This is a genomic window from Micromonospora sp. DT48, from assembly GCF_049844495.1.
In the GTDB taxonomy this organism is placed as follows: domain Bacteria; phylum Actinomycetota; class Actinomycetes; order Mycobacteriales; family Micromonosporaceae; genus Micromonospora.
Genome location: NZ_JBNCLE010000004.1, coordinates 118,577 through 232,515 on the forward strand (window position 1 = coordinate 118,577; position 113,939 = coordinate 232,515).

General features: G+C 70.9%; 102 protein-coding genes, 4 tRNA genes and 2 pseudogenes (2 of these 108 running past the window's edge). 33 read left to right on the forward strand and 75 right to left on the reverse strand.

Annotated features, from left to right (window positions below; translation table 11 throughout):
* From ACLQ2S_RS01270 to ACLQ2S_RS01375, 22 genes are all read right to left on the reverse strand, one after another.
* On the reverse strand, positions 1-2,642 hold the 5' portion of the coding sequence (locus ACLQ2S_RS01270; protein ID WP_309222587.1) for a DNA-directed RNA polymerase subunit beta'. It extends 1,246 nt beyond the left edge of the window; only the first 2,642 of its 3,888 coding nucleotides appear in the window; its start codon is at positions 2,640-2,642; its stop codon lies off the left edge, out of view.
* A gap of 128 nt (positions 2,643-2,770) precedes the next feature.
* Positions 2,771-6,202 carry a DNA-directed RNA polymerase subunit beta gene (locus ACLQ2S_RS01275; RefSeq protein WP_155214542.1) on the reverse strand — a complete coding sequence of 1,144 codons (3,432 nt, stop codon included), beginning with the start codon at positions 6,200-6,202 and terminating at the stop codon, positions 2,771-2,773.
* Between the two features lie 571 nt (positions 6,203-6,773).
* The gene (gene rplL, locus ACLQ2S_RS01280) at positions 6,774-7,163 is read right to left on the reverse strand and encodes a 50S ribosomal protein L7/L12 (protein WP_155214541.1); all 390 of its coding nucleotides are present in this window, start codon (positions 7,161-7,163) and stop codon (positions 6,774-6,776) included.
* Between the two features lie 54 nt (positions 7,164-7,217).
* Positions 7,218-7,763, reverse strand: a complete 546-nt coding sequence (gene rplJ / locus ACLQ2S_RS01285) for a 50S ribosomal protein L10 (RefSeq protein ID WP_155214540.1) — start codon at positions 7,761-7,763, stop codon at positions 7,218-7,220.
* 327 nt (positions 7,764-8,090) lie between these two features.
* The gene (locus ACLQ2S_RS01290; RefSeq protein WP_309222484.1) at positions 8,091-8,780 is read right to left on the reverse strand and encodes a hypothetical protein; all 690 of its coding nucleotides are present in this window, start codon (positions 8,778-8,780) and stop codon (positions 8,091-8,093) included.
* Complete coding sequence (locus ACLQ2S_RS01295) at positions 8,777-9,565, reverse strand: ABC transporter ATP-binding protein (RefSeq protein WP_155214539.1); 789 nt, start codon at positions 9,563-9,565, stop codon at positions 8,777-8,779. Before ACLQ2S_RS01295 ends, ACLQ2S_RS01290 begins: the two co-directional genes overlap by 4 nt.
* A gap of 74 nt (positions 9,566-9,639) precedes the next feature.
* Positions 9,640-10,356, reverse strand: a complete 717-nt coding sequence (gene rplA, locus ACLQ2S_RS01300; protein ID WP_155214538.1) for a 50S ribosomal protein L1 — start codon at positions 10,354-10,356, stop codon at positions 9,640-9,642.
* An 80-nt stretch (positions 10,357-10,436) separates the two neighbouring features.
* Positions 10,437-10,868 (reverse strand): 50S ribosomal protein L11, encoded by a 432-nt coding sequence (gene rplK / locus ACLQ2S_RS01305; RefSeq protein ID WP_093403591.1) that lies wholly within the window; start codon positions 10,866-10,868, stop codon positions 10,437-10,439.
* 197 nt (positions 10,869-11,065) lie between these two features.
* Complete coding sequence (gene nusG, locus ACLQ2S_RS01310) at positions 11,066-11,791, reverse strand: transcription termination/antitermination protein NusG (RefSeq protein ID WP_309222483.1); 726 nt, start codon at positions 11,789-11,791, stop codon at positions 11,066-11,068.
* Positions 11,792-11,830: 39 nt separating this feature from the next.
* A complete protein-coding gene (secE, locus tag ACLQ2S_RS01315) occupies positions 11,831-12,217 on the reverse strand; it encodes a preprotein translocase subunit SecE (RefSeq protein ID WP_309222482.1) in 387 nt (128 codons plus the stop codon).
* Positions 12,218-12,426: 209 nt separating this feature from the next.
* Positions 12,427-12,499: transfer RNA gene (locus ACLQ2S_RS01320), tRNA-Trp, on the reverse strand.
* Positions 12,500-12,625: 126 nt separating this feature from the next.
* Positions 12,626-13,018: a MaoC family dehydratase gene (locus tag ACLQ2S_RS01325; RefSeq protein ID WP_309222481.1), complete on the reverse strand. Its 393-nt coding sequence runs from the start codon at positions 13,016-13,018 to the stop codon at positions 12,626-12,628.
* A gap of 1 nt (position 13,019) precedes the next feature.
* On the reverse strand, positions 13,020-13,466 hold the full coding sequence (locus ACLQ2S_RS01330) for a MaoC family dehydratase N-terminal domain-containing protein (protein ID WP_155214537.1): 447 nt from the start codon (positions 13,464-13,466) through the stop codon (positions 13,020-13,022).
* Positions 13,467-13,590: 124 nt separating this feature from the next.
* Positions 13,591-13,758 carry a 50S ribosomal protein L33 gene (gene rpmG, locus ACLQ2S_RS01335; protein ID WP_093403583.1) on the reverse strand — a complete coding sequence of 56 codons (168 nt, stop codon included), beginning with the start codon at positions 13,756-13,758 and terminating at the stop codon, positions 13,591-13,593.
* A 132-nt stretch (positions 13,759-13,890) separates the two neighbouring features.
* Positions 13,891-13,963 (reverse strand) — tRNA-Met (locus ACLQ2S_RS01340).
* 25 nt (positions 13,964-13,988) lie between these two features.
* A tRNA-Thr gene (locus ACLQ2S_RS01345) sits at positions 13,989-14,061 on the reverse strand.
* Between the two features lie 92 nt (positions 14,062-14,153).
* Entirely contained in the window at positions 14,154-16,682 is a 2,529-nt protein-coding gene (locus tag ACLQ2S_RS01350; RefSeq protein ID WP_155214536.1) for a putative bifunctional diguanylate cyclase/phosphodiesterase, read from the reverse strand.
* Between the two features lie 64 nt (positions 16,683-16,746).
* Positions 16,747-16,893 (reverse strand): hypothetical protein, encoded by a 147-nt coding sequence (locus ACLQ2S_RS01355; protein WP_155214535.1) that lies wholly within the window; start codon positions 16,891-16,893, stop codon positions 16,747-16,749.
* A 662-nt stretch (positions 16,894-17,555) separates the two neighbouring features.
* Positions 17,556-18,113, reverse strand: a complete 558-nt coding sequence (locus ACLQ2S_RS01360; protein ID WP_425700938.1) for a hypothetical protein — start codon at positions 18,111-18,113, stop codon at positions 17,556-17,558.
* 312 nt (positions 18,114-18,425) lie between these two features.
* On the reverse strand, positions 18,426-19,133 hold the full coding sequence (locus tag ACLQ2S_RS01365; RefSeq protein WP_425700939.1) for a TIGR02391 family protein: 708 nt from the start codon (positions 19,131-19,133) through the stop codon (positions 18,426-18,428).
* Between the two features lie 134 nt (positions 19,134-19,267).
* A complete protein-coding gene (locus ACLQ2S_RS01370) occupies positions 19,268-19,966 on the reverse strand; it encodes an HAD family hydrolase (protein WP_425700940.1) in 699 nt (232 codons plus the stop codon).
* Complete coding sequence (locus ACLQ2S_RS01375) at positions 19,963-20,829, reverse strand: GntR family transcriptional regulator (protein WP_425700941.1); 867 nt, start codon at positions 20,827-20,829, stop codon at positions 19,963-19,965. Before ACLQ2S_RS01375 ends, ACLQ2S_RS01370 begins: the two co-directional genes overlap by 4 nt.
* 600 nt (positions 20,830-21,429) lie before the next feature.
* Between ACLQ2S_RS01375 and ACLQ2S_RS01380 the strand changes: the two genes are divergently transcribed.
* The 11 genes from ACLQ2S_RS01380 to ACLQ2S_RS01430 all read left to right on the forward strand — a co-directional run bounded on the left by ACLQ2S_RS01380 (position 21,430) and on the right by ACLQ2S_RS01430 (position 32,179).
* Positions 21,430-21,672 (forward strand): DUF6284 family protein, encoded by a 243-nt coding sequence (locus ACLQ2S_RS01380; RefSeq protein ID WP_425700942.1) that lies wholly within the window; start codon positions 21,430-21,432, stop codon positions 21,670-21,672.
* Between the two features lie 221 nt (positions 21,673-21,893).
* Positions 21,894-22,268 carry an RRQRL motif-containing zinc-binding protein gene (locus ACLQ2S_RS01385; RefSeq protein ID WP_425700943.1) on the forward strand — a complete coding sequence of 125 codons (375 nt, stop codon included), beginning with the start codon at positions 21,894-21,896 and terminating at the stop codon, positions 22,266-22,268.
* Complete coding sequence (locus tag ACLQ2S_RS01390; protein WP_425700944.1) at positions 22,265-23,128, forward strand: ABC transporter permease; 864 nt, start codon at positions 22,265-22,267, stop codon at positions 23,126-23,128. Before ACLQ2S_RS01385 ends, ACLQ2S_RS01390 begins: the two co-directional genes overlap by 4 nt.
* 91 nt (positions 23,129-23,219) lie before the next feature.
* On the forward strand, positions 23,220-25,433 hold the full coding sequence (locus tag ACLQ2S_RS01395; RefSeq protein ID WP_425700945.1) for a cell division protein FtsK: 2,214 nt from the start codon (positions 23,220-23,222) through the stop codon (positions 25,431-25,433).
* Between the two features lie 383 nt (positions 25,434-25,816).
* Positions 25,817-26,104 (forward strand): hypothetical protein, encoded by a 288-nt coding sequence (locus tag ACLQ2S_RS01400; RefSeq protein ID WP_425700946.1) that lies wholly within the window; start codon positions 25,817-25,819, stop codon positions 26,102-26,104.
* Positions 26,104-26,400 (forward strand): hypothetical protein, encoded by a 297-nt coding sequence (locus ACLQ2S_RS01405; RefSeq protein WP_425700947.1) that lies wholly within the window; start codon positions 26,104-26,106, stop codon positions 26,398-26,400. The genes ACLQ2S_RS01400 and ACLQ2S_RS01405 overlap by 1 nt, the downstream gene beginning before the upstream one ends.
* A 14-nt stretch (positions 26,401-26,414) precedes the next feature.
* Positions 26,415-27,338 carry a bifunctional DNA primase/polymerase gene (locus ACLQ2S_RS01410; RefSeq protein ID WP_425700948.1) on the forward strand — a complete coding sequence of 308 codons (924 nt, stop codon included), beginning with the start codon at positions 26,415-26,417 and terminating at the stop codon, positions 27,336-27,338.
* Positions 27,335-28,936, forward strand: coding sequence for a YfjI family protein (locus ACLQ2S_RS01415; RefSeq protein WP_425700949.1), 1,602 nt, complete (start codon positions 27,335-27,337; stop codon positions 28,934-28,936). The genes ACLQ2S_RS01410 and ACLQ2S_RS01415 overlap by 4 nt, the downstream gene beginning before the upstream one ends.
* Positions 28,937-29,469: 533 nt before the next feature.
* Entirely contained in the window at positions 29,470-29,670 is a 201-nt protein-coding gene (locus tag ACLQ2S_RS01420) for a helix-turn-helix transcriptional regulator (RefSeq protein WP_425700950.1), read from the forward strand.
* Positions 29,667-31,163 (forward strand): tyrosine-type recombinase/integrase, encoded by a 1,497-nt coding sequence (locus tag ACLQ2S_RS01425; protein ID WP_425700951.1) that lies wholly within the window; start codon positions 29,667-29,669, stop codon positions 31,161-31,163. Before ACLQ2S_RS01420 ends, ACLQ2S_RS01425 begins: the two co-directional genes overlap by 4 nt.
* Positions 31,160-32,179 carry a ParA family protein gene (locus ACLQ2S_RS01430; protein WP_425700952.1) on the forward strand — a complete coding sequence of 340 codons (1,020 nt, stop codon included), beginning with the start codon at positions 31,160-31,162 and terminating at the stop codon, positions 32,177-32,179. The genes ACLQ2S_RS01425 and ACLQ2S_RS01430 overlap by 4 nt, the downstream gene beginning before the upstream one ends.
* Before the next feature lie 131 nt (positions 32,180-32,310).
* Here ACLQ2S_RS01430 and ACLQ2S_RS01435 read toward each other — a convergent pair.
* Positions 32,311-32,394 (reverse strand) — tRNA-Tyr (locus ACLQ2S_RS01435).
* A 149-nt stretch (positions 32,395-32,543) separates the two neighbouring features.
* Between ACLQ2S_RS01435 and ACLQ2S_RS01440 the strand changes: the two genes are divergently transcribed.
* Positions 32,544-33,038 carry a YajQ family cyclic di-GMP-binding protein gene (locus tag ACLQ2S_RS01440; RefSeq protein WP_425701047.1) on the forward strand — a complete coding sequence of 165 codons (495 nt, stop codon included), beginning with the start codon at positions 32,544-32,546 and terminating at the stop codon, positions 33,036-33,038.
* Positions 33,039-33,309: 271 nt separating this feature from the next.
* Positions 33,310-34,065 (forward strand): DUF5131 family protein, encoded by a 756-nt coding sequence (locus tag ACLQ2S_RS01445; RefSeq protein WP_425700953.1) that lies wholly within the window; start codon positions 33,310-33,312, stop codon positions 34,063-34,065.
* On the opposite strand, the gene tcmP is transcribed toward ACLQ2S_RS01445, so the two are convergent.
* The gene (tcmP, locus tag ACLQ2S_RS01450) at positions 34,049-35,176 is read right to left on the reverse strand and encodes a three-Cys-motif partner protein TcmP (RefSeq protein ID WP_425700954.1); all 1,128 of its coding nucleotides are present in this window, start codon (positions 35,174-35,176) and stop codon (positions 34,049-34,051) included. The two genes, ACLQ2S_RS01445 and tcmP, sit on opposite strands and share 17 nt — an antisense overlap.
* Before the next feature lie 151 nt (positions 35,177-35,327).
* A complete protein-coding gene (locus ACLQ2S_RS01455; RefSeq protein WP_425700955.1) occupies positions 35,328-36,515 on the reverse strand; it encodes a helix-turn-helix domain-containing protein in 1,188 nt (395 codons plus the stop codon).
* 510 nt (positions 36,516-37,025) lie between these two features.
* On the opposite strand from ACLQ2S_RS01455, the gene ACLQ2S_RS01460 reads away from it, so the two are divergent.
* Positions 37,026-37,250, forward strand: a complete 225-nt coding sequence (locus ACLQ2S_RS01460) for a winged helix-turn-helix domain-containing protein (RefSeq protein WP_155214532.1) — start codon at positions 37,026-37,028, stop codon at positions 37,248-37,250.
* 99 nt (positions 37,251-37,349) lie between these two features.
* On the opposite strand, the gene ACLQ2S_RS01465 is transcribed toward ACLQ2S_RS01460, so the two are convergent.
* The 8 genes from ACLQ2S_RS01465 to ACLQ2S_RS01500 all read right to left on the reverse strand — a co-directional run bounded on the left by ACLQ2S_RS01465 (position 37,350) and on the right by ACLQ2S_RS01500 (position 46,294).
* Positions 37,350-38,609 carry an MFS transporter gene (locus tag ACLQ2S_RS01465; RefSeq protein WP_309222476.1) on the reverse strand — a complete coding sequence of 420 codons (1,260 nt, stop codon included), beginning with the start codon at positions 38,607-38,609 and terminating at the stop codon, positions 37,350-37,352.
* Positions 38,610-38,781: 172 nt separating this feature from the next.
* Positions 38,782-39,654, reverse strand: a complete 873-nt coding sequence (gene htpX, locus ACLQ2S_RS01470; RefSeq protein WP_425700956.1) for a zinc metalloprotease HtpX — start codon at positions 39,652-39,654, stop codon at positions 38,782-38,784.
* A 136-nt stretch (positions 39,655-39,790) separates the two neighbouring features.
* On the reverse strand, positions 39,791-41,293 hold the full coding sequence (locus tag ACLQ2S_RS01475) for an NADH-quinone oxidoreductase subunit N (RefSeq protein WP_425700957.1): 1,503 nt from the start codon (positions 41,291-41,293) through the stop codon (positions 39,791-39,793).
* Positions 41,290-42,825, reverse strand: a complete 1,536-nt coding sequence (locus ACLQ2S_RS01480) for a complex I subunit 4 family protein (protein WP_425700958.1) — start codon at positions 42,823-42,825, stop codon at positions 41,290-41,292. Before ACLQ2S_RS01480 ends, ACLQ2S_RS01475 begins: the two co-directional genes overlap by 4 nt.
* A gap of 49 nt (positions 42,826-42,874) precedes the next feature.
* Positions 42,875-44,791 carry an NADH-quinone oxidoreductase subunit L gene (locus ACLQ2S_RS01485; RefSeq protein ID WP_425700959.1) on the reverse strand — a complete coding sequence of 639 codons (1,917 nt, stop codon included), beginning with the start codon at positions 44,789-44,791 and terminating at the stop codon, positions 42,875-42,877.
* Complete coding sequence (nuoK, locus tag ACLQ2S_RS01490) at positions 44,788-45,168, reverse strand: NADH-quinone oxidoreductase subunit NuoK (RefSeq protein WP_425700960.1); 381 nt, start codon at positions 45,166-45,168, stop codon at positions 44,788-44,790. Before nuoK ends, ACLQ2S_RS01485 begins: the two co-directional genes overlap by 4 nt.
* Positions 45,165-45,686: an NADH-quinone oxidoreductase subunit J family protein gene (locus ACLQ2S_RS01495; protein WP_309222472.1), complete on the reverse strand. Its 522-nt coding sequence runs from the start codon at positions 45,684-45,686 to the stop codon at positions 45,165-45,167. Before ACLQ2S_RS01495 ends, nuoK begins: the two co-directional genes overlap by 4 nt.
* Positions 45,683-46,294 (reverse strand): NuoI/complex I 23 kDa subunit family protein, encoded by a 612-nt coding sequence (locus ACLQ2S_RS01500; RefSeq protein ID WP_375335274.1) that lies wholly within the window; start codon positions 46,292-46,294, stop codon positions 45,683-45,685. The genes ACLQ2S_RS01495 and ACLQ2S_RS01500 overlap by 4 nt, the downstream gene beginning before the upstream one ends.
* A 118-nt stretch (positions 46,295-46,412) precedes the next feature.
* On the opposite strand from ACLQ2S_RS01500, the gene ACLQ2S_RS01505 reads away from it, so the two are divergent.
* A complete protein-coding gene (locus ACLQ2S_RS01505) occupies positions 46,413-47,468 on the forward strand; it encodes a glutathione S-transferase family protein (protein ID WP_425701048.1) in 1,056 nt (351 codons plus the stop codon).
* Between the two features lie 60 nt (positions 47,469-47,528).
* Here the strand turns inward: ACLQ2S_RS01505 and ACLQ2S_RS01510 are convergent, their stop codons facing one another.
* Positions 47,529-48,491 carry a complex I subunit 1/NuoH family protein gene (locus ACLQ2S_RS01510; protein WP_155214529.1) on the reverse strand — a complete coding sequence of 321 codons (963 nt, stop codon included), beginning with the start codon at positions 48,489-48,491 and terminating at the stop codon, positions 47,529-47,531.
* Positions 48,491-49,207 (reverse strand): NADH-quinone oxidoreductase subunit C, encoded by a 717-nt coding sequence (locus ACLQ2S_RS01515; RefSeq protein WP_230462219.1) that lies wholly within the window; start codon positions 49,205-49,207, stop codon positions 48,491-48,493. Before ACLQ2S_RS01515 ends, ACLQ2S_RS01510 begins: the two co-directional genes overlap by 1 nt.
* Before the next feature lie 161 nt (positions 49,208-49,368).
* Here ACLQ2S_RS01515 and ACLQ2S_RS01520 point away from each other — a divergent pair, with 161 nt between their 5' ends.
* Positions 49,369-50,415 (forward strand): glucose 1-dehydrogenase, encoded by a 1,047-nt coding sequence (locus ACLQ2S_RS01520; protein ID WP_309222471.1) that lies wholly within the window; start codon positions 49,369-49,371, stop codon positions 50,413-50,415.
* A 95-nt stretch (positions 50,416-50,510) separates the two neighbouring features.
* On the opposite strand, the gene ACLQ2S_RS01525 is transcribed toward ACLQ2S_RS01520, so the two are convergent.
* The 5 genes from ACLQ2S_RS01525 to ACLQ2S_RS01545 form a co-directional block, all read right to left on the reverse strand.
* Complete coding sequence (locus tag ACLQ2S_RS01525) at positions 50,511-51,827, reverse strand: DUF2252 domain-containing protein (RefSeq protein ID WP_155214528.1); 1,317 nt, start codon at positions 51,825-51,827, stop codon at positions 50,511-50,513.
* 38 nt (positions 51,828-51,865) lie between these two features.
* Entirely contained in the window at positions 51,866-52,441 is a 576-nt protein-coding gene (locus ACLQ2S_RS01530) for an NADH-quinone oxidoreductase subunit B (protein WP_425700961.1), read from the reverse strand.
* 128 nt (positions 52,442-52,569) lie between these two features.
* Positions 52,570-54,021 carry a pyridoxal phosphate-dependent decarboxylase family protein gene (locus ACLQ2S_RS01535; protein WP_155214526.1) on the reverse strand — a complete coding sequence of 484 codons (1,452 nt, stop codon included), beginning with the start codon at positions 54,019-54,021 and terminating at the stop codon, positions 52,570-52,572.
* A gap of 27 nt (positions 54,022-54,048) precedes the next feature.
* On the reverse strand, positions 54,049-55,569 hold the full coding sequence (locus ACLQ2S_RS01540; protein WP_425700962.1) for an MFS transporter: 1,521 nt from the start codon (positions 55,567-55,569) through the stop codon (positions 54,049-54,051).
* A gap of 32 nt (positions 55,570-55,601) precedes the next feature.
* On the reverse strand, positions 55,602-55,916 hold the full coding sequence (locus ACLQ2S_RS01545) for an MGMT family protein (protein WP_309222469.1): 315 nt from the start codon (positions 55,914-55,916) through the stop codon (positions 55,602-55,604).
* 61 nt (positions 55,917-55,977) lie between these two features.
* On the opposite strand from ACLQ2S_RS01545, the gene proB reads away from it, so the two are divergent.
* Both proB and ACLQ2S_RS01555 read left to right on the forward strand, forming a co-directional pair.
* Entirely contained in the window at positions 55,978-57,087 is a 1,110-nt protein-coding gene (proB, locus tag ACLQ2S_RS01550; RefSeq protein WP_309222468.1) for a glutamate 5-kinase, read from the forward strand.
* Positions 57,088-57,164: 77 nt separating this feature from the next.
* The gene (locus tag ACLQ2S_RS01555; RefSeq protein WP_155214522.1) at positions 57,165-58,409 is read left to right on the forward strand and encodes a glutamate-5-semialdehyde dehydrogenase; all 1,245 of its coding nucleotides are present in this window, start codon (positions 57,165-57,167) and stop codon (positions 58,407-58,409) included.
* Positions 58,410-58,421: 12 nt separating this feature from the next.
* Here the strand turns inward: ACLQ2S_RS01555 and ACLQ2S_RS01560 are convergent, their stop codons facing one another.
* The 6 genes and pseudogenes from ACLQ2S_RS01560 to ACLQ2S_RS01585 form a co-directional block, all read right to left on the reverse strand.
* Positions 58,422-59,243: a squalene--hopene cyclase gene (locus ACLQ2S_RS01560; protein WP_375335273.1), complete on the reverse strand. Its 822-nt coding sequence runs from the start codon at positions 59,241-59,243 to the stop codon at positions 58,422-58,424.
* Between the two features lie 133 nt (positions 59,244-59,376).
* Positions 59,377-60,558, reverse strand: coding sequence for an adenylyltransferase/sulfurtransferase MoeZ (moeZ, locus tag ACLQ2S_RS01565; RefSeq protein ID WP_375335272.1), 1,182 nt, complete (start codon positions 60,556-60,558; stop codon positions 59,377-59,379).
* Between the two features lie 124 nt (positions 60,559-60,682).
* Positions 60,683-61,390 (reverse strand): DUF3152 domain-containing protein, encoded by a 708-nt coding sequence (locus ACLQ2S_RS01570; RefSeq protein ID WP_425700963.1) that lies wholly within the window; start codon positions 61,388-61,390, stop codon positions 60,683-60,685.
* A 152-nt stretch (positions 61,391-61,542) separates the two neighbouring features.
* A complete protein-coding gene (locus tag ACLQ2S_RS01575; RefSeq protein WP_425700964.1) occupies positions 61,543-62,316 on the reverse strand; it encodes a DUF3152 domain-containing protein in 774 nt (257 codons plus the stop codon).
* Between the two features lie 160 nt (positions 62,317-62,476).
* Entirely contained in the window at positions 62,477-63,451 is a 975-nt protein-coding gene (locus ACLQ2S_RS01580) for an alpha/beta fold hydrolase (protein WP_425700965.1), read from the reverse strand.
* A 23-nt stretch (positions 63,452-63,474) separates the two neighbouring features.
* Positions 63,475-65,094: pseudogene (locus tag ACLQ2S_RS01585) on the reverse strand (hypothetical protein); the annotation flags it as partial.
* A gap of 1,337 nt (positions 65,095-66,431) precedes the next feature.
* Here ACLQ2S_RS01585 and ACLQ2S_RS01590 point away from each other — a divergent pair.
* The gene (locus ACLQ2S_RS01590; protein ID WP_155214520.1) at positions 66,432-67,070 is read left to right on the forward strand and encodes a TetR/AcrR family transcriptional regulator; all 639 of its coding nucleotides are present in this window, start codon (positions 66,432-66,434) and stop codon (positions 67,068-67,070) included.
* Positions 67,071-67,132: 62 nt separating this feature from the next.
* Complete coding sequence (locus tag ACLQ2S_RS01595) at positions 67,133-67,360, forward strand: DUF3107 domain-containing protein (protein ID WP_093403539.1); 228 nt, start codon at positions 67,133-67,135, stop codon at positions 67,358-67,360.
* A gap of 31 nt (positions 67,361-67,391) precedes the next feature.
* On the opposite strand, the gene ACLQ2S_RS01600 is transcribed toward ACLQ2S_RS01595, so the two are convergent.
* Positions 67,392-68,045, reverse strand: coding sequence for a ferritin-like fold-containing protein (locus ACLQ2S_RS01600; protein WP_309222463.1), 654 nt, complete (start codon positions 68,043-68,045; stop codon positions 67,392-67,394).
* A gap of 349 nt (positions 68,046-68,394) precedes the next feature.
* Here ACLQ2S_RS01600 and ACLQ2S_RS01605 point away from each other — a divergent pair, with 349 nt between their 5' ends.
* From ACLQ2S_RS01605 to ACLQ2S_RS01615, 3 genes are all read left to right on the forward strand, one after another.
* Positions 68,395-70,092 carry a DEAD/DEAH box helicase gene (locus ACLQ2S_RS01605; protein WP_155214519.1) on the forward strand — a complete coding sequence of 566 codons (1,698 nt, stop codon included), beginning with the start codon at positions 68,395-68,397 and terminating at the stop codon, positions 70,090-70,092.
* A 52-nt stretch (positions 70,093-70,144) separates the two neighbouring features.
* Positions 70,145-71,320 (forward strand): class I SAM-dependent methyltransferase, encoded by a 1,176-nt coding sequence (locus tag ACLQ2S_RS01610; RefSeq protein WP_155214518.1) that lies wholly within the window; start codon positions 70,145-70,147, stop codon positions 71,318-71,320.
* 119 nt (positions 71,321-71,439) lie between these two features.
* Entirely contained in the window at positions 71,440-71,892 is a 453-nt protein-coding gene (locus tag ACLQ2S_RS01615; protein ID WP_309222462.1) for a helix-turn-helix domain-containing protein, read from the forward strand.
* A gap of 4 nt (positions 71,893-71,896) precedes the next feature.
* Here the strand turns inward: ACLQ2S_RS01615 and ACLQ2S_RS01620 are convergent, their stop codons facing one another.
* The gene (locus ACLQ2S_RS01620; RefSeq protein WP_155214516.1) at positions 71,897-72,922 is read right to left on the reverse strand and encodes a hypothetical protein; all 1,026 of its coding nucleotides are present in this window, start codon (positions 72,920-72,922) and stop codon (positions 71,897-71,899) included.
* 89 nt (positions 72,923-73,011) lie between these two features.
* Entirely contained in the window at positions 73,012-75,189 is a 2,178-nt protein-coding gene (locus ACLQ2S_RS01625) for a RecQ family ATP-dependent DNA helicase (RefSeq protein ID WP_155214515.1), read from the reverse strand.
* A 92-nt stretch (positions 75,190-75,281) separates the two neighbouring features.
* Between ACLQ2S_RS01625 and ACLQ2S_RS01630 the strand changes: the two genes are divergently transcribed.
* On the forward strand, positions 75,282-76,076 hold the full coding sequence (locus ACLQ2S_RS01630; protein WP_155214514.1) for a hypothetical protein: 795 nt from the start codon (positions 75,282-75,284) through the stop codon (positions 76,074-76,076).
* Between the two features lie 61 nt (positions 76,077-76,137).
* Here ACLQ2S_RS01630 and ACLQ2S_RS01635 read toward each other — a convergent pair whose 3' ends face one another.
* The 5 genes from ACLQ2S_RS01635 to ACLQ2S_RS01655 form a co-directional block, all read right to left on the reverse strand.
* Positions 76,138-77,262, reverse strand: a complete 1,125-nt coding sequence (locus ACLQ2S_RS01635) for a branched-chain amino acid ABC transporter permease (protein WP_155214513.1) — start codon at positions 77,260-77,262, stop codon at positions 76,138-76,140.
* A complete protein-coding gene (locus ACLQ2S_RS01640) occupies positions 77,259-78,149 on the reverse strand; it encodes a branched-chain amino acid ABC transporter permease (RefSeq protein WP_425700966.1) in 891 nt (296 codons plus the stop codon). Before ACLQ2S_RS01640 ends, ACLQ2S_RS01635 begins: the two co-directional genes overlap by 4 nt.
* Positions 78,149-78,967 (reverse strand): ABC transporter ATP-binding protein, encoded by an 819-nt coding sequence (locus ACLQ2S_RS01645; protein ID WP_425700967.1) that lies wholly within the window; start codon positions 78,965-78,967, stop codon positions 78,149-78,151. The genes ACLQ2S_RS01640 and ACLQ2S_RS01645 overlap by 1 nt, the downstream gene beginning before the upstream one ends.
* A 67-nt stretch (positions 78,968-79,034) precedes the next feature.
* Entirely contained in the window at positions 79,035-79,778 is a 744-nt protein-coding gene (locus ACLQ2S_RS01650; protein ID WP_099849466.1) for an ABC transporter ATP-binding protein, read from the reverse strand.
* Between the two features lie 6 nt (positions 79,779-79,784).
* Positions 79,785-80,990, reverse strand: coding sequence for a substrate-binding domain-containing protein (locus ACLQ2S_RS01655; protein ID WP_425700968.1), 1,206 nt, complete (start codon positions 80,988-80,990; stop codon positions 79,785-79,787).
* Positions 80,991-81,361: 371 nt separating this feature from the next.
* Here ACLQ2S_RS01655 and ACLQ2S_RS01660 point away from each other — a divergent pair, with 371 nt between their 5' ends.
* Positions 81,362-82,696, forward strand: a complete 1,335-nt coding sequence (locus ACLQ2S_RS01660) for a TrkH family potassium uptake protein (RefSeq protein WP_425700969.1) — start codon at positions 81,362-81,364, stop codon at positions 82,694-82,696.
* Positions 82,686-83,357, forward strand: coding sequence for a potassium channel family protein (locus tag ACLQ2S_RS01665; RefSeq protein WP_155214509.1), 672 nt, complete (start codon positions 82,686-82,688; stop codon positions 83,355-83,357). Before ACLQ2S_RS01660 ends, ACLQ2S_RS01665 begins: the two co-directional genes overlap by 11 nt.
* 9 nt (positions 83,358-83,366) lie before the next feature.
* Here the strand turns inward: ACLQ2S_RS01665 and ACLQ2S_RS01670 are convergent, their stop codons facing one another.
* The 7 genes from ACLQ2S_RS01670 to ACLQ2S_RS01700 all read right to left on the reverse strand — a co-directional run bounded on the left by ACLQ2S_RS01670 (position 83,367) and on the right by ACLQ2S_RS01700 (position 92,236).
* Positions 83,367-85,100: a serine/threonine-protein kinase gene (locus ACLQ2S_RS01670; RefSeq protein ID WP_425700970.1), complete on the reverse strand. Its 1,734-nt coding sequence runs from the start codon at positions 85,098-85,100 to the stop codon at positions 83,367-83,369.
* Positions 85,101-85,171: 71 nt separating this feature from the next.
* Complete coding sequence (locus tag ACLQ2S_RS01675; RefSeq protein WP_155214507.1) at positions 85,172-86,725, reverse strand: fused MFS/spermidine synthase; 1,554 nt, start codon at positions 86,723-86,725, stop codon at positions 85,172-85,174.
* Between the two features lie 36 nt (positions 86,726-86,761).
* Positions 86,762-87,766: a coiled-coil domain-containing protein gene (locus tag ACLQ2S_RS01680; RefSeq protein WP_155214836.1), complete on the reverse strand. Its 1,005-nt coding sequence runs from the start codon at positions 87,764-87,766 to the stop codon at positions 86,762-86,764.
* A 250-nt stretch (positions 87,767-88,016) separates the two neighbouring features.
* The gene (locus tag ACLQ2S_RS01685) at positions 88,017-88,826 is read right to left on the reverse strand and encodes an inositol monophosphatase family protein (RefSeq protein WP_309222460.1); all 810 of its coding nucleotides are present in this window, start codon (positions 88,824-88,826) and stop codon (positions 88,017-88,019) included.
* Entirely contained in the window at positions 88,819-89,271 is a 453-nt protein-coding gene (locus ACLQ2S_RS01690) for a response regulator (protein WP_155214506.1), read from the reverse strand. Before ACLQ2S_RS01690 ends, ACLQ2S_RS01685 begins: the two co-directional genes overlap by 8 nt.
* Positions 89,268-91,034, reverse strand: a complete 1,767-nt coding sequence (locus ACLQ2S_RS01695) for a sensor histidine kinase (protein ID WP_309222459.1) — start codon at positions 91,032-91,034, stop codon at positions 89,268-89,270. The genes ACLQ2S_RS01690 and ACLQ2S_RS01695 overlap by 4 nt, the downstream gene beginning before the upstream one ends.
* Positions 91,031-92,236, reverse strand: a complete 1,206-nt coding sequence (locus ACLQ2S_RS01700) for a PP2C family protein-serine/threonine phosphatase (RefSeq protein ID WP_425700971.1) — start codon at positions 92,234-92,236, stop codon at positions 91,031-91,033. The genes ACLQ2S_RS01695 and ACLQ2S_RS01700 overlap by 4 nt, the downstream gene beginning before the upstream one ends.
* 192 nt (positions 92,237-92,428) lie before the next feature.
* On the opposite strand from ACLQ2S_RS01700, the gene ACLQ2S_RS01705 reads away from it, so the two are divergent.
* On the forward strand, positions 92,429-94,807 hold the full coding sequence (locus ACLQ2S_RS01705; protein ID WP_309222457.1) for a M28 family peptidase: 2,379 nt from the start codon (positions 92,429-92,431) through the stop codon (positions 94,805-94,807).
* 13 nt (positions 94,808-94,820) lie between these two features.
* Here the strand turns inward: ACLQ2S_RS01705 and ACLQ2S_RS01710 are convergent, their stop codons facing one another.
* The 3 genes from ACLQ2S_RS01710 to ACLQ2S_RS01720 form a co-directional block, all read right to left on the reverse strand.
* On the reverse strand, positions 94,821-95,075 hold the full coding sequence (locus ACLQ2S_RS01710; RefSeq protein ID WP_013736060.1) for a Smr/MutS family protein: 255 nt from the start codon (positions 95,073-95,075) through the stop codon (positions 94,821-94,823).
* A 116-nt stretch (positions 95,076-95,191) separates the two neighbouring features.
* Positions 95,192-95,560 carry a tetratricopeptide repeat protein gene (locus ACLQ2S_RS01715; protein ID WP_155214505.1) on the reverse strand — a complete coding sequence of 123 codons (369 nt, stop codon included), beginning with the start codon at positions 95,558-95,560 and terminating at the stop codon, positions 95,192-95,194.
* A 102-nt stretch (positions 95,561-95,662) separates the two neighbouring features.
* The gene (locus ACLQ2S_RS01720; RefSeq protein ID WP_309222456.1) at positions 95,663-96,415 is read right to left on the reverse strand and encodes an ROK family protein; all 753 of its coding nucleotides are present in this window, start codon (positions 96,413-96,415) and stop codon (positions 95,663-95,665) included.
* A gap of 149 nt (positions 96,416-96,564) precedes the next feature.
* Here ACLQ2S_RS01720 and ACLQ2S_RS01725 point away from each other — a divergent pair, with 149 nt between their 5' ends.
* Both ACLQ2S_RS01725 and ACLQ2S_RS01730 read left to right on the forward strand, forming a co-directional pair.
* Positions 96,565-97,290, forward strand: a complete 726-nt coding sequence (locus tag ACLQ2S_RS01725; protein ID WP_155214504.1) for a methyltransferase domain-containing protein — start codon at positions 96,565-96,567, stop codon at positions 97,288-97,290.
* 181 nt (positions 97,291-97,471) lie between these two features.
* The gene (locus ACLQ2S_RS01730) at positions 97,472-98,008 is read left to right on the forward strand and encodes a phospholipase (protein WP_309222455.1); all 537 of its coding nucleotides are present in this window, start codon (positions 97,472-97,474) and stop codon (positions 98,006-98,008) included.
* Between the two features lie 51 nt (positions 98,009-98,059).
* Here ACLQ2S_RS01730 and ACLQ2S_RS01735 read toward each other — a convergent pair whose 3' ends face one another.
* Positions 98,060-100,888, reverse strand: coding sequence for an ATP-binding protein (locus ACLQ2S_RS01735; protein WP_155214502.1), 2,829 nt, complete (start codon positions 100,886-100,888; stop codon positions 98,060-98,062).
* Between the two features lie 165 nt (positions 100,889-101,053).
* Positions 101,054-101,272, reverse strand: coding sequence for an FmdB family zinc ribbon protein (locus tag ACLQ2S_RS01740; protein WP_155214501.1), 219 nt, complete (start codon positions 101,270-101,272; stop codon positions 101,054-101,056).
* Positions 101,273-101,328: 56 nt separating this feature from the next.
* On the opposite strand from ACLQ2S_RS01740, the gene ACLQ2S_RS01745 reads away from it, so the two are divergent.
* Positions 101,329-102,516, forward strand: a complete 1,188-nt coding sequence (locus tag ACLQ2S_RS01745) for a lytic murein transglycosylase (RefSeq protein WP_309222454.1) — start codon at positions 101,329-101,331, stop codon at positions 102,514-102,516.
* Between the two features lie 72 nt (positions 102,517-102,588).
* Positions 102,589-103,605 (forward strand): GNAT family N-acetyltransferase, encoded by a 1,017-nt coding sequence (locus ACLQ2S_RS01750; protein WP_155214827.1) that lies wholly within the window; start codon positions 102,589-102,591, stop codon positions 103,603-103,605.
* Positions 103,606-103,624: 19 nt separating this feature from the next.
* Here ACLQ2S_RS01750 and ACLQ2S_RS01755 read toward each other — a convergent pair whose 3' ends face one another.
* The 9 genes and pseudogenes from ACLQ2S_RS01755 to ACLQ2S_RS01795 all read right to left on the reverse strand — a co-directional run.
* Positions 103,625-104,131, reverse strand: a complete 507-nt coding sequence (locus tag ACLQ2S_RS01755) for a helix-turn-helix domain-containing protein (protein WP_155214499.1) — start codon at positions 104,129-104,131, stop codon at positions 103,625-103,627.
* A gap of 542 nt (positions 104,132-104,673) precedes the next feature.
* Positions 104,674-105,657 (reverse strand): porphobilinogen synthase, encoded by a 984-nt coding sequence (hemB, locus tag ACLQ2S_RS01760; RefSeq protein ID WP_425700972.1) that lies wholly within the window; start codon positions 105,655-105,657, stop codon positions 104,674-104,676.
* A gap of 39 nt (positions 105,658-105,696) precedes the next feature.
* Entirely contained in the window at positions 105,697-107,277 is a 1,581-nt protein-coding gene (locus ACLQ2S_RS01765) for a uroporphyrinogen-III synthase (RefSeq protein WP_155214497.1), read from the reverse strand.
* The gene (gene hemC / locus ACLQ2S_RS01770; protein ID WP_155214496.1) at positions 107,274-108,266 is read right to left on the reverse strand and encodes a hydroxymethylbilane synthase; all 993 of its coding nucleotides are present in this window, start codon (positions 108,264-108,266) and stop codon (positions 107,274-107,276) included. The genes ACLQ2S_RS01765 and hemC overlap by 4 nt, the downstream gene beginning before the upstream one ends.
* Entirely contained in the window at positions 108,263-109,591 is a 1,329-nt protein-coding gene (locus ACLQ2S_RS01775) for a glutamyl-tRNA reductase (RefSeq protein ID WP_309222453.1), read from the reverse strand. The genes hemC and ACLQ2S_RS01775 overlap by 4 nt, the downstream gene beginning before the upstream one ends.
* Complete coding sequence (locus ACLQ2S_RS01780) at positions 109,588-110,358, reverse strand: redox-sensing transcriptional repressor Rex (RefSeq protein ID WP_155214495.1); 771 nt, start codon at positions 110,356-110,358, stop codon at positions 109,588-109,590. The genes ACLQ2S_RS01775 and ACLQ2S_RS01780 overlap by 4 nt, the downstream gene beginning before the upstream one ends.
* Before the next feature lie 337 nt (positions 110,359-110,695).
* Positions 110,696-111,364: an HAD family hydrolase gene (locus ACLQ2S_RS01785; protein WP_155214494.1), complete on the reverse strand. Its 669-nt coding sequence runs from the start codon at positions 111,362-111,364 to the stop codon at positions 110,696-110,698.
* Positions 111,365-111,471: 107 nt separating this feature from the next.
* On the reverse strand, positions 111,472-111,723 hold the full coding sequence (locus ACLQ2S_RS01790; RefSeq protein ID WP_155214493.1) for a glutaredoxin family protein: 252 nt from the start codon (positions 111,721-111,723) through the stop codon (positions 111,472-111,474).
* Positions 111,716-112,129 (reverse strand): annotated as a pseudogene (locus ACLQ2S_RS01795) (AMP-binding enzyme); the annotation flags it as partial. The gene ACLQ2S_RS01790 and the pseudogene ACLQ2S_RS01795, both read right to left, overlap by 8 nt.
* A 507-nt stretch (positions 112,130-112,636) precedes the next feature.
* Between ACLQ2S_RS01795 and ACLQ2S_RS01800 the strand changes: the two are divergent.
* Positions 112,637-113,584 carry an ECF subfamily RNA polymerase sigma factor, BldN family gene (locus ACLQ2S_RS01800; protein WP_155214492.1) on the forward strand — a complete coding sequence of 316 codons (948 nt, stop codon included), beginning with the start codon at positions 112,637-112,639 and terminating at the stop codon, positions 113,582-113,584.
* Between the two features lie 254 nt (positions 113,585-113,838).
* Positions 113,839-113,939, forward strand: the 5' end (the start) of a protein-coding gene (locus ACLQ2S_RS01805; RefSeq protein ID WP_309222452.1) for a DUF5667 domain-containing protein. Its footprint extends 760 nt past the window's final position; 101 of the gene's 861 nt are visible here — the first part of the coding sequence; its start codon is at positions 113,839-113,841; its stop codon lies off the right edge, out of view.

Below are 113,939 nucleotides of genomic sequence, written 5' to 3' on the forward strand. Positions count from 1 at the left end.
TCCTCGCGGATGATGACGTCCTGCGAGACGTCCACCAGACGCCGGGTCAGGTAACCCGAGTCGGCGGTACGCAGAGCGGTGTCCGCGAGACCCTTACGCGCACCGTGCGTGGAGATGAAGTACTCCAGCACGGACAGACCCTCCCGGTAGCTGGCCTTGATCGGCCGCGGGATGATCTCGCCCTTCGGGTTGGCCACCAGACCACGGATAGCCGCGATCTGCCGGAGCTGGAGCAGGTTACCGCGAGCACCCGAGTTGATCATCTTCCACAGCGGGTTCTCCTGCGGCAGCGCGGTGTCCATCTCCTTGGCGACCTCGTTGGTCGCCTTGGTCCAGATCTCGATGAGCTCGCCGCGACGCTCCTCGGCGGTCATCAGACCACGCTGGTACTGCTTGTCGATCCGGTCGGCTTCCTTCTCGTACCGCTCCAGGATCTCCCGCTTGCGCGGCGGAGCGATGACGTCCTCCATGCCGATGGTGACGCCGGACCAGGTGGCCCAGTGGAAACCGGCCTCCTTGAGCCCGTCCAGGGTGGCCGCCAGGGCCACCTTCGGGAACCGCTCGGCGAGATCGTTGACGATCGCGGAGAGCTGACCCTTGCGGATCTCGTAATTGACGTACCGGTAGCCCTGCGGCAGGGTCTCGTTGAACAGCACCCGGCCAAGGGTGGTCTCCACCGTCACCGGCTCGCCCGGAACCCAGCCCTCCGGCGGGGTCCAGGGCTGCGCGCCAGCGCCGTTGTCGACCTCGACGACGTCCCGCAGACGGATCTTGACCGGTGCCTGCAGGTGCAGTTCACCGTTGTCGTACGCCATCCGCGCCTCGGCGTCCGAGCTGAACGCCCGGCCTTCCCCGCGCTCACCGGTGGTGAGGTGGGTCAGGTGGTAGAGACCGATGACCATGTCCTGGGTGGGCATGGTGACCGGCTTGCCGTCGGCCGGCTTGAGGATGTTGTTCGACGACAGCATCAGGATCCGCGCCTCGGCCTGGGCCTCGGCGGACAGCGGCACGTGCACCGCCATCTGGTCACCGTCGAAGTCGGCGTTGAACGCGGTGCAGACCAGCGGGTGGATCTGGATGGCCTTGCCCTCGACCAGCTGCGGCTCGAAGGCCTGGATGCCGAGTCGGTGCAGGGTGGGCGCCCGGTTGAGCAGCACTGGGTGCTCGCCGATGACCTCTTCCAGCACGTCCCACACGACCGGCCGCTGCCGCTCGACCATCCGCTTGGCGGACTTGATGTTCTGCGCGTGGTTGAGGTCGACCAGCCGCTTCATCACGAACGGCTTGAACAGCTCCAGCGCCATCTGCTTGGGCAGGCCGCACTGGTGCAGCTTGAGCTTCGGGCCGACCACGATGACCGAACGGCCGGAGTAGTCGACGCGCTTGCCGAGCAGGTTCTGACGGAACCGACCCTGCTTGCCCTTGAGCATGTCGGACAGCGACTTGAGCGGGCGGTTACCCGGACCGGTGACCGGCCGGCCCCGGCGGCCGTTGTCGAACAGCGCGTCGACGGCCTCCTGGAGCATCCGCTTCTCGTTGTTGACGATGATCTCGGGCGCGCCGAGGTCGATCAGCCGCTTGAGCCGGTTGTTCCGGTTGATCACCCGGCGGTAGAGGTCGTTCAGGTCGCTGGTGGCGAACCGACCACCGTCGAGCTGCACCATCGGGCGCAGGTCCGGCGGGATGACCGGCACGCAGTCCAGCACCATGCCGAGCGGCGAGTTGCGGGTGTTCTGGAACGCGGCGACCACCTTGAGCCGCTTGAGCGCCCGGATCTTCCGCTGCCCCTTGCCGGTGCGGATGGTCTCGCGCAGGCTCTCGGCCTCGGCGTCGAGGTCCATGTTCTGCACCAGGGCCTTGATCGCCTCGGCACCCATGCCACCGGTGAAGTACTCGCCGAACCGGTCGCGCAGCTCGCGGTAGAGCAGCTCGTCGGTGACCAGCTGCTTCGGCTCCAGCTTGCGGAAGGTGTCCAGCACCTCGTCCAGGCGGTCGATCTCGCGCTGGGCCCGGTCGCGGATCTGGCGCATCTCGCGCTCTCCGCCTTCCTTGACCTTGCGCCGGACGTCCGCCTTCGCGCCCTCGGCCTCCAGCTCGGCCAGGTCGGCCTCCAGCTTGGCGGCCCGCTTCTCGATCTCCGAGTCGCGGCTGTTCTCCGACTGCCGCTTCTCGGCCAGGATCTCGTTCTCGATGGTCGAGAGGTCACGGTGACGCGCTTCGGCGTCAACGCTCGTCACGACGTACGAGGCGAAGTAAATGATCTTTTCAAGGTCCTTCGGAGCGAGGTCCAGCAGGTAGCCCAGCCGGCTCGGCACGCCCTTGAAGTACCAGATGTGGGTCACCGGCGCAGCCAGCTCGATGTGGCCCATCCGCTCCCGGCGGACCTTCGAGCGGGTCACCTCGACGCCGCAGCGCTCACAGATGATGCCCTTGAACCGGACCCGCTTGTACTTACCGCAGTAGCACTCCCAGTCCCGCTGCGGACCGAAGATCTTCTCGCAGAAGAGCCCGTCCTTTTCCGGCTTGAGGGTGCGGTAGTTGATCGTCTCGGGCTTCTTGACCTCGCCGTGCGACCACTGACGAATGTCGTCCGCGGTCGCCAGCCCAATTCGCAACTCGTCGAAAAAGTTGACGTCGAGCACGTTCAAATCCCTCACACGTCGCTTGGTGCGTCAGCAGCTCACCGGGTTTTGGTTTCGGGGCGGAGCGATCCACGAGGGGATCAATCCTGACCGCCCGGAGTGGGTCGCCCCGCCCCGAAACCCCAACGTCACACTTCCTCGACCGAGCTCGGCTCCCGCCGGGACAGGTCGATACCCAGTTCCTCCGCGGCCCGGAACACCTCGTCGTCGGTCTCGCGCATCTCCAGGGCCACGCCGTCGCTGGAGAGCACCTCAACGTTGAGGCACAGCGACTGCAGCTCCTTGAGCAGCACCTTGAACGACTCCGGGATGCCCGGCTCTGGGATGTTCTCGCCCTTGACGATGGCCTCGTAGACCTTCACCCGGCCGAGAACGTCGTCGGACTTGATCGTCAGCAGCTCCTGCAGGGCGTACGCGGCACCGTATGCCTGCATCGCCCAGCACTCCATCTCACCGAAGCGCTGGCCACCGAACTGCGCCTTACCACCCAGTGGCTGCTGCGTGATCATCGAGTAAGGGCCGGTCGAACGAGCGTGGATCTTGTCGTCGACCAGGTGGTTGAGCTTCAGGATGTAGATGTAACCGACCGCGATCGGGTCAGGCAGCGGCTCGCCGGAGCGACCGTCGAACAGCTGCGCCTTACCCGAGGAGCCGATCAGCTGCCGCCCGTCCCGGTTGGGCAGGGTCGACTCGAGCAGACCGGAGATCTCCTCCTCGCGGGCACCGTCGAAGACCGGCGTGGCCACGTTGGTGTCCGGCTCGGAGGAGTCCGCGCCGATGCTCTTGAGCTGGCGCTTCCACTCGGCGTCGTCACCCTCGACCCGCCAACCCGTCTTGGCCACCCAGCCAAGGTGCGTCTCCAGCACCTGGCCGATGTTCATCCGGCTCGGCACACCCAGCGGGTTGAGCACGATGTCGACCGGGGTGCCGTCCTCCAGGAACGGCATGTCCTCGACCGGCAGGATCTTGGAGATGACGCCCTTGTTGCCGTGTCGACCGGCGAGCTTGTCACCGTCCTGGATCTTCCGCTTCTGCGCGACGTAGACCCGGACCAGCTCGTTGACGCCCGGCGGCAGTTCGTCGCCGTCCTCCCGGGAGAAGGTACGCACGCCGATGACCGTGCCGGTCTCACCGTGCGGCACCTTCAGGGAGGTGTCCCGGACCTCACGCGCCTTCTCACCGAAGATCGCCCGCAGCAGTCGCTCCTCCGGGGTCAGCTCGGTCTCACCCTTGGGCGTGACCTTGCCGACCAGGATGTCGCCGGGGACGACCTCGGCGCCGATCCGGATGATGCCGCGCTCGTCGAGGTCGGCGAGCATCTCCTCGCTGACGTTCGGGATGTCGCGGGTGATCTCCTCCGGGCCGAGCTTGGTGTCCCGAGCGTCGACCTCGTGCTCCTCGATGTGGATCGAGGTGAGCACGTCCTGCTGCACGAGGCGCTGCGACAGGATGATCGCGTCCTCGTAGTTGTGCCCCTCCCAGGTCATGAACGCGACGAGCAGGTTGCGCCCGAGCGCCATCTCACCCTCGTCGGTGCACGGACCGTCGGCGATGACCTGGCCGGCTTCGACCCGGTCACCCTCGAAGACCACCGGCTTCTGGTTGACGCAGGAGCCGGCGTTGGAGCGACGGAACTTGTGCAGCAGGTACGTCCGGCGGTGGCCGTCGTCCTGGTGGACCGTGATGTAGTCGGCGCAGAGGTCCTCGACCACGCCGCCGACCTCGGCCACGACCACGTCACCGGCGTCGACCGCGGCACGGTACTCCATGCCGGTGCCGACCAGCGGAGACTCGGCCTTGACCAGCGGCACCGCCTGACGCTGCATGTTCGCGCCCATCAGGGCCCGGTTCGCGTCGTCGTGCTCCAGGAACGGGATCATCGCGGTGGCGACCGAGGTCATCTGCCGCGGCGACACGTCCATGTAGTCCACGGCGGCCGGCGGGACGTCCTCGGTCTCGCCGCCCTTACGACGGACCAGGACACGATCCTCGGCGAACGAGCCGTCGGCCCGCAGCGGGGCGTTGGCCTGCGCCTTGACGAACCGGTCCTCCTCGTCCGCGGTCAGGTAGTCGATCTGGTCGGTGACCCGACCGTCGATGACCTTCCGGTACGGCGTCTCGATGAAGCCGAACGGGTTGACCCGGGCGAAGGTGGACAGCGCGCCGATCAGACCGATGTTCGGGCCTTCCGGCGTCTCGATCGGGCACATCCGGCCGTAGTGGGACGGGTGCACGTCGCGGACCTCGAAGCCGGCCCGCTCCCGGGACAGACCACCGGGGCCGAGCGCGCTCAGCCGCCGCCGGTGGGTCAGGCCCGCCAGCGGGTTGGTCTGGTCCATGAACTGGGACAGCTGCGAGGTGCCGAAGAACTCCCGGATCGCGGCGACGACCGGACGGATGTTGATCAGGGTCTGCGGCGTGATCGCCTCGACGTCCTGGGTGGTCATCCGCTCGCGGACGACCCGCTCCATCCGGGACAGGCCGACCCGAACCTGGTTCTGGATCAGCTCACCCACGGTACGCAGCCGCCGGTTGCCGAAGTGGTCGATGTCGTCGGCCTCGTAGCCCTCCTCACCGGCGTGCAGCCGGCAGAGGTACTCCACGGTGGCGACGATGTCGTCCTCGGTCAGCGTGCCGGTGGTGATCGGCACGTCCAGTTCGAGCTTCTTGTTGAACTTGTAACGACCGACCTTGGCTACGTCGTACCGCTTCGGGTTGAAGAAGAGGTTGTCGAGCAGGGTCTGGGCGTTCTCACGGGTCGGCGGCTCGCCAGGGCGGAGCTTGCGGTAGATGTCGAGTAGCGCCTCGTCCTGACCGGCGATGTGGTCCTTCTCGAGCGTGGTCATCATCAGCTCGGACCAGCCGAACTTCTCACGGATCTGCTCGGCCGACCATCCGATGGCCTTGAGCAGAACCGTGACGGCCTGCCGGCGTTTGCGGTCGATGCGTACGCCGACCGTGTCGCGCTTGTCGATGTCGAACTCCAGCCAGGCACCCCGACTCGGGATGACCTTGACGCTGGAGAGGTCGCGGTCGGAGGTCTTGTCCGGCTGCTTGTCGAAGTACACGCCCGGCGAGCGGACGAGCTGGCTGACCACGACGCGCTCGGTGCCGTTGATGATGAAGGTGCCCTTCGGCGTCATCATCGGGAAGTCACCCATGAACACCGTCTGGCTCTTGATCTCGCCGGTGGTGTTGTTGGTGAACTCCGCGGTCACGAACAGTGGCGCGCAGTAGGTGAGGTCCTTCTCCTTGCACTCCTCGATCGAGGCCTTGACCTCGTCGAAGCGCGGCGCCGAGAAGGACAGCGACATAGTGCCGGAGAAGTCCTCAATGGGACTGATCTCGTCGAGGATCTCCGCGAGACCCGAGCGTGCGTGCGGGTCGTCCGCCGACCGGCCCTGCCAAGCCTCGTTGCCGACGAGCCAGTCGAAGGACTCGTTCTGAATGGCGAGGAGGTTGGGGACCTCGAGGTGTTCGGTGATCCGACCGAAGGAAACTCGGCGGGGAGCGAAAGCGCTCGACGTACGACTGGTCTTCGCAGGGCGGGAAGCTGCCAAGATGCGTCCTTCCGAGGACCGGTGCTGCAGAACGGCTGGTACGCGTGCACTCCAATGACCCCACCAGAAAATATCCACAAACGGACATTTCCGAGCAGGGGTCAAGTCGGAAGGCAGCGCAAACTAGCAGTGTAGCCGAGAGGCTAACCGCTGTCCAGCTCACCCCGCAGGTTGTCGCGGAACGTGCCTCGGGACCCCTCTAACGGGTCAACCGGGCCGCTCGGAACGCAACGTCCCTGCCGGGCCGCTCAGGTATGCGTGGCGAGTGGTGCTGCCGCTGCATTACCCACGCGGTGGCCGTCGCAAGCGCGGAAGGTCTTGCTGATGCCAGCGTGCCTGGCAGTCCAGGGCCGCGTCAAGGGTCCTTGTCGGCATCGGACTCTCTTTCCTGCTCACGGGCGAGTCCGCCGACCTGGCCGCCGCGCCGCCGAGCGGACCCGACGCCCTGCTCATGCCGGTTGCGCGAGTCGACGAACACGGCGGGCGGCGATCCCTGTCGGATCGCCGCCCGCCGCGATGCGGTCTGCCCCGGTTCGAGCAATCGAAGCCGGAACGGCCAGGTGCGCTCAGGTCACTTGAGGGTGACCTTGGCGCCCTCACCCTCCAGCTTGGCCTTGGCCTTGTCCGCGGTCTCCTTGTTGACCTTCTCCAGGACCGGCTTCGGCGCGGACTCGACCAGGTCCTTGGCCTCCTTGAGGCCCAGGCCGGTCAGCTCACGCACGACCTTGATGACCTGGATCTTCTTGCCACCGTCGGCGTCGAGGATGACGTCGAACTCGTCCTTCTCCGGCTCGGCCTCGGCGGCGCCGCCGCCACCGGCCGGGCCCGCCACCATCATCGCGGCCGGAGCGGCGGCGGTGACCTCGAAGGTCTCCTCGAACTGCTTCACGAACTCGGAGAGCTCGATCAGCGTCATCTCCTTGAACGCGTCGAGCAGCTCGTCAGTGCTGAGCTTCGCCATGTCTGGCGTCCTTTCTCATGGTTCAAACTAAGAACGTGGTGCGCCGGCGCGGTCTCAGGCCGCCTCGGCGCCTTCCTTCTCGCGCTTGTCCTGCAGCGCCGCCGCCAGGCGGGCGGTCTTCGACAGCGGGGCCTGGAACAGGGCCGCGGCCTTGCTCAGGTTGCCCTTCATCGCGCCGGCCAGCTTGGCCAGCAGCACCTCGCGGGACTCCAGGTCGGCGAGCTTCGTGACCTCGGCCGCGGAAATGGCCTTGCCCTCGAAGACACCGCCCTTGATGACGAGCTTCGGGTTGGCCTTCGCGAAGTCGCGAAGGCCCTTCGCCGCCTCGACGACGTCGCCCGAAACGAAAGTCAGCGCGGTAGGACCGGTGAACAGCTCGTCGAGGCCGGAGATGCCCGCGTCCGCCGCGGCACGCTTGGCCAGCGTGTTCTTGGCGACCGTGTAGCTGGTCTCCTTGCCGAGCGAGCGCCGCAGCTGGGTGAGCTGGGAAACCGTCAGACCGCGGTACTCGGTCAGCACCGTGGCACCGGCGTTCCGGAAGCTCTCGGTCAGCTCTGCGACGGCCGTGGCCTTGTCGGCCCGGATCGGCTTGTCCGCCATGTCCCTCCTCTCTCGTTGCTCGAGGCCGGTCACCGTCGTCGGCGAACGCCTGTGACGGGGCGGAGGTATCGCGGCAACAGAAAAGCCCCGGCGCAGGGCGCACGGGGCGAGGACGGCGGAATCAGGTGGTCGGCGGACCACAGGATGCAACCGGTATCGCTTACCGCCCTGCGCGGGTCGCCCGTCTTCGCGGGACCTTCGACCGTGCCCGGGGCACGGTGACCAGCGGTCTCTGGGTGGAACTTCGCCCATCAGGCTACGCGACACCTACGGTGACCGCCAAATCGCCCCCGCCACACCCGTGGTCACCGACCCGGCCGAGGCACCCTAGGCACGCCGGGCGCGGACGCGAACGTAGCCGGACAGCACCACCGCCGCCCAGGCCAACGCCCACCCGCTCAGCAGCAGCGCGGTCGAGCCGGGCAGCGGTCCCACCAGCGCCCGGGCGGTGGGGAGCAGCGGTGGCGCCAACCACGGCACGGCCGACTTCGCGACGCCGAACACCAGCGCGCCGACCACACCGCAGGTGAGCACCGCCACACCGTACCCGGCACTGCGGGTGATCACCCGGCTGGCCAGCGCACCCAGCGCCACCGCGCCCGGCAGGGCGAGCAGGTGTGCCCAGAGGCCGAGCGCCACGCCTGCGGGAATCGACCGCTCACCGGGCAGGCTGGGACCGGTCACCCCGCCCACCAGCCACGGGAAGACCAGGGCGACCATCACCAGACCGAGGCCGGCCACCGCCGCGGCGACCAGGCCGGCCGCGTACTCCCGTGCCGGGCCGACGGTGACCACGGCCAGCCGACGCTGCACGTCCGGCTCCACGTCCAACAGCACCTTGGTCTGCCAGGCCAGCACCGGGAAGAGCACCACCGCCGAGACACCGTAGGCCTCCGCCGGCTGGGCCCGGCCACCGCCGTAGAGGATCCCGAGGGTGAGCAGGCCGGCCAGGACCGGTGCCAACGCCCGTCCGGTACGCAGGAAGCCGGCGAGCCGGAACCGGACCAGGGCGCTCACCGGGTCACCTCGGACGGCGGCCCCGCCCCCGGTCGCGTGGCCACGGTTGGTGCGCTCTGTCCGCGTACTCCCAGAACGTGGTGGCCCTCGGCGCGCAGGCGGGCGACGGTGGCCGACACCTGCCCGACCGGGACCGCCAGCTCGACCACCGCGACCGCCGCCTCGCCCGACGGAGGCCGCTCGACCACCGTCGCCTCGGCCACCAGCCACTCCCGCGCGCCGGGCAGTCGGACGGTCTCCCCACGGTGGTCGCTGACCAGCACCGAGCCACCCTCGGCCAGCACCTCGTCGACCACCTGCGGGACCAGTTCGCGCGCTGCGGCGTCCAGACCCTCCCAAGGCTCGTCGAGCACGAGCAGGCCGGGCGGACGCAGCATGGCCTGGGCCAGGCCGACCTTCTGGGCGGTGCCCTTCGAGAGCTGGGACAGCCGGACGGTGCGGAACGGCCCGAGACCCAGCCGGTCGACCCACCGGCGCACCGTACGCTCCGTCTCGCCGGAGGAGAGGCCGGCGATCCGGGCCATCGCGGTGAGGTAGCCGTCGACGGAGAACGGCTGGTCGGCCGGGAAGCGCTCCGGCACCCAGCCCACCACCGACGGCCGGTCGAGCACCCGGCCGCGCGACGGTCGGAGCACCCCGGCGGCGAGTTGGAGCAGGGTCGACTTGCCGGCCCCGTTGCGGCCGAGCACCACCGCCGCTTCGCCCGGCGCGAGGCTCACCGTCACCTCTCGCAGCACCCACGGACCGCGCCGGTGATACCGCAACCCGACGTCGTCCAGCCACATGCCGCGAGCCTGCCACACCGGACAGACGAACGCGGCCCCGCCACGAGTGGCGGGGCCGCGTCGGAGTGTCGTGCTCAGCTGTCCGCCGAGCTCTCCTGAAGGTTCTTCACCATGTTCGGGTCGACCGGCACGCCGGGGCCCATCGTGGTGGTGAGGGTGACCTTCTTGAGGTACTTGCCCTTCGCTGCCGACGGCTTGGCGCGCAGCACCTCGTCGAGAACGGCCGCGTAGTTGTCGACCAGCTGAGCCTCGGAGAACGAGGCCTTACCGATGATCAGGTGCAGGTTCGAGTGCTTGTCCACCCGGAAGGTGATCTTCCCGCCCTTGATGTCGTTGACGGCCTTGGCGACGTCCATGGTCACCGTGCCGGTCTTCGGGTTCGGCATCAGACCGCGCGGGCCCAGGATCCGCGCGATCCGGCCGATCTTGGCCATCTGGTCGGGCGTGGCGATCGCCGCGTCGAAGTCCAGCCAGCCACCCTGGATCCGGGCGACCAGCTCGTCGGTGCCCACCTCGTCGGCACCGGCGGCGACGGCCTCCTCAGCCTTCGCACCGGCGGCGAAGACGATCACGCGGGCGGTCTTACCGGTGCCGTGCGGCAGGTTGACCGTGCCGCGGACCATCTGGTCCGCCTTGCGGGGGTCGACGCCGAGGCGCATCGCGACCTCGACCGTGGCGTCGAACTTGACGGCGGTGTTCTCCTTGGCCAGCTTGACGGCCTCGGCGGGGCTGTAGAGCTTCGACCGGTCGATGGCTTCGGCGGCCTTGCGGTAGTTCTTGCTGCGCTGCATGTTCTGTCTACTCCTGTGGTCTCTGGCGGGCCGCGGTGCTCGCGCGCCCTCCCACGATCCGTACGGGTCGGCGACCGACGTCAGTCGGTGACGTTCAGGCCCATCGACCGGGCGGTGCCGGCGATGATCTTCTCAGCCTGGTCGAGGTCGTTGGCGTTGAGGTCGGCCATCTTCTTCTCGGCGATCTCGCGCAGCTGCGCGCGGGTCACCGAGCCGACCTTCTGGGTGTGCGGGACGCCCGAGCCCTTCTGCACACCGGCAGCCTTGATCAGCAGCCGGGCGGCGGGCGGGGTCTTCAGCACGAAGGTGAAGGAGCGGTCCTCGTACACGCTGATCTCGGCCGGGACGATGTCGCCCCGCTGCGACTCGGTCTGCGCGTTGTACGACTTGCAGAACTCCATGATGTTCACGCCGTGCTGACCGAGCGCGGGACCGACCGGCGGCGCCGGAGTGGCCTGGCCCGCCGGCAGCTGAAGCGTGAACGTCTTGACGAGCTTCTTCTTCGGAGGCATGTCTCTTCCTGGGGCTTGGAACTGGGAAAGGTTCACACGACACCGCCGTCGAGGCGCGCACGGTCAGCGCGCATGCGACGGCGGCGACGTTCTAGGGTAGCGCAGGCCCGGATCCCCGCAGCCACGGAGGTTGCCCAGCCGGGTGAACCGAACGAACGGCGACCGGCGACGGTGGCCCGCCGCCGGTCGCCGACGAATCAGATCTTGGCGACCTGGTTGAAGTTCAGCTCCACCGGCGTCTCCCGGCCGAAGATCGACACCAGCACCTTGAGCTTCTGCTGGTCGGCGTTGATCTCGCTGATCGTGGCCGGCAGAGAGGCGAAGGCGCCGTCGGTGACGGTGACGGAGTCGCCGACCTCGAAGTCGAGGACCTTGACCTCCGGCTTCGCCTTCTTCTGCTGCTCGGTCTCGACAGCCGGTGCCAGCCACTTGAGCACCTCGTCGAGGCTCAGCGGCGCCGGGCGGTCGGCCCGGTCCGTCGCGCCGACGAAGCCGGTGACCCCGGGAGTGTTCCGCACGCAGGAGTAGGACTCCGCGGTCAACTCCATCCGGACGAGGATGTAGCCCGGGAAGACCTTCGCCTGCACCTGGGAACGCTTGCCGTTCTTGACCTCGACCTCTTCCCGGGTCGGCACCTCGACCTGGTAGATGTAGTCCTCCATGTCGAGGGACGTGATCCGGGTTTCGAGGTTGGTCTTGACCTTGTTCTCGTAACCGGCGTACGAGTGCACCACGTACCAGTCGCCCGGCGCGTAGCGCAGCTTCTGCCGCAGCTCCGCAACCGGGTCGAAGCCCTCTTCGGGAGCCGGCTCGGTCATCGCGAACTCCGGCTCGCTGGCGGCCTCGACCGACTCGTCACCAGCCGCCGTCGCCACCGTGGACTGCTCGTCCGGGGTTTCGGCGGTCTCGTCGTACTCAGGCACGCTTGCTCACTTCCGTCACTATCGGCACGTATCAGCCGGTCAGCTGGGGTTGCCGAAGACCCACAACACGCCCTTGGCGAAGGCGAAGTCCAGGACGGCCACGATGGTCAGCATCACCGAGACGAACGCGATCACCACCGCCGTGTAGGTCAGCAGCTCCTTGCGGGTCGGCCAGATGACCTTACGCAGTTCGGCCACGACCTCGCGGACGAAACGCGCGATGCGGCCGAACAGGCCCACCTTGTCTCCGCCGGTACGCGACTTGCGACCTTCGGTGGAATCCGCCCGGGCCGGCGAACCGGCGGCGGCACCTCGCGAACCCGACTCGTCCGCGTCGGTGGCGTCGTCCTCGGCGCTGTCGTTGACGACTTCGTCGTTCAGGCGCTCGTCGTCGGCGTCCTCGCCGCGCCGCTTGTTGTCGGCCACTTCGCCCTCCGTCGCGGGATGTCGGTGTCGCACGCGGTGCGCGTGCGCGGCGTTTGGTCACGCCAGCCGGACCAACCGTCCCGGGACGGGCCGCGGCCGGCGGATCAACCGGAAGGCCCGATGCCTCGGACCTCCCCGCCGATGCCACCACCACGGGCCGGACGCCACCAGAAGGCGGCGCGACCCACGGAACGGTCAGGCCTGAGGCGCAGGGGTGACAGGACTTGAACCTGCAGCCTGCGGTTTTGGAGACCGCTGCTCTGCCAATTGAGCTACACCCCTGTGCGGCAACGCTCACCCCACCCGGTCACACGACCAGGCAGGGGTCACTTGCCCCACGGCGGACCAGTGTACGGGTACCGACCCGACTTTCCCAACCGGTCTACCCCACGTGCCGCCCGACGCCGGTCAGGCCCGCGTCCGCACGGTGGCCCGCGCCTGCGACAGCACCTTCTCACCGAGGCAGGTGGCGGTCACATCCAGCCTGGTCAAGCCCTCTTCGGTGACCTCACGGACCACGGCGCTCACCACGACCTCGGTGCCGGCGTCGTCGTCGGGTACCACCACGGGGCGGGTGAACCGGACGCCGAAGTCGACCACCGCGTCGGGCGAGCCGGCCCAGGCGGTGACCGCCCGGCCGACGAGCGCCATGGTGAACATGCCGTGGGCGATCACCCCGGGCAGCCCCACCTTGGTGGCGAAGCGGTCACTCCAGTGGATCGGGTTGAAGTCGCCCGAGGCTCCGGCGTAGCGGATCAGGTCCGCCCGGGTCACCTGAAACGTCTGGGTGGGCAGTTCCACGTCAGTCCTCCCCGCGTACGACGAGCTTCATCCAGGCGGTGACCACCGGCTCACCGGCGGTCGTGTGGACCTCGGTCCGGGTGGTCACGAACTCGTGGCCACCCCGGCTGGTGACGTCCTCGATGGCGTTGACACAGACCAACTCGTCGCCGGCCACCACCGGTCGGGTGTACGCGAACCGCTGGTCGCCGTGGACCACCCGGCTGTAGTCGATGCCGAGTTCCGGATCCTCGACCATCTGCTGGTTGGCGGCCATGGTGAGCACGATCGCGAAGGTCGGTGGCGCGACCACGTCCGGGTGGCCCAGCGCGCGGGCGGCCTCAGGGTCGTGGTAGGCGGGATCGGTGGCACCGATCGCCGATGCGAACTCACGGATCTTCTCGCGGCCCACCTGATAGGGGGCGGTCGGCGGATAGGCCCGGCCGACGAAAGACTGGTCCAGAGGCATGCCGCGAAACTACACGCATAGCGCGAACGCCGGTCCGAGCGGTCGGCGGCGGCTCAGGCCGCGCCGTCCAGTCGAACCGGCGATCGTGAGACGTACGGAACCGGGCCGATCGGCCCGGGGCAGGTCAGCGCGTCTCGCGGTGCAGGGTGTGCCGCCCGTCCCGGGGGCAGAACTTCTTCAGCTCGATGCGGTCCGGGTCGTTACGACGGTTCTTGCGCGTGATGTAGTTGCGCTCCTTGCACTCCACACACGCCAAAGTGATCTTCGGCCGGACATCGGTCGCCTTCGCCACGGCGGAGTGCCTTCCTCGATAACGGATACAACTACGGCGCTACAGCCTACGCGCCACCTGGGCGGACACGCAAAGCGGGCGCCTGTGGCGCCCGTCCCACCGACCACCGGATCACTCCGGGGCGGACGAGAGTAGCGGTGGCCGGACTTGAACCGGCGACACAGCGATTATGAGCCGCTTGCTCTGCCATCTGAGCTACACCGCCGCGGTGGGCCCAGCCGGACCCTCTGAGCCCCCTTACGGAATCGAACCGTAGACCTTCTCCTTACCATGGAGACGCTCTGCCGACTGAGCTAAGGGGGCCTGCGCGATCACTCGGTGCCCGCGCAGAGGTAAGAGTACACGCCCCTACCCGGCTGGTGAAATCGGATCCCCCTGGACGGCGTACGCCCAGCTCAGGGCACCACACGCAGTCTCGGAAGCTCACTATTGGAGATCGACTCGGGGTCGACCTGGGCGCCGAACCACGCCTCCAGACGCTCGAACGGCAGCGGGCGGCTGAACAGGAAGCCCTGCCCGACCTCACACCCGATGTCCTGGAGCAACTCCAGGGTCAGCTCGCTCTCCACCCCCTCGGCCACCACGGTCAGACCGAACTGCTGGGAGAGGGTCACCACAGCGTTGACGATCGCCAGATCCCCCGGGTCGGTGGCCATGCCCTGGACGAAGGAGTGGTCCACCTTCACCTCGTGCACCGGCAACCGGCGCAGGTGCGCCAGCGATGAGCTACCGGTACCGAAGTCGTCCACCGCGAGCCGTACGCCGAGATCCCGCAGGCGGCGCAGCGTCGGGATCGGACGCTCGGTGCCGTCCAGCACCCCGGCTTCCGGAACCTCCAGGGTCAGCAGCTGCGCCGGGACGCCGTACTCCTCCAGTAGCTCCTGGACCCGCTCCGGGAAGCGCTGGTCGGTGAGGGTACGCGCGGACACGTTGACCGCGACGGCGAGGGACTGGCCACCGTGCGCCCAGTCCCGACTGTGCCGCAGCCCCTCCCGGAGCACGAACTCGGTGAGCCGGCCGAGCTGGCCGGTGTGCTCGGCCACGGCGACGAAGTCCGCCGGGGTGACCGCCCCGTGTGTCGGGTGCTCCCAGCGGGCCAGGCACTCGACCCCGATGAGGCGACGGTCCCGCAGCGTCACCTTGGGCTGGTAGTAGACCTCCAGCTCACCGTTGTCGAGCGCGCTGCGCAGATCTCCGGCGAGGCCGAGCCGGTGCAGCGACCGCGACTCCAACGCCGGCGTGTACAGCTGGACGCTGCCGGGGACCGCCTTGGCCGCCGTCGCGGCCACGTCCACCCGTTGCAGCAGGGTCGCCGGGGCGTCGCCGTGATCCGGGTGTACGACCACCCCGACCGCGGTGTCGACGTCCAGCGTGAGCGAGTCGAAGACCATCTCGTCGCGGATCTGCTCCCGCAACTGGCCGGCGAGTTCGACCGCCGCCTCGGCACTCTCCAGCCGCAGGGTCACCAGGAACTCGTCACCACCGGCCCGCCCCACCAGCGCGGCCGACGGCACGCAACCTCGCAACCGGTCGGCGACCTCGATCAGGACCTTGTCCCCGGCGGCGTGGCCGAGCGCCTCGTTGACCTGGCGCAGCCGGTCGACGTCGAAGAGGAGCAGCGCGACCACCTCGCCGGGCGCCCGGATCCGGACCGCCTCGGCCAGCGCGCCGAGGATGCGGCGACGGTTGGGCAGCTTCGTGAGCGCGTCGTGGTACGCGTCGTGCCGCAGCCGGTCGACCAGACGGGAGTTCTCCAGCGCGACCGCGGCGTGCGCGGCTACCGTCTCGAAGACGGGGACGTCCGGGCCACGGAAGAAGTTGGTGTCGCCGAGCCGGTTCGCGACCTCCAGGGTGCCGATGACCGCCTTGCCGGAGCGCAGCGGCACCACGATCACGTCCTTGGCCGTGTTCGGCCCCAACGCCTCGCGGGCCTCAGGGTCACCGCCCAACCCCCGGCCCACGGTCACCGTCTCCTGGCGCGTCACGGCGACGTCCCGCAGGGCCCCCGGGGTGAGCGCGGCGTCGAGCAGCCCCGGCTTGCCCTCCTGCGCGCTCAGCAGGACCTCCGGGTGACGCCCCTGGGCCGGTAGCCAGAGCGTGGCGTACTCCGCCTGCATCAAGCTGCGGATACGCACCAGGAGCACGTCGATGAGGGTGCTGTCGGATCCGCTCTCGGTGATCGCCTTGGTCAATTCGTACATCTCGGCCAAGGTCCGGTGCTGCCGGATGAACTGCGTGTACGTGTCGTAGACCAGCGCGAACGCGATCGCCAGACCGGCGAAGAGGAGCACGGCCCAGAGGGTGCTCTCCAGGGCGATGATGATGAGCAGACCGATGAAGAGGTTGAGCGCGACGCCGAGCAGCATCGGTGGGGTGGCGCGCAGGAGTTCCCGCCCGGCCTGCCAGCTCTGCGCGATCGTGAACACAGCGACCATCGCCATCAGGGCGACCAGGGTGTGCGTACCGACGGCGGCGAGCATCACCGCCCACGCGCCCGGGCCGACCCCCTCGGGCTTCGGCAGCAGTGTGTAGACGACGGTGGCCAGCGACGTGGCGCAGGCCGCCAGGGCGACGTTGAACCAGAGCTTGGCGGGCAGGAGCTTGCGGCGCAGCTGCACCACGAGCGTGGCGAAGGTGTAGGCCACCACCACCGACAGCGGCGGCAGGACGTACAGCGCGACGACCAGCGGGATCTCGGTGAAGGTGATGCCGAGCGCCTGCCGGCGGACCACGACGTTGATCGTCGGCATCGCGGCGACGATCATCGCCACGGTCAGCAGCAGGGTGAGTGGCCAGTCGCCCAGTGCCGGGTGCACGGTCAACCCGAGCAGGAGCGAGAAGATCACCGCGCACAGGGCGAGTGGGCCGGTGATCAGCCAGGCGTTCTCAGTACGCCGGGAAGGGGAGCCGACACGGGACGTCATGGCTCCCCTCGCGACGTCGGGTTTCCGGAGGTGTCGAGGCTGCCTGTGCGGGATCGGATGCGCGTCAGCGCACCACGCTGCCAGTTACCGGCATCTGCCATTCGAGGCCGTTCGACCTGAACTCAAGATCAGCGACGACGCCTGCCGCGACCACCAAGCCGGAGACCAGCAATAGGGAGCCGAGCAACCGGCCCAAACGTTGAGCAGACATCTGTGCTCCTGACGGGGTGACGGGAACGCATTGGAGGTCCCCCGATGGTGCCACAGCCGGTCCTTCGCTGGAAAGTTCACGAACCCGATGTCGGCGCGCTCGTCGCTCCGCACCGCCCGACTGCTTGAGTTTACGCAGGTCAGAGCCATCCGACGGAGGCGGGGAGGCAGCCACAGTCAAAGAAAGCACCAACTGCCTATTCCCCCGCCAAGGCGGCTTTATGGATCTAGTGGACACGGTCGTGGAAACGCGCGGACCGACACTGCGGAATGACTGGCCCCCAGCGCGCCCCACCCGTCACCCTCAGTCATGGCATCACGACGAGCCAACCCGGTCACGGGAAGATTCGCCACCGTCAGCGTAGGCCGCAGACCCCTTTCAGTCACCCCCATGGATGCCTGAATCTCTCCAGTCGGACCGCGCGAGATCAACGAGAGCAGCCCCCGATCACCATCTCCCCTGGTCAGGTGCGGTTCTCACACCCGGTCACGCCAGCCGCCCCCTCGGCCACAGTCCGAGTCTCGACACCTGTGAAGTCGCCAGGCCGTCACGCATCGACGTCGTTCGCAGCGAAGACGCGAGCATAACGTCACCCAGTCCGCTCACGCAGGAACCCTGAGCGCTTTCATCTGGGGTAGCGCGACTGGGTCAGGCGTTGGGTGTCACTCGCGGGTGAGTCCCGGTGGCAGCGCGTCTTCGTCGGGTCGGACCCGGTGGGCGTTGGCCAGGGGGTTGCGGTGGATGGTGTCGATCAGTGGTTCCGGGCCGCCGATGCAGGTCCAGGTGTCGTCCCAGAGTGCGGAGACCAGCCATGATCGATCGACGGGGAAGAACAGGTCGGGTAGCGATCCGTGGCCGTGGCGCATGTGACCGGTCCGCCAGGTGAGGGCCTGCTCGGGTCCGGCCTCGACCAGCACGTAAGACCAGTTCCAGTAGAGCGACACTCTGGGGGCGTGGGGAAAGACGATGTCGTGGGCGCCGGTGTCGAGGTAGGCCAGCCACCAGGGCTGGTCGGGGGTCTGCGTGATGAGGTCCTCGACGAGGGCGTGTTCACAGGCGGTGACGGTGACGTCGTCGGCTTGGTGGGTGGTGGCGTAGGCGTCGTAGATCGGCGGGATGGCGGTGGTGATCGAGATGCCGGCAGTGGTGTGACCGGCGATCCACTCCACGTCGGCGGCGGTGCCGACCCGCCAGCTCCGCCCGTCTTTGCTGACCTGCACACCGCTATTCAAGTCGCTGCGGTAACGGTTGGCGCGGGAAATCGGGTGTCCTCGGCGTGGCCGGGGGCGCAGCCGGCCGCCTCCGGGACAGCCGCGAACCGCAATGGCCCCTGACTTGCGTTTTCGCAGATCAGGGGCCGTTGTTTCACCTGGTGGCGGGTAGAGGATTCGAACCTCTGTAGCTTTCGCGACGGATTTACAGTGCGCCACGACCAAGGCTCTGACCAGCACCAACGCCGCCAACATGCGGTCTGGCGACACGTATGTGACTGATCCGTCCCTGCGCCACCTCTTCTCATGCATGAGGCAGACCTACTCGGGCTTCTGCTCGACCTCCGCCCGATCGATCCACCGGGCAAGAAGACTGAACGCCGCCAGGCACTCAAGAGCCTCCCGTTCGGGAACGTCGTGCTCCTCGTCCGGCAGGTGTGCCACGGGGTTTCGCACAGCGCTGAAAAGACCAGCGCCGAAGTTCGCAGCGCCCCCATGCACGCTCTTGAAGTGCTCAGGGTCAGTCTTTGGCGACAGCCGAAGCCGAGGGCGGCCAGGCTGAGGGTCTTCAACGCTGAACGCCTCTCGGACCGCCTTGGTCTCGGATACGTCATAGCGGTCGAGCTTTTTCCGCATCCGCGAATTGACGTTCATGGCAGCAGCATGGATGGCCGCCCGATGGTTCCCGCTCTCCCAGTGCGGTCGGGCAGCGTTCCAAACCCATGGATGCAGGTCATCTGCGGCCATCTGCGGCCCGGACTCGTCGAGGCTGAGGTTCGCCTCGATCTCCTCACTCCGCTCTACCAGCGGGATTGAGGCGTAGACCTCCTTGCGCATCTCCTTGACCTGGGCCACGAGTGACCTGTCGTGGTACGGCCACCGCCAGTCATCGAAGACCCGTTCCATACTGACCCGCACGAGGGAAAGCTGCTTCTCTACCTCCCGATCCGGCGCTACGAACCTATAGACATTCCGCACCTCGCCTGTGCAGGTCGGCGGAGCCTCGCCCGTCTTAACGCGCTCGGTCATGCTGAGGAATTTGTTCCACTCACGCAAGACCCATGAATAGATGATCGGCATGCTTCCTCAAGCTTAGTGGGCACAAAATCGCCATGTGCATCGAAGACATCAGCGTAAGTGCAGCTCCGAGGCCACGCCAGCGACTAAGGGTCACCAGTGAGCTTGATCAGCACGGCGGCTATCTCCCCCATGCTGGTGACCACCGCATCCGCCCCGGCGAGTCGGAAGGCGTCCACCTTCGCCGGCCGATTCGCATAGCCGATCACCGCAACCCCGGCGGCCCGCGCTCCCTCGATGTCCGAAAGCGAGTCACCGATCAGCACGCACCGGGCCGGCGGCTCGCCGAGAGAGCGCACGGCTTGCAGGATCGGTTCCGGGTTGGGCTTCATGCGGCCCGGCTCGGCGTACGCCCGGCCGACCACCGGCGAAACGTGCTCGGCGAGCCGGTGCGCCGCGAGGTAGGCCGTCACCGCGCCGGCCGAGTTGTTGCTGACCGCCGCCACCGGCATCCCGGCCTGCCGAGCAGCCACGATGACTTCCCGGCCATATGGCGTCGGCTCGGCCGTCTGGACGGCTCGACACTCGGCCGCACAGAGTACGTCCTCTACCGCCCGCGTAACGCCGTGGTCGCCGGCCGCGCCCGTGCGGCGAAGCACTTCAAGCGGGTCCGGCTCGCTGGCAAGGTCCGGTGGCACGTCGACTCCGCACCGCCGCAGCACGTCTACCAGTTCGGCCGCGACCTGCGGCGCGGGGTACCCGGCGAAGATGCTGCACACCGGTCCGTCGAAGTCGAGCAGCACCGCGCCAACCTCGCCGAGCAGCCGGCCGAGGTCGGCGTTCATGCGTCGTACCGGTAGGCGATGGTCGACCACACTGAGTCGAACCATTGGCGAGACGCCTCTACGAACTGCGTGCCGTGTGAGGTGTCGTCGTCGGTTACGGCGTAGTGGAACAGGGGAACGTCCTTGCCCATCAGGTCGTAGATGGCCAGCGGCTCACCCTTGATCGACACGGTGCGCTCTACGACGGGATAAAAGCCGTAGAAGACTTCTTCGCTGTTGAGGATGTAGAGCTTGAACAGCGGGGACGCCCGGTGTAGCCGTACCTCAACGGTGGTCGACCGGATCAGGCCGAGGTCGCCTAGCTCGCTGACCTGATCGATGATGCCGTCTGCCGCTCGGCGAGTGATTCGCTCCGCGCGTTCCCGTATCGCAGGGTCATCGGCCTGTGTCTCGGCCCGTGCCGGCAGCGCCATCGGCGCGGTCATGTCGGAGATCAGGACACGCACGGCGATCGTCTCCGGCGCGAGTCGACCGACGCGCACCTTATCGAGTGCCTCGGCGAGCGCGTCGCGCAGCGTCTCGCCAGAGAAACCGGCGAAGTCGATGCTGACGTGAGGACGGTCGAACGCTGCTTCGATGTGCGGGCGTAGCTCGACGGCTCGCTGTGTCTGCGCCCGGACGAACGCTCCGCTGCCCTGCCGGGACACGATCAGCCGCTCTGTCCGCAGCAGGTCTAGGGCTCGCTTGACCGTCTCCCGTGCCACGCCGTAGCGGGTGGCTAGCTCAGGCTGCGACGGCAGCTTGTCACCGGGGGCGAGTCGGCGCGTGAGGATGGCCGCCCGCAGCTTGTTCGCGATCTGCTGTGACGCCTGTTTCGGGTCGTCGGGATCTAGCTGGCCGAGGAAGTCAAGGTTCTCGCTCACCGGATCACAGTAGCGCTGACTAGCCAAGTTGGGAAAGTTCGCCGCGCCCTCTTGACCTGACTAGCCAAGCCGGCTTACGTTCATCTCGTCGCACCTGGCTAGCCAGGAACGACAAGCCGGTTGGTTGCTGCGTCGGCGTTGCGGCTTTGGCTGCGGCGTTCGCGAACGGGCCGCCGTGTGGTCGTTCATTGAGAACTTCAGAGCAGAAGCGCCGCGTTTGATCTGGCTTGCGGTATTCCCGCCTTGAGTCACACGGTGGCCGACCTCGGTAGATCCCGAGCGAGCGGGCCGAGCGGACCGGATCTTGGCGCGCGGAACGTCTTCTGCCTCTCTGCATCTGCATCTGCCCCGGGGTGGGGCGTCGCGCCGTTCTGGTGCGCGGCCTCACCTCGGGTTTTCCCGTCTTGATCCCCGCTTGTGGAGGTGAGCCGTCATGACCGTGAGCGTCTTCGCTGCCGTTCGAGTGACCACCAAGAACAGCGCCGTGTGGCGTACCTGCCACCGCTGCGGCGGGCTCGCCCCGCTGGCACCCGATGAGCGTCACTGCCGCCCCTGCCGACCGGTGGCGCGCTCTCGCCGTTCTGGAAGGAACCGATCGAAGTGATCACCAACCTCCCCGCCACCGGGCCGACCGCCGCCGACCTGGCCGCGATCGACACCGAGTGGCCGCTGATCGCCGCTGAACTAGACGTGCTCGACGCGCAGATCACCATGCTCTACGCCGAGGACCACGGCGGACCCTCGCCGCTGGACTGGCGCAGGCTGCGCCGGGCTGAGGCCCGCGTGACCCGCGCCGCCGCCGAGGTGGCCGCGCCGCCCACCGCCCGTAGGGCGGTGGTGTGAATGCGTAAGCCGGCCGTTCGTTTCGATGCCGGTGACCCCGGTCGCTGTGCGACGTGTGGCGATCCGTTGGCGTGGGTTGGCCACCCCGGATCGGACCGTATCCACGCCTGGTCCGGTCGGCTTGGGCTGCCGGAGCTTCCCTACGACCACGACGCACTGCCCGTGGTTAGCGCCGCCGCCGAGGTGGCCGCCCGCAGCACCGACCCGCAGCGCGCGGCCTGATGTCCCGCATCCGCGCCGCCTACTACGACCCGGACGGGTCGCGGTACGGCATCCCGACGTTCTGGTGGCGCGGCGCACCCGCCGGCTACGCCACCCGCCGCCAACTGCGCGCCGCCGGCCTGTGCCCCGGTGGTCAGCCGATCGCCGCGCAGATCCTCTGGCGCGGCGTCGGCGGTACCCGCACCGCCTACCTGTACCGCCTCGATTTGGCCCGGCCGAAGCGCACCGCCACCCCCGCGCAACTGCGCGCGATACGCGCGGCGTTGACCGCGCGCCGTACCTGCCCGACCTGCCGAGTTGTCCGGCCCTACTGCATCCCGCGCTCGCTCGGCGAGTGCGTCGACTGCGCCTACCCGATGGAGGAAGCAGCATGACCGCCCCCACGATCAACGGCACCAAGTACCCGCAACCGGTAGAAGCACTACTGCCGGCCGCCCGCGCGCTCGGACTGCCGGACGGGCAGGAGTTCCCGTCACGCAACCGGCTGATGCGCGAGTTCCGCATCGGCGCACCGAAGGCCGACGACCTGCTCGCCCGGCTGCGGGCCGAGCACGCCGACCGGACCCGCACCGACACCCTGCGGACCGCGATGGCCGTCCGGGGTGCCCTGCTGGCACCCCAGACCGACACCGACAACCCGACAGCGCCCCGGCTGGACTACGCCGAACCGATCGGCCCGGACCCGGCACCGACGCCGGTCGTGCCCGAGCACACGCCGCCGCCCGCCGAGCCGGTGAAGATCCCACCGTCCGCGCCGCCCGCCGAGGCCATGCCGGTCGGTCACCCGGACACGCCCACCCCGGCAGCGCCGGTCCGGCCGGTGGCCGCGTGGCCGGTGATCCTGCTGGCGCTGCCCGCATTCGTGGCGATCTGGTCCGGGTGGGTCGGCCTCGGTGGACTCACCGGGTTCGGCGTGGTGCACCCGCTACCCGGTATCGCGGACGGGTTCGCCATCAACACCGCGATCACCCTGCCGATCGGCGTCGAAACGTACGGCGCGTACGCGCTGTACGTGTGGCTGTCCGGCCGGGTACCGCACCGGGCGCGTGAGTTCGCGAAGTGGTCAGCCATCGCATCACTGCTGGTCGGTGCGCTCGGCCAGGTCGCCTATCACCTGCTCGTGGCACCGCCGAACGGTGCGCCGTGGTGGATCACCACCGCTGTGTCGGTGCTGCCGGTGGCGGTGCTCGGCATGGGCGCCGCACTGGCGCACCTCGTTCGCTCGCACGACTAGCCCCGCCCGGCGGCACGGCCCCTGGCTTCCCAACCTGCGCCGTGCCGCCGGTCCCTCTGCTGATCCGTAGACCGTTGGAGGAACCCCCATCATGACTGCCCCTGATGATGACCGTTTCGACTGGCAGGCCGCCGAACGCGACCTGACCGACGCCACCGGGCCGGATGCCGAGGTGGTCGACCTCGACGCGGCCCGCTCCCGCCGCGCCGCCGGTGGCGACCCCGGCGACGACGCCACCGGCGAGGGTGGGCCGGTGCTGGTCGACAGCATCGACGCGCAGCGTCGCCCGCGGTTCACCCTCGCCGGGTTCCGCGACGCGCAGCGTCGGCCGATCCTGCCCGGGTGGCTGCGCTCCCGTACGGAGTTCACCGGCAACCTGGCGTGGGCCGCCGGGCTGACCGTCCACGCTGCCGGCTACCACCTGCTGCGGGTGCCGAAGTACGCCGGCAAGCTCGCGTGGCGTGCCCCGGTCGGCCTCTACCGGGTGACGCGCGGCTACGTGCGGTGGTTGTTCGACCTGGAAGGCGAACCGGTCCGGCAATCGGTGGTCCGAGCGGCCATCGACCGGCCGGAAGAGGCCCGCCTGTACCAGACCCTTGCGAGGCAGCGGGACCGGCGGGTGCGGTGGCGTGGCCTGACCGCTGTGCCCACCGCTGTGGTGCTGCTGGTCGGCCTCGGCCTGCTCGCCACCGCCCCGGCCGCCGCCGTCGCCGCCACCCTCGCCGCTGTGGTGGTGGTGTTCGGGGTGCTCGGCGCACCGGCGGACCGGCCGCTGCTCGACACCGCCGTGGTCCGTGCGCCGGTGACGCCGCTGACCTCGGATGAGGTGGTGCGCGCGTTGGCGGCGTTGAACATCTCCGGCATCAACCAGGCCCTACGGCGCGGCGACACCGGCAAGCGGTGGTTCCCCGCGCCGATCCAGCGGGAGAACGGCACCGGGTGGCGCGCCGACGTGGAGCTGCCGCGTGGCGTGACGGCCTCGGCGGTGGTCGAGAAGCGGGAGGAGCTGGCCGCCGCGCTGACCCGCCCGCTCGGGTGTGTGTGGCCCGAGGCCAACGCCGAGGTTCACCCCGGCCGCCTGGTGCTGTTCGTCGCGGATAAGGACCTGTCCCGCAGCAAGCAAGCGGCGTGGCCGCTGCTCAAGTCGGGTGCGGTGGACCTGTTCAAGCCGTTCCCGTTCGGCACCGACCCGCGCGGCCGGTCCGTGACGCTCACCCTGATGTTCGCCTCCATGATCGTGGGGTCGATTCCGCGTATGGGTAAGACGTTCTCGCTGCGTCTGGCCATGCTCGGCGCGGCGCTCGACCCGCGCGCGTGGATCCTCGCGTTCGATTTGAAGGGCACCGGTGACCTGTCGCCGCTCGCGCCGGTCTGCCACCGCTACCGGGCGGGTGACGACGATGAGGACATCGCCTACGGCCTGGCCGCCATGCGGGAGATCCGCACCGAGCTACGCCGCCGCACGAAGGTGATCCGGGAGTTGCCGCGTGACCTGTGCCCGGAGAACAAGGTCACCCCGGACCTGGCCAGCACGAAGCGCCTCGGCCTGCAGCCGATCGTGATCGGGGTGGACGAGTGCCAGGTGTGGTTTGAGCACCCGAAGTACGGCGATGAGTTCGAGGAGATCTGCACCGACCTGATCAAGCGTGGCCCGGCCGCCGGAATCACGCTGATCCTGGCCACCCAGCGCCCGGACGCGAAGAGCCTGCCGACCGGTATCAGCGCGAACGCGGTGCTGCGGTTCTGCCTCAAGGTCATGGGGCACACCGAGAACGACATGGTTCTCGGTACGTCGATGCACAAGGCCGGCATCAAGGCGACCATGTTCTCTCGCCGTGACCGGGGGATCGGCTACCTCGCCGGTGAAGGTGATGACCCGACGATCACTCGCACGTTCTACATCGACGGGCCGACCGCCGAGCAGGTCATCCGCCGCGCAAGGGCGTTGCGGGAGCAGGCCGGCACCCTCACCGGCCACGCCGCCGGACAGACCATGGACACCACCGCCGTGCGGCGCGACACCCTGTTGGACGACATCGCGGCCGTGATGTCCGACAGCGAAGCCAAGCTGTGGTCCGAGGTCGTCTGCGACCGGCTCGCCGGTCTGCGGCCCGAGGTCTACGGCGGGTTGACGCGGGAGCAGTTGACCGCCGCGCTCAAGCCGTACGGCGTCACCACCGGCCAGGTATGGGGCACCGACCCCGACACCGGCAAGGGTGCCAACCGGCGCGGCATCGACCGCGCGCACATCCTCACCGCCATCACCAAGCGTGACCGCGAGCAGGGCGGCCGGGCCGCCAGCTAGCCGCGCCGATCGCCGCTAGGTCTAGCACGCACGCCCGCTAGACCTAGCGGCACCACTAGCGACCAATCCGAAACCTGGCCAGCGCCCTAGCCCCTAGCGGCGCTGGCCCTGCTCGCCTTGAAAACGGCCCTTGGGAGGCGTTTCGTGGTCACCCTCGCACTACTAGCCAGCCTCGCCATCGCTGGTTACGCAGCGTGGCATCTCATCCTGTGCTACGCCGTGCCGATGCCGCGCTGCCGCGCCTGCCACGGGCGCGGCGAACGACGCGGCCTGATTCTCCGTGCCCTGCATGAGTGCCACCGGTGCCACGGCACCGGCCGCCGGCCTCGCCTCGGCCGCCGGCTGATCGAGTACATCCGCGCCGAGTACCGGGCAGGCCAGCAATGACCGGCCGCGACCGGCACACCGGCTGGTGCGCCGGTGGCCACCGATGCGGCCTCGGCGAACACCGCTCCGACGAAATCGTGGTCGACGCCGGACGGGCGCGGGCCGTGCTGGTCCGCGTGCGGTCCGCCGCCGGCCGCGACCACGCCGAAATCCGGCTACGGGTGGCGCTCGCCCCGACCGAGGTGGCCGCCCGCCGTCAGTTGGTCGGCCTGCTCGATGACGTGCGGCAGGCCGTGACCCGCGCGGCGATCGCGGCGCGACCTCGGCCGAGGCGGGCCGCCTGATGCGCGGGCCGCGCCGCGATGGCGCTTCCCCGCGTGATGCCCGGCTGTCCGGGTTGGAGATCTGGCTCACCGGTACCTCGGCCGAGCTGGACGCCGCCACGGCCGCTCTCACCGCTGCGGGGCACCGGATCGCTCAACGCGGTACCCGCTGGCCGCTGACCGGCGCTGATGCCGGTCGGTGCCGCCTCTACCTGCGGCTGTCCATCGCCGCCGCTGCCCGCCCGTCCGGACGTGCACCGGACACCGGCGGTGCGGCGCTGCTCGACCTCGACGCCGCCCGCCGCAAGACCGCTTGATCAGGAGATATCCAATGCCTGACCTGCTCACTACCGCGCTCGGCCACGCCGAACGCGGATGGCACGTCTTCCCGCTCCGCCCCGACGACAAGCGGCCCGCCTTCCCCGACCACCCCGCCGAGCAGTGCACCGGCCGTGACCCGCGCTGCCGCGCTGCTGGCCGGCACGTCGGGTGGGAGGACCGGGCCACCACCGACCCGGGCCGCATCCGCCGCGCATGGTCCGCTCGGCCGTACGGCATCGGCATCGCGTGCGGGCCGTCCCGCCTCGTGGTGGTCGATCTCGACGTCCGTAAGCCCGGTCAGACCATGCCGCCCGGCTACCACGGTCACGGCTGTGGCCTGACCGTGCTGACCGCCCTGGCCGCTCGCCACGGCGGCACCATCGACCCGACCTACACCGTCACCACCGGACGGCGCGGCGCCCACCTCTACTACCAACACCCGACCACCGGCCCGGCCCTGCGGAACACCACCGCCGCGCTCGGCCCGATGGTCGACACCCGCGCCCACGGCGGGTACGTCGTCGCGGCCGGTAGCACCGTCGCCGCACGCCCGTACACGGTCGACCTGGACACCGACCCGGCACCGCTGCCGACCTGGCTCGCCGACCTGCTCGCCCCCGCACCGATGCCGCCGCAGCGGCCCGTGGTGGTCGACCTCGGCACCGGGCGGGCCGGTGCGTACGTGCGGGCTGCCATCGCCCGGGAAGTCGACCGGGTGACCGCCGCCGCGTCGGGCGAGCGGAACCGTAGCCTGTACGTGGCGGCCGTCGCGCTCGGGCAACTCGTGGCCGGTGGCGCGCTGACCGAGGATGACGCTCACAGCGTGCTGGAACAGGCGGGCGTGACGGCCGGGTTGCGCACCGCCGAGGCGTACCGCACCGTCCGATCCGGCCTCACCGCCGGTGCCCGCCGGCCTCGGCAGGTGGCCGCATGAGCGCCGCCCGTCTGCACCTGGTCACCGACCACCCGCATGCCACCGGCGAGCAGTCGCCGGGCGGGCCGCTGTGGGATGTTCCAGTGCCCTTGACCGGTCCCACCACCGCGCCGCCACCGTTCCCGGTGGAGGTGTTTCCCCGATGGTTGGGCGAGATGGTGACCGGGGTGGCCCGGTTTACCGCCACCGATCCGGCGATGGCCGGCACCCTCGCCGTGGCCGTGCTGTCCGCGTGCGCGGGTGGCCGGCTGGAGGTCGAACCGGTGGCCGGGTGGCGCGAGCCGGTGAACATCTTCGCCGCCGTCATCGCCGGCCCCGGCGAACGGAAGTCCCCTGTTCACCGCGCCATGACCGCACCGCTGTTCGCGGCGCAGTCGACGCTCGCTGAGGCGGCGCGGCCTCGGATCGCTGAGGCCGCCGCGTTGCGGGACATCGCTGACAGGCAGGCCGAGCAGGCGAAGACGGCTGCGGCGAAGGCCAGCGACCCGCACAAGCGCGACGAAGCAGCGGCCGAGGCGGTCGCCGCCGCCATCGCCGCCGAGGCGATCACGGTGCCGACCTTGCCGAAACTGATCGTGGACGACGCCACGCCGGAGGCGTTGATCGGGTTGATGGCCGCGAACGGTGGACGGATGGCGATCATCTCGGATGAGGGCGGGATCTTCGACACCCTCGCCGGCCGGTACTCCGGTGCGCCGAACCTTGACCCCTACCTGAAAGGGCACGCGGGTCAGCCGATGAGCAACGAACGGCAGACCCGCGAGGGTGCCTCGGTCGACAAGCCGGCGCTCACGGTGTGCGTGATGGCGCAGCCGACCGTGCTGCGCAAGTTCGGCGGGAACGCCGACCTGGCCGGGCGTGGCCTGCCGGCCCGGTTCCTGTTCGCCCTACCCCGATCCCTCGCAGGGTGGCGGCCGGTGGACACGCCGCCGGTGCCGGAGCAGGTGACCGCCGGCTACCGGCACCGGGTGCACGACCTGGCCGCGACGTTCGCCGAGTGGCCCGACCCGGACGTGGTCACCCTCACCGACGACGCCGGCCGCGTGCGGCGGGCCGCCGCCGAGCAGGTCGAAGCCGAGCTACGGCCCGGCGGCAGCCTGTACGACATGCGCGAGTGGGGCAACAAACTCTCCGGCGCGACCCTGCGGTTGGCAGGGCTGTTGCACGTTGCGCACCATCCGGCCGATGCGTGGCTGCGGCCGATCGACGCCGACCGTATGGGCGACGCCGTACGGCTGGCCGAGTTTTTCGCCGCGCACTACCGGGCCGCTCTCACCGCGATCGGCACGGATAGCGCGGTGGAGAACGCCCGGTACGTGCTCGGCGTGCTCACCGGCAAGGGCATGACCACGTTCACCCGCCGGGAGCTACACCGCCGGGTGTCTCGCCGGCTTCCGAAGTCCGATGACGTGTCGGCGGTGCTGGCCGAACTAGCCGCGCTCGGATGGGTCCGCACCGGGCCGGACGGACGCTACGAACTGCACCCACGTGCCACCGCCGAGCAGGAGCCCGGAAGCGTTGACACGCTGACATCCGACCCCGACAGCGGCGTTTCCGCAGGCCAGGAAGCACGCGAGGGTGTCAACGGGTCGCGTTGACAGCCGTTGACGGGCGTTGACAACCCACCATCGGCCCGCCCGGTGTCAACGGGTGTCAACGCCTGTCAACGGGCACCGTTGACACCCGCACACCCGCCGCCACCTGCGGAAACGGCCGCATGTCGGCAGAGTGTCAACGTGTCAACGCTTCCCGCCCCCACCGCCGAGCGGCACCGGCCATCCGACCGGTCCACCGGTGGCCGGAAACGGCCCGCTGAGAGCGCCTGAGAGCGCCACGCCCTACGCCCTACACCGGGACACCCGAGATCTTGCCTCCACGGCGCTCTCAGCGGGCCGTTCTACGCCGTTCTGCGGCGATACCTCCCTGTACCTCCACAAGTGACCGCCACCGACCGAAAGGCACTCAGCGTGCGAATCAGGCTGCACGGCACACCCGCTGAAACAGCCGCAGCACTCAACGCCATCGCCCAAATGCTGCACATCCGCCACGTCTCCCGGCCCTACCCAGACCGCCGATCCCCGATGTTCCAGCGCCTCTACATCGACGCCACCCCGAGGGAGGACACCCGCCGATGACCACCCGCCGCACTTCCACCGGCAACCTGCTCACCCTCGCCGAAGTGCTGGACGAACTCCGCGTACCCCGGTCGACCTTCTTTCGCTGGAAGGCCACCGGTCGCGCACCCCGAACCATCAAGTACCCGAACGGAAGCCTCTACGTCCGCCGCCGCGATCTGGACACCTGGCTCAACGATCATGAGGAGGCCGCTTGAGCAGCTACGACGTACGCGTACACGGCATCCTCAAGAACCAACTCGCCAAGGGCTACTCGTACGTGGTCCGCTGGAAGGTCACCGGCCAGGCGTTCCGCAAGACGTTCGCCACCCGCGCACTGGCCGAAAGCTTTCGGTCCAAGCTGGTTGTTGCGCAGCGGGAAGGCGTCGCATTCGATGATGCCAGCGGCCTGCCCGAACCGATGGCGCGGGCGCTCAACACCCGATCCTGGTACGAGCACGCCATGGCCTACGTCGACATGAAGTGGCCCCGCGCGTCGGCGAAGCACCGCAAGGGCATCGCCGAGACACTAGCCACCGTCACCCCGGCCCTGCTCGCGACCGACCGGGGATTACCCAGCGACAAGGCACTACGTGCCGCGCTCTACGGGTGGGTATTCAACAAGGCCCGCCGTGACGCCGGAGAGCCGCCCGCCAACCTCGCCGCCGCCGTGCGCTGGTTGAAGGCCAACACCGTCGACCTGGCCGCGCTCGCTGACGCCGCGCTGGTCAGAAAGGCACTCGACACGCTTGCCCTCCGGATGGACGGCGCTCCCGCGTCGCCCAGCACGATCGCCCGGAAGCGGGCCGTCTTCTCCGGCACCCTCAAGTACGCGGTAGAGCTGCGGCTACTCGATGCGCACCCCATGACGCTGGTGAGCTGGACCGCTCCGAAGACGGCCGATGAGGTGGACCGCCGGGCGGTGATTAACCCCGATCAGGCGCGGGCGCTGCTCGCCGAGGTGGGACGCACCGTGCCCGAGCTGGAAGCGTTCTTCGGATGCATGTACTACGCCGCGCTACGGCCCGAAGAGGTGCTCCACCTACGAGAAGACGAGTACGAGCGGCCCGCCCAGCGTGGGGGGTGGGGCGTGTTGCACCTGACCGGCTCAACGGTGGCCGTGGGGCGAGACTGGGGCGACGGAGACGACACCGCCGAGGACCGTGAGCTCAAGCACCGGGCAAAGGCAGCGACCAGGGACGTACCCGTGCCACCGCCGCTCGTGCGGCAACTCGATCGCCACATCAAGGAGTACCCGCCGGGATCGAACGGCAAGCTGTTCGTCACCCGGCGCGGCCCCGGTGGCCGGTACGTTCCCACCGCCGGCCAGCCCATCCCGAACAACACCTACGGGAAGGCATGGCGGGACGCGCGGGCAAAGGTGCTCACCCCGGCTCAGCAGCGCTCACCACTGGCCCGGCGACCGTACGACCTACGCCATGCGGCCGTGTCGCTCTGGCTCAACGCCGGGGTGCCGGCTACCCAGGTCGCCGAGTGGGCCGGGCACAGTGTGCACGTCCTCATGCGTGTCTACGCCAGGTGCGTCTACGGCCAAGAGGAGGCCGCTCGCCGACGGATCGAGGCGGCGCTCGACGAGAGGGCACCATCACTCGCGTCCCGTTCGGACGTGGTTGCGTCCGATACGGACTTGACAACGGCACAAACGGACGGGACGATCTATGACATCGACTCGGATCGGAGCAAGGAATGACTGTCTACGCGTTCTGGAACAACAAGGGTGGAACGGGCAAGACCAGCCTTTGCTTCCAGTCAATAGCCTTCTACGCGCACGAGCATCCTGACGAGCGCATCCTGGCAATTGACGTCTGCCCTCAGGCCAATCTGTCCGAGCTTTTCCTCGGCGGGCTGGCGAACGATGGCAGCGCGAAGCTGCTGGCCCGGCAGGGTGAGATGCCCCGGGCGACCATCGGCGGATACTTCCAGCGCCGGCTTCCATCCCCGTACTCCCCGCCGCCGCTCACGCCGAGCGACTACATCACCCACCCATACCAGTTCAACCCGTTGGTACCGAAGAACATCGACCTCATCTGCGGCGATCCGCTGCTAGAACTCCAGGCCAACGCCATCTCCACGCTAGCCAACAACCAGATTCCGGGCACCAACGCTTGGGTTGCGGTGGTGGACTGGCTCACCGACTTGCTCGACGAGATCCGGGACGACTACGACACCATCTTCATCGACTGCAACCCAAGCTTCTCGATCTACACACAGATCGCGTTGTCTGCGGTAGACCGCCTGATACTGCCGGTCATGGCCGACGACTCCTCGCGCCGGGCGATCCAGAACGCGTTCTCCTTGATCTACGGCCTGAAGCTGCCGTCCGACATCTACGCGACTTATGCCTTTGCCACCCGGCTCCAGAACGCCGGCCGCACGCTGCCGAAGGTGCACATGATCGCGAAGAACCGGCTGACGCAGTACATGGGCCCCGCCTCCGCCTACGCGGCCGTGCTGCGCTCGATCACCGTCGACGTGCAGAAGCTCATGGCGAGCCACCCGGACATCTTCACCTTCGACGACATCGACAACGGCCTGGTCAACATCCGGGACTTCCAGACCACGGGCGTGGTGGCGTTCGCCCGCGGGTGCCCGCTCTACGCCCTCAACTCCGGGAAGTTGGACGTGATGGGACACCGTGTGAGTGTCCACGAGGACTACAGACTGAACTGTGTCGAGGCCATGGACACCCTGACCGCGAAGCTGTAGCTACTCGTCTACCAGACGACACGTATGCGACACGGCCAGCGAGATCGAGCGGGCTGGAGCGGGACTGAGTGAGACTCACGAAAGAGGCCCCTGACCAGCGTTCTCGCTGGTCAGGGGCCTCTTTGTGTACCTGGTGGCGGGTAGAGGATTCGAACCTCTGTAGCTTTCGCGACGGATTTACAGTCCGCTCCCATTGGCCGCTCGGGCAACCCGCCAGGGCGTACCACCGCACCGTGATGCGGCAGCGGAAGCAAGGATAGCGGCTCCAACCGCCGATGGTGCAACCGGGTACCGTCAGGGTGTCGTACCCCTGGGCAACCAGGGATGAAGGACCACAAACCGGCCGGACAGCAGGAGCATGAGTATGGCAGCGAACCCGTCGTTCGACATCGTGAGCAAGGCCGATCGCCAGGAGGTCGACAACGCCCTCCACCAGGCGGAGAGGGAGCTCGGGACGCGGTTCGATTTTCGGGGCACCGGGGCGGGGATCTCCTGGTCGGGCGAGGAGACGATCAGCCTCCAGGCGGAGACCGAGGAGCGGGTCCGCGCCGCGTTGGAGGTGTTCAAGGAGAAGCTGATCAAGCGGAACATCTCGCTGAAGTCGCTGGACGCCGGCGACCCGCGTCCCTCGGGCAAGGTTTTCAAGATCGACGCCAAGGTGATCCAGGGGATCGACCAGGACAAGGCGAAGGCGATCAGCAAGAAGATCCGCGACGAGGGCCCGAAGGGTGTCCAGGCCCAGATCCAGGGCGACCAGCTCCGCGTCACCGGCAAGAAGAAGGACGACCTTCAGGCGGTCATCGCGCTGCTCAAGGCCGAGGATTTCGGCGTCGCCCTTCAATTCACCAACTACAGGTAAGCAAGCCCCGGCCGGCCCGGTCACCGGGCCGACCACTCCTTGCCACATGGGCGGAAGTCGTCGCCATTGGTCGTCGTTGGTCACTCACGATCGATCTCCGACGGTCTTGCGACGGCCTGGCCGAGTCAACCTGCGCCCTCCGCCCGTTGGTTGGGAAAGGCATGGGGTAACTGCCGCCTGCGTCGGCTGATCGACAAGAAAGATCGTCTGCACGTCTTTCAATCCGTACGCATGTTCGACAGTATTGACATAACCTACCCAGGGAGTGGTCATGGCAGATAAGAGCGCCATCGAGTGGACCGAAGCGACCTGGAACCCCACGACAGGCTGCGACCGGATCTCCGCGGGCTGCGACAACTGCTATGCCCTAAGCCTGGCGAAGCGTCTGAAGGCGATGGGGTCTGCGAAGTATCAGAACGACGGCGACCCACGGACCTCTGGACCTGGCTTTGGTGTAACGCTCCATGAGGACGCCCTGACCATCCCTACGCGCTGGCGGGAACCACGAACGGTGTTCGTCAACTCCATGAGCGACCTGTTCCATGCGCGCGTGCCGATCGAGTACGTGCGTCGGGTGTTTCAGGTCATGGCTGACACCCCACGCCACACCTACCAGGTACTCACGAAGCGGGCATCACGGTTGGCGCGGATCGCGGACCAGCTCGACTGGCCGCCGAACGTGTGGATGGGCGTCAGTGTGGAGACAGAGCAGGAGCTGCCAAGAGTGGATCACCTGCGCACTGTCCCAGCAGCGGTCCGATTCATCTCCGCAGAACCACTGCTTGGCCCCTTGGACGGCATCGATCTCACCGACATCCACTGGCTGATTGCTGGCGGCGAGTCTGGACAGGGCGCCCGTCCTGTAGACCCCGCATGGATCCGAGGTCTACGGGACGAGTGCGTCAAGGCAGGAACGGCCTTCTTCTTCAAGCAGTGGGGCGGGAGGACGTCGAAGGCGGGTGGCCGGCTGCTGGATGGCCAGACGTGGGACGAGATGCCGTCGAGGGAACTCACGCCGGCTCGATGAGTGCCTGAAACAACTTCTCCTTGCCCTTGGGGCTGGTCTTGGTCACATCGGGGTACAGCCTCGCCCACGCTTTGCGTAGGTGTTTTTGGCGGGCTTGGCCGGCCGCTTCACCGTAGACCTCGCCGTACCGCTTGCTGATGACGAAGGGCTTGCCCTCGGCCAGGAGTCGACGTAGGTTCGCCTCGATCTCGTTGATCCAGCCATCCTCTAGCGTCTGCTCACTCGCCAAAAAGCTCGCCTCGTCGGCGAACAGGGTGTCGGCGTTCTCGATGTCGTAGACGGCCTTGCGCCACTGACCGAGGCCAAGAGACAGCGCTTCGGCGAACTCGCTGAATCCGTCGCGGTGGCGCGTTAGGAACACTAGGTAGTAGAGGGGCTTGTGGCGAGCCCGGTTACGGACCGGGGTCACCCACCAGCTGCAACGTTGGTTGGCGGCCAGCCGGCGGGTGTACTCGACGACCACGGCCATCTCCGCGCGTTCCTTGTCGCCTCCGTGATCGAGCCAGACCTTCTGCCACCAGTCGCCGCCGCATGCAGCGTCCATCCTGGCGAGGGTCGCCGCTCTTCCCGCGTTCTCCTTTGTGCTTGTGAGAAGCCCAGCTACCCGCCGTAGACCAACGGCGCTGAAGTTGACGAGCAGCTCGGTAGCTGGGGGGTGTTCTGGACGGCGGGCGAACACTTGCGCCGTCTTCGCGAACGGAATCATGACTCCGAACGGGTCGAGGTAGACCAGCGCAGGAATGCCCTTCACCAGGGTTAACAAGTCGTCGAGGTGATCCTCTATGCTGCCGGCGAAGACCTGCATCGGCAGACCTTCGCCCTCTGCTGCAACCACCTGCCGAAGCTTGGCCAGTGACTCCGGGTCGCTCTCGACGAAGTAGCCCTCCAACTTCCGGTTGCGCAGCCGGAGTTCGCGCGCCTTCCGCAGCAAGAGCGCAGGAGAAGCCTCGTCTCCGTTGTCGTACCTACCCTCCCCCGCGTACCCGTCGACAATCGCGACCCTGTGATCAGGGGAGTACAGGCCCGTTTTCCCAACGAACGGGCTGATGTACTTGTCGATGATGGCGTGTTTCAAGATCGCCGCCGGCTTTTTGCCCTCGAAGAAGCCCACGCGCATCCCCCACTTAATTTTCGCTCACTAGGTTACGTAAAGTGAGCAGTCGATGCCATGGGGTTAATTATGATCCACTGGTCTGGATCCGAGATACCTTCCGGCAGGCCGGCCTTCTGTCAGGTGGACGACAGCAAGTCCTGAAGCGCGGTCATGGGCGGAGTACGCCGAGGGTGATGGCGAGCTGGGTGATCGTCGCGGGGGCGCCCGGGGCACGGGCGACCTGCGCGACCATCTCCCGGCCCGCCGGCCGGTGACGTATCTCGGCCGGGGCGATGTGGTCGGCCTGCGTCAGGGCGTGACCAGCCTTGCCGACCTCGTCGACGTGCAGGTAGGCGCAGGCCGCGTCGATCAGGTGCGCGGCCCGCTGCTCGACGGAGAGCCAGCGCCACCCGCTCCGCGTCATCATTTTCTCGTGGCGGAGGACAGCTTCCCCCGCATCACCCGCCGCCGCAGCGGCGACCCGGGCCACCTCGACGGCCGTTGGCCCGAAGCCGGTCCGATGATGGTCGTGCCCTTCGCCCACCCGGGCGGCCAGCTCGGCGGCCTCGTCCAGCAGTTCGGCCGCCCCGCGCTCGTCGCCGGACCTGGCGGCCACCAGCGCCGCCTGCACCAGCAGGGATCCGCACAACGACAGCTCCTCCGGCGTACCGGTGTCGAAGTCTCGCGGAGCGATCCGATAGGCGGCGGCCAGCAGTATGGATCTTGCCCTCGGCGTGGCTCGCAACGCCTGACCGAGCTGTATCGCCGCGCACGCCACCAACACCCGGTCACCGGTCGCCGCGGACATCGCGCGGTCGGCGGCCAGCCAGGCCAGACCCGGCTCGTCCAGCTTGACCAGCAGGGCCGCCGTCAATCGGTACGCCTCGACCACCGTGCCCCGGGCCACCTCCGGCTCGTGCGCGTGGGCGCGTTGCACGTCGGCGAGCAGCGACGGCAACTGCTCGATCAGGTACGGGTACCGGGCGTGCTGGTAGCTGGTCCAGGCGTGGGCAACGGCCCCGGCCAGCTCGTTCGACGCCGGTTCGCGGCGGGCCAGGCGGCCGAGTGCCGCGTCGTACGTCGACAGCGCCGCCCGGATCCGCGCCACGCCCTCGCTTCGCGCGACCGGTTCGGCCGGCTGAGCGTCGCGGCCGAGCAGCGTCGACACATCAACCCGCAGGACGGCGGCGATGTCACGGATGGTCGACACCCGCTCCAACGAGCGCACCCCACGCTCGACCTTGTCCACCCAACTCTTCGACTTGCCCAACCGGTCCGCGAACGACTGCTGCGACATCCGCCGCCGTACCCGCAGGTAGGCGACCCGCCGACCGATCGGCACCGGATCACGGCTCACGACCGCACCGCCGATCCGGCACCGGCCAGTGCCCACGGTTGATCGGCACTCGGTGCCGGACCCGGCAGGGCAGGTCCGCACCACAGCGGCATACGCGCCGCCACCGCCGCCACGACCAGACCGGGCGATGGCGGTACGCGAGAGTCAGCGCCACCGCCGCGACGTACTCGCCATAGGACACTCGCCTCCGATTGCGGCCGATTCCATGATTCTGGGCAGGAATCTGGCGACGGCCAGCGTTCTGGTCCGTTTGCCCCAGCCCTGCGGCCCGAACAGTCGGATCGTCAGATCCCGCCACGTTGCCTCCCGCAGGACTTGGAGAAGCCCGTGGGCACCCCCAGCTAGTGAAGGAGCACCCACGGCAGGAGCACCCGGCCGCCAAGCTGGATGACCCCACGAGCAACTTAAGACGCAATGTGCTCAGGGTCAACTACTAACAGCACATAGCGTTGCAAGTTGGGGGCGTGGCGTGATCTCCTTGCACCAGCCGCCAAGCTGGGAGCACCACCTATGTCTGAAGCCGCGTACCTTCAGGTCGCCCGGGATATCCGAGAGCAGGTCAGCTCCGGTCAACTGAAGCCGGGTGACAAGCTGCCGTCCTTCGCCGCCTTGTGCGAGCACTACAAGGTCAGCAACACCGTCGTCCGCGCCGCGATGCTGATCCTCAAGGCTGAGGGGCTTATTGACGGCCGACAGGGCAAGGGCGTGTACATCGCTGACCCACTCCCCCGATAGCAGCGTTGACCACGACGGCCGGGTGGGCGGGGCCGGGGGCGGTCAACTTCATAGTGCGCCTCCTCGCGGCAGAGGCTACCGGGCGTGCGACGCGCCGGTTCAGACCACGGCGGGGCTGTCGACGCGTACGGTGGCGGCCTCCGCGCGGGCGATGGGGCCGGTGGGCAGCGCGGCGACCGCCGCCCCGACGGCGACCGCTCCCCCGGCGAACAGGAAGGCCCAGGGCACGCCGCCGGCATGGTCGATGATCAGGCCGGAGACCGCGCCGCCGACCGCGCTCGCCCCGACCGACATGGTCACCACCCAGGTGTACGCCTCGTTCAGCATGCCGGTCGGCGAGATCCTCCCGACGAGGGTGTTCTCCAGGGTCAACGCGGGAGCGATCATGGCCCCGCCGATCACCAGGGCGGTGCCCAGCGCGATCGGTGTGGGCATCACGGCGAAGACGGCGAAGCTGCCGGCGACCCCGGCGAGCAGCCAGGCGAACAGGCGGGTCATGTTGCGCGCCGGTCGGCGGACGCCGAACCAGAATCCGCCGATCGCGCTGCCGACCCCCCAGACGGCCAACAGCACCCCGGCGAGGCTGTCCGGGTCGTCCGGGCTGTAGCGGGTGGCGAACGCCGGTACGGTCACCCCGGCCGCCCCGAAGGCGATGCCGAGGCTGGCCACGCAGAGCAGCAGCGCCGGGAAACCGGCGACCCGCAGCGGGCCGAGGCCACGGGCGTGGTGTTCCCGGGCGTGCGGACGCCATTGGCGCATGACCTGGCCGAGCGCCACCACCACGGTGCCGACCAGGGTCACCACGGCCGCGCCGACCAGCGCCGCCCCGGCGTCGGCGACGAGGACGAACCCGGCCACCAGCAGTGGTCCGAGCACGAAGACGATCTCGAACAGGGTGGTCTCGGCGGCCAGCGCGGTGTTGCGCAGGTGGTACCGCCCGGACTCGACGTTGGTCAGGTCGTTCCAGGCACCCCGGATCGCGGCGGTCATCGGCGGGTACGTCCCACCGGCCACCGCCGACGCGAGCAGCACCAGCCCGAAGGGGGCGGACTCGGTACGGGCCGCCCAGAGCAGCCCGAGCAGGGCCAGTGGGTGGGCGATCGCGGTGCCGAGCAGCACCGGAGTGGGGCCGATCCGGTCGGCGATCCGCCCGGCCACCGGGCTCAGGGCCGCGCCGAAGAGGGCGTAGCAGCCACCCGCCACGGCGGCCAGCGAGTAACGTCCGGTCACGCCCTCGACGACGAGCAGCAACGCCAGCGGCGTCATGCCGATCCCGAGCCGCCCGATGATGCCGGTGATCAGCAGGGTCGGCGCGCCCGGGATCTGCCAGACAGCCAGATACCGGCGCAGCCCAGCCACAGCGGACCTCCACGAGGATGTAATGAGTGAGATTCAGTTCGACCCTAACGCCCGAGGGGCTTCCGGCGGCCCCGTCCGGGCCTGTGGCGGCGCTCACCAGCCTCGACGGGGCTGCCGCGAGCACGCCGCCGCCCGCGCCGGGCGGGCCGGACGCGGGCGGCGGATCGTCGGGTCAGCGCCGGTAACGCACCGGCCCCTGCTGTGCGGCCATCTGCTCCAGCCGAGCGACCCGCTGCTCCATCGGCGGGTGCGTGGCGAAGAGCGCGGCCACCCCGCCACCCCGGAACGGGTTGGCGATCATCAGGTGGGCGGTGCTGGTGAGCTGCCCCTCGGCCGGCAACGGCCGCCGCTGGGCACCCATGTGGATCTTCCGCAGCGCGCTGGCCAGCGCCAGCGGATCCCGGGTGAGTTCGGCGCCCGACGCGTCCGCCTGGAACTCGCGGCTCCGGCTGATCGCCAGCTGGATGACGGTCGCGGCGATCGGGCCCAGGATGATGGTGAGCAGCAGCACCAACGGGTTGGGACCGTCCTCGTCGTTGCCGCCCAGCGGGATGAACAGGGCGAGGTTCGCCAGCATGGTGATGATGCCGGCCAGCCCGGCGGCCACGCTGGAGATGAGGATGTCCCGGTTGTAGACGTGCGACAGTTCGTGGCCTATGACGCCCCGCAACTCACGGTAGTCGAGCAGCTCGACGATGCCCTGGGTGACGCAGACGGCCGCGTTCTGCGGGTTGCGGCCGGTGGCGAAGGCGTTGGGCTGGGCGGTCGGGCTCACGTAGAGCCGGGGCATGGGCTGCCGGGCTTCGGCGGCCAACTCCCGCACCATGTGGTACAGCTGGGGAAACTGTGCCTCGCTGACCGGTTGCGCCCGCATCGAGCGAAGCGCCAGCTTGTCGGAGTAGAAGTACGTGACGCCGTTCATCACCAGCGACACGAGTACGGCGATGACCAGGCCGCCACTGCCGCCGAACCAGTAGCCCACCGCCAGGATCAGCGAGGTGAGCAGGCCCAGCAACGCGGCGGTCTTGAGACGGTTGTGGTGCACGATCACTCCTTCGGTGCACGGATGTGTGGAATCCGCTGACCGGTACAACACATCCGTACCCGCGAAACATCCGTCTCATGACTGAGAGTTACCTGAGACGAGGTTCGGGTGGGAATGAGGTGAAGCTCCGCCGGGTTCAGCTACCGGCGAGATCGAGCACGACCTGCGGCGCGAAGCCCACGGCCAGGGCCACCACGGTCGCCACCGTCAGCGCCACCACCACCGCGCGGGCCGGCCGGACGGCGGGGCCCGCGACCTCACCCGCCGGGGCGTAGAGCAACGCGGCGAACCGCAGGTAGTAGGCCAGGCCGATGACCGCGTTGATCGCCACCACCAGGGCGAGCCAGCCCGCGCCGCCGTCGACCAGGGAACGGACCACCGTCACCTTGGCGAACAGCCCGGCCAGGCCGGGTGGCAGACCGGCGAGGCCGATCAGCGCGAACGCCAACCCGGCACCGACCCACGGGTGTCGGCGTGCCGCGCCGCGCAGCTCGTCCAGGTGGCCGCCGTCCGCGCCCGCCGGGCGCAACGCCACCACACCGGCGAAGGCGGCCAGTTCCAGCAGCACGAAGAAGACGGCGTACGCCAGGGCGGCGGCGTACCCGGCGGTGCGGGCGTCCGCCTCGGTGACCAGGGCCAGCGCGCCGAGCGGGGCGAGGATGTAGCCGGCCTGGGCCACCGAGGACCAGGCGAGCAGCCGCACCGTACGCCGCTGACGCAGCGCCACCAGGTTGCCGACGGTCATGGTCAGCGCGGCGACCACGGCCAGCACCGGGCCGGTCACCTCCGGCGGCAGCGCCTCCCGTACCACCGCCAGCAGGGCGATCACCCCACCGAGCTTCGACGCGGTCGACAGATACGCGGCCACCGGCAGCGGTGCCCCGTCGTAGGTGGCCGGTGCCCAGGCGTGGAACGGCACCGCCGCCACCTTGAACGCCAGGCCCGCCACCACCAGCGTCACCGCGACCGTGGTCAACGGCAGGTCGGGCAGCGCCTCGTCGGCGAGCAGCGCACCCAGCCGTTCCAGGTGCAACCCACCGGTCGCCGCGTACAGCAGGGCGGCACCGAGCAGGGTCAGCGTGGTGGCGACCACGCTGACCACGAAGAAGGTCACCGCCGCCTCGGCGCTGGCCAGGCTGCCCCGGCGGAGCCCGACCAGGACGTACAGCGGCAGGGTGAGCACCTCCACCGCCACGATCAGGGTGATCAGGTCACCGGCCGCGGCGAGCACCACGCCACCGGTCATCGAGCAGGTGAGCAGGAAGCAGAACTCCCCCACCGGCGTGTTCCCGGCCCGCAGCATCGGCCCGGACAACGCCAACACCCCGAGGACGAGCAACGCCACCAGCGCGGCGACCAGGGCGGCCCGGCCACCGAAGACGTACGAGCAGTCGGCGCCGACGCAGAACGTGCGTCGTTCGGCCCCCGAACCGACCGCCGCCGCGCCGAGCGTGGTGGCGACCGCGCCGGTGGCCGCCGTGGCCACGGTGGCCACCGGTCGGGCCAGCAGCAGGTCCACCAGGAGCACCAGCACCGCCGTCCCGGCCGCCAGGTACGCCGGGAGCAGCGCCACGTGGTCGACGGTCTGCACCAGGCTCGGCTCGCTCGTCGCACCGAGCCACATGATCTGCTCGCTCATCGCGCCACCACTCCCAGCAGGGCCTCGACCGGAGTTTCCGCGACGCCCAGCACCAGCGTCGGGGCCAGCCCGACCGCCAGCGCGAGCAGCACCAGCGGTGCCCAGGCGGCCAGTTCGGCACCGGCCAACCCGGGCCGGAGCGCGGCGACGGTCTGGGTGGGCTGACCGTGGGTCACCCGCCGCAGCAGCCGCAGCAGGTACGCCGCCGTCAGCGCCCCGCCGAACGCGGCCAGCACCGCCAGCGTGGTCCACAACGCGCCACCGGCATTGACGGCGGCTACCACGGCGAACGCCTCACCCCAGAAGCCGGCCAGTCCGGGCAGGCCCAGCGAGGCGACGGCCGCGAACGCGAGCAGCCCCGACAGGCGCGGCGCGGTCTCCCGTAGCCCGGACAGCTCGCTGAGCGCGCCGGTGTGGGTGCGGTCCTTGATCGCCCCGGCCAGGAAGAACAGCAGGCCGGTGATGATGCCGTGGGCGACGTTGCCGATCAGCGCCGCCTGGATGCCGGTGGCGGTCAGGGTGGCGATCCCGAGCAGGACGAAACCCATGTGCCCGACGCTGGAGTACGCGATCAGCCGCTTCAACTCGGTCTGGGCCAGGCAGACCAGCGAGCCGACCAGGATGGCGGCGACGGCGAGCACACCGAGCACGGGTGCCGCCCAGCGGGCCCCCTCGGGGGCCACCCCGACAGCGACCCGGATCAGGCCGTACGTGCCCATCTTGAGCAGCACCCCGGCGAGCAGCACGCTGCCGACGGTGGGTGCCTGGGTGTGCGCGTCGGGCAGCCACGAGTGCAGCGGCCACAGTGGGCTCTTCACCGCGAAGGCCAGCGCGAGCAGGGTGAAGGCCGCGAGTTGGGTGGCCCGGGACAGGTCGCCGCCGCCGGTCAGCGCCACGATGTCGGCGGTGCCGGCGGCGGACACCACCACGTACACGCCCACCAGCAGCAGCACCGAACCGAAGAGGGTGTAGAGGGCGAACTTCCGCCCCGCCCGCCGCCGCGCGTCGGGTGCGGCAGGGTCCGCGCCGTCACCGCCCCAGCCGATGATGATCGCGTACATCGGCAGCAGGACGACCTCGAAGAATAGGAAGAACAGCACCAGGTCGAGGGCGAGGAAGGTGCCGAGGATGCCGACCTCGACGACCAGCAGCAACGCCACCAGGGCCCGGCCCGCACCACCGCCGGGCACCCGCCAGAGGCTGTAGGCGCAGCAGAGCAGGGTGAGCAGGGCGGTGAGCACCACCAGCGGCCAGGAGATGCCGTCCACGCCCAGGTGGAAGCGCAGGTCCAGCCCCGGCACCCAGGGCAGGTCGATCGAGTGCCAGGGACGCACCGCCGGAGTGGTCGCCGCGTACGCCGTCCAGCCCTGCTCCCGGTCGGCGACCAACGCCACCGCCGCCACCAGGGTCAGGGCGGCGGCGAGCACACCCACCGACCGGGCCACCCGGTCGCGTGGGATGGCCGCCACGGCCAGCGCGCCCAGTGCCGGCAGTGCGAGCACCGCGACCAGCAGGAACTCCCCGGTGCTCATGCCGTCCCTCCGGCCCGCGCCAACACCCTGAGCTGATCCGCTCGCTCGCTCATGTCGTCACTCCGATCAGGGCGGCGGCCAGGCCGATCAGCAGCGCGCCGGCCAGCACCCCGGCGGCGGCCCGGGGCAGCGCCGCCCGGTGCAGGGTGCCCAGCCCACCGCCGAGGGCGCGGGCAGCGCGTCCGGTGCCGGTGACCGCGCCGTCCACCACCCGTTCGTCGGCGGAACGGGCCAGCCGACCCAGCGCGGTCGTCGGGCGTACGACCAGGGTGTGCTGCACGTCGTCGAGGCGGAACGCGCGGGCCAGGACCGGCCGCAGCGGACCCAGCGTGGTGGCCGGATCGACGCTGCCGTCGCGCTGCCACCGGGACCAGGCCAGCCCGACCCCGACGAGCAGCAACGCCAACGGCAGCACCATCAGCGGCCCGACGTGCAGCAACCCGGGTACTCCCAGCTCGCCGGGAGCGCTGGACAGCAGCCGGTCGGTGAACCAGGGCGCGAACCCGGCCAACCCGAGCAGGGCCGCCGGCACGGCGAGCAGCAGCACCGGCCAGCGCAACGTGGCGGGTGGGTCGTGTGGACGCGCCGACGGGAGCCGGTTGACGCCGAAGAAGGTCCGCAGCAGCAGCCGGGTGGCGTACCACGCGGTGATGGCCACCCCGAGCAGCCCCGAGACCAACACCAGCCAACCCACCCAGGCCGGTGCCGGGCCGTGCCCGAGCAGGGCGTCCTCCGTGGCGGCGAGCACCCCCTCCTTGCTCCAGAAACCGGACAACGGCGGTACGCCGACCAGCGCGCCGAGACCGATCACCGTGCACCAGAAGGTCACCGGCATACTGTGCCGCAGCCCGCCCATCCGGGACATCAGCGAGGTGCCGACGGCGTGGATCACCGCACCGGCGGCCAGGAACAGCAGCGCCTTGAACGCCGCGTGGGTGAGCAGGTGGAACAGCGCGGCCGTGGGCGCACCGACGGCGAGCGCACCGGTCATGTAGCCGATCTGCGAGACCGTCGACCAGGCGAGCACCCGCTTGATGTCGTCCTGCGCGGTGGCGGCCAGCGCGCCGAGCAGCAGCGTCACCGACGCCATCACGCCGAGCACGGCCAGCACGGTCGGGGTGGCCTCGAAAAGCGGCCACAGCCGGGTGACCGCGTACACCCCGGCGGCGACCATGGTCGCGGCGTGGATCAGCGCGGAGATCGGAGTCGGACCGGCCATCGCGTCGGGCAGCCAGGTGTGCAGCGGGAACTGGGCGCTCTTGCCGGCCACCCCGGCGAGCAGCAGCAGGCAGGCCGTGGTGAGGGTGGCGGTGCCGTGGTCGTGGGCGAGCACGTCGGTGATCCGGAAGCTGCCCGCCGAGACGCCGAGCAACGCGATGCCGAGCAGGAAGCCGACGTCGCCGACCCGGGTCACCAGGAACGCCTTCATCGCGGCGGCCGGTGCTTCCGGCAGCCGCCGGTCGTGGGCGATGAGCAGGTACGAACAGATGCCCATCACCTCCCAGCCGACCAGCAGCAGGATCAGGTCCCCGGAGACCACGACCAGCAGCATCGCGGCGGTGAAGAGGCTGATCTGCGCGGCGTACGGCGGGTAGCGGTGGTCGGGTTCGTCGGGCGGCCCCTGCCGCAGGTAGCCGATCGAGTAGACCTGCACCGCCAGGGCGACCGTGGTGACCGCGACGGCGACCAGGGCGGCGGCACCGTCGAGGCGTACCCCGAGGGTGACGGTGAGCCCGCCCAGGTCGATCCAGGTGGTCGAGGCTTCGGCCGGATCGTCCAGGGTGACCAGCAACGCCACCGCCAGGGCCAGGGCACCGGCCGCGCCCGCCACACCGAGGGCCACGGCCACCCGACGGGCCGTCCGGCCGGTGGTCGCGCCGCTCGACGACGGCGGCAGCAGCAGGCCGGTCAGCCCGGCGAGCAGCGGTACGACCGGCAGTGCCGCACCCAACGTCGTGGCGCTCACCGCTGCCCCTCCGGTTCGCTTCCGGCGACCTGAGCCGCCGCGCCCGTCGTGGCGGGCACCGCCTCGGCGTTCCGGTCGCCCAGCGGAATCGTGTCGACGGCGACGCTGGCCCGCATCCGGTAGAGCTGGAGGACGATGGCCAGGCCCACCCCGATCTCGGCGGCGGCCAGCACGATCACGAAGAGCGCGAAGACCTGCCCGCTGTGCGGCAGCACCGCCCGCACCGTGGCGTCGGCTGTGATCAGGATCAGGTTCACCGCGTTGAGCATCAGCTCGACGGCCATCAGCACCAGCACCGCGTTGCGGCGTCGCAGGACGCCGTAGGTGCCGAGGCCGAACAGGAGCGCGGCGGTGACGTACGGGATGACCGGCCTCACCGTGACCGCCCCCGATCGGCCGTCGCGCCGATGTCGGGGCGGGACAGCACGACGGCCCCCACCAACGCCGACAGCAGCAGCACCGACAGCACCTCGAAGGGCAGCACCCAGCTGCTGAACACCTGCTCACCGATGCGCTCGGCGTTGCCCGCCTCGGGCAGGCTGACCGTCGTCCAGCGGTACGCGTCGACCAGCAACGCCGCCAGGCCGAGCCCCACCCCGCCGCCGATCAGCGCGGCCGGCCAACCGGGACGGTCCAGATCGTCGGAGGCGCCGATCGGTGCGCGGGTCAGCATCACGGCGAACAGCAGCAGCACCACCACCGCGCCGACGTAGATCAACACCTGCACCCAGGCGACCAGCTCGGCGGCGAGGACGAGGTACATGCCGGCCACCGCGCCGAGGCAGACCACCAGGTAGAGCCCCGCACGCACCAGGTGCCGGGTGGACACCACCAGCACCGCCGAGCCGACCGCTACCGCACCGAGGGCGAGCAGCAGCACATCCACCCCGGTCACGCGGGCGTACCTCCGTCGTCGGGGCGTACCGCCGGGGTGGTCGGACGGGCGGCGGGCGTCGTCCCCGGGACGGCGGCCTTGCGCGCGGCGGCGGTCTCCTCCTTCGCCGGTTCGCCGTTCGGGTCGTGGGCCGGGGGCGGCGGCACGGTGGCCATCCACTCGCCCAGGTGGTCCTTGTCGTGCAGCAGGTCCTTGATGTCGTACTCGGCGTACTCGAACTCCGGCGACCAGTAGAGCGCGTCGAAGGGGCACACCTCGATGCAGATGCCGCAGTACATGCAGAGTGAGAAGTCGATGTCGAACCGGTCGAGCACGTTGCGTTGCCGCGCACGCGCGGCACCCGGCACCGCCACCTCCTCCTTGTGGGAGTCGATGTAGATGCACCAGTCCGGACACTCACGGGCGCAGAGCATGCAGACGGTGCAGTTCTCCTCCATCAGCGCGATCACCCCACGCGAGCGGGGCGGCAGCTCAGGGGCGACGTCCGGGTACTGCGCGGTGGTGGAGCGTTTCGTCATCGTCTTCAGCGTGACGGCGAGCCCCTTGACCAAGCCGCTGCCGGGCAGTCCGGTCGCCTCGCCTCGCTCGCTCTCGCTCATGCCGAACATCCTGCCCTGTGTCCCCGGTGCGCGCGACCACCACCCGGGGTTGACGGTCACCGGGCCGGGCCGACGAAGATCGGCCATGATGGGGCGAGGACGAGTCGGGCACACCCCTGGGGGCGACATGGGCGAGGGCGGCAAGGGCAGCGGCGGCAAGTACGTCGAACCGGGTGAGTTCAAGCGGGACCAGAACTACATCACCACCCGGATCACCGCCGACGGACGGGACTGCTACCCGGTCGAGCCCGGCCGGTACCGGTTGGTGGTCAGCCGGGCCTGCCCCTGGGCCAACCGACTGATCATCGTGCGCCGGCTGCTCGGGCTGACCGACGCCATCTCGATGGGCGTCGCCGGGCCCACCCACGACGCGCGGAGCTGGACCTTCGACCTCGACCCGGGCGGGCGGGACCCGGTGCTCGGCATCGAGCGCATCCAGGAGGCGTACTTCGCCCGTTACCCGGACTATCCCCGGGGGATCACCGTGCCGGCCATCGTGGACGTGCCGACCGGGCAGGTGGTCACCAACGACTACGCCCAGATGAGCCTGGACCTGTCCACCGAGTGGACCGCGTACCACCGCCCCGGCGCACCGCAGTTGTACCCGGAACACCTGCGCGCCGAGATCGACGAGGTCAACGCGGTGGTCTTCGCCGACGTCAACAACGGCGTCTACCGGTGCGGCTTCGCCGGCAGTCAGGATGCCTACGCGCAGGCGTACCGGCGGCTGTTCGACCGGCTCGACTGGCTCAGCGAACGACTGGCCGGGCAGCGGTACCTGGTCGGCGAGACGATCACCGAGGCCGACGTACGGCTGTTCACCACGCTGGTCCGCTTCGATCCGGTCTACCACGGCCACTTCAAGTGCAACCGGCAGAAGCTCAGCGAGATGCCGGTGCTGTGGGCGTACGCGCGGGACCTGTTCCAGACCCCCGGCTTCGGTGACACGGTCGACTTCGACCACATCAAGCGGCACTACTACGAGGTGCACCGGGACATCAACCCGACCGGTGTGGTGCCGCTCGGCCCCGACCTGTCGAACTGGCTCACCCCGCACGACCGCGAGGCGCTCGGCGGTCGTCCCTTCGGCGACGGCACCCCACCCGCACCGCCCAAGCCCGCCGAGCGCGTCGACCCCGCCCACACCCCGCTGGGCTCCGACGGCGCTGCTGATCGCGGTTGAGCATCGATGCGTTAGGAGGGGGCCCTTCCTATACACGAGGCGTTAATAGGGGGCCCTTCCTTACATCGCCAGGCGGACGGCGGCGGTCAGGACGAGCTGGGCCAGGGCAGCAGGGACCAGGACCAGCCAGCAGAGGCGTTGCAGTTGGTCTGCGCGCAGGCGCGGGTAGGAGACCCGCAGCCAGATGATCACGAAGCTGACGGCGGCGACCTTCAGCAGGGTCCAGAGCCAGCCGAGCTGCGCGTCGGCGAACGGCCCCTGCCAGCCGCCGAGGAACAGCACGGTGGTGAGCGCGGCGATCACCACGATGCCGACGTACTCGGCCAGCAGCAGGAACGCGAACCGCAGGCCGGTGTACTCGGTCAGGTAGCCGAAGACCAGCTCCGAGTCGGCGACCGGCATGTCGAAGGGCGGTCGGCGGATCTCCGCCAGCCCCGCCACGAAGAAGATCACCATCGCCGGGGCCTGCCAGAGCAGCCACCACGGCTGCCACGCCTCGACGATGCCGGAGAGGCTGAGCGTACCGGCGGCCATCGCCACCGAGGCGGCGGCGAGCACCAGCGGCAGCTCGTAGCCGAGCAGTTGGGCGGCGCCGCGCAGCCCGCCGAGCAGGCTGTACTTGTTGGCCGACGCCCAGGCCGACATGAGCACGGCCAGCACACCCACGCCGACCACCGCGAGGACGAAGAAGAGCCCGATGTCGAGCGGCTGCCCGACCAGGTCGTTCGGGCCGAGCGGGATCACCAGCAGGGCCAGCAGGTACGGCACCAGCGCCACCGCCGGAGCCAACCGGAACACCGGCCGGTCGGCGGCACGCGGGGTCACGTCCTCCTTCTGGACGAACTTCACCCCGTCGGCGATCAGCTGCGCCCAACCGTGGAACCCGCCCGCGTACATCGGGCCGAGCCGCCCCTGCATGTGCGCCATCACCTTGTGCTCCGCCTGCCCCACCAGCAGCGGCAGGACCAGGAAGGCGGCCAGCACCCCACCGATCCGGATCACCAGTTCCAGCCAGAGCGGCATCAGGCCCCACCCTCCCCGCCGGACGTCGGACGGGGCGGTCGCTCGCGGGGCGGTCGCTCGCGGGACGGTCGCTCCCGGGCTGGTCGGGCCGGGGTGCCGCCACGCGGACCCTCCCCCACCCCACCGGCACCGGCGGGGGTGGGCACGACTCCCCACTCCCCCGGTGCGGGAACGCCCGGCGGTCGGATCGGACGGCGACCACCACCGGCCTCCGACTCACCCGGCTCCTTCGCACCCGGCCAGGGCTTCGCCACCCGGGAGGCCAGCACGAACTCCTTGCGCAGCGGATGGCCCTCGAACTCCGGTGGCAGCAGTAGCGGACGCAGGTCGGCGTGCCCGGCGAAGTCGATGCCGAACATCTCGTGGGTCTCCCGCTCGTGCCAGGCGGCACCCGGGTAGACCGACACCACGGAGTCGACGGTCGGCGTCTCGCGGGGGACCCGGGCGCGCACCAGGACACCGTGCCGGTGCGTGGTCGACCAGAGGTGGGCCACCACGTCGAAGCCGTCGGCCAGCTCGTCCACCGCCGACAACCAGTCGAAGTAGTCGCAGGCCAGTTCGGTGTCGTCGCGGACTGCCAGCAACGCGGCCCGCCAGGCATGCGGGGGTACGTCGACGGTGGCCCGGGCATGTGCCTGCCCGCCGGAGACCGTCGCGGTGGCCTCGACGGGCGCGAGCAACGCGACGAGTCGCCGGCCGACCTCTTCCGGTGTCATGCCGCTGATCCTAGGACGTGGCTGCGGGATCTCGCTGAGCGCGCACGTGCCCCGACGGGCGAACGGCGGATCTCGGGCGGCCGCCCGGGGCGATGCACGCGGCCGGGTGACGCCTTCGGGCTTCGCCGGTGCCGCCCGCGTACGGCCACCAGGATGGACCCGTGCGCGCTGTGACCGTGATTCCCGGAGTACCCGGCTCGCTGCGGCTGCTCGACGACTACCCGGAACCGGCCCTTGAGGAGGGGCCGATCCTGGTGGAGGCCGTCGCGGTGGGTGTCTGCGGCACCGACATCGAGATCATCGAGGGCCAGTACGGCGAGGCGCCGCCCGGCATCGACCACCTGGTGCTCGGCCACGAGTCGTTGGGCCGGGTGCTGGAGGACCCGACCGGCACCCGACAACCCGGCGACCTGGTGGCCGGGATCGTCCGGCAACCGGACCCGATGCCCTGCCCGAACTGCGCGGCGGGCGAGTGGGACATGTGCCGCAACGGCATGTTCACCGAGCACGGCATCAAGGGGCTGCCGGGTTTCGCCCGTGAGCGGTGGCGGTTGCAGCCCCGGTTCGCCGTGGGCCTCGATCCGTCACTGATCGAGGTGGGCGTACTGCTCGAACCGGCCAGTGTGATGGTCAAGGCGTGGGACCACATCGACCGGATCGGCCGACGCGCGGAGTGGCAGCCGCGTACCGCGCTGATCACCGGGGCCGGGCCGATCGGCCTGCTCGGCGCGTTGCTGGCCAGCCAGCGGGGTCTCTCCGTGCACGTGCTCGACCTGGCCACCGAGGGCCCGAAGCCGGCGCTGGCCGGTGCGCTCGGTGCGACGTACCATTCCGGACCGCTCAACCAGCTGGATCTCGAACCGGACGTCATCGTCGAGTGCACCGGCGCGCCGGTGGTCGTCCTGGAGGCGATGTGCAAGGTCGGCCGCAACGGGATCGTCTGCCTGGCCGGTGTTTCCAGCGGCGGCCGGACCATCGACTTCGATGCGGGCGCGCTGAACCGGACGCTGGTGCTGGAGAACAACGTCGTGTTCGGCTCGGTGAACGCGAACCGGCGGCACTGGGAGGGGGCCGCCGAGGCGCTGTCCAAGGCCGACCGCAGCTGGTTGAGTTCGCTGATCACCCGTCGGGTGCCGCTGGCCGAGTACGCCACCGCCTACTCCCCCGGCCCGCAGGACATCAAGGTGGTCCTCGACTTCGACAGCTGAGCCGACCCGGTCCGGCACCGTCCGCCCGCGCCGGACCGGGTCGGACCGGGTCGGAAGCGGGTCGGGAGCGGCGGGTCGGACCGGGTCGGGAGCGGTCAGATGCCGGGGAGCCGACCGTTGCGGAACAGGTCGACGAAGAGCTGGTGGTCCTGCCGGGCACGGACGCCGTACGCGTGGGCGAAGTCGACCAGGTGCCCGACGAAGCCGGCCGGGTCCGCGTCGACGGCGGCGACGATGGCCTCCTCGGTCGAGTAGTCGACGAGGTCGTGGCTGGACTCGTCGTCGGCCACCGAGTGCATCCGGGCGACCGCCCGGCCCAGGTCGGCCAGCACCCCGGCGAGTTCCTCCGGCTCGTTGACGTCCGCCCAGTCGAGATCGGCCGCGTACGGCGACACCTCGGCGACGAGTTGGCCGACGCCGTCGAGTTCGGTGTAGCCCACCCACGGGTCGGCGTGCGCCTGGAGGGCCCGTTGGGACTCGGCGGTGCGGTGCCCCTGGTGCCGGAAGTAGCCGCGCACCCGCTCGTCGTCGATGTACCGTGCCACCGCCGGCACCTGCGCCTGCTTCATGTAGATCAGGACGTCGTTCTCCAACGCCTGGGTGTGCCCCTCCAGCAGGAGGTTGTACGACGGCAGCCCGGCCGAGCCGATGCCGACGCCCTTCCGCAGCACCACGTCCTTGACGGTCGCCGCGAGCGGCCGGGCCTGCGTGGTCGTCGCCGGCAGGGTCTCCAGGTACGCCTCGAACGCCGCGCACACCCGTGCCCGGACCTCATCGTCGACCTCGTACACCCCGTCGCCGAGGGAGAAACGGCGCTCGTAGTTGTCGACGGTGGTCTGCTCGCGCAGCAGGTCGACCCGGGTGTTCAGCCGTGCCTGCTGGAGCACCCGACGCAGCACACCGTCGGCGTTGTCCAGCGTGATCGAGCCGATGGCGTCGTCCCCACCGGCGGCGATGGCCCGCAGCTCGACCAGGTACGCCTCGGCGAAGCAGGTGACCAGATCGCTGATCACCCGGTCGGAGAGCGCCTTGGTGTAGCCGATCAGCGCCACGCTGGCGACGAACCGCCGCAGGTCCCAGGTGAACGGCCCCACGTACGCCTCGTCGAAGTCGTTGACGTTGAAGACGAGTTGGCCGGAGCCGTTCATGTAGGTGCCGAAGTTCTCCGCGTGCAGGTCACCGTGTATCCACACCCGGCTGGTCTGCGCGTCCAGGAAACGGTCGTCGGCGAAGTCGCCGCGTTGGTCGGCGTAGAAGAGGCTGGCGCTGCCCCGGTAGAAGGCGAACGGCGAGGCGGCCATCTTGCGGAACTTGCGCCGGAAGGCAGCCGGGTCGAGCGCCATCAGGGTGCCGAACTCCTCGGTCAACACCTTGACAATGAAAGCGGAACGCTGTTCCACGACGTCGGTCATGATCCGACGTTAAACACCGGACGCCAGTCGGGATCCGCTCAGGCGTTCGGCGGGCGTACCGCCGGGGCGGTCAGCGAGGCGGTGGAGCGCGGCGCGGCATTGCCGGGTGCGGCGTCGCCCGGCGCGGCGAGCGGGTCCGGGCGGGGCACGCCGCCGATGCCGGACTGCTCGGCGGCGATCTTCTCCTGTAGCCGGAGGATGCCGTGCAGCAGCGCCTCGGGCCGGGGTGGGCAGCCGGGCACGTAGACGTCGACCGGGATGAGCTGGTCGACCCCCTTGGTCACCGAGTACGAGTCCCAGTAGGGACCGCCGCAGTTGGAGCAGGCACCGAACGAGATGACGTACTTCGGCTCGGGCATCTGGTCGTAGAGCCGCTTGATCGCCGGAGCCATCTTGTCGGTCACGGTGCCGGAGACCACCATCAGGTCGGCCTGCCGGGGCCCGTGCGCGAACGGGATCACCCCGAGTCGCATGAAGTCGTGGCGGGACATGCTGGTCGCGATGAACTCGATGGCGCAGCAGGCCAGGCCGAAGTTGAAGACCCAGAGCGAGTAGCGCCGACCCCAGTTGAGCACGAACCGGATCGGCTCACCGAGCACCGCAGGCAGCTGCACGACCGCTCCCCCTCCCGTCCCCGACAGTCAACCACAGCCCCCACCGCACCTTGCTGAAAGGAAGGGCCCCCTATTAACGCCTGGCGTTGTACAAGGGCCCCCTCCTAACATCGCGCACCGACGGGCCGCTACCAGGCTGGGCGTTGCAGCAGGCTGACGAACTCCACCAGCAGCCGCTCCCGCAGCGCCGGTGGCGCGGCGTCGAGCAGCGTGTTGACCGGGGCCATCCGTTCCGGCAGCCCACCGCCGGGGCCGAGCCCGAGACCGGCGGCGAGTCCGGCGACCAGGTCACCGGTGAGCGCCTCCGGGGCCAACGTGCCAGCCAGGGCCCGCAGTTCCGGCGGCAGTTCCACCGGGCCCGCCGCTCGGGCCGCCGCGACCGCGTCGGCCAGGTCGGGGCCGAACTCCGCCGCGCGGGGGGCCACGGCGGCGGTCACCGTCAGATGGACACTCGGCGGCAGCTCGGCGTACGACAACTGTGGCTGGGTGTGCCAACCGCGTGCCGCCAGTTCGTCGACCAGCACAAACAGGTCCGGCCCGGTGTCGGTGGCGGTCAGGCAGACCACTGTCGACTCCGGCTCGGCCATCAGCCGCAAACCGTCGGTGCCGCGTACCGCGTCGGCCAGCGTGTGCACCGCCTCCCAGGTCCGGCGGGTCAGCTCCAGGTAGCCGTCGTCGCCGAGATGCCGCAGGGTGGCGTACGCGGCGGCGATCGGCCCGCCGGAGCGGGTCGACGAGATCACTGGGTTGATCATGGTGTACCCGGGCCAGTCGGCGTACGCGAAGTACTGCGGGGCGCGCAGCTGCGGATCGCGGTGCAGCAGCACCGACACGCCCTTCGGCGCGTACGCGTACTTGTGCAGGTCCACCGAGATCGAGGTGACGCCGGGTACGGCGAGGTCGAACGGCGGCACCTCGACGCCGAGGCGTCGCAGGTACGGCAGCGTCCAGCCGCCGAAGCAGGCGTCCACGTGACAGCGGACCCCTGCGGCGGCGGCCACCTCGGCGATCTCCTCGACCGGGTCCACCACCCCGTGCGCGTACGAGGGAGCCGAGCAGACGACCAGCACCGTCTCCGGCCGGATGGCGGCGGCCACGGCGGCGGCAGCCGGTCGCAGGGTGGTCGGGTCGATCGGCACGGTGTCCAGTTCCACCCGCAGGTAGTGGGCGGCCTTGGCGAACGCGGCATGCGCGCTGGCCGGTACCACGATCCGGGGTGCCGTGATCTCCGGCCGGGCGTCCCGGGCGGTCTTCACCGCCAGGATCAGCGACTCGGTGCCGCCGCTGGTGACGCTGCCGACGACATCCGGAGCGCTCGTGCCCGGCCCGCCGCCGAGCAGCCGCGCCGCCGCCGCGACCAGCGAGTTCTCCATGGCCAGCAGGGACGGGAAGGCCGTCGGGTCGAGCCCGTTGACATGGGCGCTCTCGGCGTAAGCGGCGGCGGCCAGGTCGTCGAGTCCGGGTACCGCCGGGTCGTACACGTACGCGAACAGCCGTCCACCGTGGGTCGGCCGGTCCATCGCCCGCAGCTGCCGGATCTCCGCCAACACCTGCTCCGCTGGCAGGTTCTCGTCGATCATGAAGTGGTGGCGCCCTTTCCGTGGGTTTCAGCGGCTCGGGGTTCCTGGCACAACCGCGGCATCGGGGGTGGCGGGTGTCAGGCGGGACGGGGTGAGGTCGTAGGGGCGCAACAGGAGGGTAGCCAGGCCGATCAGGAGCGCGGGGAGGACCGTGAAGCCGAGCAGCACGCCGAGGCGGGCGGTGTCGGTCTGGGTGGCGGCGGTGCCGGTGGTGGAGGAGACGTAGCCGGTCAGGGCGAGCACCAGACCGTAGATGCCCGGCCCGAGGGCCAGCCCGAGCGTCTCACCGGCCGTCCACACCCCGGTGAAGACGCCGGCCTGCCGCCGCCCGGTACGCATCGTGTCGTACGCGATGCAGTCCGGGAGCATGGCCAGGGCGAACACCTGCTGTCCGGCGTACCCGACGCCGAGCAGCGCGACCAGCAGATAGACCACGAGGGTCGGCAGCACCGGCGCGGCGACCAGCGCCAGCCCACCGGCCGACAGGATCAGCGACGCCGCCACCAGGGCGGCGAGCTTGCCCACCCGGGCACCCACCCGGGACCAGAGCGGCATCACCACCAGCGCCGGGCCGACGAAGCAGGCGAACAGCACGGTCGGGCCGGTCGTCGAGTCCCGCAGCACGTGGTCGGCGAAGTACTGGACTCCGGCGAGGATCGTGGCCACCCCGGCGGACTGCACCACGAAGCAGAGCAGCAGCGCCCGGAAGGGCCGGTTACGGGCCGCGACGGCGAGCTGGGCGCGCAGGCTCGGCTCGCTCTCGCCGACCGTGCCCTGTGGCGCGGACCGGGTGCCGAGGAAGGCACCGACGGCACCGAGCGCGATGAGGGCGGCCACGAAGACGCCCATCCACCGGTGCCCGGCGATCCCGCCGCCGGCCGCGTCGCGCACCAGTGGCGCCACCGCACCGGCGACCAGAATGGCCAGGGCCAGTACCGCGATCCGCCAGGTCATCATCCGGGTACGTTCGGCGTAGTCGCTGGTCAGCTCAGCGGGCATGGCCACGTACGGCACCTGGAAGAAGGCGAACGCGGTCGCGGTGGCCAGGAAGGCGACGGCGACGTACGCCCCGGCGGCGGCACCGGCACCGAACGGCGCGGCGAAGATGGCCCCGAAGAGTGCGGCCAGCGCCAGCCCACCGAAGAGCAGGTACGGACGTCGAGCGCCCCACCGTGACCGGGTGCGGTCGGAGATCCGCCCGGCGACCGGGTTGACCAGCACGTCCCACGCCTTCGGCAAGAGCACCAGCAGGGCGGCCATCCCGGCGGCCACGCCGAGCGTGTCGGTGAGATAGGGCAACAGCAGCAGCCCCGGCACGGTGCCGAAGGCGCCGGTCGCCAGTGAGCCGAACGCGTAGCCGGCGTGCACCCGGCGCGGCAGCGCGCCCGGTGCCGCCGCCACTCCGGCACCGCCGGCCGTGGCCGCCGAGGCGGCGGTGGACGGGCCGGAGGCGGGCGTGGGCGAGCCAGGTGCGGATGGTGGGCCGGAGGCGGGCGTGGGCGAGCCGGGTGCGGATGGTGGGCCGGAGCCACCCGGCGACGCGATCATGGGGCCGAATATTACTCACGTTATGGCGATGGTCACATCCCCTGCTCGGGCCACCACCCCGCCGATTTCATGTCCACCCCGGCACCACGCAGCGGCGTCCCCTCCGCGAGCCACCGCGCCCGTGCCTGCTGGGCCAGCCTCGGCGGCAGTACGCCGCCCGCGTTCACCACCCGGTGCCACGGCACCCCGGCACCGTGCCGAGCCATGATCGCCCCGATCAGCCGCGCCGACGCCCGCCCGGAGCGCTCGGCCAACGCGTCGGCCACCGCCCCGTACGACATCACCCGGCCGGGCGGGATCCGGTCGACCAGTTCCAGCACCGCCTCGACGTACTCGTCAGGTGTCACAAGCGGCCAGACTATGGGAACGGCGGCTGGCCACGCCGCGACCACAGCGCAGAATGGGCGGGTGCGTGACGCAGTAAGGGCGGCCCGGCGGGTCGTTGTCAAGATCGGGTCTTCCTCGTTGACCACCGCCAGTGGCGGGCTGGACGACGAGCGGGTCGACGCGTTGGTCGACGCCCTCGGCCTGCGCGACGTCGAGGGCCGCGAGGTGGTGCTGGTCTCCTCCGGTGCCATCGCCGCCGGCCTCGCCCCCCTCGGCCTGGCCCGACGACCGCGTGACCTGGCCACCCAGCAGGCCGCCGCCAGCGTCGGTCAGGGTCTGCTGATCGGGCGGTACGCGACCGCCTTCGCCCGGCACGGCCGCACCGTCGGGCAGGTGCTGCTCACCGTCGACGACGTGACCCGGCGGGCGCACTACCGCAACGCGTACCGCACCCTGCGCAAGCTGCTCGACCTGCGAGCGGTGCCGATCGTCAACGAGAACGACACGGTCGCCACCGAGGAGATCCGCTTCGGCGACAACGACCGGCTGGCCGCGCTGGTGGCCGCGCTCGTCGACGCCGACCTGCTGGTGCTCCTCTCCGACGTCGACGCGCTCTGGACCGGCGACCCGGCCCGACCCGGCTCCCGCCGGATCGCCGAGGTACGCGACGAGGGAGACCTGGTCGGCGTCGAGATCGGCGGCAGCGGTCGCGCGGGGGTCGGCACCGGCGGCATGGTGACCAAGGTCGAGGCGGCCCGGATCGCCACCGGCTTCGGCATCCCGGTGGTGCTCACCTCCGCCGCCCAGGCCGTCGCCGCGTTGACCGGGGAGCCGGTCGGCACCTTCTTCCACCCCAGTCTCCGCCGACCCGCCGCCCGGCTGTTCTGGCTCGCCCACGCCACCGCGCCCCGGGGACGGCTGCACCTCGACCCGGGCGCGGTGGCCGCCGTGGTGGGCCGACGCAAGTCGCTGCTGCCCGCAGGCATCACCGCCGTGGACGGGGCGTTCACCGCCGGTGACCCGGTCGACCTGGTCGACACCTCCGGCGCGCCGGTGGCCCGAGGGCTGGTCAACTATGACGCGATCGAACTGCCCGGCCTGCTCGGGCGGTCGACCGCCGACCTCGCCGCGGCCCTCGGCCCGGCGTACGAACGGGAGGTCGTCCACCGCGACGACCTCGTACTGCTGTAGATGCTGGTAAGGAAGGGCACCTTGTTAACGCCTGGTGTATTACAAGGGCCCCTTCCTAACACTGTGAGGAGCAAGGCATGAGCGTGAGTGAGCAGGCTCGGCGGGCGCGAACGGCGGCGGAGACGCTGGCCGTCGCGACGCGTACCGCCAAGGACGCCACGCTGCACGCGATGGCCGACGCGCTGGTGGCGCGTACGCCGGAGATCCTGGCCGCGAACGCCACGGACCTGGCGGCCGGACGCGATGCCGGGCTGAGCGCGGCCGTGCTGGACCGGCTCGCCCTCGACGAAGGACGGGTGGCCGGCATCGCCGACGCGCTGCGTCAGATGGCCGCGCTGCCCGACCCGGTGGGTGAGGTGGTCCGTGGTTCGACCCTGCCCAACGGGTTGGAGCTGCGCCAGATCCGGGTGCCGTTCGGCGTGGTCGGCGTCATCTACGAGGGTCGCCCCAACGTGACCGTGGACGCCGCCGGCATCTGCCTGAAGGCCGGCAACGCGGCGCTACTGCGCGGCTCCTCCTCGGCCGCGCACTCCAATGCCGCCCTGGTCGCGGTGCTGCGCGACGCGATCGGCGAGGCCGGCCTGCCCACCGACGCGGTGCAGCTGGTCGACGCCAGCACCCGCGACTCGGTCAAGGAGCTGATGCGGGCCCGGGGCCTGGTCGACGTGCTGATCCCGCGTGGCGGCGCGTCCCTGATCCGCACCGTGGTCGAGGAGTCGACCGTGCCGGTCATCGAGACCGGGGTGGGCAACTGCCACGTCTACGTGGACGCCGCCGCCGACGTGTCGATGGCGGTCGCACTGACCCTGAACGCCAAGACGCAGCGCCTGTCGACCTGCAACACCGCCGAGTCGCTGCTGGTGCACGCCGACATCGCCGACGCCTTCCTGCCGGCGGTGCTGGCCGCCTTCGCCGACGCCGGGGTGACCGTGCACGGCGACGAACGGGTCGCGGCGTACTCCGACGCCGTGGTCCCGGCCACCGACGAGGACTTCGGCACCGAGTACCTCGCCGCGCACATCTCGGCCGCCGTCGTCGACTCGCTCGACGCCGCGGTCGCGCACATCCGGCGGTACGGCAGCGGCCACACCGAGGCGATCGTCACCGACTCGCAGTCGGCCGCCCGGGAGTTCGTGGCCCGCGTCGACTCGGCAGCCGTGATGGTCAACGCCTCCACCCGGTTCACCGACGGCGGCGAGTTCGGCTTCGGCGCCGAGATCGGCATCTCCACGCAGAAGCTGCACGCCCGTGGCCCGATGGGTCTGCCGGAGCTGACCAGCACCAAGTACGTGGTCACCGGTACCGGTCACCTCCGCACCTGAGCCCCAACCGGGTCAGCGGAAGGCGCGGATCACGGCGAGGGTGGCGTGGACGTCGAACTGGTGGCCGTCGTCGCTGCTCCAGCCGCCGTCGGTGCGCTGCGTCTCGCTGAGCCGACGCCGCGCGGCCACCAGCGTCCACTCCTGGTGGTCGACGCCCACCCGGCGCAGCGTCACGGCGAGCCAGGCGGCGTCGGCGGCTGACGCCTGCGGCAGCCGCTCCGCCAGCACCGCCTTGATCTGCGCCGACTCGTAGAACATCTGCTGCCGGTGCAGGACCGCCGCGCTGAGCCAACCGGCGGCCAGGAAGGACGGCCAGCTGCCGTCCGGGCGCAACTGGGCGGCGAGCGCCTGGCTGGCGGCGGTCACCACCCCCGCGTACGCCCCGCCGACCCGGTGGTCCAACGGTCCGGCGGCTCGGGCGTCCAAGCCCGCCACGGTCAGCCAGAAGGCGGCGTTGGCGGTGAGGTACAGCCGCGCCTCCGGGTCACCGGGGCGGGCCCATTCGGGCGCGGAGTCCGCGAGCGCCGGGTCCTCCTCCCAGCAGCCGTCCCGGTGCTGACCGGCGGCGAGCCAGTCCAACGCCCGACGGGCGCTCGGGCGGCCCAGCGCACCGAGATCGTCCAGTTCCGCGAGGCGGAAGCAGGTCGCGTCGACCGAGGCGATCTCCTCGCCCCAGGAGGCCGGCCAACCGCCGCCGAGTGTCTGGCCGACCTCGGCGCTGTCGAGCACCTCCGGCGGTGGCGGCGTACCGGCGCACAACCAGGACAGGCGGGCACGCTCCACCGCGTCCCCGTGAGCCACCACGAACCCGATCGCGGCGTCGATGTCGACCACGGCGGCCACGCTACCGGCGCAAACGTGATCTCGCCTCAGGAGGACGGATAGGTGAGATCCGACCGACGGCAGGGTAGCGGCGAGGGGCCACTCCACCCTTCGGCGAAGGCGGAGTGGCCCCTCGGCCGGTGACTCAGTACGCGGGTAGCGACGGGTCGACCTGCTTGATCCAGGAGAGCACCCCACCCTGCACGTGCACCGCGTCGCGGAACCCGGCCGCCTTCAACGCGGCCAACGCCTCGGCGGAACGGACGCCGGACTTGCAGTGCAGCACGATCTGACGGTCCTGCGGCAGCTTGGACAGCGCCTCACCGGAGAGGATCTCGCCCTTGGGGATCAGGGTGGCGCCGGGGATGCGGACGATCTCGTACTCGGCCGGCTCCCGGACGTCGACGAGGAAGATGTCCTTGCCGGCGTCCTGCCACTCCTTCAGCTCGGTCGCGGTGATGGTGGCGTCGACCACCGCCTCCTGGGCCTCCACCGACACCGCGCCGCAGAAGTCCTCGTAGTCCTCCATCAGGTCGGTCAGCGTCGGGTTCTCGCCGCAGAGCACGCAGTTCGGGTCCTTGCGAACCTTGATCTTCCGGTAGCTCATCTCCAGGGCGTCGTAGACCATCAGCCGACCGACCAGCGGCTCACCGATGCCGGCGAGGAGCTTGATCGCCTCGTTCACCTGGATCGAGCCGATCGAGGCGCAGAGCACACCGAGCACGCCGCCCTCGGCGCAGGAGGGCACCATGCCCGGCGGCGGCGGCTCCGGGTAGAGGCAGCGGTAGCAGGGGCCGTGCTCGGCCCAGAACACCGAAGCCTGACCGTCGAAGCGGTAGATCGACCCCCAGACGTACGGCTTGCCGAGCAGCACGGCCGCGTCGTTGACCATGTACCGGGTGGCGAAGTTGTCCGTGCCGTCGACGATCAGGTCGTACTGGGCGAAGATCTCCCGGACGTTGTCCCGGTCCAGCGCGGTGTTGTGGATCTCGACGTTCACCAGCGGGTTGATCTCACGGATGCTCGCCGCGGCCGAGTCGGCCTTGGAGCGGCCGACGTCGGAGACGCCGTGGATGACCTGACGCTGGAGGTTGGACTCGTCGACGGTGTCGAAGTCGATGATGCCCAGGGTGCCGACCCCGGCGGCGGCCAGGTACAGCAGGGCGGGAGAACCGAGGCCACCGGCGCCGACACAGAGCACCCGGGCGTTCTTCAGCCGCTTCTGCCCGGTCACCCCGACGTCGGGGATGATCAGGTGGCGCGAGTAGCGACGGATCTCGTCAACGGTCAGCTCGGCGGCGGGTTCGACGAGCGGGGGCAACGACACGGTGGACTCCCCGGGATCGATGTGGTGGGCAACCGGGCCATTGTCGCTCGCCGACCCGCTCATCGACCATGAGCAGCGACACGTCGCCCGACATGCGGGAGCGGGAATACCCGGCCGATCCAAGTCAGCCGATCAGCTCACCGATGTGCCGACGCCCGTCGAGGATCGGCCAGGCGTTCGCCAGGCAGCCGTCCAGGCCGTACGTCTGCTGTTGCATGACCGGTGCCGGAGCCCCCGGGCCCGGACACGCCTCGTGCCCCTCCCCGAACTCGTGCCCTACCTCGTGGTTGATCACGTATGCCCGGTAGACCTGGAGCGGTGCGCCGTAGTCCGGCACCGCCTCCAGCCAACGGGCCAGGTTGATGATGACCTGTCCGGGCAGCCGGCACGAGGTGTAGCCCTCCGTGCTGAGTCCCCCCTCGGCGCACATCGCCTCCGAGGTCAGCGGGGTGGCCAGGTAGATGGTGAAGTCCGCCGGTTCCGCCTCGCCCACCCGCTGGACGCGCAGTTCCCCGGTGCCGATCCAGCTGCGGGGGTCGGCCAGCACCGCGTCGACCTCAGCGGCGAAGGCGTCCGGGGCCTGGCCGGTGTCCTGCTCGACGGCGACCCGGTAGCGGGCCACCGGTCCGTCCTCGCCGTGCACCGGTGAGCGGTCACCGGCCACCGTGAAGCTGCCCGCACCCACCCACGGGTACCCGCTCCGCTCGTCACCTCCCGCACCGGAGGCGACCCGGTGGCCGAAGCCCTGGTCCGGCTCTGCCACCGGCTGACCGGCGCGGGCCAGCAGCACCACCACGGCGGCGGCCAGCACCACGCCCAGCAGCACGGCCATCCGGTGCGGTAGCACCGACCCGGGACGCCGGTCTCCCGGTTCCGGTGGACGAGCCGAACCACCATAACCAGATGAAAGGGGCGAAGAGGGCATAGCCCCATGGTCGCACCCCATTTCCGCACATCACTGCATTTTGCGCAGCCCGGTGCGGTTCAGAGGCGTGGACCCGCGTACCGCCTGCCGTCCAGGTATGGCCACGGGTTCGCGACACACCCCCTCAGGAAGAGCGTCTGCTGCATCATCACCGGAGCCGGCTCGCCACGCCCCGGGCAGCGCTCGTGCCGATTGCCCAACTCGTGGCCCACCTCGTGATTGATCACGTACGTGCGGTAGAGCGAGAGCGGCACCTCGGCTTCGACGAAGTGCGGCACCGACAGCCGCCACCGGTCCAGATTGATGATCACTTTCCCGAACGTGCGGCAGGAGGTGTACGGCCGACCACCGACCCGGATATCGACACCACCGGCGGCACACATCCGGCGCGCCGTCCCCGCCGTCGCCAGGTAGACGGTGAAGTCGTGCCGGGCCGTCCCGGCGACCTGCCGCAACCGCAACCGACCGCCGTCCACCCAACTGCCCGGACCGGCCAGCGCCGCGCGCACCGCCAGGGCGAACTCACCCGCGTCCACGCCGGAGCCGGACTCCACCGCCACCCGGTAGCGCCGGACGCCACCGGCCTTGCCCAGCACCGGGCCGGTCCGGTCGTCGTACCTGAACCGACCTGGGCCGGTCGACGGGATCGAACCCGGCTCCTGTAGGACGGGAGCCTCCGGAGACGGGGAGAGGGACGGCTGCGGCGGCGGGTCCGCCGGGGAGGGGGCAGCCAGACTCGACGCGGAAGCAACCGGGGCCACCTCTTCGGCCGCACCCGAGCTCGACCCGATGCCACCGGCCACCAGCGCCACCGCAGCACCGACGGCGGCCACCAGCACCGCGCCCCGGATCAGCGATCCCCGCCCGGAGTGCGGTCTGCCGGACGCGGTCGGCCGCCCCGGCGCTCGATCACGGTCGGGGGACTCCCGGCGGATGGCATGCCGGCCGGCGGAACCAGCCGATCGAGGACGGCTACCAGGGCTGTGCACCCGGTCATCCTGCCAGGTCGACCTGACGAGCGGGGTCCGTCGCGTCGGCGAGCAGCCCCAGCACGGCCCTTGCCACCAGGCGCGGCACCTCCAGCTGGGCCACGTGGCCGACGTCGTCGATCATCAGGAGCCGGCTATCCGGGATCACCCGTGCGGCCTGCGGAGCCACCCGCACGTCGACCAGCCGGTCCTGCCGTCCGCCGATGACGAGCGACGGCGCCCGCACCGTACCGGCCATCCGCCACAGCGAACCGGACCCGGGCAGGTACGACCGCAGGAAGCTGGACACCAGCCCCCGGAAGGTCCGCACGTACGCCGCCGCGTGGTGCTCCGCCTGGTGACGGACGCGGATCTCCTCCAACGCCTCGCGGCGGCGCTGGTCACAGATCCGGCTGAGATCGGCCACGCACGCCTCCATCACCTGCTGGGCCATCACCTCCGGCGCCAGTCGGGCCAGCCGCCAGGCGGCCAGCCGCTCGCCCCGGGGGATCGCCAGCAGGGGCAGCATCCGCCCCTGCAACGACCGGCGGAAGTCGAGGAACGGCAGGGCCGGCGACACCAGGGTCAGCGTCCGGACCAGGTCCGGCCGGAGCGCGGCCACCCGTACCGAGATCGCACCGCCGAGCGAGTTGCCGATCAGGTGCACCGGCCCGCGATCGGAGTGTTCGATCCAGCGGATCACCCGCTCCGCGAAGACCGGCACGGTGTACCGCCGACCCGGCTCGCTGCGACCGAAGCCAGGCAGGTCGATCGCCTGGCCGTCCAGCCGGCCGGCGAGCAGCCCCGCCAGGTCGGTCCAGTTCTGCGACGAGCCGCCCAGGCCGTGCACGTACAGCGCCGGTTCGGCGTCCGGGCTGGTCGCCGGTGTCTCCCGGACGTAGGTGACCAGCCCGTCGAGACGGACCTCGCGCCCCGGCCAGGGCGGCGGGACCGAGGGGGCGGGCAGCAGCCGGTCGGGCCAGAGGGTCGCGGGCTTCACCGTTCCAGTCTGCCTGGAACGGCTCACGCCAGCAGTGCCTCCAGTCGCCGGTTGACCGCGGCCAGGGTCGCCCGCACCACCGCCTGTCGGGGATCGCCGGCCACCAGCGCGGAGCCGGCCAACTGCTCGACCCACCCGTCACAGACCAGCAGCACCACGACCGTGGCCACCTCACAGTTGCCGAACGGCACCACCGCCGCGTGTTCCACGAAACACCGGCCACGCTCGGTCGAGGTGCCGGCGACGTAGAGCAGCTCGTCGATCGCCGCCGCCGCCGCGACGCCACACAGCCGCAGCACGAACCCGTCCACCGCCGGCCCGGTGGCGTGTCCCGAGGCGTTGTGGTCGCCCGCGATCAGCCGAACCTCGACATTGGCGTCGAGCCCGAACGTGCTCACCTGGACGTGGTCGAGCACCACCCGGGGGCCCGGCACCCCACCGGTGTCCAGCGGGCGCGACGGCGCGGACTCGGTGGTGGTGAGTTGCCCACCGGAGTAGGACGCGCCGAGCGTCACCGGACTGCCGACCGCGCCGGGCTCGTCCACGACCGCCCGGCCCCGGGTCGTGGCCGGTGACGGCCGCCGCCGACGGGTGGTCTCCGGCACGGTCTCCGGCCGAGTCGGCGCAGTCTCCGTCCGGGCGCCGCCGGGACGGGCCGACGGGCGTCGGGGCTCGGCGGTCGGACGCGTCTCGCCCGCCTCGTTCCGGCTCTCCGTGGAGCGTCGGCGCACCGGCACGGCCGGGACGCCGGGCAGGCCGCGCGGTGCCGCCGCCAGCCCCATCCGCTCCTGCAACAACCGGGCGACCTGTCGACTCACCTCGGCCGGGTCGGCCCCGTCAGCGAGGTCGAGGCGCAGGCTGTGCGCCCCGGCGGGGGTACGCCGCAGGGCGGCGTCGCGTACGCCGTCGACCCCTCGGACGGCGGCGAGGATCGCGTTGACGTCGAAGCCCTCGGGCCGGTCCCGCAACGGAGCCGGCTCGTCGTCACGGCGGAGGTGGGTGGCGATCCGGGCGAGTTCAGGGGTTTCGGCGGGTGGCTCCACAGCTGGCGGCTCCGGCACGACAGGCACGTCCGGTTCGGCGGGGACGCGCTGCGGCAACACCGCCGTGGCGCCCTCCCGCGAGCGATCCCCGGCCGGCTCGGTCGGCGGGACCGGGTCGGGCGCGGACCGGCGTGCCGTGTATGGGGCGGCACCCGTCGAGACGGGTGCGGAGGGGGTGCGCTCGCGGCGGCCGGGCTCACCCGCGACCTGGTCGGCGGCGGGCGACTCCGGCGGGGCGGCAGCCGGCGCGTCCGGAACCGGCCGCAGTCGGAACGGTCGGTACCCGGAGGAGTCGGCGGTCGACCGGGCCTCGGCGACCGGTGCCGTCGGGCCGGGCTCGGGCGTCTCCGGTCGGCTCGACGTACCCGGCTGCGCCGCACCAGCGGCCGAGGTGTTCGGGGTGGTCGGCCGGGTGTCGACCGGCGGGGCGCTGGTCGGGTCGACCGCGCCGGACGGTGCGTCGGCCGGTGGAGAGCTGGCCGGACGCAGCGCCCACGGCAGCCGCTCGTCGGCGGGTTGAGCCTCGGCCCGGCTGCCCCAGGGCGGGACTTCCTCGTTCCGCGTACCCCAGGGCACGCCGCTGTCCGCCGGTGCGCCGCTGACCGGTGGCGACGCCCACGACGGACGCTCCTCGGGTGCCCGCGCCCAGGACGGACGCGGAGCCGGTGAGGCGTTGGTCGGCGCACCGCTGACCGGAGGCAACGCCCAGGACGGGCGATTGTCGGCCGGCGGCGGGTCGGCCGAGCGGGCCGCCCAGGAGGGAGGCTGGGCCGGGGGTGCGCTGGTCGGGTCGACGGCGGCGGGCTGCTCCGCCGGCTCGGGGGCGGCGGGCTGCTGCCCTTCCGGTGCGGGCTCGCCGCCGTCACGGCGAGGTTCGTAGGGGCGGGACCGCTCCGCGCGGACCGGCTCGTACGGCCGGGTCGGCTCGGCGCGGACCGGTTCGTACGGTCGACTCGGCTCGCTGGCCCAGGGCCGGGCCGGCACCTCGCGGGACCGGCGGTCGGTGGGCTCGTTCTCCTCGCGCGCCCACGGCGGCGCCCAGTCGCTGGCCGGGCCGGGCTGTGCCCAGTGCGGCCGGTCCGGTTCACCGGAGGGCTGGTCGGCCGGAGACCAGCCCGCTGGCTGGTCGGCGCTCGTCGGTGGGTGGTCGGCCGACCCGGGTATCGGTTCGGCGGCTGCCGGATAGTCGTCCCACCCGTGCTGCCGGCCGCCGGTCGGGCCCTCGCCGGGTCGTTCGGCGGTCGGTGCGTGCAGGCCAGGCGGCATCTCGAAGCCGGAGGGGGCGGTGCCGACCGGTGGCACCTGCATCGCCGGGGGTGCCGAGGTCGGCAGACCCGTGCCGGAGGTGCCCGGTTGCTCACCGGGCGGGACCGGGCGGGGTGCCGGTACGACGAGCCGGTCCTGGCCAGGGTCATGGCCCGGCCCACGCAGGCCGGGTGGCGAGCTGACCGGGGCGTGCCGCCCGGCGGACGGCTGCTCGGCGACCGGGTTGCCGTTCACCTGGTGGCCGTTGACGTGGTTGCCGTTGACCCGGGCGGGCCGCTCGGGCTCCGCCTGCTCACCGAGCGGAGCGGGCAGGTCGGCGTGGCGCGACGAGGCGGTCGCCCAACCGGAGGCAGACTCGACCCGGGGCCCTGTCGGGCCCGAACCAGGTGTCACCTCCGGGCCCCACGACCAGTCGGCCGGTGGCGGGGCCCACCCGTTGCCGGAACGGGCCAGGTCATCGCGCTGACCCGTCCCGTCGCCGTGCTCTCCCGGGGTGGCGGCACCGGGTTGCCCTGTTTCACTCACCGCGCGCTCCTTGGTCGCCCCCGCTGAGGCTACCGTGTGGCGACAGTGGCGATAAGTTACAGCGGCGGGCCAATTCCGCGAGGGGCCGAGGGGCCCCGACCGGTTCGGGTGAAATGCCGGCCCGTACGACGACCTCGGAGGTTCCGATGACCGCTGTGGGGAACGGCGCCCAGACCGCCGGCCGACCCACGCGCCTGCCCCGCTCGGCGCGCCGCAAGCAGCTACTCGCCGCTGCTCAGGAGGTGTTCGTCGCGCAGGGCTACCACGCCGCGGCCATGGACGACATCGCCGAGCGAGCGGGAGTCTCCAAGCCGGTGCTGTACCAACACTTCCCCGGCAAGATGGATCTCTATCTCGCACTGCTCGACACGCACTGTGACGCGATCGTCGCCAAGGTGCACGATGCCATGGCCAGCACCACCGACAACAAGGAGCGGGTCAGCGCATCGGTGCGCGCGTACTTCGACTTCGTCGACCACGAGAGCGAGGCGTTCCGGCTGGTCTTCGAGTCGGATCTGCGCAACGAACCGGCCGTCCGGCAGCGGGTGGAGCGGGTCGAGCAGGGCTGCATCGCGGCCATCACCGACACGATCATCTCCGACACCGGGATCAGCCGGGCGCACGCCGAGTTGCTCGCCTCGGGCCTGGTGGGTGCGGCGGAGACCGCCGCGCAGTTCTGGTTGGCCCGTGGCCGCCAGGTGCCCAAAGCCGAGGCGGAGGCGCTGGTCGCGGCGCTGTCCTGGCGGGGTATCGCCAGCTTCCCGCTGCAAGGTGAGTCAGCCTGACCCTCGCCCCCGTGATCGGATAGCCTTCGCAGGGCGGCCATTCGCCCGATGGAGGAGGCACAGTGGAGGTCAAGATCGGGGTGCAGTACGCACCGCGCGAGCTGGTCCTGGAGAGCGCACAGTCGCCGGCCGAGATCGAGCGGATCGTGACCGACGCCGTCGCCAGGGGTGAGGGCACCCTCTCCCTGACCGACGAGAAGGGTCGGCGGGTCATCGTGCCGGTCGGCAAGGTCGCCTACGTCGAGATCGCCGAGGCGTCTCCACGAGCGGTCGGTTTCACCGTCCGTTGACGGCGAGCAGAGACCGGTAGGCGGTCTCTGCTCAGTTGTTGAGCCCGGCGGCGGCCATCCGCGCGGTGTGCGCGGCGGTCAGCCGCCGGAACAATTCCGTGACGTCCACCTGACCGCTCGCGGCGATCAGCGCGGTGAGCGCACCGTCGTCGGCGGCGGCGACCCGACCGGCCTGGGACAACGCCTCGCCGACCAGTCGTCGGGCCCACATCGACAGTCGGCCCGCCACCTTCGGATCGGCCTCGATCGCGAGGCGGATCTCGGCGGCGGCGAACTCCGCGTAGCGCGAGTCGTGCAGCACGTCGAGGACCAGTTGGCGGTCCGGCTCCCCCAGCGCGACGGCGATCTCCCGGAGGAAGTCGTCGCTGATCGCGTCACCCACGTACGCCTTGGTCACCGCCTCCGCCCAGTCGCGGGGCACGGTCGAGTCGTGGTACGCCTGCAACGGGCCGACATACGCCGCCATCGCGTCGTCCGGCAGCACACCGAGCGCGGTGAGCCGGTCGGCCAACCGCCGGTAGTTGGCGATCTCGGCGGCGGCCATCTCGCTCAGGGCGGCCCGACGGCGCAGGTCGGGGGCGAGCCGGGCATCGGCCGCCATCCGGTCGAAGGCCAGCAACTCGCCCAGAGCCACCAAGCCGAGCAGATCGGTGACGGCGGGGCCGGGCGGGGTGGAGGCGGACACCCGCGCAGGCTACCGTCCGGCCGCCGGGACGGCAGTCCCCCGACCCGGCCGGGCCAGCCGAACGACGACGCCCATTGCATGTGATACGGATCACATGCAAACCTTTGCGCCAACGCTCGCCCTCACGGAATCGGGACTCTGTTCAGCCCGTTCAGGTAGCATGGAGCAGTTGCCGTAGGTGCCAATCCCGGCCGGAGCCAACTCCGACCCCGGTTGACGTCGACCCACGGCGCGCGTGCGGCCCGGTCCGGCTCGGCTTCTCTGCCGCCGACCGTGTGGCCCGCGTCAAACCGAGAGCGCCCTGCGGACATGACGGGGCGCACCCACGAGAGGGCACCCCCAAAACCACATGAGTGAACCGATTCAAGACCTCACCGAGGGCCAGGAACTGACCCCGACAGCCCCGGTCCGGCCCGAGGCACCGACCTTCGCCGAACTCGGCGCCCGCGCCGAGACCGTCGAGGCGCTGGCCGCGGCCGGTATCACCCGCGCCTTCGCCATCCAGGAGTACGCGCTGCCGATCGCGCTGCGCGGCGCCGACCTGATCGGGCAGGCCCCGACCGGCACCGGTAAGACGCTGGGCTTCGGCGTGCCGTTGCTGGAGCGGGTCTTCGCACCGGACGAGGGCGGCGACGGGCTGCCGCAGGCCCTGGTCGTCGTACCCACCCGCGAACTGGGCATCCAGGTCGCCAAGGACATCGCCGCCGCCAGCCGTACCCGTGGCGTACGGGTGCTGCCGATCTACGGCGGTGTCGCGTACGAGCCGCAGATCGAGGCGTTGCGCAAGGGCGTGGAGATCCTCGTCGGCACGCCGGGCCGCCTGCTCGACCTCGCCAAGCAGAAGCACCTGCGGCTGCACGGCGTACGCGCGTTGGTGCTGGACGAGGCCGACCGGATGCTCGACCTCGGTTTCCTCGACGACGTCGAGCGGATCCTGGCGATGCTGCCGGAGGACCGGCAGACCATGCTCTTCTCCGCGACCATGCCGGACCCGATCGTGACGCTGTCCCGGCGCTTCCTGCGCCACCCGATCACGATCCACGCCGGGCACACCGCCGAGACCGGTCCGTCGCCACAGACCGAGCAGCTGGTCTACCGGACCCACTCGATGAACAAGATCGAGATTGTGGCCCGGATCCTCCAGGCCGAGAGCCGTGGCCTGACCATCATCTTCACCCGGACCAAGCGGGCCGCCGACCGGGTCGCCGAAGACCTGGACTTCCGTGGCTTCGCGGTCGCCGCGGTGCACGGCGACCTCGGTCAGGGCGCCCGGGAGCGGGCCCTGCGGGCCTTCCGGGCCGGGAAGATCGACACCCTGGTCGCCACCGACGTGGCAGCTCGGGGCATCGACGTCAGCGGCGTCACCCACGTCATCAACTACGACTGTCCGGAAGACCAGGACACCTACACCCACCGGATCGGCCGGACCGGTCGGGCCGGCGCGAGCGGCGTCGCGGTGACCTTCGTCGACTGGGACGACATGCCCCGCTGGCGGATCATCGACAAGACGCTGGGGCTGGACATGCCCGAGCCGCCGGAGACCTACCACACCTCACCCCACCTCTACACCGACCTGCACATCTCCACCGAGGTCACCGGCACCCTGCCGACCGCCGAGCGCACCCGCGCCGGGTTGGCCGCCGAGGTCGAGGAAGACCTGGGTGGTGGCCGGTCCCGGCGGGGCGGCGAGCCACGCGGCACCCGTCGTCGCGGTCGCGGCGAGGGCGGCCGGGCTGACGGCGGCCGGGGACGCGGTTCCGGCGGTCGTCGACAGGACGGTGCCGACACCACGCCGGGCGGATCCACCGGAGGCGACGCCGAGGAGGGCACCCGTACCCCCCGTCGTCGCCGTCGTCGCCGGGCTGGCGAGACGGTAGCGGGCGCTGACGCCGTCACGTCGGCGGTCGACAGCGCACCCAGCGAGACGAGCAGCAGCCGCAGCGACGACGCCGTCGGTGAAGCCGCCCCGCGCCCGCGCCGACGCCGCCGCCGTCGGGGTGGTGCCGATTCCGGTAACGGCACGCCCGCCGAATCGACCACCGACTGACCTCGGCCCGCCCCCCGGTGGCGGCGAACGGCCGCCCCTGGAAGATGGAGCGATGCCCGAACCACTGGATTCCGCCCTGGCCGAGGTCCGTTCGATGCTCCTCGGTCCGGGGCTGACCCGGGCCGTCGCGGCCGGACGGCGGCGCGGCCAGCGCCCCTCGATGGTCCGGGCCGAACTGCGGCCGGTCACTCTGAAAGCCGGTCAGCGGCTACAGATCGCCACCTCCGACGGGGCACGGCCGCACACCCGGAACGTGAGCCCGGGGCCGGAGGCGGACGCGGCGGTGGAGGCGCTGCTGGCCGAGCCGTTCGGCAACTGGCATGTGGAGACCACCCACGCCACCCTGCAACTGCGGGTCACCAAGTCGGGCGAGGCCCAGGTGCACCGGGCCGTGGCGACCCGACCGGCCGCCCCGGCGGCGGTCGCCGGTCACGACCGGGCCAAGGAGTACCTGCTCGATCCGGGCGATCCGCTGTTCGCCGAGATCGGTGGTTCGGCGGCCAAGCGGCGGCAGGTGGACGCCTTCCTACGGGCGCTGGCGGCCACCCTGCCGGACGGGCTGGCCGGGCAGTTGGGCCGCCCGCTGCGGGTGGTGGATCTCGGCTGCGGCAACGCGTACCTGACGTTCGCCGCGTACCGCTATCTGTCCCGGTCCGGGCTCGACGTCGAGCTGGTGGGTGTGGACGTACGCGACGACCAGCGTCGCCGCAACACCGAGTTGGCCGAACGGCTGGGCTGGGCCGAGCGGGTGCGTTTCGTCGCCGGCACCATCGCCGACGCGACCGTCGAGCCGACGCCCGACCTGGTGCTCGCGCTGCACGCCTGCGACACCGCCACCGACGAGGCGTTGGCCCGGGCGGTGGGCTGGCAGGCCCGATGGGTGCTCGCCGCGCCGTGTTGCCACCACGACGTCGCGGCCCAGCTGCGCGCCCGACCGGCCCCGACGCCGTACGACCTGCTCACCCGGCAGGGCATCCTGCGGGAGCGCTTCGCGGACGTCCTCACCGACGCGCTGCGCGCGGGGTTGCTGCGTCTGCACGGCTACCGGGCCGAGGTGGTCGAGTTCGTCGACTCCGCGCACACCCCACGCAACCTGCTCATCCGGGCACGGCGAACCGGGGCCGACCCGACCGACGCCCAGCGCGCCGAATACCGCGACCTGGTCGCCCAGTGGCAACTCACGCCCCGGTTGGAGACCCTGCTCGCGCAGCAGCCGACGGCCGGGTGACGGATTCGCGTCACGCCGCCCGGGGCCGTCTGGTCGATCAGTCAATTGCCCAACGCCGTTCCCGTACTACTCTCGAAGTTGCGCACCGTTGGGTGCCGGGCGGGAGGGAAGACCCAGCTGTGGGTTCGGCAGAGGTTTCGCCACAGATGGCCTTCGCGCGTTTCGTGCGCCGTGCCATCGACGATGCCCGCGAGGAACGTGGCTGGACGGTCACCGATCTGGCCGCACACACCGGCGTCGGTCGCTCCACCGTTTTCCGCTGGCTCGCCGGTGACTGGCAGGACTATCCCGAACTCGCCAAGGTCCGGGGCTTCTGCGCCGCGCTCGATCTACCGGTCGCGGCGGCCTTCCGCGCGCTCGGCCTGCCCGACGCGGGCGGCGGGCCGTGGCGACGCGGCGACGACAGCCCGGTGGAGGCCGACGTGCGGGTGATCCTGCAACGGCTGGCGGATCCGACGGTGCCGGCGGAGGAGAAGCACCACATCCGCGACCTGTTGCGTTATCTGGCCCGACGGCCGATCCGCCGCCCCGGGGACGGCACCGCCACACCGATGCGCCGGAACGCGTGTTGACCCGTCACGGCACGGAGACCGTGAACTCCGCCGTACGCACCGCTCCGCCGGTCGCGAAGTCCAGGTAGAGGCGGTAGCGCCCAGGCCCCGGCGCGGTGAGCCAGAACCGCACCGCCCCGTCGACCAGTTCCGCGTCCGGGTGCACGTGCAGGTAGCCGAGATCCCCCTCGCGCAGCGCGACGAGGTGGCCGTACGCGCCCAGGTAGCGCTCCAGCTCCGGGCTCCCGCCGTCCGCCCCGGTGATCCGGAAGCTGACCGGCACGGTGAGGCCGGGCTGGGGAACGCCCCGGTACTCGACGGTGAATCCGTCGACGGTGCTCGTGGTCGCCGGGGTGGGCAGCTCACGAGGCAGGTAGTCGCCGGGCGCCACCAGGTCCACCCCGAGCGTCGTCGCGGTCTGCCGGCCGTCGGCGGCGAGGGCGGTGAAGTCGGCGTACGCGCGCCAGACGCCGGGTGACGGCAACGTCAGCGGCACCGACCAGGTGCCGTCTTCCGCCATGGTCGGATGCAGGTGCTGGTAACCGGACAGGTCCCGACGCACCACGATCAGGTGCATCGGCTTGTCGTGCACGACCGCGAACCGGGTGACCGGCCGGCGTTGCTCGTCCTGGATGCGGAACCGCAGCTCACCGGCTTGGCCGGCGGTGAACTCGGCGTTCAGCGGGGTCAGGGTGTAGCCGTCGCGGCTGACCGCCAGACCGCCGGCCTCGGCCGCCGCGTCCTGGTCGGCACCGTGCGAGTGCGCGCCGAGGCCGGGGGCGTGGGTGTGGTCGGCCAACGCGCTGTCCGTCCGGCCCGTCGCCATGGCGTCACCGCCACCGTCGATTCGGCCGAGCCCGAACCCGAGCAGCACCGCCAGCACAAGGCCGCCGACCACCAGGGCCAGCCGCAGCGTGGCCCGGTCCGGCACGGCAGAGGCCACGGCACGGTCCTGGGCAGCCGGGGCCGCGCCGGGATCGGGCCCGGCCGCCGCTCGCTCGGCGGCCCGCACCGACCCGAGCGCAGGCGCGTCGGGTGCCTGGTCAGCCATGTGCCCACCGTACCGTCGTCGCCTGGGTCACCCTCGGCGCGGTCCTGGCCCGGCCGCACCCGGCAGCCAGGTCGCGGATCGGTGCGCCGCTACGCCGCCAGGGCGAGGGCCAGCGGAAGGACCGCCTGCGCACCGGCGCGACGGAGTTCCCGGGCCGCCATCGTCATGGTCCAGCCCGAGTCGACCAGGTCGTCCACCAGCAGCACCGGACCGTCGAGCCCGGCGAGGGCGGCGGCGACGTCACCGGCGACGGTGAGGGTGCCGTGCAGGGCGCGTACCCGCTGGGCGCTGTTGCCCCGGGGGCCGTCGGCCGCCACCGGCCCGGTCGAGTCCACCTGGCCCAGCAGCGGCAGTCGCCCGACAGTGGCGATCCGCTCGGCCAGCGACCCGACCAGCGACGGGCGGGTCCGGGAGCGGACCGCGACCACCCCGGCCGGGCGGCTCGGCCAGGGGTCGTCACCGTGTGCCCACGCCTTGAGCACCTCGATCACCGCGGCGGTCACGTCGTCGGGCACCGGGGCGTCCGGCGCTTCCGGCCCGACCAGGTCACGCAGCCGACCGCCCCAGCCGAGGTCGGACAGTCGGCCGACCGCCCGGCCCGGCAGCGCCTGTTCCGTCGGGGCGATGCGCCCCTTCAGCGGTACGCCGACCGCAGCCAACCCGGTGGGCCAGAGCCGCTTCGGCGCGACCTGGACCCCGGGGCGGCCGAGGAAGGTCTGCGCGACGGTCAGCGAGGCCGCCGACACCTCGGGCGCGAACAGCGGCCCGGCGCAGCGGTCGCACCGCCCGCAGTCGGCCGCCTCCGCGTCGTCCAGGCATTCGCGCAGGTAACGCAGCCGGCAACCGGTCGTCGAGGCGTACTCGATCATGGCTTGTTGCTCGGCGGCGCGGGCCGCGGCGACCCGACGCAGCCGAGCCTCGTCGTAGGTCCACGGCTCGCCGGTGGCGAGCCAGCCACCCCGTACCCGACGGACCGCGCCGTCCACGTCGAGCACCTTGAGCATCATCTCCAGCCGGGCCCGGCGCAGGTCCACCAGCGGTTCCAGGGCCTGCGTGGACATCGGTCGGTCGGTGGGCAGCGCGGCCAGCACCGTCCGGACCTGCTCCTCGGGTGGGAACGCCAGCGAGGCAAAGTACCGCCAGATGGCCGCGTCCTCGACGCCGGGCAGCAGCAGCACCTCGGCGTGTTCCACGGCTCGCCCGGCCCGACCCACCTGCTGGTAGTACGCGATCGGCGACGGTGGCGCGCCGAGGTGCACGACGAAGCCGAGATCCGGCTTGTCGAAGCCCATGCCGAGGGCGCTGGTGGCCACCAAGGCTTTGATCTTGTTTTCCAGCAGGTCCTGCTCGGCGGCGCGGCGGTCAGCGTCCTCGGCCTGCCCGGTGTACGCGGCCACCGCCCAGCCGCGCGACCGGAGGAACTCGGCGGCCTCGGTCGCCGCAGCCACCGTCAGCGTGTAGATGATGCCGGAGCCGGGCAGCCGTTCCAGGTTGTCGGCGAGCCAACCGAGCCGGTGTGCCGGGCTCGGCAGGTCGAGCACGCCCAACCGCAGCGACTCCCGGTCCAGGCTGCCGCGCAGCACCAGGACGTCGGGTCGGTGCCCGGTCGCGGCGGCCGGTTCGGTGCCCAACTGCTCGGCCACGTCCCGGGTCACCCGGGCGTTGGCGGTGGCGGTCGTCGCGAGCACCGGAGTGCGGTCGGGCAGGTTACCGAGGAAGGTACGCAGCCGGCGGTAATCCGGCCGGAAGTCGTGCCCCCAGTCCGACACACAGTGCGCCTCGTCGACCACCAGCAGACCGGTGGTGGCGGCCAGCTTCGGTAACACGCCGTCCCGGAAATCCGGGTTGTTGAGCCGTTCCGGGCTGATCAGCAGCACGTCCACCGTGCCAGCCTGGATCTCGGCGGTGATCTCGTCCCACTCGTCCAGGTTCGCCGAGTTGATGGTGCGGGCCCGGATCCCGGCCCGAGCCGCCGCCTCGACCTGGTTACGCATCAGCGCCAGCAACGGCGACACGATGACCGTCGGTCCGACCGGTTCGACACCCTGCGGGTCAGCGCCGTCGCGCTCCCGCAGCAGCGCGGTCGCCACGAAGTACACCGCCGACTTGCCCCATCCGGTGCGCTGCACGCAGAGCACCCGCCGCCGGTCCACCACCAACGCCTCGATGGCCCGCCACTGGTCCTCGCGGAGCCGGGCCCGCGCACCGGCCAGCCGCCGCAGCACCGCCTCGGCCCGCTGCCGTACCACCGTCCGTTCCTGGCTCATCCGACGTTTCTACCAGCGGCGCGATGCCGGAGCCGGGCCACGGTCGGGGGTTTGCTCTACCATTCCCGTTCGATCCCGGAGAGAGAGACGAGATGACTCAGCGAACCGGCACCACCGCCACAACCCGGCGTCTCGCGGTCGCAGCCGCCGCCCTGCTGGCCGCGACCCTGGTGGCCGGCTGCGACGACAAGGCCACCCCCGAGGCGGCGCCACCGCCGGACCCGAAGCAGGAGTTGCTGGCGGCCGTGCCGGACGACCAGGACCCGGCCTTCCGTTTCACCACCAGCGACGCCTCGGGTGACGTCTCGGGGGTGGTCGACCCGGCGAACCGGGGCATGGACATCGACACCGTCACCAAGGACAAGGACTTCACCCTGGAGATGTCCTTCCGGATGGTCGAGTCGCGCACCTGGATGAAGGTGAACTTCAAGGGCGCCAAGGACATCCAGAAGCTGATGAAGCTGCCCACCAAGTGGATGGAGATGGACCCGGCGAAGATCGAGACCCCGGACGCGCTGCCCACCTACGAGGGCACCGACCCGGGCAACGCCGACGCCATCATCCGCGCGGCCACTGACATCCAGGCCGGTGAGCCGGGGACGTACACCGGCGTGGTGGATCTGTCCGCCGCGCCCGAGTTGACCGACGCGCTGGAGAGTTTGGCCGCGCTCGACGACGCCACCGCGCAGCTTCCGCTCAGCGCGGTGGTCGGTGCGGACGGCAACCTCTCGTCGCTGACCCTTCAGATCCCGGCGGTCGGTAAGAAGAAGGCGTCCGAGTACGTGATCGAGTACTTCGACTTCGGCACCGCTCCCGAGGTCGTCGCGTTCACCGACGACCAGGCGCAGCAGGCCCCGGACTCCGCGTACGACCTGATCAACGGCTGACCGGGGCAGCGCCCGAGCCGCAGCGGCGGGGCGGCACGCCGTTGTGCCACCCCGCCACCGATCACCGCCGGGTGCCGGGGCGAAGCGAGTCGCGCAGCAGGGACAGCCGGGAGGTGAGGCTGGCCAGGCCGCCGGGGAAGAAGTAGACGGCCAGGATGAAGACCGTGCCGAGCACGAACAGTGGCTCGGACAGTGGCCGACTGAGGAACGCCGGCAACGCGTCCACCGCGTCGGAGGTGCCGAAGGACACCAGCCGGTGATCGAGGTACATGTAGCCGATGCCGCCCAGCACCGGGCCCCACCGGGTGCCCGGACCGCCGAGGACCACCATCACCAGCAGTGACAGGGTCAGCTCGCTGCCGGTGATGTGCGGCGAGGCACCGCCGACGATCAGGCAGTACACCACCCCGCCCGCCGCCGCGAGACCACCGGCCAGGGTGAAGGCGACCAGCTTGAACCGGTACGGGTCCAACCCGAGTACGCCGATGCGGCGCTCGTCGTCACGCAGCCCGGCCAGCACCCGACCGGTCGGCGAGGCACTGACCCGGTGCACCACCAACACCACCACCGCGAGATACGCCAGCGCCAGCCAGTACAGGTTGACCGTGTTGGCGACCCCGACCAGCCCGTCCGGCAGCCCGGCCACGTCCAGCGGCAGCCCCTCCTCACCACCGGTGAGCCCGCCGAAGTCCCGGGCCACCAGGATCGCTCCGACCTGCGCGAACGCCAGCGTCACCATGGCGAAGGCGATGCCGACCGTGCGCAGTGCCACCGCGCCGAGCAGGCCGGCGAGGATGGTGCCACCGATGATCGCCAGCGGCGCGGCCTGCCACAGCGACAACCCGAACCGGGTGATCAGGATGTCGGTGCCGTAGACCCCGGCGGCGAAGTACAGCGCATGGCCGAAGGAGAGCATCCCGGTGCGCCCGAACAACAGGTCGTAACCGGCCGCCAGACCGCCGAAGACCAGACACACGGCGAGCAGTTGCAGGGTGCCCGGCGAGTTCAGCGCCCCTTCGAAGATGCCGGGCAGGTGCAGCGTCGAGTACGGCAGGAGCAGCGCCACGGCCAGCGCGACCAGCGGCAGGAACGGGCGCAGCCGACCCCAGCGGCTCGTTGCCTCGGTCAACTCGCCGGGCACCGCCGCCGGGGGTGCCGGAACCTCGGGACTCTTGACCTCGGTCATGCCGTAACCGCCTTTCCGGCGATGCCCTGCGGACGCAGCAGCAGCACCACGGCCAGCAGCGCCACCACGCAGATGTCACCCAGCCCGGAGGTGCCGTAGTAGTTGACGAACTGTTGCAGCAGCCCGACCGCGACCGCCGCGTACGCGGACCCGACCACCGAGCCCATGCCGCCGATGACCACCACGATGAACGCGAAGATCAGCAGCGAGCCGCCCTGCTGGGGCGAGACGGTGCCGAAGTAGACGCTGCCCAGCGACCCGGCCAGCGCCGCTGCCGCGCCACCGATGGCGAAGACCAGGGTGAACGCCTTGCGGACGTCGATGCCGAGCGCGGTGACCATCTCCCGGTTCTCCACCCCGGCCCGGATGATCAGGCCGTAGCGGGTCCAGCGGAGGAAGGCGAGTATCGCGCCGAGCACCAGCGACGCGGCGACGATCAGCAGCAGCCCTCCGTTGGGCACCTGTGCACCGAGGATCGGGGTCACCTCGCGGGTCCACGCCGGGCGCGGGAACGGTCGGGCGTCCGCACCCCAGGTGGCCTGCAACAACGCCACACCGGCGAGGGAGAGGCCGACGGTGACCAGCACCTGCTCGATGGTGCGCGAGTAGAGCGGCCGGATCAGCACCAGCTCCACCAGGATCGCCATCAGCGTGCCGGCGGCCACCCCGAAGGCGACCGCGACCACGAAGCCGAGGCCGTCGGGGCCGGCACCCGGCAGGTTCCCCGCCGCCCACCAGGTGGCGTACGCCCCGACGCCGAGGAACAGCCCGTGGGCGAAGTTGAGCACGTCGGCCAGACCGAAGACCAGCGACAGCCCGGAGGCGACCAGGAAGTAGAGGGCTGCCAGACCGAGGCCGGTCAGCGTCAACAGGATGATCGTGTCCATCAGCTGCCGTCCTCCGGGGCCGACGCGGAGCCGGCCGGGCGGGCGGCGACCTGGTCGACGGCCGCTTCGGCAGGCTGGTGATCGGCGACAGGCTGGTGGCCCTCGGCCGAGCCGACGCCGAGCAGGGACCGGGTCAGTGCGGTCTCCAGCAGCAGTTCCTGGGCGTCACCGGCCCAGGCGACCCGACCGGCGGCCAGCACCACCGCGTCCCGGGCCAGCCGCCGGACCACCGCCAGGTTCTGTTCGACCAGCAGCACCGGCACGGACTCCGCGACCCGTTCCAGCACCTCGGCCACCTCGGTCACCACCTTCGGCGCCAACCCCTTGGTCGGCTCGTCGACCAGCAGCAGTCGGTTGTCGTTGAGCAGCACCCGGCCGATGGCGAGCATCTGCTGCTGGCCCCCGGAGAGCGAGCCGGCCCGCTGCCGGGAACGCCGGTCCAGCTCGGGGAAGAGAGCGAACACCCGGTCGTACGCCGGAGTGCTGCCGCGCCGCTCGGCGAGCCGCAGGTTCTCCGCGACGGTGAGCCCGGCGAAGACGCAGCGGTCCTCCGGCACGTAGCCGAGCCCGCCACGGACCAGGCGGTGGGTCCGCTGGGCCAACAGGCTCTGGGCTCCCATCCGGACCGTGCCGCGCACCTCGCCGCCCGGTGGGGTCAGCCCCACGACGGCGCGCAGCGTGGTGGTCTTACCGACGCCGTTACGGCCGAGCAGCACGGTGACCCCGGTCGGGGCGACCGTGAACGACACTCCCTGGAGGATGTGCAGCCCGGCGATCCGGACCGACAAATCCTCCACGGTCAACACCGGTTCAGTCATGTCGGCACTCCGCTTCGCTCCGTGCCGACATGAGGCACCAGGACCCTGAGCCTGATGGTTCGCTCACTCACAGGGACTCCCCCAGGTACGCCTCTTGCACGGTCGGGTTGGCCATCACCGTCTCCGGTGTGTCGCAGGCCAGCAGCGCGCCGTGGTGCATCACGGCGATCCGGTCGGCCAGTTCGAGGATCACGTCCATGTGGTGCTCGACCATCAGCACCGCACGGCCGCTGTCGCCGGTCAGTGACCGGATCACCTGGACCAGTTCCGGCACGTCCTCGGCGCTGACCCCGGCCATCGGCTCGTCGAGCAGCATCACCCGTGGCTCGCCGGCCAGCAGCAGCGCGATCTCCAGCTTCCGTTTCTCGCCGTGGGCGAGGGTGCCGGCCAACGCCGTGCCCCGGTGGGCGAGGCCGACCCGGTCGAGCGCCGCGTCGGCGGCGGCGGCGACCTCCCGGTCGGCCGCCGCCCGCCGCCACAGCTTGAGCGAACCCCCGCGGTGTGCCTGCACGGCGAGCCGGACGTTCTCCCGCACGCTCAGCGAGCCGAAGACCGAGGACGCCTGGAAGGTACGCCCCAGGCCCAGCCGGGCCCGTCGGTACGGCGGCAGGTCGGAGATGTCCTGCCCGTCCAGGGTGACTCGACCTTCGGTGGCCCGGCGCAGGCCGGTGATCAGGTTGAACAGCGAGGTCTTGCCGGCACCGTTGGGACCGATCACGCCGAGGAACTCCCCGGGCGCCAGGTCCAGGTAGACGGAGTCGACGATGGAGACCTCACCGATCCGCCAGGTCAGACCGCGGGTGGCGAGCATCTCCGGTCAGCCCTTCATCGCCTGGACCGGGGGTGCGGTCTCGTCACCGGCGAGCGCCTTCTGGGCGGTCGCGGTGAAGGCGTCGCCGCTGCCGGTCAGACCCGCCTGGTACATCGGCTGGAGCAGCGCGTGGTCCTCGGCGCGGATGGTCATGGTGCCCTTCACGCTCTCGAAGCTCCAGCCCTCCAGCGCGGTGACCATCTTCTCCACGTCGTCGCCACCCTCGGCCGCGGCGCGGACCACCATCTGCGCGGCGGCGAACCCGTCGGGGTGGAACAGGTCGAGCGTGCCGCCGGGGACCTTCGCCTTCGCGGCCTTGGCCGCCTCGGTGTCGCTCGCGCCGTCGAAGTAGTGCGACAGGAAGGAGATCTTGGTGCCGGCGGCGCCGAAGGTGGGCCACGAGGCACGGATGTCCAGACCGGTGACGACCGTGGTGGAGGTGAGCACGCCCTGCTGGTCCAGGGTCTGCCACATCGCCGGAGCGGTGGTGCCGGCCCAGGCGACGAAGAGCAGGTCCGGCTTGGCGGACTTGATCTGGCTGGCGAACGGGGTGAACTCGGTGGCGCTGGCCGGTGCCCGGACAGAGCTGACGCTCGCGCCGGCCCCGCCGATCACCTCCTTGACCGCAGCCTCGTTGGCGTCGCCGAAGGCGCCGTCCTGGGCGAACACCACGACCTTCTTGCCGGCCGGGTCGCCGATGAACGACTTCGCGGTCAGCACGTCCTGGTACGACTGCCGACCGGACCGGAACGTGTACTTGTTCGCGCCGGTCACCGCGTCGGTGGCGGCCGGACCGGAGATGAACAGCACCTTGTTCTGTGCGGCGATCGGGGCGACCTGAAGCGCCACCCCGGAGGCCGTCGAACCGGCGATGATCTTGTTGCCCTTGCCGATCAGGTCCTTGGCCGCGGAGACCGCCTTCGCCGGATCACCCGCGTCGTCCACCTCGGTGATCTCGATCGCCCGATCGCCCACCTTGTTGGTGCCGTTGGTGGCGAAGTCCAGGCCGGCCCTGAACCCCTCGATGTACTGCTTTCCGTAACTGGCCAACGCTCCCGACTGGGAGTAGACCAGACCAACCTTCACCGGCGCGGCACTGTCGCCGCCGCCGCTTGCGGTGTCCTGGGGGCTGCCACAGGCCGTGGCGGCGATCGCCGCGGCCATCATCGTGGCGGCGGAGAGAACCACCCGCCGTGTCGTCCGGACCGTCATTGCGACTCCACGTGAGGACTCAGAGGAAGGAAAACCTTATGTGTCGGCTCACGCTAGAAGTGACGTCACCCACGGGCCATGTGGCGGAAACACACAAGTAACCGGGTTGGTGTGGCCAGCTGTCACAAACCTCGCCCGCTCAGTGGTGGTGGTCCGGCGTGGCGATGGGCCCGGCTCCCACGACTTCGGCCCGCCATGTGTCGCCTCCCCCCACGCTCCGGCCCCGCATCGGGAGCGCCTGTCCGCCCGGCGGCTCGGCTTCGGCGAGGTGGATCGGGCGTCCCGGCCAGCCGCCGCCCGGAGCCGGAGCGAGGCTGGTGGGGGATCCCGGTTCCGGCCCGGATGTGCGGGCGGAATCAGAAGATTGTCTGGTGCGTCGGCTTCTACGTCACCCGGTGCGGCTGGTGCCGCTGGTCTTCCTGGTGGCGATCCTGATCGGCACCGGCCTGTTGATGCTGCGCCCGATGACCGTCGAGCACCAGCGTCCCCCGTTCATGACCGCCCTGTTCACCGCCGCCTCGGCCATCTCGGTCACCGGCCTTACCGTCACCGATACCCCGAACTACTGGTCCGCCTCCGGGCTGGTGCTCATCACCGTGCTCACCCAGTTGGGCGGGCTCGGCATCCTGACCGGCGCCGCGCTGGTGATCCTCACCGTGTCCCGACGGCTCGGCCTGCACAACCGGATGCTGGTGCAGGCCGAGACCGCGGAGTACGGCCCCGGTGACGTACGCCGGCTGCTGCTGCGCATCGCCGCCACGGTCTTCGCCTGCGAGCTGGCGATGACGGTAATCGTCACCGGTCGGCTCTGGCTGGCCTACGACGAACCGTTCTGGCAGGCCCTCTGGCACGGCGCGTTCCACTCCATCCAGGCGTTCAACAACTCCGGCTTCTCGCTCTACCCCGACGGGCTGCTGGCCTTCGCCCGTGACCCGTGGATCTGCCTGCCGATATCCGTCGGCGGCATCATCGGCGGGCTCGGGTTTCCGGCCCTGTTCGAGGCGGCCCGCGAGTGGCGGCGACCGGGCCGCTGGGGAGTCGCCACCAAGTTGACCATCTGGGGCAGCGCCGCCCTGATGGTTGTCGGCGTGGCCGCGCTCCTGGCCGCCGAGTGGGACAACCCGCAGACCGTCGGTCGGTACGACGCTCCCGGCAAGGTGCTCGCCACGTTCGCCCAGATCGCGTTGGCCCGCACCGGCGGCTTCGAGGTGGTGTCGACCGACCTGCTCCGCGAGGAGAGCTACCTGCTGCTGATCTGGCTGATGTTCATCGGTGGTGGCAGCGCCAGCACCGCCGGTGGGATCAAGGTCTCCACCTTCTTCCTGCTCGCCTTCGTCATCTGGGCGGAGGTACGCGGCGAGCCCGACGTCACGGTCGGGCACCGCCGGATCGCCACCGCCAGCCAACGGCATGCCATCGCCGTCGCGCTGCTCAGCCTCGCGGTCGTCGCCGCCGGGACCACCGCGATGATCGTGATGACCGACAAGCTTCCGTTCTACGCGGCGCTGTTCGAGGTCACGTCGGCGTTCAGCACCACCGGGCTCTCGGTGGGCGTCCTGTCGTCCCTGTCGGACGGCGGTCAGCTGTTGCTGACCGTGCTCATGTACGTCGGCCGGATCGGGCCGCTCACCTTCGGCTCGGCGATCGCCCTGAACACCCGACACCGGCTCTACCGCTATCCAGAGGAGCAACCCATTGTTGGCTAGGAATCCAGACGACGGTGGCATCGCCGTGATCGGGCTCGGCCGGTTCGGCAGCCACCTGGCCGAATCCCTCTCCGCCCTCGGTCACGAGGTGTTGGCCGTCGACCGCGACGCCCATCTGGTGCAGAAGTGGTCGTCACTGCTCGATCAGGTGGCACAGGCCGACTCCACCGACGAGCAGGCGCTGCGTCAGCTCGGCCTGGGCGACCTCGGCCGGGCGGTGGTGGCCATCGGTGCATCGGTCGAGGCCAGCGTGCTCACCGTGCTCGCCCTGGCGGAGTTGGGCGTACCGCAGATCTGGGCCCGGGCGACGTCGGCCCAGCACGCGAAGATCCTCTCCTCGGTCGGCGCGCACCACGTGGTCTTCCCGGAGGCGGAGACCGGTGAGGGGCTCGCCCACCTGATCGTGAGCCGGATGCTGGACTCGGTGGAGTTCGGTGAGGCCTTCGCGGTGGCGCGGATCCGCGTACCGCCACCGCTGCGGGGTCACCGCACCAACGAGATGCGGCTGCTGGACCGCTACGGGGTGCGGGTGATCGGGATCCGGCGCCCCGGCGAACACCGCTACCGGTACATCGCGGACGACCTTGAACTCGACGAGGACATGATCCTCATCGTGGAGGGCACCATCGAACAGCTCCAGCGTTTCGCCGCGCTGTCCTGACCGGCCGGCTCAGCTGCCGGCACCCTTGCCGGGCTTCTTGCCCGGCTGCGGCTTCGCCCCGCCCTTCGCCTTGCCGTCCTCCGCCTTGGGGTCCTTGGGTTTGGGTTCAGGCTTGGGCTTGGGCTTGTCCGGCTTGGGCTTGGCCTTCTCCGGCTTGGGCTTGGCCTTCTCCGGCTTGGGCTTCCCGCCGGGCTTGGCGTCGCCGGAGCCGACAGAGCCCGCCTTACCGGCCGTCGCCTTCACCGTCTTGGCCGACTTGGTGGGTGCCGGTTTGGTGATCGGCGCGCTGCCCGCCACCCCGGAGACCTGTACCCCGCACACCGCCGTGCCGACCCGGAACTCCACCGGCAGCGGGTTCGTCCCGGAGTAGCGCCCGGTCAGGTTCAGCTTCTCGGTGGCGCCGGGGGCCAGCACGGGCCGCTGCGGAGCGGGCTGCACCGCCACCGCCCGACCCTGCTGCCGTACCGGCATCGGTGTCGCCGCGGTCACCTGCTGCTCGCCCGGGAAGGCGAAGCTCATCGTCCAGTCACGCAGTTCACGGTCACCGGTGTTGGTCAGGCTCAGCTCCGCGGTGAAGTCCTTGCCGGAGTCCTTGCGCAGCGCGTACGTGACCTGGCAGGGGACCCCACGCTCCCCGCCGATACGCGCCTGGGTCGGCTGGTCGATCCCGCCGCTGGCGGGGCTGTGCGAGGTGACACCCCAGACCGCCGCCGTGATGACCATCAGCCCGGCGGCAGCCGCCACCGCCTCGATCCGGCGTCGGCGGCTCAACCCGCGACGAGTACGCAGCCCGGCCAGCGGCAGCGCGTCGGTCGCCGCGGACCAGGGCAGGATCGTGGTGCCGGCGTCGGCCAACGACTCCGGACCGGTGTCCCCGGTACCGCCCGCCACCGGCACGGTCGGCACCTTCCCGGCCGCCTCGGCGAGGGTCCGGGCCAGCTCGGCGGTGGCCGGTCGATCCGCCGGCAGCTTCGCCAGACACCGGTGAACGAGATCGACGACGTTGCCGGGCAGCCCCGGCACGTCGGGCATCGGATCCGGCTCCCGGTACATGTGCGCGCGCAACATCTGCGTGGTGGTGTCGGCCTGCCAGGGCAGCCGACCGGTGAGCATCCGGTACAACAGCAGCCCGACCGCGTAGCCATCGGTGGCCGGACTGACCTGCCCGTTGTCGAGTCGTTCCGGGGCGAGGTACGCCGGTGTGCCGAGCAGCGTGCCGTCGGGCCCCTTCTCACTCTCGCCGATCAGGGCGGAGATGCCGAAATCGACGACCTTCACCCCGGTCGCGGTGAGCATCACGTTGCCGGGGGTGACGTCACGGTGCACCACACCCCGGGCGTGCGCGGTGGCCAGCGCGGAGGTGACCTCGGCCGCCACCGACACCGCCTCCCGCCACGGCAGGCGTCCGTCGCGGGCCAACCGCGCGGTCAGCGGAACACCGTCGATCAGCTCCATCACCACGTACGGCACGGTCACGCCGTCCCGCTCGGACTCGCCGTAGTCGTACACGTTGGTGATGTTGGGATGGCACAACCGGGCGGCGGCCTGGGCCTCGATCCGGATCCGGTGCCGGAACGCCCGGTCGCTGGCCAGTCGGGACGCGAGGACCTTGACCGCCACCTGCCGGCCGAGCACCTCGTCGTAGCCCCGCCAGACCACGGACATGCCGCCCGCGCCGAGCTGCTCGATCAGCCGGTACCGCTCGCCGAGCAGATCCGCTCCGCCGCTAACCCCACCACCCATGGTCGGCGTTGTTGCCCGACGTGAGGCCGCCTACACCTTTCTGGTCTGATTCGGTCACCGATGTCACCCGATCAGGCGGTGGCGAGCAGTTGGTCCACCGGGGCGTAGTCGTCGGTCAGCACCAGCGCGTCACCGACGAAGTCCGTCAGGTCGCCGCCACTGAGCAGGCTGACCGGTTCGTTGGCGTCGTCGAGGCGGGCACGCACCGCAGCCAGCGGCAACGGCGCGTCGGAGGCCACGACGAGGAAGTTGGCGCCCCGCTCACCGGCCAGCGCCTCGGGCGGTGCGATCAGCGCGACATGGGCGAACTCGGCGGCGACGGTGGCCATCTCGCTGCGGATGAACCGCAGCGGGGGGTAGTCGATGACGTTCTGGACGTAGACCCCGCCCGGCCGGGTCACCCGCCGGATCTCCGCGGCCATCTCCCGGGTGGCGAGGTGCCAGGGCACCACCAGGTGCCCGAACGCGTCGCCCACCACGAAGTCCCGACTGTCGGTCGCCTCGGCGGCGACGAGCAACCGGGCGTCACCCACCACCGCCCGCAGGTCCGGCCCCTGGCGTACGCCGAGTCGCCGCTCCCCCAACTCGACCAGCCCGCCGTCGATCTCGAACACCAGGTTGTCGGTGCCGGGCCGGGTGGCGGTCAGGTAACGCGGCACGGTGAACCCGCCGCCGCCCAGGTGCAGCGCGTCGAGCCGCTGACCCGGCGGGGCGAGCACGTCGGCCACCGCGCCGATCCACCGGGTGTACGCGTACTCCAGGTGGGTCGGGTCGGCCAGGTCCACGTACGAGTGCTGGGCCGAGTTGAGCAGCAGGGTCCGTCCGCTGGCCCGGCCCGGGTCGGTCTCGACGCGGGCGCAGTGGTACGCCGTCTCCACGTCGCAGGGGTTCGGGGCGACCATGGTCAGCCCGGCCCCGGCCAGACCGAGCACCGCCAGGGCGGCCTTGACCCGGGCCGGCCCGGGGAGGGCGGCCCGGTCCTGCCGGTGCAGGTACACACCCAACGCGATACCGACGACGCCGAGGGAGGCGGCCAGCCCGAACAGGATGACGGTGCTGGGCAGCGCGGCCACCAGCACGAAGCCGGTGACCAGGGTGGCCGTGACCGCGCCGAGCGTGCCGATGCTGGAGAGCCGGCCGACGACCTGGCCGGTGCGGCGCAGGTCGGCGAGCTGGAGCTTGATCACCAGCGGGCTGACCGAGGAGAGCAGCATCGCGGGCGCGAACACGGCCACCGCGACCAGCAGCAGCACCGCGCTGGCCGCACCGCCGCGCAACACCTCACCGGCGTACCGCACCGCCGGCAGGGTGATCGCGGTGGCGATGCCGGAGAGCACCAACGCCGGGGCCAGCAGCGTACGCGGGTTGCGCCGATCGGCCAGCCAGCCGCCCGCCCACGCCCCGTACGCGATCGCCGCCAGCGCGATGCCGATGACCGAGCTGGTCACCTGGAGGGTCACCCCGACGTACGGCCCGACCAGGCGCAGCGCGGCGGTCTCCAGCACCAGGACGGCACCGCTGGAGTAGAAGACCAGGAACGCGGCGAGCCCGTTGGGCAGCGCCCGGGGCGCCTCCACCAGGGAGGGCGTGGACCGGGCCGCCACGTCAGGCGATGGAGAGTTCATCGTGGCGATGGTACGCAGCGATTCACCGCGCGTACGTCAATGCATCGAAAGATGAACATGGTTCGTGTGGTCGGCGGCCGGGCTGCCGCTCCCGCTGTACGCCCGCCAGCCGGTACCGGGGTGCCAGATCTGGCGATACCAGATCACGTAGAGCACACCGAGCCGGTCGGCGTTGCGGACGTGCCAGGCGGCCAGGCTGTCGCCGTACGACTTGTCGCCACCGGTCGCCGAGCGGTTCTCGAAGCCGTTCGGGGCGGCGGAGAAGTCGCAGGCCCGCCCCTTGGGGTGCTCGCCGGAGCCACCGCTGCGGTAACAGGAGACGTGCCGCTTGTAGCCGGCGGCCTGGGTCTGCTGCAACGCGTGCAGGGTGCGTGGCGTGATGCAGCCCGAGGTGGTCGGGTCGTTCACCGAGCACGACTCGCTGGGCCACGATCCGTCGGAGTTGCGAGGTGCCGGTTTCGCCGACGTCGAACTGCCGCCGCTGAACCCGCCGCTGGTACCCGAGCTGACCGCCGCCAGCGCCGCCTCGGCCTCCCGCTTCTTCTTCGCCATCACCGCCAGCTGCTTGGTCTGCTCGCGTACCTCGGCGTTGATCGCGAGCTTGGCCTGCCGGGCCTGCTCCCGCGCCTCGGTCAGCTCCCGGACCCGGCGGCCGTCGCGCTGGGCCATCATGTCGAGGTTGGCGGCCCGCTGCACGAACGCCTCCGGGGTCGCGCTGTCCAGCAGCGCGGCGGCCGGGCTGAGCCGGCCGACCCGGTAGGACTGCGCGGCCACCTCGCCGACCAGCGCGGTCAGCTCCTCCAGCCGGCCTTCCATCTCAGACAGCTCCTTGGCCAACTGCTTCTGCCGCTTCTTGGAGCCGTCCAGCTTGCGCTTCGCCTCGATGTGCGCCTTGGCGGTGGCCTCCAAGGCGTCTCGCAGCTTCTTGCTGCCGCCCTCGTTAGGCTCGGCGTACGCCGGCACGACGCCCACGCCGAGCAGCAGTGCCACGGCGGCGAGCAGGGCGATCAGCGGCCGGTGGGCGCGCCGCATGACGGGCATGGACCTGCGCACGAAAGCATCCTTTCGTCGGCCGCCGACCCCCGAGAACTCACTGCACGGCGGCGACCCTCGCCGGCGCCGATCGGCGGCCTGCTGGCGGAAGGCCGCCGGTCAGAATACCGGAACCAGCCCGGTCGGCCACTGTACCGATCGCCACCTCCCGACTCTCGTCGACCCTCCGCGACGATCCCCTCACCCTGCGCACCACTCGCGGCGACCCGTCGCGTTGCCGCCGCTCGGCCGGGAGGTGTCAGGAGGGCAGCAGGGCGGCGTGGACCGTGTTCCACACCTCGTCGTTCACGGCGACCAGCAGGCCGTGTTCCGAGTTGGCCGGGTGGTAGTCCGTACCGTCCAGCCGACGTGCCACGCCACCGGCGGCCCGCACCAGCAACGTGCCCGGCCCGTGGTCCCAGGGCAGGGTCCGCCCGAACAACACGAACTGCTGACGGCCGGTGAGCACATCGAGATACTCGCGGCCGGCGCAGTGCTGCCCCGGCAGCAGCTCGCCGAGCCGCGCACCGCCCGCCTCCACCCTGCGCCGGGACGGACCCGGCAGGTACCGCGTCATCGCGGCACCCCGCAACTCGCCCATCGGCGGGGCCTTCTCGGGCAGGTGCAACTGCTGACCGTCCAGGTACGTGCCCTCACCGCTGCGGGCGGTCGCCAGCGCGTCGGCCAGCGGGTCGAAGACCCAGGCCGCCACCGGCTCGCCGTCGGTGAGCAGGGAGACCATCAACGCGAACGGGCGACGCCCGGCCGCGAAGTTGCCGGTGCCGTCGACCGGGTCGACCAGCCACACGTCCCCGGAGGCGCGCAGGTGACGCAGCAGGTCGGGATCGTCGGCCACGGCCTCCTCACCGACCACCACCGACCCGGGACGCAGCCGGAGCAACCCGGCGCTGATCATTTCCTCGGCCCGCCGGTCAGCGATCGTGACCAGCTCACCAGGAGCCTTCTCGATCACGTCGGCGTCATCGAGATGGCGGAACAACGGCAGTACGACGCGGTCGGCGGTGTCCCGCAGCAGTCCGGCGACGTCGTCGAGCAGGGTGTCAGCCACGCGGCGGCAGCTTCACCACGCTGACGAAGAACTCGTCGATCTGCCGGACCACCGAGATGAACTGCTCGAAGTCGACCGGCTTCGTCACGTACGCGTTCGCGTGCAGCTGGTAGCTGCGCAGGATGTCCTCGTCGGTCTGGGAGGTGGTCAGCACCACCACCGGGATCCGGCACAACTCCGGATCCCGCTTGATCTCCTCCAGCACCTCCCGGCCGTCGCGGCGAGGCAGGTTCAGGTCGAGCAGGATCAGATCCGGCAGCTCGGCGTCCGCATACCTGCCCTCACGGCGCAGGTAGGCCAGCGCCTCGGCACCGTCGGAGACGACGTTGAGCCGGTTACGCAGCTTGTGCTCCTCGAACGCCTCCTGGGTCATCAGCACGTCGCCCGGATCGTCCTCGACCAGTAGCACCTCGATCGGGCTGTTGCCGTCCGCCGGCGCGGTCATCCCACCGCCTCCTTCATGTGGCCTGTCCCACCGCCGGACTGTGACAGGCCAGCGACGGCCGAAGGGCGCTCCATTCCGCCGCCGGCCTCGGCGCCGACGCTACCGTCATCCGCCCCGCCCCCGTCATCGGGCCGGTCCGACGCCGGGTCCGTCCCGCCTTCCACCGAATCGGGCCGGTCCACCTCGGCGGTACCCGTGTCGGTCGCGGCCTGCACGTCGGCAGGCAGCGCGGGCAGCGTGAAACGGATCGCCGTCCCCTCGGGCACGTCCGTGTCCACCCAGACCCGACCACCGTGGTACTCCACGATCTTCTTCACGATCGCCAACCCGATCCCGGTGCCCGGATAGGCGTCCTTGGCGTGCAGCCGCTGGAAGATGACGAAGATTTTGTCGGCGAACTCCGGCTCGATCCCGATGCCGTTGTCCTGGCAGGTGATCTCCCAATCTTCGCCCACCAGGCGGGCCGAGACGTGCACCTTCGGCGCGACATCCGCCCGACGGAACTTCACCGAGTTGCTGACCAGGTTGACCAGGAGGTTGGTCAGCAGGGGCTCCTCGCCGCGGATCACCGGCAGGTCATCCCAGGTCAGCTCGGCGTCGGCGTACTGCCGGGCCGGCTCGGTCTGCGCCGCCACCTCCTCCATCAGGCGGTTCAGGTCGACATCGGTGAAACCCGCGGTGAGCCGACCGATCCGGGAGAACGCCAACAGGTCGTTGATCAGCCGCTGCATCCGCTGCGCACCGTCCACCGCGAAGGCGATGTACTGGTCGGCCCGCTCGTCGAGCTGCCCGGCGTAGCGCCGCTGGAGCAGCTGGCAGAAGCTCGCCACCTTACGCAGCGGCTCCTGCAGGTCGTGCGAGGCGACGTAGGCGAACTGCTCCAGGTCACGGTTGGAGCGGGTCAGCTCCTCGGCCTGCTTCTGCAACTGGGTGTTGACCCACTCGATCCGCTCCCGCGCCTCACGCACCTCGGCCAGGTCTGCGGCGATCTTCTGCCGCATGGCGTCCACGTCCTTGCCGAGCCGCCGGAACTCGCGCGGACCGGCGCCGGTGATCCGGTGCCCGTAGTCGCCGGTGGCGACCTGCCGGATCTGCCCGGCCAGCCCGGTCAACGGGCGGATCACCATCCGCTCCAGCGAGGTGAGCAGCACCACCCCGGCGACCAGCACCACCAGCGCCGCGACGACCAGCAGCAGCACCAGCAGGTTGCTGGTCTCGCGGACGTCCGTCGCGGTCTCCTCGCGGACGTCGAGGATCCCCTCCTGGAGCACCTCCACGGCGACCCGGATCTGATCGAACTGCTGTCGGGACTGGTCGGTGAGCAGCTGTCGACCGGCGGTGGTGCCGCTGACCTCGATCGCCTGGATGACCGGCAGGGCGACCGACTGCCGCCACTGCTCGGCCCGCTCCCGCACCGCTTCGAGCTCGTCGTACAGCTGCGGGTAGGTGGCCAGCAACCGGTTCATCGACGTGACCAGTTCCTGCTCCCGCTGCCGACCGGTGTCGAACGGGACCAGATCGTCCCGATCGCCGGTCAACGCGTACCCCCGGATCGCGGTCTCCTGGTCGATCAGGACCGCGAGCAGTTCCTGGGACTGGGCGCGCAGCGGGCCGGTCGTGTTGAGCACCGCGTCGATGTGTGCCCGGTTCCGGGTGGCGACCACCGCCTCCGCGCCGGCCACCCCGATCAACAGCAACGCGACGACCGCGACCAGCATCGCCAGCCGGCCACGCAAACTCCAGCCGGCGCTCGTGGACGTCACCGGCCACCACCCCGGGTGACCAGCAGCATCGCCACGTCGTCGGCGAACGGCCCGTCGTTGAGCTGCTCGGCCCGGCCGACCAGCCACGCCGGCAGATCCGGCAGCGGAACCACCCGGCCGGCCGGCTCGCTGAGCAGCCGGGTCAGGCCCGGCACGTCGAGACGTTCGTCGCCCGCACCCACCCGGCCCTCGATCAGACCATCGGTGTACATCAGCAGTGACCAGTCCTCGGTGTCGAACTTCAGGTCGAAGGCGACGGGCCGGCGTGGCCGGACACCGAGTAGCAGACCGCCCGGCGCCGGCACCGGCGTAACCCGCCCACCGGCGAGCAGCACCGGCGGCGGATGGCCGGCCAACCGCACCGTCGCCTGGTTGGCGTTGAGGTCCAGCCGCGCCGTCGCCACGGTCGCGAAGATCTCCTGAAGCCGGCGCTCGCTCATCAGCACCTGTTCGAGCGCGGGGAGCACCTCGTCGTCCGGCACCCCGGCAAGGATCAGCGCCCGCCAGGCGACCCGCAGTTCGACGCCGAGGGCCGCCTCGTCGACGCCGTGCCCACAGACATCACCGACGATCAGATCCACCCGGTCGGGACGGGTCTGCACCACGTCGTAGAAGTCCCCGCCGATCAGGGCGGCGTGCCGACCGGGCCGGTAGAAGGTGTGTACCGCGATCTCGTCGGTCGACATCAACGGCTGCGGCAGCAGACCGCGCTCCAACCGGGCCGACTCGGCCTGGCGCAGTTCCACCTCGCGCAACCGGCGGGCATTCTCGTCGGCCCGCTTACGCTCCACCGCGTAGCGCAGCGCCCGGGTTAGCAGCACCCCGTCGACCTGGCCCTTGACCAGGTAGTCCTGCGCTCCCTCGGCGACCGCCACGATGCCCAGGTGCTCGTCGGTGCGCCCGGTGAGCACACAGACGGCAGCGCTGCCGGACATCTCCAGCACCTGCCGCAGCCCGTCCAGCCCCTGCGCGTCGGGCAGACCCAGATCGAGCAGCACGCAGTCGACGTCCGCGATCCGCCGCCGGGCCTCACGCAGGCTCGTCGCCACCACCAGGTCGATGCCGGAGTTCGTCTCGGTCAGCAACTCGCCGACCAGGAAGGCATCACCCTCGTCGTCCTCGACCAGCAGCACGCGCAGCCGCTCTCCGGGGGGCAGGTTCGGGTTGCTCCCCAGCCCTCCCTGCGGGTACGGCCACGACACGACGGAGGGGCCGGCCGGGCCGGTCCCCCGGGTCGCTGCCGCGATTGGCGGAAGATCGCTGGTGATGTCGGGCTCCTTCCGAGTGCCCTGCTGATCCTGTATTAGACAACGTTCGCACACAACACGACGGAGCGCCCTCGGGCGGCATGTGAGGATGACGGGCACCCCCGAACCCCCCGCAAGGAGTCACCAGTGGGCGCACCCCCCAGCCCCGCCGCCGACCGTGCTCTCGCCCGGCCACGTCGACGTGCCCTCGCCGCACTGGCGGCACTCGTCGCGCTCGTCGCCGTCGGCACGAGCGCCCTGCTCGACCTGCGTCCCCCGACGCCCCGACCGGCCGACGCCCCGGCTGGTGAGTTCAGCGCGGCCCGCGCGTACCCGCATGTGACGCAGGTCGCCGGACGGCCGCACGTCGCGGGCAGCGCGGCCAACGACGAGGTCCGGGTCTATCTGGAAGGCGTACTGCGTGGCCTCGGGCTGCAGACGCAGGTCCAGGACACCGTCGCCGAGGAGGCCGGACAGCTCAGCGGCGCGGCCGGTGGCGCCACTCTGGCCCGGGTACGCAACGTAGTGGCCCGACTACCCGGCACCGACCCCACCGGCACCGTGTTCCTGGTCGCGCACTACGACGCGGTGCAGACCGGGCCGGGCGGCAACGACGACGCCGCAGGGGTCGCCACCATCCTGGAGGTGGCCCGCGCACTGACCGCAGGTCCGGCACCCCGTAACGACGTCGTCCTCGTCCTGACCGACGCCGAGGAGGCGTGTCTCTGCGGTGCCTCGGCGTTCGCCTCCGAGCACCCGCTGGCCGCCGGTAAGGGAGTGGTGCTCAACCTGGAGGCACGGGGGCGCACCGGGCCGGTGATCATGTTTGAGACATCGCCGGAGAACGCCCGCCTGATCGAGGTCTTCGGTCGGGCCGCGCCGCACCCGGTGGGCACCTCGTTCGCCGTGGAGGTGTACCGGGCGCTGCCCAACGACACCGACTTCACCGCCTTCCTCGACGAGGGGTTCCTCGGGCTCAACTCGGCGTACCTCGACGGGGGCGCGACCTACCACACACCGCTGGACACCCCCGCCTCGATGGACCGGGCCAGCCTCCAACACCACGGTGACAACGCCCTCGGTCTCGCCCGGGAGTTCGGGCGGATCGACCTCGCCGACCTACGCGCCGGTCACGACGCCACCTACTTCCCCGTTCCCGGCGGCCTCGCCCGCTATCCCGGCTGGTTGGTGCTGCCGTTGGCGCTGCTGGCGCTGATCGGCGTGGTCGTACTCGGCTGGTTGGCCCGACGTCGAGGCCGGGTCACCGGCGGCGGACTGGCCGCCGGTTTCGGCCTGGCCCTGGTGCCGATCGTGGTGGCGCCGGTCGGCGCGCAGCTGCTCTGGGCGGCGATCCTCGCCGTCCGGCCGGGCAACGCCGAACTGCTCGACCCGTACCGGCCGACCTGGTACCGACTGGCCGTGCTGGCGCTCGCCGCCGCCGTCGTGTTCGCCTGGTACGCGCTGAGCCGACGGCGGATCGGCCCGGCCGCCCTGGCCATCGGCGGGCTCGGCTGGCTGGCGTTGCTCGGCCTGCTGCTCGCGATGCTGGCACCCGGCGGCGCCTACCTGGCGACGCTGCCCGCCCTGGCCGGGGCCCTCGGTGGGCTGGTGGCACTGACCACCCGCCTCGACGGTCCGGTACCGGTGATCGCGGTGACCGTCGCGGCCGGGGTCGCGGTGATCATGCTGCTTCCCACCGTGGTGCTGCTCTTCCCCGCGTTGGGCATGGCGATGGGCGGCGTCGCGGCCCTCTTCGCGGTGCTGCTCGGGCTGGCCGCGCTCCCCGTGATCGACCTGTTGCACCCGCAGGCGGGCGGCCAGCGAGGCATGGTGGCGGTACGCGCCCGCCGGCTCGGCGCCCTACCGGCCGGGGCCGCCGCACTGGCCGCGGTGGTCCTCGCCGGGGTCGGCGTCGCCGTCGACCGCTTCGACGCCGCACACCCCGCGCCCACCCACCTGATGTACGCGGTGGACACCGGCACCGGCCAGGCCCGTTGGCTCAGCCGCGAGACCGGGCCACAACCTTGGACCGACGAGTACGTGGACGGTCCCGTCGAGATCACCGACGAGTTCCCGGGGATCGGCGGGCGCGAGCTGCTCGGCGGCCCGGCGCAGCCCGCCGACCTGCCCGCACCCCGGCTCGACGTGGTGGCCGACACCACCGCCGCCGGTCTGCGTACCGTGTCGCTGCGGCTCACCCCGCAACGCCCCGTACGCCTGGTCACCCTGCACGTCGACACGTCCACCGCGACCGTACGCGCCGCCCAGGTGGCGAACCGGCCGGTCCCGGTGGAGGAACGTGCCGGCCGGTGGGGCTTCGGGATCGTCTTCCACGCCCCGCCACCGGAGGGAATCGAGATCACCCTGACCGTCGAGCCGAAGACGCCGCAGTTGGCGCTGCGCGCGATGGACGCCAGCGACGGTCTCGACGCGGTCCCCGGATTCCGCCCCCGTCCACCGGACGTCGGCGTCGTCGGCTCGCACACCTCCGAGATGCTCGCCGTCGCCCGCACCTACCCGCTCTGACCCGTCTGCGGCACTACTTCCAGCGGAAGTGGACGAAGAGGCGACCGAAGTTCTTGGAGTCCTTCTCGACGCGGTGGTAGAGCTGCTTGACGTCCTTCTGGTCGAGGAAACGCAGCACGCGCTTCTTGAGCTGACCGGAACCCTTACCGGGGATGATCTCGACGAGGGTGGCCTTCTTGGCCACCGCCTCGTCCATGATCCCGCGCAGCGCGCGGTCGATGTCGTGGCCCTTGTTGAAGATGTCGTGCAGGTCCAGCTTCAGCTTCATGCCACGTCCACCGTCCGGTCGGCTGTCATGCGGCCCATGGTAGGCAGGTCGCCCGCCGGGCCGGGACGTCGAGAGGGGCAGCCCGACCGGGCTGCCCCTCTCGACGTGGGTCCGGGTCAGCGACCGCTGGCGACCCGGGTCTCGACCCGGCGCAGGGCCGAGGTGTAGTCGTCGTTGGACGAGTGCATGGCCGCCGCGATGCGCAGGTGGCGCAGCGCGTCGGTGTACCGGTTGAGCCGCTCCAGCGTCCGGCCCAGCACGTGGTGGGCGTAGTGGTCGCTGGGGTTACGGTCGACCAGTTCCCGCAGTTGCTGCTCGGCCCGGCTGAGCTGGGCCGACTGGAAGTACGCCCGGGCCAGCAGCTGCCGCACGGCGGCGTTGTCCGGCTCGGCTTCGATGATCGGTTCGAGCAGCCGGGCCGCGCTGCCGGGGTCACCCGCCTCGAAGAACAGGGTCGCCCGTCGGTACTCGGCCAGAAGATCCATGCCGCCACCCCCTCCGTGTCGCACCACTGCTCCGACGCTGGCACAACACCGGCGATACCGCGACTGTTCCCGACCGCCCTTCTCCGCCTGCCGGACCGCCTCCTACACGGTGGCGAGGTCCCAGGCGCGAACACCACCGACGATCCCGGCGCTGTTGGGCACCACCACGACGTCGTCACCCATCCGGGTGAGCTGCTCGGGGCGGATCCGCCGCGAGTTGCCGCCGCCCAGGTAGAGCCGGTCCCAGCGGAAGACCGGCCGCAGGCCCTCCACCACCTGCCGGATCCGCCGGGACCAGAACGCGTCACCCAACCGGCGGCGCTCCGGTTCACCGACGTACGTGTCGTAGGTGGTGCCCCAGCGCACCGGCGCGTGGGACAGTTCGAGGTGCGGGGCGAGCACCCCGCCGTCGAAGAGGGCGCTGCCCAGCCCGGTGCCGAGGGTCAACACCAGTTCGCAGCCGGTGCCGGCGACCACCCCGGCACCGTGCACCTCGGCGTCGTTGAGGACCAGTGTCGGCAGGTCGAACGCGGCCGAGAGCGCACTACGCGCGTCGAATCCGGACCATTCGGCGAGCAAGGCGGGGTCGACGCGGCTGCGCGGGCCCGACCGGGTCACGTAGTGCGGGGTGGCCACCACCACGCCGTGCCGGATCATGCCGGGTATCCCGACCGTCACCCGACCGGCCGCCGGGAGTCGTGCACCTAGTTCCACCAGGGTTTGGACGAACAGTTTCGGCGGCAGGGGGTACGGCGTCGGCACCCGCATCGGCTGGGCCCGCATGGTGCCCGCGCCGTCGAGGACCGACGCTTTGATCCCGCCGCCCCCGCAGTCGATCGCCAGAGTGGTCAACACGAACGTGAGTCTGCCTCGTCCCGGTGGTCGGCCGCTCGGCGACGGATGGCTCGCCCGTTCGTGCGGTTGCCGCGTCGACGAGAATTCCACGGACAACCAGCGCATACCGGTCAACTATCCGGGTAACGGGCGGGCCGGAGGTGGCCGGTATGGTCGCGTTGGCACACACCCCGCCCTCCGCCGAGCGACTGCGGGCGGTGGACGGGTTCCTCACCGAGGCGTGGGCGGAGCAGGCCCGCCACGACGAGCGACTGCGTACGCTCGGCGTCGACGTCCGCTTCGACCGGGGCGTCGCCCACCTGACCGGCGAGGTCGACGAGCCGGCCCAACTACGACTGGTACGCGAGCAGATCGGCCGGCTGGCCGGCGTCTTCGGCGTCTGGTGCCGGGTACGGGTGGGTGGCCGCGACCCGGTGGTGGTCGACCTGGGCTGCGGTGCCACCAAACAGTGGCCGGGCAACCTCGGGCTCGACATCTTCCCCGCGCCCGGGGTGGACGCGGTCGCCGACCTGTCCGGCTCCCTGCCGCTGGCCGACGACTCCGTCGACGTGCTGTTCGCGGTGCACATCCTGGAGCATCTGATCGACTTCCTGCCCCTGCTGGACGAGTGCCACCGGGTGCTGCGCCCCGGCGGTGTGCTGCACGTGATGAGCCCCTGGTGGGGTCATGTGAACGCGGTGGCCGATCCGACCCACGTACGGCTGTTGGACGTGCAGACCATCAAGGGCGTCTGCCTGATGCGACCGCCGGGAACTCCGCGCTGGTATCCACTGCACGCCAGCAGCGACGGTGCCTCCATCTTCGCCGACCTCACGCCGTTGGGACCGGACGACGAGGGCCCCTCCACCAGCCATCTGGCCCGCTTCTTCGACTGAGGACCTCGCCAGATCCCTGGACATCGGTCGATGTCCAGGGCATTCGTCTGTTTCAGCACAGGTCACCAATATTTCTCGCGGGTAACACCGGCGGGCCGGGTCATTGATCGAAAATCATCGAACCCCGGCAACTCGCCGGTAATCAGTGCTCCACCGCACACCCCCAGCGGAGGTATTGACCGTGCATCGACGTTTCGCCACCATCCTCGCCTCGGGCGTACTCGCGCTGCTCACCGCCCTCGCCGTGGCTTCCCCCGCCACGGCGGCCGTGACGCCACAGCAGAAGCTGTCCGTACTGTCCAGCTGGACCCAGACGAGCGTCAGCAGCTACAACGCCTGGTACTCCGCCCGACAGAACCGGGCGCCCTGGGCGGAGTACAACTTCGACTGGTCCACCGACTACTGCTCGTCCAGCCCGGACAACCCCCTCGGGTTCAAGTTCGACATCTCCTGCGCCCGCCACGACTTCGGCTACCGCAACTACAAGGCGGTCGGCCAGTTCAGTGCGAACAAGTCGCGTCTCGACAGCGCCTTCTACGAGGATCTGAAGCGTTCGTGCGCCAACTACAACTCCGTCGTCCGACCGGCCTGCCTGAGCCTGGCGTGGACCTACTACCAGGCGGTCTCCATCTTCGGGTCGGTAGCCGCTGTCCAGCAGTCCGACATCGACCGGGCGGCTCGGATGAAGGCTGACGCCGAGCGTCGCGCCGCGCTCTGACGAACACCGAGGGACGCCCGGCCAGCAGCGTGGCCGGGCGTCTTCGGCGTCTCAGGCGTGCTCGGTACGGCGGTCGGCGGTGCTGGTCTGGCGCGGGGCGGAACGAGACGCCCCGGTCGCGAACCGTCCCGAATCGGCCGCCAGGTCGGGATGCTCGACACCGAGCGCCAGCGCGACCGCCTCGTCCAGCCCCAGTTCGGCACCCTCGCCGTACGCCTCGTCGAAGACGGCGTCACCCAGCACCCGCCGCAGCTCCACCTGCCGTTGCGTCCAGTACGCCTCGTAGATGCCGGGGGTCGACCGCAGGCCCGCCCGGGTCGCCTGGGCGGCACCGAAGAGTCGAGCCGCGGTCAACGGGTGGCCACCGAGGGCACAGCGCACCGCGACGGCGTTCAACGTGTCGCAGGCCCGCCCGTGGAAGCCGTGATTCATCCGCGAGCGCAGCGCCACCAGCAGGTGTTCGTGCGCGGCCACCAGGTCGCCCCGAGCCAGCGCGACCATGCCGAGCAGCATGTCCACCGAGCGTCGGCCCCGGTCCACCGGCCGGGCGGCCTCCACCGGCCGGGCCGCACCGAGCAGTTCCGCCGCCTCGTCCAGCGCGCCCCGCCGCCACAGCAACTCGGCCAGCCGGAACACGGCGAACAACGCCTCCGACTCGACGCCCTGATCCCGCGCCCAGTCGATGACCTCCCGGCAGACCCGCTCCGCCTCGGCGAACTGTCCCATGTCGACAAGTGGGGCGGCCCGACCCGCGAGCACCCGGGCCAGCAGGCCGGCGTCACCGGCCTGACGGGCCGCCGCCTCGGCCCGCTGCGAGTACCGCAGTTCCTCGCCGAACTCGCCGTCGCCCCCGGCGTGCAGCGAATGCATGTGGTAGGCCGCCGCCAACTCGTCCTCCGGGACCACCTCACCGGTCTCGGCCAGCCGTCCGTATAACCGGAACAGCCAGAGGCGTCCCTCCCGGGCCAGTCCGCGCTCCCGCCACCACTGGTCCAGCCCTCCGGCCAGCCGCAGGCCCGCCCGCGCGCTGCCACCCGTGGCGCACCAACGCAGCGCGGCGCGCAACTCCCCGGCGAGGGGATCGAGCGCGTACAGCGAGAGCGTCACCGGCTGCCCGCCCGGCCCGAGACGCGCCCGCTCCAGGGCGTGCGCCGACCAGGCCACGTGCCGGTCCCGGGCGGCCTGCTCCTCGCCGGCCTCGGCGAGCCGGCGCGCCGCGTAGGCCCGGATCGGGTCGAGCATCCGGTACGTGCAGCCGGCCGCGTGCGGCTCCGCCAACACCATGGACTTGTCGACCAGCACCGACAGCGGGTCGAGCGGGTCGTCGTCGAGCAGCCACTCCACCGTCGGCAAGTCGACCGGGCCGGCGAAGACCGCCAACCAGCGCAGCAGCCGCGCGGCGCGCGGCCCGAGCGTGCGGTAGGACCACGTCACCGTCGCCTGCATGGTCAGGTGCCGCTCGACCGCCGAACGCGCCATCGCCCGGGTGGCCGACATCGAGGGGTCGGCCCCGGCCGCCGCCGCAGCCAGGTCGACGGTGTCCCGCTGGCTGCCGGCGTTGTCCCGCTCGGCCGGTGGGGTCAGCGAATCCACCCGCCCGGCGTCCAGCGTGCCGAGTACGTCGTCGAGACGCTCGGCGAGCTGCCCCACCGAGAGCACCCGCAGCCGGGCCGCGGCCAGCTCGATCGCGAGCGGCAGGCCATCGAGTCGGCGCACCACCCGCCGTACGTCGGCCAGCTCGGACGGGTCGGGCTGCCGCCCGCCCCGCGCCGCCGCCGTACGGTCCACCAGCAGGGCCACCGCATCGCTCTCGGTGCCGTCAGGGGCCGGGTCGACGGACAGCGGCGGGATCCGCCACACCACCTCACCCGGCAGCGCCAGCGGTTCCCGGGTCGTCGCCAGCAACCGCACCCCGCCACCGCCGGCCAGCAGCCGGGACACCGCCTCGGCGCAGGACGCCGGCTGCGCGTCGCAGGTGTCGAGCACGATCAGCATCCGGCGGGAGGCGGCGTACTCCACCAGCGTGTCGACCATCGGGCGGCCCGGCTCCGGACGCAGCCCGAGCACGGCGGCGATCGCGAACGCGACCAGCCCGGGGTCGGTGACCGCGGCGATGTCGACGAACCAGACCCCGTCCGGGTACTCGTCCACCAGGTCGGTGGCGAGTTCCACGGCCAACCGGGTCTTGCCGCTGCCACCCGCACCCAGCACGGTGACCAGTCGGTGTCGAGACACGAGTCGCCGCAGCTCGGCGCGTTCGGTCTGCCGGCCGACGAAGGTGGTGACCTGGATCGGCAGGTTGTGCGCCGCCGCGTCGGCGGTACGCGGCCGCGGAAACTGCAACTCCAGGCCGGGCGCGACGAGTTGGAAGAGCCGCTCCCGGTCGTCGAACCCCCGCAGCCGGTGCAGCCCGAGGTCGAGCAGGGAGGCTCCGGCCGGCAGTGGGTCGGCCCGCCGCGCGGTGGCAGCCGAGCAGAGGATCTGCCCGCCGTGCGCGGCGGCGGCGACCCGGGCTGCCCGGTGCACCTCCGGGCTGGCGTACTCCCCGTCGCGTGGCTCCGCCCAGCCGGTGTGCAGTCCCATCCGGACCCGAGGGGCCGCCTCGGGCGTCGGCCATTCGTGTTCGCCCAGGGCCCGCTGCGCCGTCAGACACGCGGTCAACGCCGCCGTGGCGTCGTCGAAGGCGAGGAAGAACGAGTCGCCCTCGGTCAGCAGTTCCGCGCCCTCGGTCGCCGCGATCGTCCGGCGCAGCAGCCGCCGGTGCTCGGCCAGCACCGGTCGATAGCCGGGCCCGAGCAGCTGCGCCAACCGGGTGGAACCTTCGATGTCGGTGAAGACGAACGTCACCCAGCCGGTCGGGAGTTGGATCCGTGGCGGCATGCGTGGAACCTCCCCCCTGGTCTCGGCACCATACTTCCCGAGATCAGATCATCACGCATCGTGAGAACGGCTGGCCAAGACTCCGACCCAAGGTGCCATCGGACTCTGCGTCCGGGCAAGACCGCCATCACCCGTACCACCCATCGACGGACCGTGCCGGTGTGGTCAGCAGCCGCAGCCGCCACCGCAGCAGCCGCCACCGGCCGGTGCGGGAGCGGCACCGGCCCCGCCGCCACCTCGACCGGTGACCGCGACCGTGGAGAGGAGTTTCACCGTGTCGACGTGTCCCTGTGGGCAGGACGCCGGCTCGCCGGCCCGCGCCATGGGACGGTTGACCTCGAAGGTGTCGCCGCAGGCGCGACAACGAAACTCGTAGCGGGGCATGGCACCAGCCTACGACCGCACCTGACGTCCGCCCAGAGATGGGTGATACTCGACGGGTGGCAGACGGCGAAGAGCGCACGACCGTTCGGCCCCTCCGACCGGCCACGCCGCCCGCTGGTTCCACCACCGGCGCGGAGGGGCCGGCGACCGGGCTGCCCCGACCTCGCCGTCCCTGGCTGGAGTCGGGTCCGACCAAGCCGGACGACACCTCCGGCACCGCCGCCGCCGAACCGAAGACCACCGTCAGCTCGGAACCGGCGGCCGCCGGCGAGGAATCGAAGGCCGCCGCCGCGGAGTCCACTCCGGAGACCGGTACGCCGGTGCCCCGGCGCCGCCGGACACGCTTCGCCCACGCCGTACGCATACCAGGGCCACGCGCGGCGGCCCGGGCGACCCGCGACTGGTCGCGCCGACCCAGTGGTCGGCTGACCCTGCCCGGCGTCTTCCTGCTCGCTCTGGTCGCCGCCACCGCCACGGTCGGTGCGCTGGTGGTGCCCGCGACCCTCGGCGATCCGCGTCCGGTGGCGGTGGACGCCACCGCCGACGTGCCTGACGCGCCCACCGGCGATTTGCCGTCGTCCGGCGCGGCGCCGCCACCCGGGCAGTTCCCGCCGCCCACCGCGACGCCGCCGGGTGCGACCCCGCCGGGCGGCGTCGCACCGGCCGGTGGACGCCCATCCGACGCCCTGGCCGGTTGGGCCCGCGACACCGGCGCCAAGGTCGGCATCGACCCGATCGCCATGCAGGCGTACGGCTACGCCGAGCTGGTGCTCGCCGAGACCGACCCGAGTTGCGGCCTGAGCTGGACCACGTTGGCCGCGATCGGCTTTGTCGAGTCCCGCCACGGCCAGGCCAACAACGCCCAGCTCGGTGCGGACGGCCGAGCCGTCCCGGAGATCATCGGGCTACCGCTGGACGGCCAGGGCGGCCGGATGCGGATCACCGACACCGATCGGGGCGAGCTGGACCGCGACACCACCTACGACCGGGCGATCGGGCCGATGCAGTTCATCCCGACCACCTGGCAGGAGATCGGCGCCGACGCGGACAACGACGGCCGCAAGGACCCGCACAACATTCACGACGCGGCGCTCGCCGCCGGGATGTACCTCTGCAAGGGCGGCAGGAATCTCACCATTCCGGGTGACTGGTGGAACGCGATCCTGTCGTACAACGACGTCCGGCGGTACGCCCAGGACGTCTTCGACACCGCCAACCGGTACGGACAGGCCAGTCGCACGTGAAGTGATCGTCCGCATACATTGGAGAACTGGACACTTCCCCCAGGCTGCGGTTGACGGCAAGCTAGACGGGTGATGGTGCGCGAGTGGGACCCCAGGACCGCGTCGTCCGCCGAGATCGCGTCGCTGCTGGACACGCTGAACGCGGTCCTGGCGGCCGATCTGCCGCAGGATCCGCCGTGGCGGGAGAGTTCCCTGCGGGAGTACCTCGCCGAGGTGATGCCCGGCGAACGCCGGATCTCCTGGGTCGCCCAGGAGGATCCGGACGCGGACGGCAAACCGGGGGCCATCCTCGGCCAGGTGCACGTGTTGCTGCTCGGCAACATCGGCGTAATGGAGGTCCTGGTCCATCCGACGGTGCGACGCAGCGGCCTCGGCCGTGACCTCGTTCTGCGCGCGGCCCGCCGGGTCTACCAGGAGGGCTTCGAGTCGATCGGGGTGGAGGTGGTCGGCGACACTCCCGCCGTCGCCTTCTACGAGTCGCTCGGCTTCAGCAAGGAGTACGTCGAGACCCGCAGCGTGCTCGACCTCGCCACTGTCGACTGGGCCGAGTTGGCGCAGATGTCCACCGTGGTCGGCGAAGGCTATCGCGTCCAGTTCCACCCTGGAGGCCCGCCGGACGAGCTGATTGAGGCGTACGCCCGTGCCAAGGCCGAGGCCCGGGACATTGAGGACGGCGAGCTACGACCGAGTTCGTACGATCCACAGCGACTCCGGGACAGCCTCGACTGCCTGCACCGGCGGGGCATGAAGCCGTACATCGTGCTCGCCCTGCACGAGCAGACCGGCGAGGTGGCCGGCTTGACCGAGGTGGTGGTGCCGGCTCAGCACCCGACCCGAGCCGACCAGTACGACACCATCGTGGTGCAGGATCACCGCGGTTACGGCATCGACCGGGCGATCAAGGCCCGGATGCTGTTGGAGTTGCGCTCGGCCGAGCCACAGTTGACCGAGGTGCAGACCTGGAACGCCCAGGCCAACGAGGCCATGCTCAAGGTCAACGCCGAGTTGGGCTACCGCACCGACCGGGACTGGTGCGAATACAGCATCGACGTCGCCGAACTGGTCCACCGGCTCGACGCGAAGCGTTGACCGGTCTCCCGCTGGCCGGTCAGTCCCGGTACCAGGAGCGCGGATCCGGCGGGGGTGGCACGTTCCGGTACTTGGCCACCCGTACCTCCCACTGACTACGGCGTCGCCGCGCCTCGCGGTCGACCCGGCAACGGTGGTAGGTCTCCGGTGGTCGAGCCAGACCGTAGATGTCCCCCCACCATTCGCCGGGTTCCGGGTCGAGAATGGTGTTCAAATGGGCCGGGTAGCGACGATTCGCGCCATCGCGCGTGTCGTCCCAGACCTCCATCGGCAGCACCACCCGCCCGTCCTGATCGACGACCACGAGGTAGAGCCCGGCCGCGCCCAGCAGCCGTTCGAGCACGGCGAGGCTCGGCGTCAGGCTGCCCGCCTCGACGCGCGCGACGGTCGACGGCGCGACCTTGGCGAACCGGGCCATCCGCAGTTGGCTGAGCCCGACGATCCGGCGGGCGCGTCGCACCAGACCCGCGATGGGAAAGGGGCCGACCGTGGGGCCCAGGTCCGGCGGCTCGAAGACGGAAGACATGCTCCGACCTTGCCGCTGCCGTGACCCACGCGGCAATCCCTGTGGAAAACCCTGTGGATATCGCCCGCCCTTCGCACCCACGACCTGATGAGGACCTCGACCGACCCGACCAACACTCACGCTGAGCAACAGTCACGCTGGGCGACGGATCTGCTCCTTCTCCCGCCACCCCCGACATCCCCTCGCGCGCCCTTTGCTCTGCTTCAACCCACGCAACCGCCACTGACCAGCGGCGCAGCAGCGGAGGTTTTTGGCCCACCCGCCGGGTTTCGACTACCGTCCGTAAGCTGTGCGTGGAGTGAAGCAGAGCAAAGGATGGGTGGGGAAGTAGGTCGGGTAGGGCAGGCGGACACCCAGCGTGACGGAACGTCTGGGTCATCGTCGGTGAACCGCCGGAAATCGGCCAGGTTGTCCGGCCGCAGCCGCCGGACTTGGGCGTGCTGCGGCTCCGGCGGGGTGGGTCACCAGCGCTGACCGGGGGCAGCGCTGACCGGGGGCAGCGCTGACCGTGTGCCGTACCGGCTACACCGGCGAGCTAGGGGTCAGTAGCGCTGGCGGAGCAGTTGAGCGGCCTCGACGGCCCAGTAGGTGAGGATGATCTGGGCACCGGCGCGGCGCAGCGAGGTGAGGCTTTCCAGCATCGCCCGCTCCCGGTCGATCCAGCCGTTCGCGGCGGCGGCCTCGATCATCGCGTACTCGCCGGAGACCTGGTAGGCCGCCACGGGCACGTCCACGGCGGCGCGCACCGCCGACACCACGTCGAGGTACGGCAGCCCCGGCTTGACCATCACCATGTCGGCACCCTCGGCGACGTCCAACTCGACCTCGCGTAGCGACTCGCGCAGGTTCGCCGGATCCTGCTGGTAGGTGCGCCGGTCCCCCTCCAACGCCGACTCGATGGCCTCCCGGAAGGGCCCGTAGAAGGCCGAGGCATACTTCACCGCGTACGCGAGCACGGCCACGTCGGGGTAACCCGCCGCGTCGAGTGCCCGGCGGGTCACCCCGACCTGGCCGTCCATCATCCCGGACGGACCGACCACGCCGACTCCCGCAGCGGCCTGGGCCACCGCCATCTCGGCGTACGCGGCCAGGGTGGCGTCGTTGTCGACCTCACCGTCCGGGGTGAGTAGCCCGCAGTGCCCGTGCGAGGTGAACTCGTCCAGGCACAGGTCGCTCATCACCACGGTGGCGTCGCCCACCTCGGCCACCACGTCACGGATGGCGACGTTCAGGATGCCGTTCGGGTCGATGCCACCGGAGCCGTGCGCGTCACGCGACGACGGCACACCGAACAGCATGATCCCACCGACACCGGCCTGCACCGCCTCCACCGCCGCCTTACGCAGCGAGTCACGCGAATGCTGGACCATGCCCGGCAGCGAGGAGATAGGGCGCGGCTCGGTCAACCCCTCCTTGACGAACATCGGCACGACCAGCTCGGCCGGGTCGACACGGGTTTCGGAGACCAGCCGACGCATCGCCGCGGTGCGGCGCAGCCGACGGGGTCGCATCTGCGGGTACGGCATGAACCAACCCTCCCTGACGAGCAGCCGGCGCCGAAGCGGCTACCGGAACCTCAGCGCGGTCGGCCCCTGGACCTTCGAGCCGCGGCGCTGCTTCGCCGGCATCGCGGCGAGCTTCTCCCGCAGCTCGACGGCGTAGCCGGCGAGCGCCTCCACCAGATCGGGAACCGACGCGTGCGGGGGCTGGACGTCGACCCGCAGGCCGAACTCCGTCGCGGTCTCCGCCGTCTTGGGCCCGATGACAGCCACAACGGTACGCGTGTGCGGCTTGCCCGCGATGCCGACCAGGTTCCGGACCGTGGAGGACGAGGTGAACAGCACCGCGTCGAACCCGCCCGACTTGATCGCGTCCCGGATCTCGGCGGGCGGCGGAGCGGCCCGGACCGTCCGGTAGGCGGTCACGTCGTCAACCTCCCAGCCGCGCTCGGTGAGCCCGGCGGCGAGCGTCTCGGTGGCGATGTCGGCGCGCGGCAGCAGTACCCGGCCGACCGGGTCGAGCACCTCGTCGTGCGGCGAGAACTCGGCCAGCAGTCCCTCGGACGACTGCTCGCCGGAGGGGATCAGCTCCGGCTGGATACCGAAGGCGCGGACCGCGTCAGCGGTGGCGTCGCCGATACAGGCGATCTTGACGCCGCCGAAGTGCCGGGCGTCCAGACCGTGTTCGGCGAACTTCTCCCAGACCGCCCGTACCGCGTTGACCGAGGTGAAGATCACCCAGGCGTACCTGCCGTCGACCAGGCCCTTGACCGCCCGCTCCATCTGCGCCGGGGTACGCGGCGGCTCCACCGCGATGGTCGGCACCTCACAGGGGATCGCCCCGTACGCACGCAGCCGGGCGCTCATCACACCGGCCTGCTCCTTGGTGCGGGGCACCAGCACCTTCCAGCCGTACAGCGGGCGGTTCTCCCACCAGCTGAGCTTGTCCCGCTGGCCCACCCCCTCGCCGATGGTCAGCACGACACGGCCGGTGAAGCCGAGCGCCGCCGCGACGAAGGAGTCCACGGTCGACGTGGTGGTGTACTGCGTCTCGCCGGTGCCGTCGCCGGTCACCCCGACATCGGTGGCGCCGTCGACTCCGGCGGCGAGCAGGCCGTCCCGGATCGCGGCCAGGTCACCGGCGTCGACCGCCAGCGCCAGCGAGCCGCGCTGCACGGCTGCGGCCAGCGCGTCGAAGTCCAGGGTGCTGACGTCCTCGACGTCAGCGGCGGTGCGTACGCCCGGCAGCGGCACGCCCGCGTAGGTGGCCACCCCCTCGGCCTGGCCGACGCCGGGAACCACCTCGAAGTGCGCGGCGGTGCGCGCCACCGCCTGCACCTCCTTGACCACCGAGTCGTGACCGAACGGGTCGCCAGCAACCAGGTGCACCGCGTTCTGCCCGGAACGGGCCGCCGAGATCAGGACCTTGGCCACGTCGCCCGGCGCGCCCTCGGCCGGGGTGAACTGGGCGTCGGATCGGGCCTCCGCCCGGACGACGTCGAGCAGCGACTCGGGGACTCCCCGGTCGTACACCACCTGGTCGGCGTCGACCAGGGCGTCGTGCGCCCGGCGGGTCAGCAGGCCCGGGTCGCCGGGTCCTGCCCCGACGAACGCGATACGGCCTACGGGCTTACGGGTGCGGGTCATTCTGTGCTCCCAAATTGCTGGGTCCCCGGGCCATCGTGTCCTTGCGGGCCGAGGATCGAGTCGGCGCCGAGGTCGAGGAGTTCGGTGGCGAGCGCCTTACCGATCTCCGCCGCATCGGCGGGCGTTCCGGTGCGGGACAGCCGGATGTCACGAGTGCCGTCCGGGCTGATCACCGCTCCGCGCAGGTAGATCTCTTCAACAGCGTCACCCTCGTCGCCGGTCGGCTCGCCTTCGGCGACGACGGCGTAGGCGGCGACCGGAGCGGAGCATCCGGCCTCCAGGGTGGCCAGCAGCGCCCGTTCCGCGGTGACCGCGGCGCGGGACGGTGCGTGGTCGAGCATGGCGAGCAGCTCGACCAGGTCGGTGTCGTCGACCCGGCACTCCACCGCCAGGGCGCCCTGGGCGGGAGCCGGCAGCATCAGCATCGGGTCGAGCGTCTCGGTGACCACGTCGGCGCGGTCGATGCGGGCCAGGCCCGCCCGGGCCAGGACGACGGCGTCCAGGTCGGCCTCCGGGCCGAGCACCCGGGCCAGCCGGGTGTCGATGTTGCCCCGGATCGGGGTGACCGACAGTGGCATGCCCAACGCGTGCAGCTGGGCGATCCGGCGCAACGCGCCGGTGCCGACGACCGCGCCGGGTGCGAGTTCGGCAAGCGTCTTGCCGTCGCGGGCGACGAGTGCGTCGCGCGGATCCTGTCGCGGCGGCACCGCGGCGATGTGCAGCCCGGCCGCAGTGGCGGTGGGCAGGTCCTTGTACGAGTGGACCGCGAAGTCGATCGTGCCGGCGACCAGGGCGTCCCGCAGCGCGGAGACGAACACACCGACCCCGAGCCGGTGCACCGGCGCGTTGGAACGGTCGCCGGCGGTGACCACCTCGACCAGCTCGACAGGCCGACCGGTGCGCGCGGTCAACGCTTCGGCGACGTGCCCGGCCTGGGCCATCGCCAGCTTGCTGCCCCGGGTGCCGAGGCGCAGCGGAGCCTCGTTCATCGCTCGCCTCCACTGGTTGGGGTGATGTCGGGCACGGTGTCCACCGGCGAGGTCTGCGGGACCTGGAGGTCGAACAGCTCACGCAACAGGGCCGCGTACTGGTCGCCACCGGGTTCGGCGGCGAGTTGGCGGACCCGGACGGTCGGCTGGTGCAGCAGCCGTTGGACCACCCGGTGCACGGTGCGGGCGACCTCGGCACGCTGGTCGTCGCTGAGGTCGGGGCGACGCTGCGCGAGCCGGCTCAGCTCCGCGGTGACCACGTCCTCGGCCCGGCCGCGCAGGGCGGCGACGGTTGGGGCCACGTCGGCACCGCGCAGCCAACTGAGGAAGGACTCGACCTCCCCCGCCACGATCCGCTCGACGGCGGCGGCGTCGGCCGCCACCGGACCGTCGGCGAGCAGCGCCGCCATCCGGTCGATGTCGATCACCTCGACGCCGGGCAGCTCGGCGACGTCGGGGCCGACGTCCCGGGGCACCGCGAGGTCGAGCAGGACCAGCGGACCACGCCCGGAGTCACGGTCGGCGACCGCCGCGGCGACCACCTCGCGGGTGAGGACCGGCTCCGGGGAGGCGGTGGCGGCCACCACGACGTCCACCGCGGCGAGCGTGTCGGCCAGCTCGGCCAGCGGCCGTGCGGCAGCGCCGTACGACTCGGCCAGCCGGACGGCCCGGTCGGTGCTCCGGTTCGTGACGGTCAGCGGCCCGGCGCCGAGCCGGGAGAGCGTCGCCACGCCCAGCGAGCCCATCGCACCGGCACCGACGATCAGCGCGGGACGGCCGGTGAGATCGTCGTCGAGGTGGCCTGCGGCGAGCCCCAGGGCGGCGGTGACGACGCTCTGGCCGGCGCGGTCGATGCCGGTTTCCGAGTGGGCCCGCTTACCCACCCGCAGGGCCTGCTGCATCAGTTCGTGCAGCAACCGTCCGGCGGTGTCCGCCGCACTGGCCCAGTGGTACGCGTCGCGCAGCTGCCCGAGGATCTGCGCCTCGCCGATGACCATCGAGTCCAGGCCGGTGGCCACCCGGAAGACGTGATCCACCGCCGCCGAGTCAAAGTGCACGTAGAGGTGGTTGGCCAGCGCGGCCGGTTGGCAGCCGGCCTGCTCGGCGAGTACGGCGCAGATGTCCCCGAGGCCGCCGTGGAAGCCGGAGACCGCCGCATAGACCTCCACCCGGTTGCAGGTGGAGACGAGGACGGCCTCGCTCACGTACGGCTGCGCGACCAGACGCGCCAGGATGTGGTCGAGCCCGCTGGGTGACACCGCGAGCCGTTCCAGGGTGGCGACCGGTGCGGTGCGGTAGGACGCGCCCACGACGAGGAGTTTCACGTGCCGATCGCCTCCTGGCTCTCGGTGACCGCGAGACCGCCCGGCAGGGCGGTGAGGGCGGACCCACCGGCGGCGGGGAGCGCGGTCAGGGATGCCTTGCGGTGCTCGTGGAACGACAGGATCTGCAACTCGATGGCGAGGTCGACCTTGCGCACGTCGACCCCCTCGGGGACCGAGAGTACGCATGGCGCGAAGTTCAGGATGCTCGTCACACCGACCGCGACCAGCTGGTCCGCGACCCGCTGCGCGGCGGTGGCCGGGGTGGCGATGACGCCTATCGCGATGGCTTCCTCGGCAGCTACCCGGGGCAGGTCGTCGATGTGCTGTACGACCAGTCCGTTGATCTCCTCGCCGACGCGTTCCTGGTCGGCGTCGAAGAGGGCGGCGATGCGGAACCCACGGCTGGCGAAGCCGTCGTAGCCGGCCAGGGCGTGACCGAGGTTACCCACTCCGACCAGGGCGACCGCCCGACGCTGGGTGAGCCCGAGCACGTACTCGATCTGGTCGATCAGCAGCCCGACGTCGTAGCCGACGCCCCGGGTGCCGTACGAACCGAGCTGGGACAGATCCTTGCGGAGCTTGGCCGAGTTCACCCCGGCGGCGTTGGCCAACCCTTCGCTGGAAACCGTCTCGTGACCGGTTTCAGCGAGATTGTGCAGGGCACGGAGATATTCGGGGAGCCGGGCCACCGTCGCCTCGGGCAGGTCCGGGAGCGCCGGTACGGCACCTGCGCGACCGGGCGCGCCAGGGTGACGGTGCTGACTCATGAGACTCCGTGCGGTGCGATCCTCGACCAACTCCACCGGTCGGCCGTTTCGGGACTCCCGCTGGCGACCGATGTTGCCGGCTGTGCTAGCAGGGCGCGTCGGAATTACAGAGTAGGCGCTTGTGAAGACGTGCACAAATCGCGATCTTGCTGGCACGGCCCGCGCCCCCACCGGCCCCTCCATCCCACAAGATCGATCACCACCTTGCCGTAAGCACTCGCGCGATTATGGCCCAATCCCGACTTCTCTGACCAATCACACGCGGGCCGCCCAACCGCATTCCCATGAGCCGATCACGAGGTTGTGACCTCGACGCCCCGATTCCGAGCGCGCTACTTCACGATCGAACGGACACGTCCGCGAAAGTGGTGGCGAGGGTCACGGCCTCGGTGAGGGTGTCGGCGACCGGGTGGCCCGAGGCGAGCAGGCGGGACCGGTCGGTGAATCCGCCGGTGTAGAGGACGGCGCGGGCACCGACGGACAGGGCGGCGTCGGCGTCGTCCAGCGAGTCGCCGATCAGCACCACCGATCGGCCGTCGACGCCCAGCGCGTCGAGATGCCGGGCCAACGACTCCGCCTTGCGGTCCCCGCCGACCTGCGCCCGCAGCCCGTCGATGCGGGCGAATCGCCCGCTGAGCCCGTACGTCTCGACGGCGGGCACCAACTCGTCGTGGAACCACATCGACAGCAGCGACTGACTGCCCGGCCAGGCCGTCAACGCGTCCACCGCGTCGTTCGCCAGCTCGCAGGTGGTCAGACCGACCCGGTACGCGTCATGGAAGATCTTGTCGAACCGGCCGAACGCCTCGTCGTCCACCGCTTTGCCGAGCACGTCCGCGTAGTAGTCGGCGATCGGCCGACGGAACCGAACCCGATGCTCGTCAGGGCTGACACTCGGCCCACCCTCGCTGGCGAACACCGCGTTGGTGCAGGCCACCACGAGGCTGAGATCGTCGAGCAGGGTGCCGTTCCAGTCCCAAACCAGATGAGGGCGCACAGGGGTCATCGCCGCACCTTATCCGGCGAGGTGGCCCCTCGGCCGCCCCCGAGCTGGGCGCATGACGGCCCCTTGGCCGAGGGCGCGGCGGACTCAGAGCCGAGGGCGCGGCGGGCTCAGAGCTGGGGGGTGGTCAGGTCCCGCAGCAGTCGGTCCTCCTCGACCCGCCAGTAACCGTGCTCCCTGCCGTCGAGCAGCACCACCGGCAGCCGGTCACCGTACTCCCGCTCCAACTCCACGTCACCGCTGACGTCCCGCTCGATCCACCGGTCGCCGGTGACCGCGACCACCCGGTCGAGCGCCGCCTTGGCGTCCTCACAGAGGTGGCAGCCGGGGCGGGTGATCAGGGTCAGGCGGGGTTCACGCATCGGTCTCCTCCGTCGTGCCGAGCAGGGTCTTGCGTACCTTCCCGATCACCGAGCGCGGCAGCGCGTCGACGAACTCGACCTCGGTCGGGCACTTGAATCGGGCCAGGTTACGCGTGCAGTGGGCGATCAGCTCGGTGCCGGCCACCTCGACCCGTGGCGCCGGCACCACGTACGCCCGAACAGTCTCCCCGGTTCTCGGATGCGGCACGCCCACTACCGCCGACTCTGCCACCGCCGAGTGTGCCGACAGCACCAGCTCCACCTCGTGCGGGTACACGTTGAAGCCGTTGACCAGGATCAGCTCGCCGAGCCGGTCGACCAGGAAGAGGTCGCCGTCGGCATCGGCGTACGCGACGTCACCGGTGGCCCACCAACCGTCGGCGTCCGGTCCACCCCCGCCGTCCGGGAGGACACGACGAGTCCCGTCGACGGAACCCGTCGACATCACCGACGGTGCGGAGCGGGTACGGCGAGGAACGCACCGCAGCTTCCCGACCCGCCGGTCGACGGCCACCTTTCCGACCCCGCTCGACCACCCGGGACCATGCCCCTCACCAGCGATAACAGGGGTTCCACTGGGGATCAGGTGAAGCGCCGATTGTCAACCACACCCGACGGACAACCGGTCCGCCAGCCCGGCGACACGTCGGGAAATACTTCGGCCCTGTGTAACGGACTTGCCACGCGCGGGTGACGTTGGCCCTATCATCACTCGGGTCGGCTCACCCCATTTGCCGTGAGTCGACACCCCTCAGCCCGAGGAGGCCCCCGTGCCGTTGAGCGCATTGGACCAGCACCTCAAGGGGATCTGCCGCACGTCGGCACACCCCGGAGCCACCCTGCCCGACGGGGCAACGACCGGTCGACCGGTCGTTGCCGGCCCGGCGGCCACCGGCGGAACGGAGGCGACGCGATGACCGCCTTCAGCTTCGCCGAGCGTCCGGTCGGCCTGACCGGTCCCGCCGCCCGTACTCCGATCAATGAACGCGGCGGCGCCCACAGCGCGTCGGACGCGTCGGCGAACCTCGCCGTGCGAGGCGACGGCACCGCCCGCCGGGTGGGTAGCCGACCACATCAGAACGAACCGCCACACCGACCACCGGTGCCGGGGGGAAACACGAAGTCCGCCGGTGGGCGGGTCGCCTCCCCGAATCGCCCGACGATGCCGGCCCAGGCTCGGCGCGGCGGGGACGCGCCGGTCACCGAGGCGTCCACCACCGAGACCGCGGTACTGCCGGCGGTCACCGACACGAGCGGCGGCTCGACCGGGTTCCCGAGCCGACCGGATCCGTCCGATCCGGCTACCGAGGTCTGGGCGCTCGTCGAACGCGCCCAGGCGGGCGAGGCGGAGGCGTTCGGGCTGATCTACGACCGGTACGTGGACACGGTGTTCCGCTTCGTCTACTTCCGGGTCGGCAATCGGCAGCTCGCCGAGGACCTCACCTCGGACACCTTCCTGCGTGCCCTCAAGCGGATCGGTAGCTTCACCTGGCAGGGTCGGGACCTCGGTGCCTGGTTGGTGACCATCGCGCGCAACCTGGTCGCCGACCACTTCAAGTCCGGTCGTTACCGGCTGGAGGTCACCACCGGCGATGTCCTCGACGCCGATCGGGAGGACCGGGGCCCGGAGGGCAGCCCGGAGGCGGCGGTGGTGGAGCACATCACCAACGTCGCCCTGTTGAGCGCCGTGAAGCGCCTCAATCCCGAGCAGCAGGAATGCATCGTGCTCCGCTTCCTCCAGGGTTTCTCGGTCGCCGAGACGGCGCGGGCGATGGGCAAGAACGAAGGCGCGATCAAGGCGCTCCAGTACCGAGCGGTCCGGGCCCTGGCCCGGCTGCTCCCCGACGGCTTCCAGCCGTGACCTACGCGTACCGGCACGTCAGTCACCGATCCACCACCGGACGCGATCACTTTGGGTAATTTTCGACGCGGACCGGGCCGTAACCCGTCCCCGGCGCGGCGCGTTTCTCCGGGTGCGACCGCAGACAGACCAGGAGCCCTGCGGGTGACCTGGGACGGTGCCGCCTACGGCCATCCGCCGTGGTGTCACGAGGTCATCGGTCGCTGGCGGTGAACGCGGCCGACCGGCCGTGACCAGCGAGAGGAGGTGCCACGGTGGACAACGCCCTCTTCTCCCGTCGGCGCGCCGAGCGCTTCGCGCAGCTTCTCGACGAAGCCAACGGCGGCCGACGTCATCATGTGCGATCCCGGGACGA

What these genes read in the sequence shown, in the direction of transcription:
- hemB (WP_425700972.1), bottom strand. Translation starts at nt 105,657, where the DNA reads ATGCCGTACCCGCAGATGCGACCCCGTCGGCTGCGCCGCACCGCGGCG.
- ACLQ2S_RS01645 (WP_425700967.1), bottom strand. Translation starts at nt 78,967, where the DNA reads ATGACTGAACCGGTGTTGACCGTGGAGGATTTGTCGGTCCGGATCGCC.
- ACLQ2S_RS01630 (WP_155214514.1), top strand. Translation starts at nt 75,282, where the DNA reads ATGACTCAGCGAACCGGCACCACCGCCACAACCCGGCGTCTCGCGGTC.
- ACLQ2S_RS01750 (WP_155214827.1), top strand. Translation starts at nt 102,589, where the DNA reads ATGGTGCGCGAGTGGGACCCCAGGACCGCGTCGTCCGCCGAGATCGCG.
- ACLQ2S_RS01475 (WP_425700957.1), bottom strand. Translation starts at nt 41,293, where the DNA reads ATGAGCGAGCAGATCATGTGGCTCGGTGCGACGAGCGAGCCGAGCCTG.
- ACLQ2S_RS01515 (WP_230462219.1), bottom strand. Translation starts at nt 49,207, where the DNA reads ATGACACCGGAAGAGGTCGGCCGGCGACTCGTCGCGTTGCTCGCGCCC.
- ACLQ2S_RS01505 (WP_425701048.1), top strand. Translation starts at nt 46,413, where the DNA reads ATGGGCGAGGGCGGCAAGGGCAGCGGCGGCAAGTACGTCGAACCGGGT.
- ACLQ2S_RS01525 (WP_155214528.1), bottom strand. Translation starts at nt 51,827, where the DNA reads ATGACCGACGTCGTGGAACAGCGTTCCGCTTTCATTGTCAAGGTGTTG.
- rplK (WP_093403591.1), bottom strand. Translation starts at nt 10,868, where the DNA reads ATGCCTCCGAAGAAGAAGCTCGTCAAGACGTTCACGCTTCAGCTGCCG.
- ACLQ2S_RS01570 (WP_425700963.1), bottom strand. Translation starts at nt 61,390, where the DNA reads ATGGCCGTGCTGCTGGGCGTGGTGCTGGCCGCCGCCGTGGTGGTGCTG.
- ACLQ2S_RS01670 (WP_425700970.1), bottom strand. Translation starts at nt 85,100, where the DNA reads ATGGGTGGTGGGGTTAGCGGCGGAGCGGATCTGCTCGGCGAGCGGTAC.
- ACLQ2S_RS01440 (WP_425701047.1), top strand. Translation starts at nt 32,544, where the DNA reads ATGGCAGCGAACCCGTCGTTCGACATCGTGAGCAAGGCCGATCGCCAG.
- ACLQ2S_RS01370 (WP_425700940.1), bottom strand. Translation starts at nt 19,966, where the DNA reads ATGAACGCCGACCTCGGCCGGCTGCTCGGCGAGGTTGGCGCGGTGCTG.
- ACLQ2S_RS01650 (WP_099849466.1), bottom strand. Translation starts at nt 79,778, where the DNA reads ATGCTCGCCACCCGCGGTCTGACCTGGCGGATCGGTGAGGTCTCCATC.
- ACLQ2S_RS01365 (WP_425700939.1), bottom strand. Translation starts at nt 19,133, where the DNA reads ATGACCGAGCGCGTTAAGACGGGCGAGGCTCCGCCGACCTGCACAGGC.
- ACLQ2S_RS01605 (WP_155214519.1), top strand. Translation starts at nt 68,395, where the DNA reads ATGAGTGAACCGATTCAAGACCTCACCGAGGGCCAGGAACTGACCCCG.
- ACLQ2S_RS01655 (WP_425700968.1), bottom strand. Translation starts at nt 80,990, where the DNA reads ATGACGGTCCGGACGACACGGCGGGTGGTTCTCTCCGCCGCCACGATG.
- ACLQ2S_RS01390 (WP_425700944.1), top strand. Translation starts at nt 22,265, where the DNA reads ATGACCGCCCCCACGATCAACGGCACCAAGTACCCGCAACCGGTAGAA.
- ACLQ2S_RS01355 (WP_155214535.1), bottom strand. Translation starts at nt 16,893, where the DNA reads ATGTCTGCTCAACGTTTGGGCCGGTTGCTCGGCTCCCTATTGCTGGTC.
- ACLQ2S_RS01610 (WP_155214518.1), top strand. Translation starts at nt 70,145, where the DNA reads ATGCCCGAACCACTGGATTCCGCCCTGGCCGAGGTCCGTTCGATGCTC.
- ACLQ2S_RS01715 (WP_155214505.1), bottom strand. Translation starts at nt 95,560, where the DNA reads ATGGATCTTCTGGCCGAGTACCGACGGGCGACCCTGTTCTTCGAGGCG.
- ACLQ2S_RS01780 (WP_155214495.1), bottom strand. Translation starts at nt 110,358, where the DNA reads ATGAGTCAGCACCGTCACCCTGGCGCGCCCGGTCGCGCAGGTGCCGTA.
- ACLQ2S_RS01500 (WP_375335274.1), bottom strand. Translation starts at nt 46,294, where the DNA reads ATGTTCGGCATGAGCGAGAGCGAGCGAGGCGAGGCGACCGGACTGCCC.
- ACLQ2S_RS01480 (WP_425700958.1), bottom strand. Translation starts at nt 42,825, where the DNA reads ATGAGCACCGGGGAGTTCCTGCTGGTCGCGGTGCTCGCACTGCCGGCA.
- ACLQ2S_RS01410 (WP_425700948.1), top strand. Translation starts at nt 26,415, where the DNA reads ATGCCTGACCTGCTCACTACCGCGCTCGGCCACGCCGAACGCGGATGG.
- ACLQ2S_RS01725 (WP_155214504.1), top strand. Translation starts at nt 96,565, where the DNA reads ATGGTCGCGTTGGCACACACCCCGCCCTCCGCCGAGCGACTGCGGGCG.
- ACLQ2S_RS01295 (WP_155214539.1), bottom strand. Translation starts at nt 9,565, where the DNA reads ATGTGGCTGGACGACGTCGGGTTGCGGTATCACCGGCGCGGTCCGTGG.
- ACLQ2S_RS01765 (WP_155214497.1), bottom strand. Translation starts at nt 107,277, where the DNA reads ATGACCCGCACCCGTAAGCCCGTAGGCCGTATCGCGTTCGTCGGGGCA.
- ACLQ2S_RS01395 (WP_425700945.1), top strand. Translation starts at nt 23,220, where the DNA reads ATGACTGCCCCTGATGATGACCGTTTCGACTGGCAGGCCGCCGAACGC.
- ACLQ2S_RS01510 (WP_155214529.1), bottom strand. Translation starts at nt 48,491, where the DNA reads ATGCCGCTCTGGCTGGAACTGGTGATCCGGATCGGTGGGGTGCTGGCC.
- ACLQ2S_RS01430 (WP_425700952.1), top strand. Translation starts at nt 31,160, where the DNA reads ATGACTGTCTACGCGTTCTGGAACAACAAGGGTGGAACGGGCAAGACC.
- ACLQ2S_RS01415 (WP_425700949.1), top strand. Translation starts at nt 27,335, where the DNA reads ATGAGCGCCGCCCGTCTGCACCTGGTCACCGACCACCCGCATGCCACC.
- ACLQ2S_RS01755 (WP_155214499.1), bottom strand. Translation starts at nt 104,131, where the DNA reads ATGTCTTCCGTCTTCGAGCCGCCGGACCTGGGCCCCACGGTCGGCCCC.
- ACLQ2S_RS01625 (WP_155214515.1), bottom strand. Translation starts at nt 75,189, where the DNA reads ATGAGCCAGGAACGGACGGTGGTACGGCAGCGGGCCGAGGCGGTGCTG.
- ACLQ2S_RS01555 (WP_155214522.1), top strand. Translation starts at nt 57,165, where the DNA reads ATGAGCGTGAGTGAGCAGGCTCGGCGGGCGCGAACGGCGGCGGAGACG.
- ACLQ2S_RS01400 (WP_425700946.1), top strand. Translation starts at nt 25,817, where the DNA reads ATGACCGGCCGCGACCGGCACACCGGCTGGTGCGCCGGTGGCCACCGA.
- ACLQ2S_RS01675 (WP_155214507.1), bottom strand. Translation starts at nt 86,725, where the DNA reads ATGAACTCTCCATCGCCTGACGTGGCGGCCCGGTCCACGCCCTCCCTG.
- ACLQ2S_RS01735 (WP_155214502.1), bottom strand. Translation starts at nt 100,888, where the DNA reads ATGCCGCCACGGATCCAACTCCCGACCGGCTGGGTGACGTTCGTCTTC.
- ACLQ2S_RS01405 (WP_425700947.1), top strand. Translation starts at nt 26,104, where the DNA reads ATGCGCGGGCCGCGCCGCGATGGCGCTTCCCCGCGTGATGCCCGGCTG.
- ACLQ2S_RS01800 (WP_155214492.1), top strand. Translation starts at nt 112,637, where the DNA reads ATGACCGCCTTCAGCTTCGCCGAGCGTCCGGTCGGCCTGACCGGTCCC.
- ACLQ2S_RS01540 (WP_425700962.1), bottom strand. Translation starts at nt 55,569, where the DNA reads ATGATCGCGTCGCCGGGTGGCTCCGGCCCACCATCCGCACCCGGCTCG.
- ACLQ2S_RS01385 (WP_425700943.1), top strand. Translation starts at nt 21,894, where the DNA reads ATGTCCCGCATCCGCGCCGCCTACTACGACCCGGACGGGTCGCGGTAC.
- hemC (WP_155214496.1), bottom strand. Translation starts at nt 108,266, where the DNA reads ATGAACGAGGCTCCGCTGCGCCTCGGCACCCGGGGCAGCAAGCTGGCG.
- ACLQ2S_RS01635 (WP_155214513.1), bottom strand. Translation starts at nt 77,262, where the DNA reads ATGACCGAGGTCAAGAGTCCCGAGGTTCCGGCACCCCCGGCGGCGGTG.
- ACLQ2S_RS01460 (WP_155214532.1), top strand. Translation starts at nt 37,026, where the DNA reads ATGTCTGAAGCCGCGTACCTTCAGGTCGCCCGGGATATCCGAGAGCAG.
- ACLQ2S_RS01710 (WP_013736060.1), bottom strand. Translation starts at nt 95,075, where the DNA reads ATGAAGCTGAAGCTGGACCTGCACGACATCTTCAACAAGGGCCACGAC.
- ACLQ2S_RS01420 (WP_425700950.1), top strand. Translation starts at nt 29,470, where the DNA reads ATGACCACCCGCCGCACTTCCACCGGCAACCTGCTCACCCTCGCCGAA.
- ACLQ2S_RS01740 (WP_155214501.1), bottom strand. Translation starts at nt 101,272, where the DNA reads ATGCCCCGCTACGAGTTTCGTTGTCGCGCCTGCGGCGACACCTTCGAG.
- ACLQ2S_RS01445 (WP_425700953.1), top strand. Translation starts at nt 33,310, where the DNA reads ATGGCAGATAAGAGCGCCATCGAGTGGACCGAAGCGACCTGGAACCCC.
- ACLQ2S_RS01330 (WP_155214537.1), bottom strand. Translation starts at nt 13,466, where the DNA reads ATGCCTCTGGACCAGTCTTTCGTCGGCCGGGCCTATCCGCCGACCGCC.
- rplA (WP_155214538.1), bottom strand. Translation starts at nt 10,356, where the DNA reads ATGCAGCGCAGCAAGAACTACCGCAAGGCCGCCGAAGCCATCGACCGG.
- ACLQ2S_RS01640 (WP_425700966.1), bottom strand. Translation starts at nt 78,149, where the DNA reads ATGGACACGATCATCCTGTTGACGCTGACCGGCCTCGGTCTGGCAGCC.
- ACLQ2S_RS01790 (WP_155214493.1), bottom strand. Translation starts at nt 111,723, where the DNA reads ATGCGTGAACCCCGCCTGACCCTGATCACCCGCCCCGGCTGCCACCTC.
- ACLQ2S_RS01620 (WP_155214516.1), bottom strand. Translation starts at nt 72,922, where the DNA reads ATGGCTGACCAGGCACCCGACGCGCCTGCGCTCGGGTCGGTGCGGGCC.
- ACLQ2S_RS01590 (WP_155214520.1), top strand. Translation starts at nt 66,432, where the DNA reads ATGACCGCTGTGGGGAACGGCGCCCAGACCGCCGGCCGACCCACGCGC.
- ACLQ2S_RS01680 (WP_155214836.1), bottom strand. Translation starts at nt 87,766, where the DNA reads ATGCCCGTCATGCGGCGCGCCCACCGGCCGCTGATCGCCCTGCTCGCC.
- ACLQ2S_RS01690 (WP_155214506.1), bottom strand. Translation starts at nt 89,271, where the DNA reads ATGACCGCGCCGGCGGACGGCAACAGCCCGATCGAGGTGCTACTGGTC.
- ACLQ2S_RS01785 (WP_155214494.1), bottom strand. Translation starts at nt 111,364, where the DNA reads ATGACCCCTGTGCGCCCTCATCTGGTTTGGGACTGGAACGGCACCCTG.
- ACLQ2S_RS01535 (WP_155214526.1), bottom strand. Translation starts at nt 54,021, where the DNA reads ATGATCGACGAGAACCTGCCAGCGGAGCAGGTGTTGGCGGAGATCCGG.
- rplJ (WP_155214540.1), bottom strand. Translation starts at nt 7,763, where the DNA reads ATGGCGGACAAGCCGATCCGGGCCGACAAGGCCACGGCCGTCGCAGAG.
- ACLQ2S_RS01350 (WP_155214536.1), bottom strand. Translation starts at nt 16,682, where the DNA reads ATGACGTCCCGTGTCGGCTCCCCTTCCCGGCGTACTGAGAACGCCTGG.
- rplL (WP_155214541.1), bottom strand. Translation starts at nt 7,163, where the DNA reads ATGGCGAAGCTCAGCACTGACGAGCTGCTCGACGCGTTCAAGGAGATG.